We start from the raw sequence: 110,578 nt of genomic DNA, 5'->3' as shown, positions 1-110,578 counted from the left end.
AGCGGCTACTGGGCGCCCAGCCGGCAACAGGTCGACCAGCTGGAAGCGAAACTGTCTTCGCTGGAAGCCCAGGTGCCGAAGGTGCTCGACTTTGACCGCCAGTACGTCGGCATCGAAAGCGCAGGCCAACGGCTGATCTACATCAACGCCTTCCACCTGCCCGACGACAGCGGCATCAATCCGGCCCGCGAAGCGATCCGCGTCTGCGATGGCGGCGCGCAGTTCTGGGGCGCGGTGTTCGACCCGGCCAGCAACACCTTCAGCGAGCTGCAGTTCAACGGCGGCCTCGGCGGGCCCTGAGCGGCACCGCCGATGGGAATACGCCTGCCCACCTGGGTCTGGATCGGTGCGGTCGCGCTCTCGTGCGTGGCCGGCATGGTCAACGTGGTCGGCTTCCTCGGCTTCGAGCACCAGGCGGTCAGCCACATGACCGGCAGTACCAGCCAGCTCGGCATGGCACTGGCCCAGGGTGACTGGCGCGCGGTTGGCCACCTGTGGGGCCTGCTGATCGCGTTCTCGCTGGGTGCGATGCTCAGCGGCCTGCTGATCCAGGACAGCACCCTGCAGCTGGGCCGCCGCTACGGCGTGGCGCTGGCGCTGGAATCGGCACTGTTGCTGGTGGCCATTCCGCTGTTCGAACGGCACCAGATCTGGGGCGCCCTGGCCGCCGCCATGGCCTGCGGCCTGCAGAATGCAATGGCCACCACCTTCAGCGGCGCGGTGGTGCGCACCACCCACCTCAGCGGCATGTTCACCGATCTCGGCATCGGCCTGGGCCACCTGCTGCGCGGACTGCCGTTGCAGGTGCGACGACTGACCCTCAGCGGACTGATCATCAGCGGCTTCCTCGCCGGCGGCATGATCGGCGCCTGGCTGTTCATGCGCTGGCAGTACGACGCCCTGCTCGCCCCCGCCCTGCTGACCGGCCTGACCGGGCTGGGCTACGTGCTGTACCAGCAGTGGGCGCGCTGGCGGCATTGAATCAAGGACATCCACGCATGGCGTGGATCTACCTTCCCCAGCGGGACCACGGCACAATCGCTGGATGAGCCCGACCACTCCCGTATCCGCCCTCACCATCGCCGGCTCCGACTCCGGCGGCGGCGCCGGCATCCAGGCCGACCTGAAGGCCTTTGCAGCCCATCGCGTGCACGGCCTCTCCGCGATCGCCGCACTGACCGCACAGAACACCCGAGGCGTCATCGCCGTGCATGTGCCGCCGATCGATTTCCTGCGCGCACAACTGGATGCCTGCTTCGACGACTTCGACATCCACGCGGTGAAGCTCGGCATGCTGGCCAACGCCGAGGTGATCAACACCGTCGCCGACGCACTGGAGCGCCATCGCCCGCCGCACGTGGTGCTGGACCCGGTGATGGTCGCCACCAGCGGCGCACGCCTGCTGGAAGACAGCGCCCTGCAGGCGATGCGCGAGCGCCTGATCCCGCTGGCCACGCTGATCACCCCGAACACGCCGGAAGCAGAGCTGCTGGTCGGACGCAAGATCGGCAACGGCGATGACGCGGAGCGCGCCGCTTCCGCCCTGCTCGACCTCGGTGCCGGCGCGGTGCTGCTGAAAGGCGGCCACCTGCAGGAAGGCAACCGCGTGATCGACCGCTACTTCGACGGCGTCAGCAGCGAAGAATTCATCCACGCCCGCCTGCCACTGGATGCACATGGCACCGGCTGCACGCTGGCCTCGGCCATCGCCGCGCAGCTGTGCAACGGCCTGAGCCTGGCCAACGCCTGCGAAGCCGGCATCGACTACGTTGCACGCGGCCTGCAGCAGGGCTACGCGCCTGGCCGCAGCGAGGTGCTGGTGCTCGATCACTTCGGCGCGGCACCGCACGCATGAGCCTCGCACCGGACGTCATTGCCGTGCAGTGCACTGATGGCCATCGCTACGAGGTGATCGCCTGCGTGCCCGCACAGCCCATCGCGCGCCTGCTGTGGCTACCAGCGCTGGGCGTGGCCGCGCGCCACTACCTGCCGCTGGCGCAGGCGCTGGCGGCGAAGGGCGTGGCGGTGTACCTGCATGAGTGGCGCGGCAACGGCAGCAGCTCACTGCGCCCATCGCACACGCAGGACTGGGGCTATCGCGAAGTACTGGAGCAGGATCTGCCGACCAGCCAGGCGGTGCTTGTCGCGGCGGATGATGAAGCCGGCGCCCTGCCCTGGATCATCGGTGGCCACAGCCTCGGCGGTCAGCTGGCCTGCGTGCATGCCGGCCGCAACCCGCAGCACTTCAACCGCTTGTGGTTGGCGGCCAGCGGCTCACCGTTCTGGCGTGGCTTCCCGCCACCGCGCGGCTGGCTGCTGCCGCTGGTCTACCGCTTCCTGCCGTGGATCGCGCAGCGCCAGGGCGTGCTGCATGGTCGGCGCCTCGGCTTCGGCGGCACCGAAGCTCGCGGACTGATCGCCGACTGGGCGCGCGTGGGCCTGAACAACCACTACGCCGCGGCCGGCATGGACGAAGACCTCGATGCGCAGATGGCGCGCGTGCATGGCAGCGCGCAGGCGGTGCTGATGGAGCACGACTGGTTGGCACCGACCGGATCGATGCAGACGTTGCTGGCGAAACTGCCGAATGTGGACGCGCAGCTGCGCGTGCTGTCCGCGCAGGAACTGGGGACGCGCGCCGATCATTTCGCCTGGCTGAAGGCCCCGGACGCCGTGGCTGACAGCTTTTTCATTCAGTTGGATGAAAATTTTCACAAAACTATTGACGGTGCGCGCCGACATCCGCATAATTCCGCTCCTGTCGCAGGGCGCCCGTAGCTCAGTTGGATAGAGTACCTGGCTACGAACCAGGCGGTCGGGAGTTCGAATCTCTCCGGGCGCACCACTCGACAGGTTTCCAGCATCCGCCGCTGGAAATGCAGTAAAATTAGGCAGTAAGTTGATTGTGTACCGCGCGCCCGTAGCTCAGTTGGATAGAGTACCTGGCTACGAACCAGGCGGTCGGGAGTTCGAATCTCTCCGGGCGCACCATACACAGTCAGCACAACAAGTTTATGTAATTGGCGCCCGTAGCTCAGTTGGATAGAGTACCTGGCTACGAACCAGGCGGTCGGGAGTTCGAATCTCTCCGGGCGCACCATTACACCGAAACAGCAGGCCTCGGCCTGCTGTTTTTTTATGTGTGTTTTTCGGCAGGGCTGCGCCCTGCACCTGCACCTGCAGATGCCTCAAGCCAAGCCAAGGCAACGGCAACAGCAAAAGCTGGCATTCCCTGGGTTGGCGGGGCGGTGTCGGAGCGCGGGGACGCCGTGAACCCGTCCATGGGGGCTTGGCCGCGGCATCCATGCCGCGGACACCCCGCACTCCGACACCGCCCCACCTTCGACAGGTTCACGCGGCTGTTGGTAGGTGTCGACCTTGGTCGACACATCTGTCAGATATCGAATGAATTCATCCACGCATGGCGTGGATCTACCGTGTCGACCAAGGTCGACACCTACCAGAGCAGTACGCCGTTCCGACAGATCGCGGAAAACTGTCGAAGGCGGGGTGGGTCCGGTTGCGGGGGCGTGAGCCGCATGGATGCGGCGACCGAGCTTACATGGACGTACTTGCAGCGGCCCCCGCAACCGGCCCCACCCCGCCTCCCCACAGGAAACCAGCTTCTGCTCTTGCTGTTGCTGTTGCTCCAGCCCGTAGCGGGTGCAGGGCGCAGCCCTGCCGTACCCCTACCCCTTGGCCATTGCCTGCCACCACTGCGACAGCAGCTCCGGCCTGCGCAGGCGCTCGCGCCACCAGCGCAGTGCCGCGCCATCCTCGCCGGTGCGCCAGGCCAGCCAGAACGTTTCCTCCGGCTTGTGTTCCTCCACCTCGCGGATCACCAGCTGGCCACGCGCCACCGCCGCGCGCGCGCACGGCTCGGGCAGGAAACCGAAGCCCACGCCTTCGCACTGCAGCTTCAGCTTGCTGGCCATGTCCGGCACGGTCAGCATCTCCTGCCCCATCAACAGGCCCACCGTGCGCGGCAGCAACCGCCGCGCCGAATCGGAGACGGCGATCGCGCAGTGCTCGACCAGCTGCTCGCGACCAAGCAAGCCCGGTACGTTGGCCAACGGATGATCCGGCGCGACCGCGAACACGAACGCCACCGTACCCAGCGGCTCGACCACGTAGCCGCCGCCACTGGGCCCCTCGCCCGGTGCGCCGACCAGCAGGTCGGCGCGGCGGTCCAGCAGGGCCTCCCAGGTGCCGGACAGGGCCTCGCCGATCAGCCGCAGCCGGGTCGGCGCCTCCGCCTCACGAAACGCAGCGATGTCCGGACCAAGCAGCCAGGTCGGGAACACCGAGTCCACCGCCAGGGTCAGTTCGGTCTCCCAGCCCGACGCCACCCGGCGCACCCGCAGCTCCAGCTCGCGGGCCGCGCGCAGCAGATGCCGCCCCTCGTCCAGCAGGGCGCGTCCGGCCTCGGTCGGTTCGGCACGCGGGCCGACCCGGTCGAACAGCTGGACGCCGAGGTCCTCCTCCAGCTTGGCGACGGTGTAGGAAATGGTCGAGGGCACCTTGTGCAGGGCCTTGCCGGCGCCGGCGAACGAGCCGCGGCGGTCGATGGCGTCCAGGATCTGCAGGGCATCGAGGCTGAGCTTGAGCATTCGAATTTTTCGATGATGGCCGTCAAAACTATCCGTTTTTCAAACCCCGGGCGCAAGCGGATACTTCTCTCCAACGGGGAAACACGGCAACTACCGCCCTACCCCGCCCCATCGAAACCATCGAACAAGGAGATTCCATCATGCTGCAGATCCGCAAGAGCGCTACCCGTGGCCTGGCCGAGCATGGCTGGCTGTCCTCGCGCCATACCTTCTCCTTCGCCAACTACTACGACCCCCGCTACGTCAGCTTCGGCCCCCTGCGGGTGATCAACGAAGACAAGGTGATCGGCGGCCAGGGCTTCGGCACCCACAGCCACAGCAACATGGAGATCGTTTCCTATGTGCTGGGCGGCGCGCTGGAGCACAAGGACTCGATGGGCACCGGCTCGGTGCTGCGCTACGGCGACGTGCAGCGCATGAGCGCCGGCAGCGGTGTCAGCCACAGCGAGTTCAACCACTCCGCCGACGAGACCGTGCACTTCCTGCAGATCTGGATCTTCCCGGACGCGGAGAACATCACGCCGTCCTACGAGGAGACCCACTTCGCCCCGGAAACCAAGCGCGGCCAGCTGCGCCTGATTGCTTCGCCGGACGGTGCCGACGGTTCGCTGCGCATCCATCAGGATGCCCGCATCTTCGCCACCATCCTCGATGGCGGTCAGAAGCTGCATCACGCCCTCGGCAACGGCCGTGGCGCCTATGTGCAGGTGGCCCGTGGGCAGCTGCAGGTCAACGGCATCACCCTGGAAGCCGGTGATGCGCTGCAGGTCAGCGACGAAGCGCAGCTGACCCTGGAAAACGGCAACGACGCCGAAGTACTGGTGTTCGACCTGCCGCTGTAACCGTAGCGCCCGCGATGCCATGACGCACCGCGGGCGTTTTCGTGCAGCGACTGGCGTCAGAACCTGTACGTCATCGCCAGCCGCACATTGCGCGGCTCACCCCAGGTGTAGGTGCTGTACCAGCTGAAGATCGTGTAGTAACGCTTGTCCAGCAGGTTGTTGACGTTGAGCGTGGCCGACAGGCGATCGTTGAATTCATAGCGCGCCATCGCATCGAGCAGCCAATAAGGCTGGGTGCGATGCACCACCTTGGCCTGCGTGGCCGGGTTGGTGATCTCGCCGAAGGTGGAATCCTGCCAGCGCGCGCCACCGCCCAGCGTCAGCCCCTTCCAGTCGCCGCGCAGGCGGTAGCTGGTGTGCAGGCTGAACTGGTTTTCCGGCTCCAGCGTGGTCACCTTGCCACCGGCCTGGCGCGCGATCTTGTGCGAGAACCCACCCTGCACCTGCCAGCCCTCGGCCAGCTGGCCAGACATTTCCAGCTCGTAACCCTTGGTACGCACCCCCATCAGGGCGCGATAGGCATCCTGACCATCCGGTGTCTTGCCACCGGTGGGCTGGGCAAAGTTGTCCTGGTCAAGCTGGAACAACGCCGCACTGGCATTGAGGCGACCATCGAAGAACTCAGCCTTCAGGCCCACCTCGTAGCTGCGGCCTTCCAGCGGATCCAGCGCCTTGCCCTGCTCGTCGCGCTGCCCCTGCGGTTTGAAGATGGTGCTGTAGCTGGCGTACACCGAGTAGTGCTCACCCAGGTCGTAGACCACACCGGCATACGGCACATAGACGCCGGTCTCGCGCGTGTCCGGCGAGCGGTAGCTGGCCAGACGGCTGCCGACGATCAGCTTCAACGGATCGGCCACGTCGAAACGGCCGACCACGTACAGGCCGTTCTCACGCGTCACTTCGTTGTTGCTGTAGCTGCGCTGCCACTCCGGCTCGGGAATGTCGCCCTGCCATGCGCGGTAGTCGGGTACTTCCGTCGGGTAGCCAGGCTGCGGCGAGTAACCGGTATTGGTCCAGCGCTTGCGCGAAGCACTGCCGCCCACCACCAGCTCATGCTCGCGGCCAAACAGGCCGAAATGACCGCTCAGATAGAAGTCGGCAGCGTTGCTGACGGTCTTGCCGACATACTTGCCCAGCCACAGCGACACGCCTTCGCCAGTGACCGGATCAGGATTTCCACCCGCCGCCCCGGCCAGCGCGGCGTCATAGCCGTTGACCTGGTGGTTGAGCTGCAGCTTGGCGACCCAATCGTTGTCGAAGGTGTGCTCCAGCGTGGCAAAGCCGGTACGCACATACTGGCGCCAGCCACTCCAACGGGTGCCGTTGTTGAACGAGCGCGGCATGTCATTGAAGTTGCCTGCACTGTCCAGCAGCGGAATGCCGCCCCAGGTCGAGCCCTTCGGATCGCTGTCCATCGCATCGCCCCCCACGGTCAGCAGGGTGCGCTCGCCCAGATCGGCCTCCAGCACGGCGTAACCGACCTTGCTGGTGCGCTGGTAGTGGTCGAGGTTGGAATGCTTGTCCTGCCACGCACCGACCGCGCGGCCGCGCACACGCCCATCGGCGGTCAATGGGCCACCCACATCGATCTCGGCACGATAGTCGTCCCAGCGGCCGACACCCAGCGTCGCACTGCCGGCGAAGTCCTTGCCCGGCTTCTTGCGCACCAGGTTGATGGTCGCGCCTGGATCGCCCATGCCGGTCAGCAGGCCGGTGGCCCCCTTGAGCACTTCGATGCGGTCATAGATCGCGGTATCGCTGAGCGTGTTGCCCGCCGAATAGGCCGAGTCACGCGACATCGGGATGCCGTCGTACTGGAAGTTCTGCACGGCAAATCCACGTGCGTAGTACTCGGTACGCTCGCTGTCGTAGGTGACGATGCTGATACCCGGGGTCACCCGCATGACGTCATCGATGCCGTTCAGGCCGAAGTCGTCCATCTGTGCGCGGGTAATGACGCTGATGCTCTGTGGCGTCTGGCGCGGCGTCAGCACCAGGCGGGTGGCGGTGGCGATGGTACCGGGCGTGTACGCGCCGCTGCCCTCGGTGATGGTGCCGAGCAGGTTGGCGGTGACCTGGACGGTCTGCAGCGTCTGCGATGCCGGCGTGCGGGGGGCCTTGTCCGGTTCGGTGGTGGACTGCGCGGCTGCGATGCCGCTGCTGGTCAGTGCGGTGATCAGCAGGCCCTGGGCAAGCGCCTGCGGCAACGCACGGCGACGTGGCAATGGGGACGAAATACGGGCATCAGGCACAGACAGCACGACGGGACCTCCACGATCGGGTGGGATCCTCTGGCGGCGGCTGGAGGGAAGACGGGGACGCGGCCGGATGGCCGCAGGCGCAGGAGTGTACTCCCCTGCGCCCCGGCTGTCGTGCGATGTGCTTTGGTGCGGCGCGCTGCCGCAGGCTCAGCCGCCGATGGCGGCGCAGGCCTCCAGGATCAGCGCGGTCACTTCCTTCGGCTGCGAGGCCAGCGAGGCATGGCTGGCATCCAGTTCCAGCAGTCGCTTGGGCTGCATCCTTGCGGCCATGGCCTTCTGGTTCTCCGGCGCGATCATGCGGTCGTGGCGGGACAGCTGGTACCAGCTCGGCCTGTGCTTCCACGCCGGGTCGCTGACCGCGTCACCAAAGGTGCTGGCCAGCGGCGCCTTCTGGGTCACTGCCATCACCCGGCCTTCGTCGGCGCTCAGGTCCTGGCAGAAGCTCTCATGGAACTTGTCCGCACGCAGCCACAGGTAGCCATCGCTGTCCGGTGCGAGGTTCGGCGCCGCCTCCGGCAGGTGCTGCTGGGTGATGCCTCCCGGGCTCTCGCCGGCATCGGGCGCGAAGGCAGCGATGTAGACCAGGGCCTTCACGTTGTCCTCGTTGCCGGCCTGGCTGATCACCGCGCCACCATAGGAGTGGCCAACCAGCACCACCGGTCCATCGATCTGCCGGATCATCTTCTGCGTGCGTCCTGCATCATCGGCCAACGACGTGAGCGGCAACTCCACCGCCTGCACACGGTCATGACCATTGCGATGCAGTTCCAGGATCACCTTGGCCCAATGTGCGGCCCCGCCCCAGAATCCATGGACGAGGAGGATGGTGGGTGTCGTGCTCATGTACAGGTCTCCGGCAGCGGCCGGCGGAATGCCGACCGTGCAGCCACTGTCCGTGTGCAGCGTTAATCGCTGGTGACGCAATCGGGCCACTGCAATCGTATGCGTCGTTCGATGTCATGCACGGCACTTGCCGACTCTGCCTGAAAACGTTTTCATACTGATTCCCCGGAGCCTCGCATCACGCATGACGCCCTCATCCCCACGTGCCCAGCAGCACGCTACCCGTGCCGCTTTCTTCATTCCCGGATTCGCCACCGCTGCGTGGGCGCCGATGGTGCCCTACGCCAAGGCCAAGGCTGGGCTGTCCGACGCAAGTCTCGGCGCGGTGCTGCTGTGTCTTGGGCTGGGTTCGTTGCTGGCGATGCCACTGGCAGGTGCGCTGACCGGGCGGCTGGGCTGCCGTCGGGTGATGGTGATCACCTGCGCGATGATGCTGTGCGCTCTGCCCTTGCTGGTGCTGGCGCCCTCGCCGGTGGCGCTGGGCGCGGCACTGTTCGTGTTCGGCGCCGGCGTCGGTGCACTGGATTGTGCGATGAACATGCAGGCGGTGGCGGTCGAGCGCGACGCCGGGCGCGCGATGATGTCGGGCTTCCACGCCTTCTACAGCATCGGTGGATTCGTCGGCGCCGGCTGCATGACCGGGCTACTGATCCTCGGCACGTCGCTGTGGCTGGCCGCGCTGGTTTCGGTGGCCGCTCTGCTGCTGGTGGCCGTGCTGTCGGCGCCGCATTGGCGTCCGCAACGGATCCTGCACGAAGGACTTCTGCTGGCGCTGCCGCATGGCGTGGTGCTGTTCATCGGCGTGCTGGCCTTCGTGGTGTTCCTTGCCGAGGGCTCGATGCTGGACTGGAGTGCGGTGTTCCTGGCTGAAGTGCGGCAGGTACCGCGCGACCAGGCCGGGGCCGGCTTCGCGTTGTTCACGCTGGCGATGACCGCGATGCGCCTGTTTGGCGACGGTATCGTCGAGCGCCTCGGACGCACCCGCACCCTGGTCATCGGCGGCATCACCGCCGCAGCAGGCTTCACCTTGGCCACGCTGGTGCCCTCGTTCCCGGTGGCGCTGGCCGGCTACGTGCTGGTCGGGCTGGGCTGCGCCAACATCGTGCCGGCGCTGTTCTCGATGGCGGGCCAGCAGCGGGTGATGCCGGAGAGCATCGCCATCACCGCGGTCACCACGCTGGGCTATGCCGGCATCCTCGCCGGTCCGGCGGCGATCGGCGCACTGGCACATGCCACCAGCCTCGGTTTCGCCTTCCTGTGCGTGGCCGCGCTGCTGCTCGGCGTCGCGGCGTCTGCGCGCTCATTGGCACGACGCGTGGCCTGACAGAAAAAGGGGACGGAGGGGATTAAGTCGATTCTGCCCCGGGTGTGCTGCAAACGACTTAATCCCCTCCGTCCCCTTTTCTCAGCTGCGTGTCAGCCACTCGGCCTGGGCCGGCAGCTGCGGTGCCGGGCACGCGCTCTGCGGATGGTGCTCGTCGCGCGCCATCCAGTCATCGACCACCCCGGCCAGCAGGTCCAGCCGCAACGGCAGGGTGATGTGGTCTTCGCCGCGCATTTCGATGTAGTGCGCGCGCGGGTTGGCCTGCGCGAGCTCGCGGCCCTGGCTGACCGGAATGTGCTGGTCGCCCTGCCCGTGCAGCAGCAGTACGCAGGCGCGGGTATCGGCCAGCGCGCGCGCCACGTCCACGCGGTCCAGATCGACGTCGATGCGGCGGCTGGCGGCGGCGATCACCTGGTTGATGTCCTGGCCGCCGTAGCGCCAGCGCGCGTACGACGCCACCGCCTGCGCCTTCAGGCCTTCCGGCTGCAGCCCCATCAGGTGCGGGATCATGGTGCGGATCGCCACGCCGGCATTGGCGAACGATTCCATCGCCACCACGCCTTCCACCTGGTCGCCGAGCTTGTCGGCGGTGAACACTGCGGTGGCCGCGCCGTACGATACACCGAACAGGTACAGCGGCCCGGTCACCTCGCCACGTGCACGCAGCTCACCGATTACATCGACCACGTCATCCGATTCATAGGTGCCATAGCCGGACGGACCGGCGCCGGACTGGCCATGGTTGCGCAGGTCGAGGGTGATCACGCGATAGCCGGATTCGGCCAGCTGCAGCGACCACGGCAGCATCGAATCGCCGTTCATCATCCAGCCGTGCAGCAGCACCACGGTGCCGCGCGGCGCCTGCGCATGGAACGGCTGCGGCACGGCCAGGCTCAGGCCGGTATCCAGCGGCAGGCCGTTCTCGTGGCGCTGCGGCAGGTAGTGGTAACGCGCGCCGTAGTCGCCCGGATCGAACACACGCCAGAAGATCGGCACGCCATCACGGCCCGGCGCGAAGCCATGGCGGTTGGGCAGTTCGGCGATGGCCGCAGCGATGCGCGGACGATCGAGCAGGGTCGATACGCCACCCGGCGCGATCAGCCGATCGGCGAGCGAGGTGGATGCGGCATTGATCGAGGAGGAGCATGCAGCCAGCCACAGGCCGGCGCACGCCAGCAACAACAGCAGCAGGCGCTTCATATCACGTCATAGGGGTGAATCAGACAGGTTGGGACGTTAACGCCCCAATAGTCCGGCCATCTATCGCGCGTGGATGACGGCTTGATGACAACGCAGGAACGATTCAGCTTGGTGTACAAGCTGTATCCGTTCAGTCATTGATCCGGATCAATGAACGCGCGCGCGGGATTGCCCACAGTGCCGCCATGCGCACCTCGTTCAAGCTCGCCATTGCCCTGGCCGCCACGCTGGCCGCCGCCTACGGCATCGCCCGCAGCACGCCCTACTGGTTCGCACCGCGGCAGACCGCGCAGGTCGACATCCACGATCCGGCGCTGATCGCGCAGGGGCAGTACCTGTCGCGTGCCGCCGACTGCGCGGCCTGCCACACCGCGCCAGGCGGCAAGCCCTTCGCCGGTGGCCTGGGCATGCAGACGCCGATGGGCACGATCTATTCGACCAACATCACGCCCGATCCGGACACCGGCATTGGTGCCTACGACTACGCCGATTTCGAACGCGCGGTGCGCCGAGGCTTCCGTCACGATGGCCAGCCGCTGTATCCGGCGATGCCGTATGCCTCGTACGTGATCGCCAGCGATGCCGAGATCAAGGCGCTGTACGCCTACTTCATGGGCTCGGTGCAGCCGGTGAAGCAAAGCAACGCCGACAGCACGATTCCGTGGCCGGCCAACATGCGCTGGCCACTGGCCTGGTGGCAGCTGCTGTTCGCGCGACCACGCAGCTTCAGCCCCGATCCGTCGCTGGATGCCGGCCAGCAGCGTGGCGCTGAACTGGTGGAAGGCCTGGCCCACTGCGGTGCCTGCCACACGCCACGTGGCCTGGCATTCCAGGAAAAGGCGATGGCCGATGATGGCAGCCGCCAGTTCCTGTCCGGCTCGGTGCTGGAGGGCTGGTACGCGAAGAACCTGCGCAATGAGTCGACCGGCCTGGCCAGCTGGAGCGAGGGCGAGATCGTCGACTTCCTGCGCACCGGACGCACCGATCGCTCGGCAGCCTTCGGCGGCATGGCCGATGTGGTCGAGCACAGCACGCAGTACCTGTCCGACGCTGACCTGCTGGCGATGGCGCGCTACCTGAAGCAGCTGCCGGCGCGTGAGGGCCGCGACGCACAGTGGTCGCCGGGTACCGATACCACCACCGCCGCACTGCGCAATGGCGACTACCGCGTGCCCGGTTCGCTGGCCTATGCCGAGCACTGCCAGGCCTGCCACCGCGCCGATGGCCGCGGCATGCCCCGCGTCTACCCGGCCCTGGCCGGCAACTCGATCGTATTCGCCGATGATCCCAGCTCGCTGGTACAGGTGACCCTGATCGGCGGCCGCACGCCGCATACCCCGCACGACCGCATGGCCTTCACCATGCCCGGCTTCGAGCAGCTGCCGAATGCGCAGCTGGCACAGATCCTGACCTTCATCCGCAGCAGCTGGGGCAACCAGGCCAGCGCAGTGAGCGAGGTCGAGGTGGCGCGCATGCGCAGGGTGGTGCGTGACAAGCCAGTGCACTACGTTCCGCAGGAGGCCGCACGATGAAGCGCTCGCGCAGACGTTCCCGCCTGCTGTTCGGTAGTGCGATCACCGTGGTGCTGCTGGCCGGTGCGGGCACCCTGGCCTATCGTCACCTGCATCCGGACCTGGATGCTGCCGTAGCCAGCACGATCGATATCCTCGATGCGCAAGGCAAGGTGGTCGGGCACTACCACGCGCCCAGCGCCGAAGAGATCAGCGGGCTGGGCAACGCCGAATCGGTGATGCTCGGCCGGCGCATCCTCAACGAGACCGCGCGCCTGCTGCCGGACAACGTCGGCAACGATCTGAACTGCAATTCGTGCCACATGGCCGAAGGCAAGCGGCCGTTCGGCAACCATTACTTCAACACCGGTGGTGGCGCCTATCCGCGCTACATGCCGCGGCCGGGCAAGGTGATCGGGCTGGCCGAACGCATCAATGGCTGCCTGCAGCGTTCGATGAACGGCAAGCCGCTGCCGAAGGACGCGCCGCAGATGCGCGCGATGCTCGACTACATGGCGTGGCTGAGCGGTCCCGTGCCAGACGGTGCAAAGGTGGCCGCCCCCAGCGAGGGACCCATCGACAGCACGCTGACCCCGGACCCGATCCGTGGCCAGGCGCTGTACGCCGTGCAGTGCGCGGCCTGCCATGGCGACAACGGCGAAGGCCGGCGCGACGCCAGCGGTGACATCGCCTTCCCGCCGCTGTGGGGCGACCACAGCTTCAACATCGGCGCCGGCATGGCGCGCCTGTACAAGGCAGCCGGTTTCATCAAGCACAACATGCCGCCGGCGGTGACCCGCGAGCCGCCGCTGGGGCAGCAGGTGATGCCCGACCAGGATGCGGTGGACATCGCCGGCTATTTCATCAACCAGCCCCGGCCGGACTTCGCCAACAAGAGCAAGGACTGGCCGCGCGACCCGAAACCCAAGGACGCACGGTACTGAAGCAAGTGGCGGGTGCCGACCGTCGCACAACACGATTCCTGCATCGTCACGTCATGCCGATGTCATTGGCGTTGCCGACACTCCGGGGCTTCCCTCCTCTGAAGGTCCGGTCTCGATGCGAACGTCTGCGTGCTTTCCCCGTGTCTCGCTGCTTGCCCTGCTGATCGCCCCCGCACTGGACGCCCTGGCCGAAGCACCGCAGGGCGATGCCGCTGAAGCGCGCAGCAGTGAGGCCCGCACCCTCGACCAGGTGCAGGTGATCGGCCAGGCCACCAGCTACGCCAAGACCTCGGTGCGCGCGGAAACGCTGAACCGCCAGACGGTGATGAGCAGCGTCAACGACGCGCTCAATGAAGTGCCCGGCGTGGTGGTCAGCGAAGCTGATGCCACCGGCTCGTCGGTGTGGGGCACGCAGATCAGCATGCGTGGCTTCGTCACCAACCGCGACACCCAGCAGATCGGCACCACCATCGACGGCCTGCCCAACGGCGGTTCGGGTTACGGCGGCGGCTCGCTGGCCAACCGCTACATCGACACCCTCGACCTGGAAACGGTGGAAGTCAGCCAGGGCACCGCCGACATCTCCTCGCGCTCGAACGAAGCGCTGGGTGGCACGCTCAACTTCCTCACCAGCGATCCGCTGCAGGACAGCCGCCTGCGCTTCGTGGTCGGTGCCGGTGACAACGAAGCGCGCAAGTACTACGTGCGCTACGACACCGGCCTGCTCGGCGGCCATACCCGCGCCTGGGTGAGTGCCTCTTCGGCGCGCGTGCATGACTGGATCGATGGCAGCGGCAAGACCAGCAACGATCACATCGCCGGCAAGTTCATCACCGAGCTGGACCGCTGGACGCTGACCGGCTACCTGTCCTACAACGATGCCGACGAGCCAGAGTACACCAGCGTCTCGCCGAAGGGCTTCGCCACCAACCCGGACCGCGACAACCTGGTTGGTACCCTCACCGGCATCCCCTATCTGGACCAGAACTACCGTTCCGGCTCGCGTGCGCTGCGCGAGAACACCTTCGGCTACCTGCGCGCGGCCTTCGACGGCGGCAACGGCTTCAAGGCCTCGGTGGCGGCCTACGGGCACCGTATGGAAGGTCGTGGCGACTGGCTGCCACCGTACCTGGCACAGGTCAGCGATGATGGTGCCGGCCGCCCCGAGTCGGAGTACATCGGTGGAAAGACCGTGTATGGCGGCAGCAACCGCGGCCAGATCTTCTTCGTCAATCCCGACGGCAGCGTCGCGCAGCGCCTGGCCAGCTGCACGCCGCGGCTGGGCTTCACTGCCGAATACGATCCGAACTGCTATGCCGGCAACGTGCTGGGCGCGCAGTCGTATCGCCACACCCACTACGACAATGACCGCATGGGCGTGACCGCCGACGTCGAGTGGCGGCAGACCTTCGGTGCGGTCGACAACACGATCCGCGGCGGCCTGTGGGTGGAGAAGCTGGACCGCTCGGCCCGTCGCGACTGGCACCGCCTGCTCAACGTCGGCCAGGACATCGCCTTCGACCACCAGCCTTACTGGGTGCAGTTCGAGGACAAGTACAAGGTCGACGAGCAGATGTATTACGTCGAGGACGTGGCCCGCTTCGGGCCGTTCAGCGCGCGCCTGGGCGTGAAGCAGTTCTTCGTCGACCAGTCGCGCCGCCGCGTGATCGGTGCCAGCGAGCACGTCAAATCCGATTCCAAGTCCGATCCGCTGCTGTCCACCGGCTTCACCTGGGCACCCGGCGTGGAAGGCATGGAGCTGTTCGCTGGCTTCTCGCAGAACTTCGCCGCCATTCCCTCCGGCGTGCTCGGCGAGACCGACCCGCAACGCTTCCGCAACGTCGAGCCGGAAACCGCCGACAACATCGAAGTGGGCATGCGCATCAGCCGCTGGCCGCTGACCGCCTCGGTCACCCTGTACAACATCAAGTTCGACAACCGCATCGTCTACCTGCCGGCCGGTTTCGTCAGCGGCATCGACTACCTCGGCGAGACCGACGGTGTCTACGAGAACTTCGGCGGCGTGGAAAGCAACGGCCTGGAGGCGGCGTTCGGCTATGGCTGGGACAACGGCTGGCGCCTCAACGCCGCCTATACCTACAACCGCTCCAAGTACCTGGGCAGTGGCGATGCCGCACGTGATACCCAGTTGGGCATCGTCGACGGCGCCAAGGTGATCGGCCAGCCCGAACAGACCCTGGTGCTGTCGGCGGACTGGCAGGGTGAGAACTGGAACTTCGGCCTGTCCGGTCGCTACCTGGGCACGCGCTACCTCGATGCCGCCAACGTCAACAAGCTGCCTTCGGCCACCGTGTTCAACGCCAATATCGGCTTCGACCTGCAGGGCCTGTCGCCGCGCCTGAAAGGCATGGGCGCCAACCTGGTGGTGAGCAATCTTACCGACAAGCGGTATCTTGCAGGGGTGGACGGCCGCGACAACGCCTTCATCGGCGCCCCGCGCACCGTCGGCATCTCCTTCCGTGTGGACCTGTGAGTGAGCCCGTGACCGATATCGGCCGACGCCGGTTGTTGCAGGCCGGCGTTGCCGCTGGCCTTTCCCCGCTGCTGCCCAGCATCGCCCGGGCCGCAGCGATCGCCCCCGCCGCGCAGACGCGCAGCCTCGAAGACCTGCAGCACATCGTGGTGTTCATGCAGGAGAACCGTTCGTTCGACCACTACTTCGGCACGCTGCCGGGGGTACGGGGTTTCGGCGATCGCTTCGTCGCTCCGGCGCAGGCACTGCAGGCCGGCGGCCGCGCGCGCAGCCTGTGGCTGCAACCCGATGCCAGCGGCAAGCGCGCGATCGCGCCGTTCCCGCTGGATACCGCTGCGCACTTCGGCTACATGCGCGTGGAAGGCACGCCGCACACCTGGCCGGATGCACAGCGGGCCTGGGACCACGGGCGCATGGGGCAATGGCCGAAAGCCAAGCAGAACCACTCGATGGGCTACTTCCAGCGCAGCGACCTGCCCTTCCAGTTCGCCCTGGCCGATGCCTTCACCATCTGCGACGCCTACCACTGCGCGATGCAGGCCGGCACCAACCCGAACCGGGTGTTCCTGTGGACCGGCCACAATGATGCACACGCGCGTGCTGGTGGCCCGGTGATCGCCAACTCGCACGACAACTTTCCCGAGCACGGCGGGCACCCGGCGTCGTACCGCTGGACCAGCTATGTCGAACGCCTGCAGAAGGCGGGCGTGTCCTGGCAGATCTACCAGGACATGGCCGACAACTTCACCGACAACCCGCTGGCCGGCTTCGAGGCTTTCCGCCAGGCCTACCGCGCTGCGCCGGGGCATGACCCGCAGCTGCGCGCACGCGGGGTCAGCACGCGTGGCCTGGCGCAGCTGCGCCAGGACGTGGTCGATGGACGCCTGCCGCAGGTCAGCTTCATCATCGCCGACGCGGCCGGCAGCGAGCATCCCGGCCCCTCCAGCCCGGCCCAGGGCGCGGCCTATACCGCACGCGTGCTGGATGCACTGACCGCCGATCCGGAGGTGTGGAGCCGCACCGCCCTGCTGCTCATGTTCGACGAGAACGACGGCTTCTTCGACCACATGCCGCCGCCGGCACCGCCTTCGCCCGTGGACGGGGGGTGGGCCGGCGCCTCATCGGTCAGTACCGAAGGCGAGTACCACCGCCATCCGGCACCGGGCGACGAGAAGTACGATGTCGCCGAACTGCGCGGCCGCCCCTATGGGCTGGGCCCGCGCGTGCCGCTGTACGTGATTTCGCCGTGGAGCCGCGGTGGCTGGGTCGATTCGCAGGTGTACGACCACACCTCGGTCGTGCGCCTGATCGAACGCCGCTTCGGCGTGGCCGCACCGGACATCTCGCCCTGGCGCCGTGCGGTCTGCGGTGACCTGAGCAACGCCTTCGACTTCGCCCAGCGCGATACCCGTCCGTTCGTACGTGGCCTGCCCGATGTGAGCGCGGTGGCCGCACGTGCCGCCGCCCTGCCGGGACGCACCGTGCCGACGTTGCCTGACGGACTGAAGCCGGCGAAACAGGAAAGCGGCGTACGCCCGGCGCGTGCCCTGCCCTACCGGCCGCAGGCATCGATTGCTGCGATCGACGGCTCGGGCGTGGACCTGACGTTGTCCTGCGAAGGTGCAGCGGCAGTGCTGCATATCTACGATCGGCTGCGACTGGGTGCGGTGCCACGCCGCTATACGCTGGTGCCAGGCACAGCACTGCAGGAGCGCTGGCCGCTGGATGCGCACGGTCGCTACGACCTGTGGCTGCTGGGCCCGAACGGCTTCCACCGCCATTTCCAGGGGGCGGCCAAGGCACCCGCCGTACAGGCTGCGGTCGAGCCTGCGGACGGCCAGCTGCGGCTGCACCTGCGCAATCTGGGTGACAGCTCGCAGCAACTGCGCGTGCATGCCGGTGCCTATGCCGGGCACATGCCCGAGCAGACGCTGGCACTGCCCGCGCATGCGGAGACGTCGTTGGCGTGGGATGCAACCCCTACCGCCGGCTGGTATGACCTGCAGGTCAGCGCGGGTGAGAGCGTGCTGCGCCTGGCGGGCCGCGCCGAGGATGGTCGCCCCGGCACCAGTGATCCGGCGATGGGCAGCGAACCACTGCGGTTCGAGCACGATTGAAGGATTTCTGTAGAGCCGAGCCCATGCTCGGCTGCTTTTCCGGTCCATTATCGAAGAGCAGCCGAGCATGGGCTCGGCTCTACAGAGTAGTCCGGTAGATTCAGGCGTCCTGCAATCCCGGCCGGCCGTGCTCCACCGCGTACCGCTTCCAGCTCTGCACGATACCGTTCGGACGCATCACGGAATCCAGCGTCTTCATGTCGCCGATCCACGCATCACGGGTGACATCGCACAGCACATAGCCACGCTTGTCGGTGGTCGCCTTCAGGTAAGGGCTGTGCGCAAGCTGGTTGTGGGCGTACGCATCCACGCCCTGGCCGTCGGCGCCGGACGTGATCGAGGTGGCAAGGAACTCGCTGGAGACCACGCCCGAATCACGATGGTCCTGCACCAGGTCGCTGGCGTAATGCCGGTGCGCGTCGCCACAGGCGGTCACCACGTTACCGAAGCCGACCTTCTGGATGTGGTCGAGCAGGCGCCGGCGGCTGTCCAGATAACCCGACCACTGGTCATCGGACGACTGCACCGCGCCGTCCTTCTCGCGCATGTAGTTGCCCAGCGCCACCTGGTGGGCGATGGTGTGCCAACGCGGCGCGGCATCGGCCAGGCCGTCGAACAGCCAGCGCTCCTGCTTCGCACCCACAATGCTGCGCTGCGGTGATTCCACCTCCTCACGCAGCGCCATGTTCACCTGCTTGCTGCGGTACTGGCGTGTGTCGAGCAGGTGCAGGTCCATCAGCGTGCCGTAGCGTGCGCGCCGGTACAGCTGCATGTGGCCATCGCGCGGGAATGCCGAGCGACGCAGCGGCATGTTCTCGTAGTAGGCCTGGAACGCCTGCGCGCGGCGCAGCAGGAACACTTCGCTGGGCGTATCGTCCTGGTCTTCGGCACCGGCCCAGTTGTTGTCCACTTCATGGTCATCGAAGGTGACGAACCATGGTGCCGACGCATGTGCGGCCTGCAGGTCGGCATCGCTCTTGTACTGGGCGTAGCGGCGGCGGTAGTCGTCCAGCGTGTAGGTCTGCGGCCCGACATGATTGCGCAGGTTGGTGAACGGCTGGCCGTTCATCTTCCGCAGGCCCGGCTGGCTTTCGCCTTCATAGATGTAATCGCCGTAGTGGAAGACGAAATCCAGCGGTTCCTCGGCGATGCGCCGCCACGCGGTGTAGTGGCCCTCTTCGTAGTGCTGGCAGCCAGCCACCGCGAAGCGCACCCGGTCCACCGCCGCCGTGGCCGCAGGCAGCGTGCGCGTGCAGCCCACCGCACTGGCATGGCCGCCCACCGTGAAGCGGTACCAGTAGGGTCGGCCCGGTGCCAGCCCTTCCAGCTCCACGTGCACGGCATGGCCCAGCTCGGGATGGGCCATCGCCGAACCCTGGCGCACCACCTTGCGCATGCGCTCGTCCGCGGCCAGCTGCCATTCGACCACCATTGGCCGGGTGGGCATGCCGCCGCCGAACACCAGCGGCTCGGTCGCCAGCCGTGTCCACAGCACCATGCCATCGGCCGAAGGATCACCCGAGGCCACGCCCAGGGTGAACGGAGTGCTGGCGAACCGCGGCGAGGCCAGCAGGTTGCGCGGGTTCAGCGCAGCGGCATCGGCCTGTGCGGCCAGCGCGCGCGCCGTGCCCATCCAGGCGCCAGCAGCGGACAGGCCGGCCAGGGCCAGGAATCGCCTGCGATTGATCGTCTCCACGGCTGTGCCCTCAGTTGTAGATGATGTGGAAGTAGAAGAAGCGGCCGTAGTCGTCGATCTCGGTACGGAAGCGCCCGTTCGGACCGGTGCTGTAGGTCGGCTGGGTGTTGAACAGGTTCTTGGCCTCGTACTTCAGCGTCACGTGCCTGCTGACCTTGTGGCTGAAGGCCATGTTGAAGGTCATGTACGGGTCGTAGTACGAATCCAGCCACTGGGTATCGCCGAAGTCGACCAGCATCCGGCTGCGGTAGGTTCCGGACAGGCGCAGCTGCGCGCTCTTCCACGGCATGCGCCAGATCACCGAGCCATTGAGCGACCAGTCCGGCTGGTACAGCAGGCGATCCAGGCGGCGCTCAGTGCCATCGCTGATTCGGTAGTTGGTCTGGCCCTCCAGCCGCGTGGCGTTGAAGTACATGTCGAAGCGCTGGCGGCCCCACTGCAGGTTGCGGTTGGCCACCGCGAACTCGACGCCGCGCAGCCTGGACTCATCGGTGTTCATCGGCTGGGTGACCCGGTAGCGCGTGTCACCCACGTTCTCGAAGGTAGTCAGGGTGTAGATGTCGTCCTTGATCACCTTGTCGAACAGCGCGATCGAGACCAGGCCGTTGTTGCCGTTGAAGTACAGGTCCCACGCCAGGTCGATGTTGGTGGAGCGCCGCGGCTGCAGGTTGGCGTTGCCCTGCTTGATGGTGCAGAAGCCCCTGCCCTCCTCGTCATCGCCACAGCTGGTGGTGGTGGCCTGGGCGATGTTGCTTGGCGTCGGCCGGCCCAGTGTTCGGCTGGCGGAGAAGCGCAGGCGCTGGTCCTCGGTAAGCTTGAACGTCGCATTCAATGACGGCAGCAGGTTGTTGTAGCCACCACTCGTCTTGCGGAAGGCCGAGGTATAGGTGGTGCCGCCATCGTCGCTGAACGGGCTGTACGCATCGAAGCGGGTGTGGTCGTAGCGCAGGCCACCGATCAGCAGCAACCGGTCCCAGGCGTAGTGGGCAGAGGCATAGGCGTTGGTGATGTCCTCCACGTACTTGTAGTCACTGGTGAAGTTGGCATTCGGATAGGCCGCATTGTTGCTGCCCAGCGTCGGCGCCAGCTCCTCGTTCCACTTGCGGTTGTCGATCAACGGGAAGCCCGGCACGCTGCCCAGCAGGGTCGAACCCGGATACAGGTAATCGTTGAGCGTGGCACTGCTCTTGTAGTAGTCGAAGTCGATGTCCTGCCAGATTTTCAGGTGCCGGTACTCGGCACCGGCGGCCAAGCCGAAGCCACGCGCGTCGGCATCGATGTTGTAGCTGAAGTCGGCGCGCAGGTTGTCGATGCTCTCCTTGGCATCCCGCGGCGAGACATAGGCCTGTGCCGGGTTGAGCTTGAACGCCGAGCTGGTCAGCAGGCTGGAATCGGATACCGCCACCGCATTGGGAAAGCCGTGGCTGTCGTTCTCGTAGTCGACGAACAGGTTGCTCGGGTAGGCGCGTACCCCCCAGTAGACCTGGCTGTTGTGGAAGGTCTCTTCGGTGTGGCCACCGCGCAGGGTCAGCCGCGAGCGATCACCGATATCCCAGTTGAAGCTGGCGATGGCGCCGCGGTTGCTGCGGTCCCAGCGGTCGTGGCGGTTCTTGATGTAGATGCTGTTGATCTGGGTGGTGCCGCTGTCTTCGGTCTGGTTGCGGATCGGAAACTTGGCGTTGCCGTACAGGTCTGTCTTGTTCATCGTCGAGTTCTCGTAGAACCGGTACGAGTACAGCAGCAGCGACGCGTAGAACGGATCGTCCGACGGCTTCCATTCCACCTTGGCCGAGCCACCGAAGTTGGTGATGAAGTTGGTGTAGGTACCGGTGCTGAAATTGCCGGGCGCACGCAACCCGTTCCAGCCCTTGGCCTCGTCCGGCCCGGTGGTGCCGTCGGTGAGGTACTTGCCGGCGTCGTTGTAGTAGTAGTTCGACTCCACCCAGCGCTTGACGCTGTTGCGCGAACGCTGCTCATAGCGCGCCACCGCGACGATGCCGAATTCCTGGCCGGCACCGAACTGGTTGGAGAACACCATCTTGGCGCTCTTGCCGAAGTGGCCCAGGGTCTCGTGGTTGCCACCGGCGCTGCGCTCGACATTGGTCTCGGCCGTGGAATAGATACCGGCCACATCGGCGAACACGTACTTTCCGGAACGGTCGAAGGCGCTGCGGCTGATGATGTCGATCACGCCGCCGATCGCGTCCGGCGCCTGCTCGGCGCTGAAACTCTTGTAGATGTCGGTGCGGGTGCCGATGTCGCTGGGAATCAGCTGCAGGTTGTTCATGCGCTCACCCGAGCCACTGCCACCCACGCTGGCAATAGCGATGCCATCGATGGTGGTGTAGTTGAGGTTGGCCTGCACGCCACGCACCGTCACGTAACGGGGCTCGCCGGCATCCTCCACCGCACTCAGGCCCGGCGCGGCCATCAGGCTTTCGGCCAGGGTTTCGTCGCCATAGCTGTCCATCTCGTCGTAGACCACCGAATCCTTGATCACCGGCGAGGTCTTCTTCTGGTCGATCACCTCATGCGCGGCAATCACCTTCACCGTGTCCAGGGTCGGCGCCACCACCGCCTCGGCCTCGCGCGGCTTCGGCGCGGCCGGCTTCGGTTCGTTGCGTGCGGGCGCCGGATCGATGGCGATGACGTTGCCATCCACCACGGTGTAGCCCAGGCCGGTCCCTGCCAGCAGCGCGTCCAGTGCCTGCTTGACGGTGGCACCACGCGGCACCGCCCCGGCCATGTGCGCTTCACTGCTACCCGAATACAGGAACTGCACGCCGGAACTGCGCGACAACTGTTCCAGCGCACGCGCCAACGGCTGCGCCGCGATCGGCGCCGACACGCGGGCCTCCAGGCCATCGACGGTAGCCGCAGACGCCAGCGGAACGCTGCAGGGAGACAGGGCGAGGATGATCGACAGGTAGAGCGTGTTGCGCATCACGGGTCCTTGGAAGAGAGAATGCAGCAGGTGCCGCTGCGCGGATCGTCAGCGGCTTCTCCCAAGTAAGAGCCCGCTTCCACCGAAGTGGAGAACGCGGATTCGATGAATCTTTTTTGACAGTGCGCGGCCACGTCGCCTTCAGCGACTGCCGACCCGCACCGTGTCGCCTTCGCGACGGACGACAAAGCGTGGGTCGCGTTCGAGGAAGGCCTGCAGTGCGCCGATGCGATGCGCGTCCAGGCTGCCGGACAAGCGCGCCGACGCCGCGCCTTCATCCAGCACCCGCACCTGCACCTGGTTGTGCCGGTTGAACGCGGCAGCCACCTCATCCAGTCGCTCGTCCAGGAAGGACACCTTGCGTTGCTGCCAGTCCAGCAGCATCGACAGCGGCACATCCAGCGACTCCACGGCATGGCTGCGCGCGTCGACCTGCACCACCCGGCCTTCGCCCAGCTGTGCAAGGCGCCGCGCGTCCGTGCCCTGGCTCCATACTTCCACCTCGCCGTAAACCACGCCGATGCGCGTACCCTGCAATCGCCGGGATACGTCGAACACGGTGCCAATGTCGCGGATCTGCAACCCGTTCACCTGCACTTCGAACGGGCGCCGATCGCGTGCGATGTCGAACGTCGCCTCACCCTGCAGCAGTTCCGCCTTGCGGCTGAACCAGCCCATGCGTACCCGCAGTTGGCTGTCCGCATTGAGCCGTACCTGTGTCCGGTCGGGCAGCACCAGGTCACGCAGTTCACCATGGTCGGCGCTGTACAGCTGTTCGGTGGGCATCAGCTGCGGAACCAGGCCCACGCCGAGCAGGGCGATACAGGCTGCGGCAGCCATCACCCACCTGCGCGTGCGGTGGCGCTGCGGCGCTGCGTGCGGCGCGGCGGATGCGCTACCGAACAGAGGCACCACCTTGGCGGCCGCCTGCCGTTGCGGCACCGGCGCCTCTTCAAGCAACGGCGATTGCAGTGCCTCGGCGACCTGCCGGTGCAGCGCGAGGGCGTGCATATAGGCGCGCACGTGTTCGGGCGAGCGCTTCATCCAGTCCAGGAACGCAACCCGCTCGGCCTCGTCCAGCACTCCCTCGCGATTGCGCAGGAACCAGTCCATGGCCTCGCAGGCGATCGTGTCGTCGGCCACGGGCGATGCGTTCCGGTTCATGTGTGCTCCCTGGCGCCCAGCGCCTTCCTGCAGGCCTCCAGCCCCTTGCCGATGTGCTTGCGCACCATGTGCACCGACACCTGCAGCTGCTGGCTGATGGCCGGGCAATCCAGCCCGTCGCGGTAGTGCAGCTCCATCACCCGCCGCGTGGTCGCCGGCTGTCGTGCGATGGTGGTGCGGATATCGTTCCAGCGCTGCGCGCGCTCGAACTCGCCTTCGATGTCTTCTTCGCTTTTCAGCACTTCCGCCAGCAGATCAACGTCTTCCAGCGGCGGCAGCGACGAACGCGCGCGCGCGTGCTCGCGTGCCAGGTTGGCCGCGACCGTGAACAGGTAGGCCTCCGGGTTCTCGATCGCTGCGGCATTCTCGCCGGTGGTCCGCAGCAGCCGCAGGTACACCTCCTGCGCCAGGTCCTCGGCGTCTTCGCTGGCAGAACCGCGGCGCAGGAAAAAGCCACGCAGCAGCCGTCGGCGCAGCGCATAGCTCTTCTCCCAGATCCTCACGCTGTTCACGGCCGGCCAATCACCCCGAGGCTGGAAAGGCCAGCAGGGTGACGGCCATCGATGACAGTGGCGTTGCAGCAGGCGGCCAGGCCAGGCACTCCCCGCCCAGCACGCCCGCCCATGATACGGCGCACCGCGCCAACCCTTGCTTCCCATAGACCCAAGCCGGGCCCGCCTATCGAAGGCACAGGGCCAGGCCTACGCTTGCCTCCCCGGTGACCGCTACGGTCGCCCTTCGCGTCACGGCCCCGCCGTTGCGACCCCGCTCCAGTGCTGTGCGCCCTGCCGGTGTTGTCGCCCAGGCAGGAGTCCGACCGCGGCCCTTTGGAGACAGTCATGAACCAAGCCCTGATCCCCTTCGATACCGACCCACTGGAAACGCGGGAGTGGCGTGAATCACTGGAGGCGGTGATGCAGGCCGGTGGCCGGCCGCGCGCGCATTACCTGATCGACCAGCTCAGCGAGCTGGATGCGCAGCAGCACGGCGACCTGCATACGCGCGCATGGACGGCCTACGTCAACACCATCCCACCCGAGCGCCAGCCGGTCTACCCGGGTGACCTGGCCATCGAGCGCCGCCTGAACGCGATGATCCGCTGGAATGCGATGGTGATGGTGCTGCGCGCGGGCAAGCACTCCAACGTCGGTGGTCACATCGCTACCTACCAGTCGGCGGCGGTGCTGTACGACGTGGGCTTCGACCACTTCTTCCGTGGCCGTACCGACACCTTTGATGGCGACATGATCTACATCCAGGGCCATTCGGCGCCGGGCATCTACGGACGCGCGTACGTGGAAGGCCGCATCGATCCGGCACGGATGGACAACTTCCGCCGCGAAGCCGGTCGCGAAGGCCTGTCCTCGTACCCACACCCGCGCCTGATGCCGGAGTTCTGGCAGTTCCCCACCGTGTCGATGGGCCTGGGCCCGCTGACCGCCACCTACCAGGCGCGCTACATGCGCTACCTGGAATACCGCGGCCTGAAAGAACACCAGGGCCGCAAGGTCTGGGCCTTCCTCGGCGACGGCGAGATGGACCAGCCCGAATCGCTGGCGGCGATCTCGCTGGCCGGCCGCGAGCGGCTGGACAACATCGTGTTCGTGGTCAACTGCAACCTGCAGCGCCTGGACGGTCCGGTGCGCGGCAATGCCAAGGTCATCCAGGAGCTGGAAGGCACCTTCCGCGCGGCCGGCTGGAACGTGATCAAGCTGATCTGGGGCAGCGGCTGGGACGACCTGCTGGCCCGCGACCACAGCGGCCTGCTGCGCCAGCGCATGATGGAATGCGTGGACGGCGACTACCAGACCTTCAAGTCGCAGAACGGTGCCTACGTGCGCGAGCATTTCTTCGGCCGCTACCCGGAACTGCTGGAGCTGGTCGCACACATGAGCGACGACGACATCTGGGCGCTCGCACGTGGCGGCCATGATCCACAGAAGGTGTTCGCCGCCTACCAGCAGGCGGTGGACACCAGCGGCCGGCCGACGGTGATCCTGGCCAAGACGGTCAAGGGTTTCGGCATGGGTGAGGCTGGCGAAGGCCAGAACATCAACCACCAGCTGAAGAAGATGAGCACCGATGCGGTGCGCGCCTTCCGCGACCGCTTCAACCTGCCGGTCAGTGACGAGCAGCTGGAAGACATGCCGTACCTGCGGCCGGAACCGGGCAGCGCCGAAGCCATCTACTTTGCCGAGCGCCGCCGCATCCAGGGCGGCCAGCTGCCAGCGCGCGTGGCCAAGGTCGATCCGCTGTCGCTGCCTCCGCTGTCGATCTTCAGCAGCCAGCTGCAGGGCAGCGGCGATCGAGGCCAGTCCACCACCATGGGCTTCGTGCGCATCCTCACCCGCCTGCTGAAGGACCCGGAACTGGGCAGGCTGGTGATTCCGATCGTTCCCGATGAATCGCGCACCTTCGGCATGGAAGGCCTGTTCCGCCAGATCGGCATCCACTCCTACCTGGGCCAGCTGTATACCCCGCAGGACGCCGGCCAGCTGAGCTACTACAAGGAAGCCAAGGACGGCCAGATCCTGCAGGAAGGCATCAACGAATCCGGAGCGATCTGTTCGTGGATCGCTGCCGGTACCGCCTACAGCAATCACGGCCTGGCGACGATTCCGTTCTATATCTTCTACTCGATGTTTGGCCTGCAGCGCGTGGGCGACCTCGCCTGGGCCGCTGCCGATGCGCGCACCCGCGGCTTCCTGCTCGGTGCCACGTCGGGCCGCACCACGCTGATGGGCGAAGGCCTGCAGCACGATGACGGCCACAGCCACGTGCTGTCGTCGGTGATTCCGAGCTGCGTGTCCTACGACCCGACCTACAACTACGAGCTGGCGGTGATCATCCACGACGGCCTGCGCCGCATGTACGTCGATCAGGAAGACATCTACTACTACATCACCGTACTCAACGAGAACTACCCGCAGCCGGCACTGCCCCCAGGCGCCGAGGCGGGTATCCTGAAGGGCCTGTACCTGCTGCGCCCTGCAGCCGCCGACAGCACCTCACAGCCACGCGTGCAGCTGATGGGCAGCGGCGCGATCCTGCGCGAAGTGGAAGCGGCGGCCGCGCTGCTGCAACAGGACTTCGGCGTCGCCAGCGATGTCTGGAGCGCGACCAGCCTGACCGAACTGCGCCGCGACGGCCTGGCTACCGAGCGCTGGAACCTGCTGCACCCGGCCGAGGCACCGCGCGTACCCTACGTGCAACAGTGCCTGCGGGGTCATGAAGGCCCGGTGGTGGTGGCCACCGACTACATGAAGCTCGTCGGCGACCAGATCCGTCCCTTCATCAACGACCGTCGCTTCACCGCATTGGGCACCGATGGCTTCGGTCGCTCCGACACGCGTGAATCGCTGCGCACCTTCTTCGAAGTGGATCGCCACTTCATCGTGCTGGCCGCCCTGAAGTCGCTGGCCGATGAAGGCCGCATCGAGCGCTCGCGGATGCAGCACGCCATCGACAGGTACGGCATCGACACCGGCAAGCGCGATCCGGCCGCCGTGTAAGGCCGCTGCGTTCACCACGCCCGTTCGGCGGGCGTGGTGAATGCAGCATCGCTACGGCATGCGCTTGAACAGGTTGGTCTGCAGGATCGGCGTACCGTCGTGGCCGTAGAACGCCTTGGTCTCGGTCATCGTCGCCCGGTCATCCGCCACCGTGTAGATGCGGGTGGAGGCCGGCGTGCCATGGTCCACCAGCTGCATCACCAGCGTGTTCGGTGCAGGCAGTTTCAGGTTGGCCTTGTCCGCGCCATAGGTGCCGGACAGGGCGCCCGGCGTGCCATCCAGGGCCAGCGTGCCGTCGGACTTCATGGTCTTGCCGTCGTGCAGGACGATGTCCACGTGTGAACTCCAACGCCCGGCACCGGCGTCCTTGAACTCCAACACTACCTGCTTCGGGCGCTGCGCCTCGGGCAGCGCTGATGTGGTGATATCCAGCGACCAGCGTCCCAGCAGCGGTGAGGGCGAAGCCTCCACTGCCAGCGCCGGAACGGCGGGAAGTGAAAGCGCAGACAACAACACAGCGGACAGCAGCTTCATGGCTTGCTCCGTTCCAGTGAAGAAGGCGCTGCGTGAGGCGCGGTGGGGGGCAGCGCCTCGGATCGTGCACAGCATCGGCGACCCGCACAAGCAGTGCACTGAATGCAAGGCAACCGCATCTGCGCGTTCCGCGTTTCTGGCCCGCCGGCAAGGCCCAATCCGCCCTTGTTGATACAAAGAGTTACGTTATAACATTTCACTCCAACTTCACGGATTGTGTCATGCGCCGCCATCTCCTTGCTGCAGCCATTCTGTTCGCCGTCCACACCGCCCAGGCCGCGGACGAACCCACCCTCCCCACCCTCCAGGTCCAGGCCTCCCAGCCCTCGCGCATCGACAGCCGGGTCACCGTCGACAACCCACAGGCACAGAACCGCACCCTCGGCGGCCTGCTCGAACACGTCTCCGGTGTGCAGAGCACGGCCTTCGGGCCGAACGCGGGCGCCCCGGTCATCCGCAGCCTCAGCGGCAACCGCGTGCAGATCCTGCAGGACGGCCAGTCGATTCTGGGCATGAACGCGATCAGCGGCGACATCAACATTCCGTTCGATCCACTGTTCGTGCGCAGCGTCACCGTCAACAAATCCTCCGACACGGTGCGCTATGGGAGCAACGCGATCGGTGGCAGCGTGGAGATCGACTCGGGCCTGATCTCGCGAAGCATGGAAAACAAGGACCAGTCGATGGAACTGGTCCTGCGCAAAGGCTTCAACGCCGCCGACGCGCAGGGCTTCCGCATGAACTTCAACAACCAGCGCAATCTCTCCACCAACCTGCAGGTCTCGCGCCAGCGCATCTCGCACTACGACATCCCCGGCAACAGCAAGGCCAGTGTCTGCAACACCGGGCTGTTCCCGGTCGGCGGCGGCGTCAATTCAGCGCTGGCCGACAGCTGCCAGAAGGAAGCGCGCGTCCAGCAGATCTACAACAAGGCCTCGCAGCCGTACATCGACCAGTTCATGACCGAGAACCCGGACTGGGCTGACGGCGATTTCTCGTTCTACACCAACGCTCCGACCTCGGTCTGGCAGCGCCGCACCTACATCAATCCGGTCAACCCGGCCTACGTGCCCGGCACGCCGTCGTACGTGCAGAAGCAGATCAACAACGATGTCACCCCCGACTACCATCACCGGCTGGGCAACAGCTATGCGCGCAACAGTCAGGTGGCCTTCGGCTCGACCCTGTTCTTCGACCGCGGCTACGTCGGTGTCAGCATCGATGCCAAGGACAGCGAGTACGGCGTACCGGGCTTCTCGATGCAGAACCTTTCGTTCGGTTCCAACTATGCCGATGGCCTGCCGGTGGGCGTGGTGATCAAGCAACAGCGCTACGCGCTGGAAGCCCTGCTGCGCGATCCGCTGCCGTGGTTCGAGCGCGCGGAACTCCGCGTTTCCAGGCTGGACAACACCTCGGGCGAGCGGCTGGGCGCCACCAAGGCCAACGACTACGATTTCGAGAGCACCCAGGCCGAGTTGCTGCTCAGCCATCAACGCGTCGGCCCGCTCAGCGGCCTGCTCGGTTTCAGTCATCAGTCGCGTGATGTCACCGGCAGCGGCTCGCAGCGCTACCTGCCGGACGTGGACACGCGCAGCAATGCGGTGTTCCTGAAGGAGACGCTGGACTTCGGCTGGGCCACCTTCGATGCCGGCGTGCGCCACGAGCGCGTCGACCACGCACTGCAGCCCAGCCGCTTCAAGACCGCGCGCAATGCCGCCAACACCAGACTGCAGGACCGCGATTACCGGCTCAACAGCTACAGCCTCGGCTCGTACGTCGAGCTCGGCCCCTTGTTCGCGGCCAAGGTCCGTTACTCATCCTCACAGCGCGCCCCGGAGATCAACGAGCTGTATGCCAGCAACGCGCACTATTCGGTGATGACACAGGAAGAAGGCAACCAGAACCTGGAACCGGAGCGCGCGAAGAACCTGGAACTGACCGGCCTGTTCCACCTCGGTGGTTTCGAGCTGTCCGCCACCGCGTACCGGATGCGGTACGAGAACTACCTCTACCTCGGCTACTCCGGCCTGCAGACCGCCAACCGCCTGCCACTGAAGTACTGGAAGCAGACCGACACCACGGTGAAGGGCTTCGAGATCGACGCGTCGCAGGCACTGGACCTGGGCCGCTATGGCACGTTGAACGTCTCCGCCTTCGCCGACCTGGTCAAGAACAAGGCCGACCACCCCGATTCGCTGCGTGCCCACAATGACGGCGAGTACCTGCCGAACATGCCGACCAACCGCTACGGCGCCAACCTGCAGTGGCAGCGCGAAGGCTGGAAGGCACAACTGTCCAGCACCTACTACGACACGCAGAAGTACCTTGGTCGAAATGTCAGCGAGGAAGTGCCGCTGGATGCATTCAACCTGGTCGACCTGCAGGTCAGCCGCGAACTTCCAGTGCGCAACAGCTACATCGCCGGCATGGAAATTTTCGTCAACGGCAGCAACCTGCTCAATGAAGAAGCACGGCCGCACAACTCGCCACTGAAGTACATCGCACCACTGCCGGGGCGGGGCTTCCAGGTGGGGGTGACGGTGAAGCTCTGAGCGGACAATGGATCCGCCACCATCCACTGATCGATGATCGGTGGATGGTGATTCAGAGATGAGTACCGGAGCAAAGAAAAACGCCTGCAGATCGAGGATCTGCAGGCGCTTCTTTGTATCTGGCGGAGTGAGAGGGATTCGAACCCTCGATAGAGCTTTTGACCCTATACTCCCTTAGCAGGGGAGCCCCTTCGGCCACTCGGGCATCACTCCGGGGTTTTCTCCGCGTCTGGTGCGTTGCACCTCAGCGGGGCGTGAATCATAACGTTAATCGAGTGCGAAGGTAAAGCGTTATTCGGCAGAATTTTCGCTACCGGTGCCACCGGCTTCATCACCACGCTGGATGCGCTGGTAGATCTCTTCGCGATGCACAGCGACGTCCTTCGGCGCAGTGATGCCGATACGCACCTGGTTACCCTTGACGCCAAGCACGGTGACGCTCACCGAGTCACCGATCATCAGGGTTTCGCCGACGCGGCGAGTCAGGATCAACATTTTTGTAAGTCTCCATGGAACCGTGTGGAAGGGTATCCCCCACCGGCTTGACGCTCCGTCAAGAAGCGCTACCACGACAAAGGGAAAAGATTCGCAATGGTACCGTCAGCCGTCCCGCTCCTACAAGGAGGGGGACGGCAGGGTTCATCACAGGCGGGGGCTGACCCATTCGACGACTGCAGCCAGCGCAGTGGCAAGGGCGGGCCCGTCCTCGCCACCACCCTGGGCGAGGTCCGGGCGTCCGCCGCCCTTGCCCCCGATCTGACCGGCGATATGGGACAACAGTTCCCCGGCCTTGACCTTGCCCATTGCGCTGCCGTTCACGCCCGCGACCAGGGCCGCCTTGCCGTCCTGGGCGCCGGCCAGCACGATCACCGCGTTGCCGAGCTGCTGCTTCAGGCGGTCCATGGCATCACGCAGGGCCTTGGCGTCGAAGCCCTCCAGGCGGGCGGCCAGCACCTTCACACCGGCAACCTCGACGGCCTGGCCGGACAGGTCGGCCGTGGCGCCGGCGGCGACCTTGGCCTTCACGGCGTCCAGTTCGCGTTCCAGCTGCTTCTGGCGCTGGCCGAGCGCACGGATCTTCTCGACCACGTCGGCAGCGCTGCCGCCGAGCAGGTCGGCGGCCTCGGCCAGGCGGGCCTCTTCGGCGTCCACGTAATCCAGGGCGCCCTGGCCGGTGACCGCCTCGATGCGGCGCACGCCGGCGGAAACACCGCCCTCGGAGGTGATCTTGAACAGGCCGATGTCGCCGGTACGGTTGACGTGGGTGCCACCGCACAGCTCGGTGGAGTAGTCACCCATCTTCAGCACGCGCACGTGCTCACCGTACTTCTCGCCGAACAGGGCCATCGCGCCGAAGTCCAGCGCTTCCTGCATGGCCATGGTGTGCACTTCGGCGGCGTTGTTGGCACGCACCTGCTGGTTGACCTTGCGCTCGATCACCGCCAGCTCTTCCGCGCTGATCGGCTGGAAGTGCGAGAAGTCGAAACGCAGGCGGTCCGGCGCGACCAGCGAGCCCTTCTGCTGCACGTGGGTGCCCAGCACTTCGCGCAGGGCGGCGTGCAGCAGGTGGGTGGCCGAGTGGTTGAGGATGGTGGCGCCACGGCGCTCGCCATCGACCTGGCCGGACAGCACATCGCCGACCTTCAGGCCGCCTTCGGACAGGGTGCCGACGTGGCCATGGAACTGGCCGGCGAACTTCTGGGTGTCCTCCACCGCCAGGCGCACGCCGTTGCCGGTCAGTACGCCGGTGTCGCCGACCTGGCCGCCGGATTCGGCGTAGAACGGCGTCTGGTTGGTGATGACGATGACCGAATCACCCGCATCGGCCGACTGCACCGGACGACCGTCCTTGAGCAGGGCCAGCACGCTCAGGCCGTCGGCCTGCAGGCGGTCATAGCCCAGGAACACGGTCGGGCTGAGGGTGGCCACCAGCTCGGCCGGCAGGGTCACGCCGCCGCCGAACTTGCCGGCCGCACGTGCGGTCTCGCGCTGCTGTTCCATCGCGGCGTCGAAGCCGGCGATGTCGACCGTCAGGTCGCGCTCGCGGGCGATGTCCTGGGTCAGGTCGAGCGGGAAGCCATAGGTGTCGTACAGGCGGAAGGCGTCAACGCCCGGGATCACGCCATTGCTGGCCTTGCCGGCCACGTCCTCGAAGATCTTCATGCCGGCATCGAGGGTTTCAGCGAAACGCTCTTCCTCGGCCTGCAGCGCACGGGTGACGGTATCCACCGCCGCCGGCAGCTCCGGGTAAGCCTCGCCCATCTGCTCGACCAGGGTCGGCACCAGCTTGCTGAAGAACGGCTGGCGCACACCCAGCATCCAGCCATGGCGCAGGGCGCGGCGGATGATACGGCGCAGCACGTAGCCGCGGCCTTCGTTGGACGGCAGCACGCCGTCGACGATCAGGAACGAACAGGCGCGGATGTGATCGGCGATCACGCGCAGCGACTTGTTTTCCAGGTCGGCGGTGCCGGTCAGCTCGGATGCCTTGCGGATCAGGGCCTGGAACAGGTCGATCTCGTAGTTGGTGTGCACGTGCTGCAGGATCGCGGCCAGGCGCTCCAGGCCCATGCCGGTATCCACGCAAGGCGCCGGCAGCGGCACCAGGGTGCCATCCGGCTGGCGGTCAAACTGCATGAACACCAGGTTCCAGATTTCGATGAAGCGGTCGCCGTCCTCATCCGGGGAGCCCGGGGGGCCGCCAGCAATATGGTCGCCGTGGTCGTAGAAGATCTCGGTGCACGGGCCGCACGGACCGGTGTCGGCCATCTGCCAGAAGTTGTCCGAAGCGAACGGTGCGCCCTTGTTGTCGCCGATGCGCACGATGCGCTCTTCCGGCACGCCCACCATGTCGCGCCACAGCGCGTAGGCCTCGTCGTCGGTCTGGTAGACGGTGACCAGCAGGCGCTCTGCCGGCAGCTTCCAGACCTGGGTCAGCAGCTCCCAGGCCCAGGCGATCGCGTCCTTCTTGAAGTAGTCGCCGAACGACCAGTTGCCCAGCATTTCGAAGAAGGTGTGGTGACGGGCGGTGTAGCCGACCTGGTCGAGGTCGTTGTGCTTGCCGCCCGCGCGCAGGCAGCGCTGCACGTCGGCCGCGCGCACGTAGCTGCGCTTCTCCGCGCCAAGGAACACGTCCTTGAACTGCACCATGCCGGAGTTGGTGAACAGCAGGGTCGGATCATTGCCCGGCACCAGCGGCGCCGACGGCACGATGGTGTGGCCTTTGCCCTTGAAGAATTCAAGGAAGTCGCTGCGGATCTGGGAAGTCGTGAATTTGGCGGATGCGTTCATTGGGGGCTGGCAGTCGGCGGGCCGGCGGACCCGGACCACCGGCCGCGTTGGCCAGGGTCACGAGGGACCGCCGAAAACCTAAAGGGTATCAGGCCCGGCGCCGCCAGTCTCAGTCATCCGGGTCGTAGCGGGTTGCACGGCGGATGCTGTCGCCGTCGAAGCCCCTCCGGGCCAGCAGATCGGCGGCCTTGCGCCGCTGCGTCAGGTCCTGCGGACCGGCCTCGCCGAAGCGTCGGCGGACCAGATCACGGGCATTTTCCTGCCAGTCGCCTTCGTAGCTGTCCATCGCCGCCGCAATTGCGGCACTGTCCAGGCCATGGGTACCCAGTTCGGCACGGACATGGATCGGACCATAGCCGGTGTTGGCGCGCATCCGCACCAGGTTCTCGGCAAATCGGGTGTCGTCCTGCCAGCCGGCCTCGGTCAGCTTGGCGACGGCCGCCTGCGCGGCTTCGTCTTCGATGCCACGGGCCGTCAACTTGCGGGTGAGTTCCTTGCGCGAGTGCTCACGGCGGACCAGCAGGCCCAGTGCCCGTTGCACGGGCGTCTGCTCGCGCGGCCGACGTTTGCGGCCGGTGGGAATGTCGTCAGCGTCGGACATCGGTGCTCCAAGGGTGGCGCCATCCCTGGCGCCCTGCCCATCCCTGGGCGATTCGAACCTGCGGGACAGGGCGACGTCACTGACGGCGCCGCCCTGCCCCACAGCAAGCCTTATTCGTCGTCGCCTTCGTCGTCGCCTTCCTCACGGCTGGCTTCGGTCGGCTGGAACTTCTCGCGCAGCTCGGCTTCGAGCTTGGCGGCGACCGTCGGGTTGTCGCGCAGATAGCCGCGGGCATTGTCCTTGCCCTGGCCGATGCGTTCTTCGCCGTAGCTGTACCAGGCACCGGCCTTCTCGACCAGCTTGGCGTCCACGCCCATATCGATCAGTTCGCCTTCGCGGCTGATGCCCTCGCCGTACAGGATCTCGGTGATGACCTGCTTGAACGGAGGCGCCAGCTTGTTCTTGACGACCTTGATCTTGGTCTGGTTGCCGATGATCTCGTCGCCCTTCTTGATCGCGCCGATGCGGCGGATGTCCAGGCGTACCGAGGCGTAGAACTTCAGCGCGTTGCCGCCGGTGGTGGTTTCCGGGCTCTGGCCCGGCATCATCACACCGATCTTCATGCGCAGCTGGTTGATGAAGACCACCAGGGTGTTGGAGCGCTTGATGTTGCCGGTCAGCTTGCGCAGCGCCTGGCTCATCAGTCGGGCCTGCAGGCCCGGCAGCTGGTCACCCATCTCGCCTTCGATTTCGGCCTTCGGGGTCAGCGCGGCGACCGAGTCGATCACCAGGATGTCGACCGAACCGGAACGGACCAGCATGTCGGCGATTTCCAGCGCCTGCTCACCGGTATCCGGCTGCGACAGCAGCAGGTCGTCCACGTTCACGCCCAGCTTGGCGGCGTAGATCGGGTCCAGCGCGTGCTCGGCGTCGATGAAGGCCGCGGTGCCGCCCATCTTCTGGCATTCAGCGATGGCCTGCAGGGTCAGTGTGGTCTTGCCCGAGGACTCCGGCCCGTAGATTTCAACGACACGGCCCTTCGGCAGACCGCCAATACCCAGCGCGATGTCGAGCATCAGCGAACCGGTCGGGATGGCTTCGACGGGTTCGACCACGCGGTCGCCCATGCGCATCACCGAGCCCTTGCCGAACTGCTTTTCGATCTGGCCCAGAGCTGCAGCGAGGGCGCGCTTCTTGTTCTCGTCCATCGGATTGGTCCTTGCAGAGGTCGTGTCGTTGGGGGTGCTGTCTTTGGGGGTCTTCTTTGCCATGGGTTCACTTTAAGTCGGACGTATCGCACAGGCTGAGATTCTGCCCGGCGCTCTGAAAAGAATTATCGGACATCCGTACCAACCTCAGTGGAACCAGAGAATCGCCACAAAAGACCGCGGGGTAATGCGCTATGGAACAGGTCAACGGTTGGGCCGCAGCAGGCCGCAATAGAGGCCTTCGATCGCGAAGTCCTGATCCGGCAGCACCTCGATCGGCTTGTAGTCGGGGTTGCGCGGCAGCAGGCGGATACGATCCTTGGCGATCTTCAGCAGCTTGACGGTGATCTCGTCATCGATGCGGGCCACCACGATCTGCCCGGAATGGGCATCGCGGGTGCGATGCACACCGATCAGGTCACCGTCGAAGATGCCCTCGTCGATCATCGAATCGCCCTGCACCTTCAGCAGGTAGTCCGGCGCCGGCGAGAAGAACACCCGGTCCAGCACTACGAAATCGTCCGAGCCGATGTCGGCGCCGATCGGCAGGCCGGCCGCGACCCGGCCCAGCACCGGCAGGCGCAGGACACTGTCGGGCAGGCCCGGCTCGGCCAGCTTTTCGACCGGCGGTGCCTGCACCAGGCGGATGCCGCGGGCCTGGCCTGGGACGCGACGGATCGCACCGGCCTGCTCCAGGGCTTCCAGGTGGTACTGGGCCGCGCGTACGCCCTTGAAGCCGAACGCACGTGCGATTTCAGTCTGCGACGGCGGTGCGCCTTCGCTCTCGATACGCTCGGCGATCAACTGCAGGATCGCCTGCTGGGTGTCGGTCAGGTCCATGGTTAGTAGTATTACTACTAATGCATGGAACTGCAAGTGCCGGGGGCGACTCGGCGAGAGCTGTGGTGCCGAGCCGTGCTCGGCAATCGTCGCCGGCTTGGCCCGGCTGGCAGAGACAAAGGCGAGAGCAGAAGCACCCGACCAGCGGTCGGCTCTACAGGAATCGCGCAGCGATTCCGCGGTTCCCGCTGGGAACCGCTGCGGCAAGCACACTAGGTGTGCTTGCCGCTTCTCCATATCGAAACCAGGATCCATACGCCGCAGAAGCCGGCGCCGATGAATCCGCACACGCCCAGCGCCAGCAACCAGCGGCTGGAAACCCCGCCGACGCTGTGCATCACGATCGACGAGCCGATGATCAGCGCGGCCGTGATCACGCCCACCACCAGTCGGTTCGCGGCCCGGTTCACCTGCTCGCCGAAGCCCTGCAGCGCGCTGGTTTCCACCTTCAGCTGCAGGCGCCCACGGCGGGCTGCCTGGACCAGCTTGCGCAGGTCGCGTGGCAGTTCGCCGGCGAAGTCGACCAGGCCCAGCAGGCTGCGCCGGCCGCGCTTGAGCAGCGCCCTGGGCGCGTAGCGCTGCAGCACCACCCGCTCCAGGAAGGGGCGCGCAGCACTGGCCATGTCGAAATTCGGGTCCAACTGGCGGCCCATGCCCTCCAGGGTCAGGAACGCCTTGATCATCAACGCCAGGTCGGCCGGCAGGGTCAGGCTGTAGCTGCGCAGCAGCTGGGTGATGTCGCCCAGCATCAGGCCGATCCGCAGGTCCTTCAACGGCACGCCGCGGTACTGGTCGACGAACTGGCTGATGTCGTGCTGCAGCCGGTTCTCGTCCACCTCCACACCACCGGCCCAGTCCAGCAGCACGTCGGCCACGCCCTGCGGGTCCTGCTCGACCAACCCGTGCAGCAGCTGCGCGACCTGGAAGCGGCGCACTTCCGACAAGGCACCGACCATGCCGAAATCGATCACGCCGATGCGGCCGTCACGCAGGTAGATGATGTTGCCGGGGTGCGGGTCGGCGTGGAAGCTGCCGTCCTCCAGCACCATCTTCAGCACGATGTCGGCGCCACGCCGCGCCAGCTCGCGCCGGTCCAGGCCCGCCGCGTCGACGCCGGCCAGATCGCGCCCGGGAATGCCGTCAACGAAATCCTGCACATTCAGGCTTTCGCAGGTCCACTGCCAGTGCACGTCGGGAATCAGGATGTCGTCGCGGCCCTTGAAGTTGCGTGCGATGCGCTCGGCGTTGCGGCATTCGGCGGCAAAATCCAGCTCACGGCGCAGCGACACGGTGAACTGCTGCACGACTTCGGCCGGGCGGTAACGACGCAGGTCCGGAAGGCGCGCCTCGACGATCTCGGCCAGGCGGGCCAGCAGCCGCAGGTCGGCCTCGACCACATCGCGGATGCCGGGGCGCCGCACCTTCAGTACCACCTCGCGGCCATCATGCAGGCGTGCGCGATGCGCCTGCGCCAGCGAGGCGGCAGCCATCGGGGTTTCATCGAGGAACGCGAACACCTCTGCAGGCGATGCGCCCAGGTCGGCCTCGAGCTGCTCGCGGATATCCGCATACGGCAGCGCCGGCACCGCGTTCTGCAGTTCGGACAGTTCGGCGATCCATTCCGGCGGCAGCAGGTCAACGCGTGTCGCCAGCACCTGGCCCAGCTTGACGAAGGTCGGGCCGAGATCCTGCATCGCACTGCGCACGCGCACCGGCGCGGTCATCCGCAGCAGTTCCTGCCGCTCCTCGTTCCAGTGCAGCAGGCGCCCTGCCCGTTCCAGCGTGCTGGCCAGGCCGATGCGCCGCACCACGTCGCCGAAGCCATAGCGGATCAGGACGACGGCGATTTCCTGCAGTCGGCCCAGGTCACGGACCGTGCCCAGCGTTTCCCACATCATGCGTGCTCCGGACGATTACCGGAGCAGCATGTCACAGCTGGGCGTCGATACCGCGCAATGCCGCCGCCACGGTTTGCCGGCGGATGGCTTCGCGGTCGCCGTCGAACTGGAAGAGTTCGGCACGGGCGTAGCCGCCACGGCGCTTCCAGCCGATCCAGACACTGCCGACCGGCTTGTCCGGACTGCCACCGCCGGGGCCGGCGATACCGGTGACCGCCACGGCGATGCCGGCACCGGAATTGACCAGTGCGCCGGACACCATCTCCAGCACGGTTTCGCGGCTGACCGCACCGAACTGCTCCAGGGTCTGCGCACGTACGCCCAGCAAGCGCTGCTTGGCCTCGTAGCTGTAGACCACCATGCCGCAGTCGAAGAACGCCGAGGAACCGGCGATGTCGGTCATGCACTTGGCGATCCAGCCGCCACTGCAGCTTTCGGCGGTTACCAGCTGCAGCGAGGCCAGTTGCAGGCGCTGCCCGAGCGCGGCGGACTGGGCGTTGAGATCGGCGTCGGTGGGGATGGACATCGGCATGACGGTGGGGTGAAGAACCTGCACGTTGTACCGCAGATGACAGGTTGATGTCGCGGGCAGCCCCGATGGCAGCGGCCGGGCGTGGCCCGGCGCTACCTCACCACTCCGGCAGTTTCTCCGGCAGCAGCGCCCGGATCGGCGCGCCATCGGCACTGGCAGCCAGCTTCTCGGCTTCGGCGATCGGCAGGTCGACCTGCAGCAGCCAACCCTCCTCATCGGCCTGTTCGCTGCGGATCACTTCCAGCTGGTGCAGGCGAGCACGCAGGCGGCCGGCATCCGGCGGCAGGCGCAGTTCACCGGTCACGTGCTGCAGACCCAGGCGCTTGCCCAGCACTGCCTGCAGCAGCTCAATGCCCTGCCCGTCACGCGCGGAAATCCAGACGCGTTCACGACGCGACTCGTCGGGCACGCCATCCTGGCCATCGTGGCGGACGTCGGCACCGTCGATGCGGTCGATCTTGTTGAACACCAGCAGCTGCGGCAGGTCACCGGCACCGACCGCGGTCAGCACCTCATCCACCTGCGCGATGCGCTCCTCGCGGTGCGGATCGGCAGCATCGACCACGTGCAGCAGGAAATCGGCCTCGCGCGCCTCGGACAGGGTCGAGCGGAACGCAGCGACCAGATCATGCGGCAGATCGCGGACGAAGCCGACGGTGTCGGCCAGCACCACGTTGCCGCCCGGCACCGCGATACGGCGCACGGTCGGATCCAGCGTTGCGAACAGCTGGTCGGCGGCGTAGGCCTCAGCGCCGGTCATGGCGTTGAACAGGGTCGATTTGCCAGCGTTGGTGTAGCCCACCAGGGCGACACGCGGCAGCTCGCTGCGCACGCGCGCACGGCGCATCTGGGTGCGCTGCACTTCCACCTTTTCCAGGCGCTTCTGCAGCTGCTCGACCCGCTTCTGCAGCAGGCGGCGGTCGGTTTCCAGCTGGGTTTCACCCGGGCCGCGCAGGCCGATCGAACCACCGCGCTGGCGCTCCAGGTGGGTCCAGCCGCGCACCAGCCGCGTGGCCAGGTGGCGCAGCTGCGCCAGCTCGACCTGCAGCTTGCCTTCGTGGCTGTGCGCACGCTGGGCGAAGATGTCCAGGATCAGGCCGGTACGATCGATCACCCGGCGCTCGAGGAAACGTTCCAGGTTGCGCTCCTGGCCCGGGCTCAACGCATGGTTGACCAGGATCAGGTCGGCACCGCTGGCATCGGCCGCGGCCTTGATCTCGTCCAGCTTGCCGCTGCCGATCAGGGTCGACGGATTCGGACGATCCAGGCGCGCGGTGATCGTTGCGGCGATGCTGGCCCCAGCCGAGCGGGCCAGATCACCGAACTCTTCAAGCACATCGTCTTCCAGCTTGCCGAAATGGGGCTGGATCAACAGGGCGTGTTCGCCCTTTTTCGAGCGGTCAAACATTCACCGCTCCGGTATTACTCGTCTGCTTCATCACCTGCCTGACCACCTTCACCCGACTGCACATAACCACCGCCCGGACCGACCTTCACATTGCGTGCCGGAACCACCGTGGAAATGGCGTGCTTGTAGACCATCTGACTGACCGTGTTGCGCAGCAGGACCACGAACTGGTCGAACGACTCGATCGTGCCCTGCAGCTTGATGCCGTTCACCAGGTACACCGAAACCGGCACGCGTTCGCGCCGCAGTGCGTTCAAGAAAGGATCCTGCAGCGATTGCCCCTTGGACATTGCACACTCCTGATTATTGTTCTTATTGGGTTGCCGACGGTTGCCACGGCCCCCGAGCCGCCCGCCGACCGATGATGTTACACGGCTGGCGGGGGTTCAGCGTGCGACGAAGGTCGACACCGCGCCGGCTAGGCGCTCGTGGTCGATATGGGGGTCGAACCAGCGCGCATCAAGCTCGCCGCGCAGCCAGGTCAGCTGGCGCTTGGCCAGCTGGCGGGTGGCAAAGATCGCCTTGTCACGGAAACGGGCGGCATCGCCCTCCCCGTCCAGGTACTCCCAGGCCTGGCGATAGCCGACCGCACGCACCGCCGGCAGGTCCAACGGCACGTCCACGGCGGCCATTTCCGGCATCGCGCGCAGTGCCCGCACCTCGTCCAGAAAGCCCTGCGCCAGCATGGCGTCGAAGCGCGCCTCGATGCGCTGGTGCAGTACCGCGCGGTCACGCGGGGCCAGGACCAGCTTGAGCGTGCGCACCGGCAACGGCGCCACGCCCGGTCGGCGCTGCCATTCAGTGATAGGGGTGCCGGTCAGGCGATAGACCTCCAGCGCCCGCTGGATGCGCTGCGGGTCGGTGGCATGGATGCGTGCGGCGGCCGCCGGATCAACCTTGGCCAGTTCCGCATGCAGTGCCGCCCAGCCGCGTTCGGCGGCTTCGGCGCTGAGCGCTTCGCGCGTCGCCGGATCGGCCTCCGGCATCGGCGACAGACCCTGCAACAGCGCCCGGAAGTACAGGCCGGTGCCACCGGCCAGGATCGGTGTTCTGCCACGCGCCACGATGTCGGCCACGACCCGGCCGGCATCAGCGGCGAATTCGGCCGCCGAGTAGGTCTGCCAGGGATCGCGCAGGTCCAGCAGATGGTGCGGTGCCTGCGCGCGCTCGGCCGCATCGGGTTTGGCCGAGCCGATATCCAGGTGGCGGTACACCAGCGCCGAATCGACGCTGACGATTTCGCCGTCCAGCTGCTGCGCCAGGGCAATCGCGGTGGCGGTCTTGCCACTGGCGGTCGGCCCCATCACGGCGATCGCCAGCGGGCGCCGGTCGATGCCCATCAGTCTTCGTCCGGCCAACGGATCGTCGGCGTGGCGTCGGCGCGCGGCGTGGGCACCGCCTCGACCGCCTGCCAGACCTTCAACGCATCGACGGTGGCCGCCACGTCATGCACGCGCACGATGCGTGCACCGCGCTGCACCGCGATCAGATGCGCGGCCACCGAGGCCGCCACCCGCTCGGACGGCAGGTCGCGACCAGTCAGCTCACCCAGGCTGCGCTTGCGCGACAGGCCGGCCAGCATCGGCACGCCCAGTTCCAGGAAGCGTTCCGAGCGCGCCAGCAGGGTCATGTTGTGGGCCGTGGTCTTGCCGAAGCCGAAACCGAGGTCGACCAGCAGGTTCTTCTTCGCGATGCCGGCCATTTCAGCAGCGAACAGGCGCTGCACCAGGAAACCATGCACCTCGGCAACGACGTCGTCGTAGTGCGGATCAGCCTGCATGTGACCGGGTTCACCCTGCATGTGCATCAACACCACCGGCACGCCGGCTTCAGCGGCGGCATCCAGCGCACCGTCCTGGCGCAGGCCGTAGATGTCATTGATCATGCCCGCGCCGGCGGCCACGGCCGCACGCATCACCTCCGGCTTGAAGGTGTCGATGCTGATCGGAACCCGGGTACGGGCGGCCAGCTGCTCGATCACCGGAATCACCCGGCGCAGCTCGTCCTCGACCGATACCGGCACGGCGCCCGGGCGGGTCGATTCGCCACCAATATCGAGCAGGTCCGCGCCCTCGTCGACCAGCTTCAGGCCATGGGCGACCGCCGACTCGGTGGTTTCGTGCGCGCCGCCATCGGAGAACGAGTCCGGGGTGACGTTGACGATGCCCATGACCCGGGCACGGTCGAGGCGCAGGATGCGGCCGGCGCAATCGAGCTGGGGCGAGGTATCGAACATGGGCAATCCTGCAGGGACAACGGCGGGTAGTTTAGTTCGGCAGGGCGGCGCCCTGCACCCGCAGAGGCCAGAGCGACAGCAAGAGCCGGAGCAACAGCTGGCTTGCTGAGGAATGGCGGGGTGGGTCCGGTTGCGGGGGCCGCTGCAAGTACGTCCATGTAAGCTCGGTCGCCGCATCCATGCGGCTCACGCCCCCACAACCGGCCCCACCTCGCCTTCGACAGATTTCTGCGATCTGTCGGAGCAGCTCTTGGGGTCAGATCTGTTTTCCTCCGGAAAACGGATCTGACCCCATGCTTGTACATCGATATCTGACAGATGTGTCGACCAAGGTCCACACCTACCAACAGCTCCCGGAATCTGTCAGAGGTGGGGCGGTGTGGGTTGGCAGGACCGTTGGCGCCATGGATGGCGCCATCGAGCCCCCATGGACGGGTTTACGGCGTGTCCTGCCAACCCACACCGCCCCGCCATCCCAAGGAATGCCCGCTTCTGCTGTTGCTGTTGAGGTTGCCGGCCAGCGGCCGGCACTACCACGGGTGCAGGGCGCAGCCCTGCCGATACCCCTCAACGGCGGCGGCGCTTGCGGTCCACGTACAGGGTCTTGGCGATGCTCAGCACGATGCCGACCGCGATACCCACCACGCAGCCCAGCAGCAGGTTGTCGGCCCCCAGGCCCACACCCACGCCAACCACGGTTGCGATGACCATTTCGGCGGTGTGGGAAATCGGTTCGGGCTTCGGGGCGGACATGCGGGCTCCAGCGTCAGTTCGGTACTTCGGGATGGGCCAGCGGCCCAGAAACGACGAAGCCGGGTCGCCCCGGCCTCGTCTGGTGTCACGTGCAGCGGGCCGTCAGTGCGACTCGGCCGGCCCTGCGATCGGCGGCAGCGGACGGGCATCGCCGCCCTTGTCGTTGCCACCATCCTTGTTCGACTTGTTCCAGCCGGCCGGCGGCGGCGGATCGCGGCCTTCCATGATGGCGTCGATCTGCGGCGCGTCGATGGTCTCGTACTGCAGCAGCAGCTGGGACATCGCGTGCAGCTTGTCCAGGTTGGCCGTCATCAGCTCGGTGGTGCGTGCGTAGGCTTCGTCGAGGATGTTGCGCACTTCCTCGTCGATGCGACGCGCGGTGTCGTTGGACACGCTCTTGTGCTGGGTGACCGAACGGCCAAGGAACACCTCGTCGTCCTCTTCGCCATAGGCGATCGGGCCGAGCTGATCTGACAGGCCCCACTTGGTGACCATGTTGCGGGCCATCTTGGTGGCGCGCTCGATGTCGTTGGAGGCGCCGGTGGTGACCTTGTCGGCACCGAAGATCAGCTCCTCGGCCACGCGGCCACCGTACAGCGAACACAGCTGCGACTTGATCGCCACGCGGTTCATCGAGTACTTGTCGCCTTCCGGCAGGTACATGGTCACGCCCAGCGCACGGCCGCGCGGAATGATGGTGACCTTGTAGACCGGGTCGTGCTCGGGCACCAGGCGGCCGACGATGGCGTGACCGGCTTCGTGGTAAGCGGTGAGGGTCTTCTCCTCCTCGCTCATGGCCATCGAGCGGCGCTCGGCACCCATCAAGATCTTGTCGCGGGCACGGTCGAAGTGGTCCATGCGGACTTCCTTCTCGTTGCCACGCGCGGCGAACAGGGCAGCCTCGTTGCAGAGGTTGGCCAGATCCGCACCGGAGAAGCCCGGCGTACCGCGCGCGATCACCATCGGCTCGACGTCATCGGCCAGCGGCAGCTTGCGCATGTGCACCTTCAGGATGTGCTCGCGGCCCTTCACGTCCGGCAGGCCGACCACGACCTGGCGGTCGAAACGGCCCGGACGCAGCAGCGCCGGATCCAGCACGTCCGGACGGTTGGTCGCGGCGATCACGATCACGCCCTCGCCACCTTCAAAACCGTCCATCTCGACCAGCAGCTGGTTCAGGGTCTGCTCGCGCTCGTCATGACCGCCGCCCAGGCCGGCACCACGGTGGCGACCGACGGCGTCGATTTCGTCGATGAAGATGATGCAGGGGGCGTGCTTCTTGGCCTGCTCGAACATGTCGCGCACGCGGCTGGCGCCGACGCCGACGAACATTTCCACGAAGTCCGAACCGGAGATCGAGAAGAACGGCACCTTGGCTTCGCCGGCAATGGCCTTGGCCAGCAGCGTCTTGCCGGTACCCGGCGGGCCCACCATCAGCACGCCGCGCGGAATCTTGCCGCCCAGCTTGGTGAACTTGGAGGGATCGCGCAGGAAGTCGACCAGCTCGCCCACTTCTTCCTTGGCCTCGTCACAACCGGCGACGTCGGCAAAGGTGACCTTGATCTGGTCTTCGCCCTGCAGCTTGGCGCGCGACTTGCCGAAGGACATCGCGCCCTTGGCGCCGCCGCCACCGCCCTGCATCTGGCGCATGATGAACAACCAGAAGCCGATGATCAGGATGACCGGCAGGAAATTCATCAGGATCGCGCCCAGGGAGATGCCGCTGGACGGCTCCTCCTGCACGATCTCCACGTTCTTGGTGCGCAGCACGTTGATCAGATCACGATCGAACGGTGCGGTGATGGTGGACGACTGCCCACCCCGGGTGGTGTAGGTCAGCTGGCTGGTGCCGCCGCGCATGTCGCCGCCGAAGGCGACCTTCTGCACGTTGCCGCTGTCCACCTGGTCCAGGAACTGCGAGTACGACGCACCCTGCGCCCCAGCCCCGGAGGTCTTGGGCGAGAAGCTCTGGAAGACCACCATCAGCACGACGGCGACGACCACCCATAGCAGGAGGTTCTTGGTCAAGTCGTTCATCCTCATTGGCTCCGGTGTTCCTCTCAGTGCTGGCGTTGCGTTGGGGTCGAACTTGCGTACATTGCGAGCTTACTTCATGTGGGCGCGTTTTCCCTGACCCAAGGCATACACCTCGGGAGAGCGCTTGCGCGAGGCTTCCGGCTTGCGGATGGAGACCTTGTCGTACCGGCGGCGCATGTCGCGCACGTAGTCGTCAAAGCCCTCGCCCTGGAACAGCTTGATCAGGAATGCCCCACCGGTCTTCAGGTGGTTGTCGGCAAAATCCAGGGCCAGCTCCGCCAGGTGCATCATCCGCGGCTGGTCGACCGCGCCCACACCACTCTTATTGGGGGCCATGTCCGACAGCACAAGGTCTACCGGCTGATCCCCGAGCATGGCTTCAAACTGCGATAGGACGGCTTCTTCCCTGAAGTCACCATGAAGGAACTCCACGCCGGCCAGGGGCGGCATGTCCAGGATGTCCAGGGCCAGCACACGGCCGGTGTCGCCAATCTGTCTCCGAACCTGCTGAGACCAGCCACCCGGCGCCGCGCCGAGGTCGACCACCACCATGTGCGGCTTCAGCAACCGGTCACGTTCGAGCAGCTCCTCGAGCTTGTAGGCGGCGCGCGAGCGCATGCCTTCGGCCTGCGCCTTCTTCACGAAGGGGTCGGAGAAGTGTTCCTTGAGCCAGCGCTGGCTGCTTTTGCTGCGGGTAGCCATTGAAAATAGGGGCTGATGGGGTCCTCATGATACCCTGATCGCCCCATTCAACCGTGTTTTCCTGCATGTCCATCGCCCTGACCGCCTCCCAGACCCGTTTTCTGCGCGGCCAAGCCCACGACCTGAAGGCCCTGCTGCAGACCGGCGGCAAGGGCGTGACTCCGGCCTTCATCGCTGAGCTGAACGAAGTGCTGGAGCGCCACGAACTGGTCAAGGTGAAGGTCGCTGCCGAGGATCGCGACGCCCGTGACGTGATGATCGGCGAGATCGTCGAAGCCACCGACAGCGCGCTGGTGCAGCGCATCGGCCACGTTGCCGTGCTGTACCGCCCGAGCAAGGAACAGCGCCAGATCGTGCTGCCGCGCGGCTGATCGCCCTGACGCCATGCAGCTGAACCACGAACCGCCTGACTACGCCTACAGCCTGCGCGCCGCCGATGGCCGCTCGGCCAAGGTCAACGACCAGGTGCTGGGCAGCAGCTTTTTCCTGACCCCGGACCAGCTGGTCACGGACTGGCCGGTGGCGGGTGCCGCTGCGCTGCAGTTGTCGGACCTGGAACCCATCCTGGCGCTGAATCCGGCGCTGATCGTGCTCGGCACCGGTGACCGCCAGGTGTTTCCGCCGGCGGTAGTGATGGCCGCCTGCCTGTCGCGCGGCATCGGCCTGGAAGTGATGAACAATCCGGCCGCCGCACGCACCTTCAACATCCTGGCGGGCGAAGGCCGCAAGGTCGCGGCCGCCTTCATCCTGGAAGGCTGAGTTCGGGTCGCCGGGCGCGTCCCGGCGCTAGCCGCCCGAAGGTGTGCAGCGGAAGGCCGAAAACTGTTGCAGCCGTCCGATCAGGCTGCCGCCCTGCCCCCAGCGGATATCCATGACCTTCCAGTCCGGGCCCTGCCGCTGCAGCAGGACCCGGTCGGTCCAGCGATAGCCGCCCACCGCCATGTCGACGCGGACCCAGGTGGCGTCACGGCTCGATCCGGGCGTTCCCACCGTTATCGTCTCCGGCCGGTCCGGCGCCAGCAGATAGGGGCTCTGGTCAAGCATGTGCGGCTTCTCGTCGTGCGCAGCCAGCGCAGCGCAGGCCCGCTCGTAAGTGCGCTGCGCGTCGACGGCTGAGCGCAGGGCATCGCCCAGCAGCGAAGGAATGGCCGTTTCGTTCGACGCCGGTGCCTGGACTGCGTCGTAGAGACGGGTGACCACGCCACGCGGATCGCTGGCTGCAATGGCCAGCGGCGCGACGATGAGCAACGCGAGAGCGGAAGCAACGCGGAACATGGGGCACCGGGACGAATGGATCCGCTCAAGAATGCCGGGTATTCCCTACGCCGTGAAGGCGGGCCTGCGACACATAAGATCGCAAATGGCCGCATCTCTGCGGTACCCGGGTCGAGCATGGCTCGACGCTACAGGTCAGCAACGCCGGGCAAGGCCCGGCGCTGCCTGATCCAACAGCGATCAACGCGCCGGGAGGTACTGCTGCGGGTCGACCGGCTTGCCGTTGTAGCGAATCTCGAAGTGGACCATGTCGCGGTTCGCACCGGTGCGGCCCATCTCGGCGATCTGCTCGCCGGCCTTCACGCTCTGCCCTTCATTCACCAGGCGCTTGCGATTGTGGCCATAGGCCGACAGCCACTGGTCGCTGTGCTTGATGATGATCAGCTCGCCGTAGCCGACCAGGCCGGCACCGGAGTACACCACCACGCCGTTGGCGGTGGCCTTCACTGCCTGGCCGCTGGTACCGGCGATGTCCACGCCCTGCTTGGTCGCGTCACCTGCAACGTAGCGGCCGACGATCGCGCCATCGGCCGGCCAGCGCCAGGCGATGTTGCTCTTCACCGGGCCAACCGGCGCCGGGGCTGGCGCGGTGCTGCCGGCACTGCTGCCACCCGAGCGCGGCGGGGTGACCACCGTGGTCGGTGCGCGGCCGCCGCTGGCACCGGCCGGATACAGCCGGATCACCTGGCCCGGGTGGATGGTCGAAGGGTTGTCCAGACTGTTCCAGGCGATCAGGTCGGCCGGCGTGATGTCATGGATGCGGGCCAGCGCGTAGATGGTGTCACCCTTGCGCACCACCACGGTCTGCCCGGGCTTGGGCACCGAAGTCTTCGGCGTGGTGACGCCACCACCGGCACTGCCGCCGCCGGGACGGACCACGGTGGCGGTGCCGCAGGCGGCCAGGGTGGAAACCAGCAACGCCAGCGCGCCGATGCGCACTCCCTTGCTCAGACGATCAGGACTCATGCGAACTTCGACCTCCATACAAGCCAGGCGATCAGCACCACCACCAGCGCGGTGGCGATCCAGCCCAGCGGTTCAATCCAGCGACGCAATGCCGCTTCGGCACGCGCACCACCGATACGGATGACCGCGGCCAGCACGAACACGCGCTTGCCACGACCGATCAGCATGCTCAACAGGTACTGCGGCATCGGCACGCCGACGATACCCGATGCCCACGTGAAGACCTTCATCGGGATGGGCATGAAGCCGCCCAGCACCAGGAAGGTGAACACCGCCCACGGCGACTCAGCCATCTTCGCCTGCACGGTGGTGATGCCCTGCTCGATCGCCGGCAGCATGCCCAGCGCTTCGAACAGCGGCTTGATCGCCTCGAAGGCGTAGTGACCCAGCGCGTAGCCAACCACCGCACCGACCATCGAGCCGGCCAGGCTGAGGGTGGCAAACCACCAGCCTCGCTTGGGCTGGGCCACGCACATCGGTGCCAGCATCACCTCCGGCATCACCGGGAAGATGATCGCCTCGAAGAAGCTCAACACCGTCAGGTAGGTCGGCGCGCGTTCGTGCGCCGCCCACTTCATCGCCCGCTCGTACAGCGGCCCGAAAATCTTCATGCAACCCTGCTCCGTGGATTAGTCGAGCATGCCAGACAGCAACGGCACGAACGTGACCGGCGCCAGCACGCGTTGTTCGATGCTGCCATCGGGCCTGCGGTCCAGCTGCACCAGTGACTGCCCGCCTGGGCCACCGACCGGCGCCACCAGGCGCCCGCCTTCGGCCAGCTGCCCGACCAGTTCATCGACCAGTGCCGGCGCTGCGGCGGTGACCACGATGGCATCGAACGGGCCGTGCTCGGCCCAGCCGGCGCGACCGTCGTCATGCTTGGTACGGATGTTCATGCCCAGTGCGCGGAAGCGCTTGCGTGCCTGCCGCAGCAGGTCGCCGATGCGCTCCACGGTGTAGACCTCCAGGCCCAGTGCGCCGAGGATGGCGGCCTGGTAGCCGGAGCCGGTGCCGACTTCCAGCACGCGCTTCGGCGCGACCTGGAGCACCGCCTCGGTCATCCGCGCGACCACCCAGGGCTGCGATATGGTCTGGCCATGGCCGATCGGCAGCGCGGTGTCCTCATAGGCACGCGAGGCCAGCGCTTCATCGATGAACAGATGGCGCGGCACCACCCGGATCGCGTTCAAGGTGGATTCGTCGACAATGCCGACTTCACGCAGGCGGTCGACCAGACGATCACGCACGCGTTGCGAGGTCATGCCGATACCGACGGCTTCCGGCTGCAATCGCAGGCGTGGACTCATGCCGGCTGATCCAGCGCGGCGCTGAGGCCGCCCACCCAGCCGGCGACCTTCTCCAGCGCCTGGTAGCGGGTGAGGTCGACCTGGATCGGGGTGATCGAGATGTGGCCGGTGCGCACCGCGTGGAAATCGGTACCGGGACCGGAGTCCTGCTCACGGCCGGCCGGGCCGATCCAGTACACCTCGTTGCCGCGCGGATCCTTCTGCGCGATGCAGCCTTCGGCACGATGGCGGTTGCCGAGGCGGGTGACCTCGAAGCCCTTGACCTCGCTCCACGGCAGGTCCGGCACGTTGACGTTGAGGATGGTGTCGGCCGGCAGCGGATCGGCCTTCAGCCGGGCGACGATCTCCACCGCGGCACGCGCGGCGGTCTCGAAGTGCTTCGGATCGTGGTTGCGGCTGACCAGTGAGACCGCCACGGCCGGCAGGCCGAGGAAGCGACCTTCCATCGCCGCCGAGACGGTGCCGGAATAGATCACGTCGTCGCCGAGATTGGCGGCGTTGTTGATGCCGGACACGACAATGTCAGGCTCGAATTCAAGCAGGCCGGTCAGCGCCAGGTGCACGCAGTCGGTGGGTGTGCCGGCCACCGAGACGGTGTAATGGTCGATGCGCTTGAGCCGGATCGGCAGGTCCAGGGTCAGCGAGTTGCTGGCGCCGGAGCGATCGCGGTCGGGCGCAACCACCGTGACTTCGTGACCGGCCTCGCGCAGGACCGAGGCAAGCATCCGGATGCCTGCGGCGTCGACACCATCGTCATTGCTGACCAGGATTCGCATCTTCGATTTAACCGCTTGATTTTCCAAGAATTCGATTCCATCACCGTGCAGTGTGGGCGGGACCGTCGCGCTCCCCTGCGGAAGCGGTCGACCCTGCAAGGGCATCGTCTATTGTGCCGCATGCGAGCCGCCGGTCCTACCCTGTCGGCGGTCACGGCCGACATCGAACCGTCATAGGCAGACCTGCGCCGGCGGTTTACCCTGTGCGCATGTCGCACCCTGAAGACGAAGATCCGGCCGCATTGTTCCGTGCGGCCATCGGCGAAGTGACGCCGCTGCGCAAGGATGCCGAGCCGGCACCTGCCGCGCCCCGGCCGAAACCGCGTGCACGCATGGCCGAACGTGACGAGGCCGAAGCGGCCGGCGAGTTCGCCCGGCTGCTGCGCGACAGTACGCCACTGGAAGCCGGCGACGTGGCCAGTTATCGCCGCGACAACCTGCCACCACGCCTGTTCCAGCGTCTCAAGCGCGGCCAGTACTCGGTGCAGGACGAACTGGATCTGCACGGCGCCACCGCCGCGCAGGCCGAAGCCCTGCTGCGCCAGTTCCTGCTGGAAGCGCATGCACACGAGTACGGCTGCGTGCGCATCATCCACGGCAAGGGTCTGCAGTCCGATGGCGGTGCGCCGGTGCTGAAGAACCTGGTCGATCGCCTGCTGCGGCTGCGCAACGACGTGCTGGCATTCCATTCGGCACCGACCGGACAAGGTGGCACCGGCGCGGTACTGGTGCTGCTGGCACGGCGTTGAGGTAAACCATCCACGCATGGCGTGGATCTACTGTGGCGAGCGGAGGAAAGTAGGTCCACGCCATGCGTGGATGCTCTTCGCCTCCGTCCCCTTTTCCGTCAGGCCTGCGAGGCGTCTTCGACCGGGCCGAGCTCGTGCAGCACGGCGGTGGCGTAGCAGCCTGGCGGCAGCGCGAACGACAGTTCCAGCACGTCATCGGCCAGCCACTGATGCTGCAGCAGCGCCGGGCGCAGGCGCAACGCGCGGCGCTCCTGCTTCAGGCGCGCGTCTTCCAGGCCGGCCCGCAGTGCCTTCGACTCGTCGTCGGCCAGCGCGGCCAGCTCCAGCTCACGTGCCGCGTCGGTGCTGCGCAGCTCGCCTTCGCCCCACAGCGGTGCACTGGGATGGATGTCGAAACGCGCCAGCCGCTCGGCCAGCACATCGGTGTACGGCTCGGGGCCGAACACGCTGCGACTGCCATCGAGCATCCAGACTTCGCCATCGAGCGGCTGGTCCCAGTTGCCCTGCTCCACGCGTGCGGCCAGCACGCGGTTGAACAGCGCCGATCGGGCGGCAGACAGCAGCAGCGAACGCTGGTCCTTGCGCATGCGACGGCCGCCGAACATCGCCAGTGCGGCCGGAACATTGCCGCCGTCGCGGCCGAAGCGCTGCTCGCCAAACCAGTTCGGCAGGCCGCGTCCGGCAATCTGCTGCAGGCGTTCGCTGATTGCGGCGGCATCCCCCTGCACGTCACGCAGCACCAGCTTGAAGCGGTTGCCGGCCAGTGCGCCGCGCTGCAGCTTGCGGTTGTGCCAGGTGGCTTCGAGCACTTCGATCTCGTCGCTGGCCAGCTCGGCCAGGTCCGGCGCGACGCGCTTGGGCAGGTGCACGCTGAAACGCTGGGTGGTGACCGCATGGCGATCCTTCATGCCAGCGTAGCTCACTGCCATTTCCGGCAAACCGGCCCACGTGGCCAGCAGCTTGGCCACATGCACGGTGTTGGCGCCGCGCTTGCGGATGTGCAGCAGCAGGTGCTCGCCTTCACCGGTGGCCTCAAACGCCGGCAGTTCATCCACCTGGAAATCGTCCGGCGTGGTGCGGATGCGCGCCGTCAACAACGGCGCACCAAACGCCAACGGCAGCGGAATCATGCCGCCACCAGCAACACGACCGCCTGCGCGGCGATGCCTTCACCACGGCCGGTGAAGCCCAGCTTCTCCGAGGTGGTGGCCTTGACGCTGACCGCGTCCAGCGGCAACTGCAGCAGCCCGCCGATGCGCTCGCGCATGGCCAGCGCATGCGGGCCGACCTTCGGTCGCTCGCAGATCACGGTGATGTCGGTGTTGCCGACGCGCCAGCCGCGCTCACGCAGCAGGCTGTCACAGTGGCGCACGAAATCGCTGCTGTCGGCGCCCTTCCAGCGGTCGTCACTGGGCGGGAAATGCTGGCCGATGTCACCCAGCGCCAGCGCGCCGAGCATGGCATCACACAGGGCATGCAGGATCACGTCGCCGTCGCTGTGCGCGAGCACGCCGCAGCTGTGCGGCACGTTCACGCCGCCAAGCATGATGTGGTCGCCTTCACCGAAGGCATGGACGTCGTAGCCCTGGCCGATGCGGACGGGCGGGAACGGTGCGGTGCTCATGGATGCAACCCTTGCTACAGGGCCGCGCGGCTAATCAGCCGGCGCGGCGGGAAAGTACGAATTCGAACCGGTCCAGATCGGCCGGGGTGGTGACCTTGAAGTTGTCCTCGCTGCCCTCGACCAGCAGCGGGCGCTGGCCCTGGCGCTCCATGGCCATGGCCTCATCGGTGACTTCAATACCGGCGGCGGCGGCTTCGGACAGCGCGCGGCTGAGCTGGTGGCGGCGGAACAGCTGCGGCGTCAGCGCGCGCCACAGGCGCTCGCGCGGTTCGGTGCCATCGATGCCACCGTCGTCGCCCGCACGCTTGAGGGTGTCGCGCACCGGTGCGGCCAGGATCGCGCCGACCGGATCGGCACGGCCGACTTCAAGCAGGCGGCCAAGATCGGCCAGCGACAGGTTGGGTCGCGCGGCATCGTGGACCAGCACGAACTCATCGGCGCGCACCGAGTCCGGCAGCGCCTGCAGCCCAGCCAGCACCGAAGCGGCACGGGTCGCGCCGCCGACGCAGGTCAGTACCGGCTTGCCGGCCCATTCACTCCAGCCCGGCCAGTCGGCATCGTCCTGGCCGATCACTACCATCGCCCCGGCCACGGCCGGATGCGCCAGCAATGCGTCCAGGGTGTGGGCGAGCAGGATCTGCCCGCCCGCCTGCAGGTACTGCTTGGGCAGCGGCGCGCCGAAGCGGGCGCCACGGCCCGCGGCTGGAACCACCACCCAGATCGCCGCGCTCATGGCACGTCCGCCGGGTGTTCGCCAGCCTGGGCATTGACGCCTGCCGCGGGCTGCGCCGGGCGGACCGGCGCATCCTCGACCACGCGGTAGAACTTCTCGCCAGGCTTGATCATGCCCAGCTCGCTGCGCGCGCGTTCCTCGATGGCGGACTGGCCTTCCTTGAGGTCCTTCACTTCGGCAGCCAGCGCGTCGTTGCGCTGCTGCAGACCCTCATTGTCCCGCTCCTGGTTGGCGACCTGGGCTTCGAGCATCATCACTTCGCCCGAGTTGCCCGGACCGAACCAGAAGCGGTACTGCAGCCAGCCCAGCAACAGGGCCAGCACCAGCAGCATCCAGCGCCAGTCGCGCATCGGCTCAGCGCTTCAGCGAAACGAACGCGTCACGACCGGCGTAACGCGCGCCGGCACCGAGGGCTTCCTCGATACGCAGCAGCTGGTTGTACTTGGCCACGCGATCGCTGCGGCACAGCGAGCCGGTCTTGATCTGGGTGGCGGTGGTGGCCACCGCGATGTCGGCGATGGTGGTGTCTTCGGTTTCGCCCGAACGGTGCGAGACCACGGCGGCGTAGCCGGCACGGTCGGCCATGGCGATCGCTTCCAGGGTTTCGCTGAGGGTGCCGATCTGGTTGACCTTGATCAGGATCGCGTTGGCGGTGCCCGAGTCGATGCCTTCCTGGAAGATCTTCGGGTTGGTCACGAACAGGTCGTCGCCGACCAGCTGCACCTTCTTGCCGATGCGGTCGGTCAGCAGCTTCCAGCCAGCCCAGTCGTTCTCGGCCAGGCCATCTTCAATCGTGATGATCGGGTACTGCGCGGCCCAGTCGGCGAGGAAGTCGACGAACTGCTCGGAGGTCAGGCGCTTGTTCTCGCCGACCAGGTTGTACTTGCCGTTCTCGAAGAATTCGCTGGAGGCCACGTCCAGGCCCAGCAGCACGTCTTCACCGGCGGTGTAGCCGGCCTTGCCGATCGCTTCGAGGATGGTGTCGAGTGCTTCGACGTTGCTGCGGAAGTCCGGCGCGAAGCCACCTTCGTCGCCCACCGCCGTGCTCAGGCCGTGGCCCTTCAGCACCGACTTCAGCGAATGGAAGATTTCGGTGCCGGCACGCAGCGCTTCGGAGAACGAGGTGAAGCCGACCGGCAGCACCATGAACTCCTGGAAGTCGACGTTGTTGTCGGCATGCGCGCCGCCGTTGATGATGTTCATCATCGGCACCGGCAGCGACGGGGTCACGCCGGTCTTGGCAGCCAGGTACTGCCACAGCGCCTGCTTGTTCGATGCAGCGGCGGCATGCGCGGCGGCCATCGAAACACCCAGCAGCGCGTTGGCGCCCAGGCGGCCCTTGTTCTCGGTGCCGTCAAGGTCGATCAGGCGACGGTCGAGGCCAGCCTGGTCGGTGGCTTCGAAGCCCTTCAGCGCATTGGCGATGGTGGTGTTGACGTTGTCGACGGCCTTGCGCACGCCCTTGCCCAGGTAACGGGTCTTGTCGCCGTCACGCAGCTCGACCGCTTCCTTGGTGCCGGTCGAGGCGCCGGAGGGAACCGCGGCACGACCGAACGAACCGTCCTCCAGGATGACTTCGGCTTCCAGCGTGGGGTTGCCACGGCTGTCGAGGATTTCACGGGCGTGGATGCTGCGGATCGTACTCATGGTCGGGCCGGTTACCTGTATGGAGAGGGGGCGACAAAACGAATGCCGCGTGATTATCCCCGGCTGCCCGCCACTTGCCAAATGGCCTGGGCGGCATCAGCCCCAGCTGGACCCGATCACGATCAGGACCATCGACACCAGCAGCGTCAGCAATGCGCCTGCAATGGTGGCGCAGACCGCTCCCCGCCTGCGTCGCCAGGCCAGCACGATCGCCACCAGGCTGCCGAAGAACGACAGACCCAGCATGACCAGAGCAGCCAGAATCCAGTACTGCATGGCCCGCATGCCGTGGTTGCCGTCACCCGGTGAGCCGAAGCTGGCCGCGAAGGCCATTACACCCAGCAGCAGGGACGTCCAGGCGAGCACGGACAGCCCCAGCGCGATCAGGCCCCAGGGCCAGCCGCGCGCTGACGTGCTCGTATTCATCAAAGCAATCCGTAGAACAGGGCGCCAAGCCACAGCGAAAGCAGGATGATCGCCAGGCCAGCCGCCACCTTGCCGCGATTCAGCCGCCACGCAAGTACAGCGGCAGCGACGCAGCCCACGGCACCGAGCAGCTCCGCGACCAGCAGCGCAATGAAGTACGTCCGCAGATCGAGCGCGCTGCTGCCATCACCCGGGGGACGCACCGACGCCGCACCGATCAGCGCCAGGCCGAACATGCCCACGGTGAACAGCACGGCCAGGCCCAGTGCGATCAGGCCCCACGGCCACTGCTTCCAGTGCCGGCGGTGGCGCTGGTCTTCCAGCGCCACCCACGGGTCACGACTCACGCGAAGCGCGAGAAGCCGTGCTTCTTGGTCACCGCGTCAAGCTCCATCAGGGTCTCGAGCAGCGCTTCCATCTGGTCCAGCGGCCACGCATTGGGGCCATCGGACAGGGCCTTGGACGGGTCCGGATGGGTCTCGGCGAACAGGCCGGAGATGCCTACCGCCACGGCGGCACGGGCCAGCACCGGCACGTGCTCACGCTGGCCACCGGAACTGGTGCCCTGCCCGCCCGGCAGCTGCACCGAATGGGTGGCATCGAACACCACCGGGCAACCGGTATCGCGCATCACCGCCAGCGAACGCATGTCGCTGACCAGGTTGTTGTAGCCGAAGCTGGCACCGCGCTCGCAGACCATGATCTGCTCGTTGCCGGTGGCCTTGGCCTTCTCCACGACCGGCTTCATGTCCCACGGCGCCAGGAACTGGCCCTTCTTGATGTTGACCGGCTTGCCGGCCGAGCACACCTTGCGGATGAAGTCGGTCTGGCGGACCAGGAACGCCGGGGTCTGCAGCACGTCCACCACCGAAGCCACTTCGTCCATCGGGGTGTATTCGTGGACGTCGGTCAGCACCGGCACGCCGATCTGCTTCTTGACCTCGGCCAGGACCTTCAGGCCCTCTTCCATGCCCGGGCCGCGGAACGCGGTGCCCGAGGTGCGGTTGGCCTTGTCGAAGCTGGACTTGAAGATGAAGTTGACACCGAGCTTGTCGGTGACTTCCTTCAGCTTGCCGGCGGTATCGAGCTGCAGCTGCATCGACTCGATCACGCAGGGGCCGGCGATCAGGAACAGGGGCTGGTCCAGCCCGACCTCGAATCCACACAGTTTCATGGCGTTTCCTTGTTGTCCGCGGCACCGGCTGGGCCGGTGCGCTGGGGGTTGAAGCGTGCAAGATGGGGGCCGGCGGCCCCCATCACAAGTCAGGCGCGGGCTTCCTGCAGCAGCTTGCCGCCGGCCTTGCGCTCGCGCGCGGCACGGATGAAACCGATGAACAGCGGGTGGCCATCACGCGGCGTGGACAGGAATTCCGGATGCGCCTGGCAGGCCAGGAACCACGGATGCGCATCGCGCGGCAGCTCGACCACTTCCACCAGGGTGTCGTCCATCGACTTGCCGGCGATCACCAAGCCCGCATCTTCCAGCTGGGTGCGGTAGCGGTTGTTGAACTCATAACGATGGCGGTGGCGCTCGGCGACCACGTCCTTGCCGTACAGTTCACGGGCCAGCGTGCCCGGCTTCAGGCGCTGCTCCTGCAGGCCCAGGCGCATGGTGCCACCCAGGTCGCTCTTGTCGTCACGCTTCTCGACATCGCCGGTGGCGGTGCGCCATTCGGTGATCAGGCCGATCACCGGGTTCGGCGACTGGCGGTCGTTCTCGGTGCTGTTGGCGCCTTCCAGGCCGACCACGTTGCGCGCGTAATCGACGACGGCCGCCTGCATGCCATAGCAGATGCCGAAGTACGGCACGTGCTGCTCGCGGGCGAACTTCGAGGTCTGCACCTTGCCTTCGAAACCACGGTCACCGAAGCCACCCGGCACCAGGATGCCGTCGACATCGGCCAGTGCGGCCATGTCGGTGCCTTCCAGGTCCTGTGCTTCCAGCCACTTCAGGTTGACCTTGGTGCGCTGGCGCAGGCCGCCGTGCTTCAGTGCTTCGCCGACCGACTTGTAGGCGTCCTGGTGGTCGACGTACTTGCCGACCACGGCGATGGTCACTTCGTCCAGCGGGTGCAGGGTCGCATCGACCGCGTCTTCCCACATCGACAGATCGACCGGGCCGGCCTTGTCGGCCAGCTTCAGCTGGTTGACCACGATCTCGTCCAGGCCCTGCGCGTGCAGGCCCGACGGAATGCGGTACAGCACGTCGACGTCCGGCACGCTGATCACCGCGCGCTCGGAAACGTTGGTGAACTGGGCGATCTTGCGGCGCTCCGAATCCGGCACCGCCTGCTCGGAACGGCACAGCAGCACGTCCGGCTGGATGCCGATCGAACGCAGTTCCTTCACCGAGTGCTGGGTCGGCTTGGTCTTCAGCTCGCCGGCGGCGCCGATGTACGGCACCAGGGTGAGGTGCATGAACAGTGCCTTCTCCGGGCCACGCTCGGTGCGCACCTGGCGGATCGCTTCCAGGAACGGCAGCGACTCGATGTCGCCGACAGTACCGCCGATCTCGACCAGCGCCACGTCGTAGCCTTCGGTGGCTTCGTCGATGCAGCGGCGGATCTCGTCGGTGATGTGCGGGATGACCTGCACGGTCGCGCCCAGGTAGTCGCCGCGGCGCTCCTTGCGGATCACGTTCTCGTAGATGCGGCCGGTGGTGACCGAGTTCTTGCGGCTCAGGCGGGTGCGCACGAAGCGCTCGTAGTGGCCCAGGTCGAGGTCGGTCTCGGCGCCGTCGTCGGTGACATAGACCTCACCGTGCTGGAACGGGCTCATGGTGCCGGGGTCGACGTTGATGTACGGGTCGAGCTTCATCATCGTGACCTTCAGGCCACGGGCTTCGAGAATGGCGGCCAGCGACGCGGCGGCAATGCCTTTGCCGAGCGAGGACACCACGCCGCCGGTTACGAAAATCAAGGGAGTCATGGCTGCAAGCATCCTGTCTGGAAATGGAAAACGGCAGCACCACGCGCACCCGGAGGGCGGGCATGGTGCTCGGAGGGGGTTTTCCGGTTCGCTGGGACAGCGAGGGAGGTGCGGGTCCGTGCGGCGGCACGCGCCGGACGGGGACCATCGTGCGAGGTCGGGGTGGCCGTGCCGGTCAAATCGACCGTCACCTGCGACCCGCCATGCTGGAAGCCACGCTTGGCCGCTCCAGCCCATTCGCAAATGGTGGACACGCACTTACTCCCGGAAAGCCATAGTTTACAGATTGATGGCCGCCAACCCAAGGGGCTTGTGCGGCCGATCCAACAAAAAACGCCCCGCTGGGCGGGGCGTTCCGGTGCGCAACCCTTGTCACAAGGGCGCTTGGCAGGTTGCGGGATCAGCGCTTCTTCCGCGCCTCTTCCTCTTCTTCCTTCTGCGGGGCCGGCTGGCCCTGCGCCTTCATTTCGGCATTGGCCTGGGCCCGACGCTTGGCCTTGGCATCGGCCTCGGCCTGCGCCTTGTCGGCCTGGTCACCCTGCTGCGGGGCCGGCTGGCCAGCGTTCTGCGCCACCACCAGCGGCACTGCAACAGCGGCAGCGGCCAGGATTGCAATGGTCAGCAACTTCTTCATGAGGTCCTCCTCGCGGTATGGCTTGGACGTTTCGACCCAACGGGGGTCGCCGGCGTTCAGATTCCAGCGGCTGCCATTTTACCCCCTCCCCGGCGCCGAGGCTGAACCGCAGGCGTGCAAAATCGCCGTCCAGACCGCACACTTGCGCGTCGCTCCGCGCTTTAGAAGATAGATGAACGCCCGCTATAACGCCGCCGATATTGAAGTCCTGTCCGGCCTTGACCCGGTCAAGCGCCGTCCCGGCATGTACACCGACACCGCGCGCCCGAACCACCTGGCGCAGGAAGTGATCGACAACTCGGTGGACGAGGCCCTCGCCGGCCATGCCCGCTCGATCGAGATCACCCTGTACAAGGACGGCAGCGTGGAGGTCAGCGATGACGGCCGCGGCATGCCGGTGGACATCCATCCGGAAGAGAAGATCCCGGGCGTCGAACTGATCCTCACCCGCCTGCATGCAGGCGGCAAGTTCAGCAACAACAACTACACCTTCTCCGGCGGCCTGCACGGCGTCGGCGTCAGCGTGGTCAACGCGCTGTCGACCCTGGTGGAGGTGCACATCAAGCGCGAAGGTGCCGAACACCGCATCACCTTCCGCAATGGCGACCGCGCCACGCCGCTGGAAGTGGTCGGCACCGTCGGCAAGAAGAACACCGGTACCCGCGTGCGCTTCTGGCCGGACCCGAAGTACTTCGACACGCCGAAGTTCGCGGTGCGCGCGTTGAAGCACCTGCTGCGTGCCAAGGCCGTGCTGTGCCCGGGCCTGACCGTCAAGCTGACCGACGAAGCCACCGGTGAAGTCGATACCTGGTACTACGAAGACGGCCTGCGCGATTACCTGAAGCTGGAACTGGGCGAGCGCGAATCGCTGCCGGCCGACCTGTTCGTCGGCAACCTGAAGAAGGACACCGAGGTGGTGGACTGGGCCGTGGCCTGGCTGCCGGAAGGTGAGCTGGTCCAGGAAAGCTACGTCAACCTGATCCCGACCGCCCAGCATGGCACCCACGTCAACGGCCTGCGTACCGGCCTGACCGAGGCGCTGCGCGAGTTCTGCGACTTCCGCAACCTGCTGCCGCGCGGCGTCAAGCTGGCCCCGGAAGACGTGTGGGACCGGGTGTCGTTCGTGCTGTCGCTGAAGATGACCGACCCGCAGTTCAGCGGCCAGACCAAGGAACGCCTGTCCTCGCGCCAGGCCGCCGGCTTCGTTGAAGGCGCCGCGCACGATGCCTTCAGCCTGCTGCTGAACCAGAACGTGGAACTGGGCGAGAAGATCGCGCAGATCGCCATCGAGCGCGCCAGTGCGCGCCTGAAGACCGAGAAGCTGGTCGTCCGCAAGAAGGTCACGCAAGGCCCGGCCCTGCCAGGCAAGCTGGCCGACTGCATCAGCCAGGACCTGTCGCGCACCGAGCTGTTCCTGGTGGAAGGTGACTCGGCAGGCGGCAGCGCCAAGCAGGCGCGCGACAAGGACTTCCAGGCGATCCTGCCGCTGCGCGGCAAGATCCTCAACACCTGGGAAGTCTCGTCCAACAGCGTGCTGGCTTCGGAAGAAGTGCACAACCTGGCCGTGGCCATCGGCTGCGACCCCGGCAAGGACGACATCGCCGGCCTGCGTTACGGCAAGGTCATCATCCTGGCCGACGCGGACTCCGACGGCCTGCACATCGCGACCCTGCTGACCGCGCTGTTCCTGAAGCACTTCCCGGCGCTGGTCGATGCCGGCCACGTGTTCGTGGCGATGCCGCCGCTGTTCCGCATCGACGTGGGCAAGCAGGTGTTCTACGCCCTGGACGAGGAAGAGAAGCGCACGATGCTGGACAAGATCGAGCGCGAGAAGATCAAGGGCGCAATCAACGTGACCCGCTTCAAGGGCCTGGGCGAGATGAATCCGCCGCAGCTGCGTGAATCCACCATCCACCCGGATACGCGCCGCCTGGTGCAGCTGACCGTGGACGATGGCGAGCAGACCCGTTCGCTGATGGACATGCTGCTGGCCAAGAAGCGCGCGTCCGACCGCAAGGGCTGGCTGGAGTCGAAGGGCGACCTGGCTTCGCTGGAAGTCTGATCCCGGCGCGGGGTCGGATCCGTTTCCTGACAGGAAACGGCTCTGACCCGGTTGCCCGGTAGTGCCGGCCGCTGGCCGGCAGATCTGCATGAATCAACTGGATATCGAGGTTGCCGGCCAGCGGCCGGCACGACCGGTCCATGCGCCCCGGGACATTACACCCCCATCGGCAAACCCGGCGGCGCCATAATGCGCGTCCATCCGCGTGGACCACCGTATTGGCCAGCCACTCGCTGCTGTTCCCCGGCCTGCCGCTGCACAGCGCACGGCTGGTCCTGAGCCCGATCCGCCGTGACGACGCCGCCGCGCTGTTCACGCTGCAGTCCAACCCGGATGTGATGCGCTGGTGGAACCATCCGGCCTGGACGCGACAGGCCGAAGCGCGCGAGCAGATCGACGATGACCTCGCCGCCCATGCCATCGGCACCCAGCTGAAGCTGGCCGTGCGCGAATCGCTGGAAGGTCCGCTGCTGGGCATCTGCGTGGTATTCGCGGTGGACCGCGATGCGGCGCGCGCCGAGATCGGCTACCTGCTGGCCCCCGATCGCCAGGGCCAGGGCTATATGCATGAGGCCCTGCAACAGGTACTGGCCTACCTGTTCCGCACCCTGCACCTGCATCGCGTGGAAGCCGAGATCGACCCCCGCAATGCGCCCTCCGCGCACGTGCTGGAACGCCTGGGCTTCCACCGCGAAGGGGTGCTGCGCCAGCGCTGGCGCATCCAGGGGCAACTGGCCGACTCGGCCGTCTACGGCCTGCTGGCCGATGACGACGCGGCAGCCACCCTGCCCGCTTGACCCAATCTGGCCAGTGGCGGCCTCATCGCACGGCCATGCCTTTGGACACATACGGCATGGCCCGCCACCGGCCTAGCATCGGAACCCCCTTCCGCTGCCGATCCGGTGCCATGAAGTCCCTGCTGCACACTGCCGCGCTCTGCGTCGGCCTGCTCATCGCCCCTGCCAGCGTGCTGGCCGCGCCCGACGCCGAGGCCAAGCCCGATCCGAAAGATGACAAGACCGAAGCGCCTGCGCTGCCCGCCGACGCATCGGCCCGCCAGAGCATGCGCCTGGCCGGCCGCACCCTGGACTACACCGCCACCGTCGGCACCCTGCCGGTACGCGATGCCAAGGGCAAGGTGATCGCCGACGTGGTGTTCACCGCCTACACGATGCCGGGCAAGGACCGACCGGTGACCTTCGCGCTCAATGGCGGCCCCGGTGCGTCGTCGGTGTACCTCAACATGGGCGCGATCGGGCCGAAGGTGGTGACCTTCGGCTCCGAGGGTGACAGCGCTTCGGCGCCGGCCACCCTGCACGACAACCCGGGCACCTGGCTGGACTTCACCGATCTGGTGTTCATCGATCCGGTCGGTACCGGCTTCAGCCGCGCGCGGATCGGCGACGATGAAGCCAAGAAAGCGCTCTACAACCCCAGTGCCGACGTCGAATACCTCTCGCGCTCGATCTACGACTGGCTGCTACGCAACCAGCGCATGGCCTCGCGCAAGTACCTGACCGGCGAGAGCTACGGTGGCTACCGTGGCCCGCGCATCACCCACTTCCTGCAGACCCGGCTGGGCGTGGCGATGAACGGCCTGGTGCTGGTCTCGCCCTACCTGAGCCCGACCCTGGAAGACAACGCCGACGTCTCGCCGATGGCATGGATGCAGACGCTGCCGTCGATCGCCGCGGCGCACCTGGAGCGCCAGGGCAAGCTGACCGATGCGGCGATGCGCGAGGTGGTGGAGTACACCCGTGGCGACTACGCCACCGCGTTGATGAAGGGCCGCAGCGATCCGCAGGCTACCGAAGCCATGCTGCGGCGGGTGACCGCGCTGACCGGACTGGACCCGCAGTTCGTGCGCCGCGCCGGCGGGCGCCTGGAAACCCAGGCCTACCTGCGTGAAGTGTTCCGCGACAAGGGCACGCTGGGCAGCCGCTACGACTCCAACGTGACCGCGTTCGATCCGTTCCCGAATGATCCGGAGCAGCGCGCCAACGATCCACTGCTGGACAGCATCATCGCGCCGACAACCACGGCGATGGTCGACTTCGTGACGCGGGTGGTCGGCTGGAAGGTGGATGCGCGCTACCAGGCGCTGAACTACGACGTGAACCGGTTGTGGGACCGCAATGGCGAGCTGCGCCAGGGCGCGGTGACCCAGCTGCGCCAGGCGGTGGCGATCGATCCGCATCTGCAGGTGCTGATCGTGCATGGCTGGAACGACCTGTCGTGCCCGTTCATGGGCTCGATCCTGACCGTGGACCAGATGCCGACGATGGGCAGCAATCCGGACCGGGTGCAGGTGCGGAGCTATCCGGGCGGGCACATGTTCTACAGCCGGGCGGACAGCCAGGCGGCGTTCCGCAAGGATGTGCAGGCGTTGTTCCAGCGTAATTGAGGGGGTCGGCCGGGCCTGCGGCCCGGCACCCGCTGACTGCAACGGCAACGTCCAACGTCAAAAGCCGGGGTTCCGTGGGCTGGCGAGGTGGGGTGGGGTTGCAGGACACGCCGTGAACCCGTCCATGGGGGCTCGATGGCGCCATCCATGGCGCCAACGGTCCTGCAACCCCACCCCACCCCGCCGCTGACAGGTTCCTGCGGCGGTTGGGGAGGCGACCGTCCGCTGTCGGTGGGTGTCTACTTCCTGCTGATTTGGTGGGTGTCGACCTTGGTCGACACGCTGGATACCGAGAAACGATCTGCCCATGAAAAAAGCCCGCCGGAATACGGCGGGCTTTTTCGTTTGTCGGGGTCAGATCCTTTTCCCGCAGGGAAAGGGCTCTGACCCCAAGGCTGCGGGCCTCAGGTCCAGCCGAACAGCTCGAACAGCTTCAGGATCAGGTACGCACAGCCTCCGGCGGCCGGGATGGTCAGGATCCAGGCCCAGACGATGCGCTCGATCACGCCGAATTTCAGCGAGCGCGGGTTCTTGGCGAAACCGACGCCCATGATCGCGGTGGAGATGCTGTGCGTGGTCGAGACCGGCATGCCGAAGTGGGCAGCCAGGGTCAGGATGGTGGCCGAGCTGGTCTCCGCGGCGAAGCCGTGGATCGGGTGCAGCTTGACCATCTTGTGGCCCAGGGTCTTGATGATCTTCCAGCCGCCCGAGGCGGTACCGGCCGCCATCACCACCGCGCAGGTCAGCACGATCCACATGGCGATGCCGTCACCGGCATGCGCATCCGGATGCATGAAGGCCAGCCAGGACGGCAGGTCGTTCAATGCGCCGGTGGCTTCGGCACCAATCAGGGTCATGGCGATGATGCCCATGGTCTTCTGCGCGTCGTTATGGCCGTGGGCGAAGCCCATGTAGGCCGCCGAGGCGATCTGGGCCTTGCCGAAGAAGGCGTTGACGATGCGCGGACGGGCCAGGCGACCGATGGCACCACCGATCTTGGCCAGGCCGGCGATCAGCGCCCACAGCAGCACCATCACCACGATGCCGAGCAGGAAGCCGGCGATCGGCGAGGTGATCATCGGCACGAACACCTTCCACAGCAGGCCCTTGTTCTGCGCCCAGCTGCCCAGGCGCTCGGACCAGATCAGCGCGTCCCAGTTGTTGTGGGCGGCGGCCAGGCCGGCGCCGCAGAGGCCACCGATCAGCGCGTGCGAGGACGAGGACGGCAAGCCCTTCCACCAGGTGATCAGGTTCCAGATGATGCCGCCCAGCAGGGCGCACAGGATCACCTGCGGGGTGACGTCAACCACGTTGGTGTTGAGCAGGCCCGAGGCGATGGTCAGCGCCACCGCGGTACCGGTCAGTGCACCGATGAGGTTCATGAAGGCGGCCAGCATCACCGCCCAGCCGGGCGAGAGCACCTTGGTCGCCACCACGGTGGCAATGGAATTGGCAGTGTCGTGGAAGCCGTTGATGAACTCGAAAACGAGCGCGGCCAGGATCACCACCAGGACAAGGGTCAACATGCGGCGGCGTCCGTCAGCTGTTCTTCAACACGATCTGGTACGCCACCACGCCGGCCTCGCGGCAACGGTCGATGGCCTTTTCCAGGATCTCGAAGAATTCCTTCAGCAGGAACATCTGCAGGTTGTCCAGGCGGCCCGAATAGATGTCGCGGTACAGCTCGAGCATCAGGCGGTCGGCCTCGTTCTCCAGCGAGCGCAGCTTCTCGTTGAGCGCGGTCATCCGGTCCAGGTTCATGTGGCGCAGGTCGGCCACCATCTCCACCACCACGCCGGCAGCCTGTTCCAGCATCGCCGCGCGCGGCGCGAAGTCGATGTGCTCCAGGTGGGTCGTGGCCAGCGAATAGCGATCGGCGAACTTCTCGATCTGCTTGGGAATCTTGTACAGCGCCGAGCCCAGCGCTTCGATGTCTTCGCGCTCGATCGGGGTCATGAAGCTGTCCACCAGCGCCTGGCTGATCTTGTCCGAGGCCGCGCGTTCGCGCAGGCGGGCCAGCTTGAAGGCGTCCAGCGCGGGCTGGCGGTCGGCCTCGCGCAGCATGGAATGCAGCGCCTTGGCGGCGTCGGAAGCCGCGACGGCAGCCTCATCGAGCAGGGTGTAGAACTGTTTGCCGGAACCGAAAATGGTCTGCAGAGAGAACATTGAGAAACCTGTCAGCCGTCGCGGGAAGGACGGCACCAGACGGAATTATGACGGCTAGATGACCATCACGGGTATCCCCGCCCCCTTTCGAGGCCTTGGAACCCCCAACCTGAACAGGCGGTTGCCACCCTGCCATGCCCCTTTGCTAAGATGCCAGCGCGCCTTCGGGCGCACCTTATGGACGACGACCCTTATCCCCCTGCGCCGCGCCGGACCCTGTTCCTGAGCGCCAGCCGCCATCGCAAGCACCCGCCCTCCCTGCCACCAACCGGGGACGACGCCCGTGTTTGAAATGATCCTGATTGTCTTCGCGCTTGTTCTGCTGAACGGCTTCTTCGCCATGTCCGAGATGTCGGTCATGACCTCGCGCAAGAGCCGCCTGAAGCAGATGGCCGCCACCTCCAAGCGTGCCGCCAAGGCGCTGGAGCTGTCGGAGAAGCCGGAGAGCTTCCTGTCCACCGTGCAGATCGGCATCACCGTGATCGGCGTGCTGACCGGCTACCTCGGCGGTGAAGCGCTGGGTGAAGCCTTCGCCGGCTGGATCCAGGGCCTGATGCCCGGCTTCGCCTACGCCGGCAACATCGGTACCGCGCTGGCGGTCAGCCTGATCACCTTCATCACGCTGATCTTCGGCGAACTGGTGCCCAAGCGCCTGGCGCTGACCCGCTCGGAGGCCATTGCCGGCCTGGTCGCGATGCCGATGAGCTGGCTGGCCAAGCTGGCCCTGCCCTTCGTCTGGCTGCTGTCCAAGACCACCCAGCTGGTGCTGCGCCTGTTCGGCCTGGGCAAGGATGAAGTCGCCTCGGTGACTGAAGAAGAGATCCGCATGCTGGTGGCCGAGAGCCACGAGGCCGGTGTGATCGACGCCCACGAGCGCGACATGATGAACCGCGTCATGCGCCTGGGCGACCGCACCGCCGACAGCCTGATGACCCCGCGCAACCGCATCGCCTGGCTGGATACCCAGGCCGGGCTGGAGCGCAACCTGGAGATCATGGCCGAGCACGAGTTCTCGCGGTACCCGGTATACCGCGACAACGACATGGACGTGGTCGGCGTGCTTGAACTGAAATCGCTGGCCACGCGCATGGCGCGCGGTGACAACGCGCTGTTCCAGACCCTGCGCGAACCGCTGTACGTCTCCGAATCAACCCACGCGATGAAGCTGCTGGAGATCTTCCGCGAGGAACAGCAGTCGATGGCGCTGGTGGTGGACGAGTACGGCGAAATCCAGGGCCTGGTGACCATCAGCGACCTGATGGGCGCCGTGGTCGGCCGCCTGCAGGCGGTGGAGAACGCCGACGAAGATGCGCTGGTGGTGACCCGTGAAGACGGTTCGCTGCTGGTGGACGGCTCGCTGCCGATCGAGGACCTGCGCGAGCTGATCGGCAGCAACGATCTGCCCGATGCCGAGGATGGCGATTACTACACGCTGGCCGGCATGTGCATCCACTACTTCGGCCGCATCCCGCACGCGGGCGAGTACTTCGACTGGGCCGGCTGGCGCTTCGAGGTGGTCGACCTGGATGGTGCGCGGGTGGACAAGCTGCTGCTGCGCACGCTGTCCGACGAGCAGGCCGATGAGCTCACCGCCTGAGGCCGGCCAGGGTCCGGGCGTTGAGCGCCCGGCCTACCGCAACGAGGGCATCCGCACCCTGCTGGAGATGTTCGCCTCCGGCGACCCGGCCGAGCACATGCCGCTCGGCCAGATCCTGTGCAACCTGCAGCAGAGCGCGTTCGGCGTGTTCCTGTTCGTGGCGATCCTGCCCTCGTTCATCCCGATCCCGGGCATGGGCGGCGCGGTCAGCGGCCCACTGGTGATCCTGATCGGCCTGCAGATGCTGTTCTGCCTGCGCCGCCCGTGGCTGCCTGGCTTCATTGCCCGCCGTGGACCGAAGCGCGGCACCATGCACCGCTTCCTGGACCGCATCGACCGCCCGCTGCGACGGCTGGACCGGATGCTGAAACCGCGCCTGCCGCAGCTGCTGACACCGCTGCCTGCACACGCCTTCACTGGCCTGCTGCTGGTGCTGCTTGGCATCCTGCTGTCGCTGCCGATTCCCTTCACCAACTTCCTGTTCGGCTTCCAGCTGCTGCTGTTCTCGCTGGCACTGCTGGAACGCGATGGTGCGCTGATGCTGTTCAACTGGATCGCAGCGTTGGCGGCGATCGCGTTCTTCGGCTTCAGTTCGGGACAGCTGGTGGGCTACACGGTGGAGCTGTTCCAGCGTTGGTTCTGAGCCGGAATCCGGTAGAGCCGGCCGCTGGCCGGCTGCCACGTTTCCAGGTTTGCCGGCCAGCGGCCGGCACTACCAATGCCGAGCATCGGCCATCATCGAAGGTCGATGAATCCATTGTCGGCCAACGGCGCGGGCTCGTCCTGCACGGCCGACAGCACGAAACTCAGCGCCGTCCCCAGCAGCGTGCCCGGGCCATCCCAGTATTCGGCCGAGTCGGCGCGCACCTGGATCAGGCGCAGGTTCGGGTCGTCCATGCCGCCCGGAAAGAACAGCTTCATGGCCGGCGACCACAGCTCTTCGATCTTCGCGCGGTCGTCGACGATGCGCGCACGCCCTGCCACCGACACATAGGTGTTCTTCGAAGGCGAGGCGTAGGCCACGTTGACGTATGGATCAAGTGCGATCTCGGCGACCTTGGGGCTGTCGGCGGTGATGACAAACCACAGATCACCGTCGAAGGTGACCTGCTGGGTGGCCAGCGGCCGGCTGTAGAGTCGTCCATCGACGCCGGTCGTGGCGAACATCGCCACCTCGACGTCCTTGATCAGCTCGGCCAGTTGGGCGATGTGTTCGGCGCGGGTATCAGCCATGTGGGGGCTCCATCGGTGTGAGCTCCCATCAGACGCGGTTCGGCCGCAATGGGCCGTGACGCAATTGTTCAGCCCGCGTGGCGGGTGTGCCAGGCGTGCATGGCCAATTCGAACGAGCGCAGGCGCGCGCGGTGGTCATACAGGTTGGCGGTAAGCATCAGTTCGTCGGGCTTGTGGCGCTCGACAAACGCGGCGATGCCTTCGGCCACCTGCTGAGGATCGCCCAGCACGGTGCAGGCCAGCGCCCGCTCCACACCCAGCTTTTCATGCGGTTCCCAGAAAGTCTCGATATCGTCGATCGGTGCCGGGATCTTGCCCGTTCGACCTCGGCGCAGGTTGACGAAACTCTGCTGCTGGCTGGTGAACAGGCGGCGCGACTCGGCTTCGCTGTCGCTGGCAACGACGTTCAGCGCCAGCATTGCGTGTGGCTGCTTCAACGTCGCCGAGGGGCGGAATTCGCGGCGATACACCGCCAAGGCTTCGTCCATCACGTCGGGCGCGAAGTGCGAGGCGAACGCATAGGGCAGGCCCATCGAGGCGGCCATGCGCGCGCCGAACAGGCTCGAACCGAGGATCCAGGTCGGCACCCGCAGGCCGCCACCGGGAACGGCCTGCACTGCCTGGCCAGGCTGCACCGGCTCGAAATAGTGCAGCAGCTCGCGTACGTCCTGCGGGAACTGGTCGGCGCTGTCGAAGTAGCGACGCAATGCACGCGCGGTTGGCTGGTCGGTGCCCGGCGCACGGCCCAGGCCGAGGTCGATGCGGTCCGGATACAGCGAGGCCAGCGTGCCGAACTGCTCGGCCACCTGCAGCGGCGCATGGTTGGGCAGCATGATGCCGCCGGCACCGACGCGGATGCGCTTTGTTCCACCGGCGACGTGGCCGATCAGCACGGCGGTGGCCGCGCTGGCGATGCCTGGCATGTTGTGGTGTTCGGCCAGCCAGTAGCGGCGGTAGCCCAGCGCATCGGCGTGCTGGGCCAGTTCCAGCATGTTGGCGAAGGCAGCGGTGGTGTCACTGCCCTCGCAGACCGGGGCCAGGTCAAGGATCGACAACGGGATCATCAGCGGTTTTCCGTCACAGGATCCCCCATGCATGGGGTCGGCCAGGCGCGGCGGCCAGTGACGGTGGCGGGATGCTGATTCCCGTGGGGCCGGTTCATGGCGGGTCGCGCTTGATCCGGTGGTGCCGACCGCTGGCCGGCAGGCAAAGTGCCCTGGCAGCCGGCCAGCGGCCGGCTCTACCGGGGAAGCGTCAGAAAGCGCTGGGGCGCGGCTCCGGTAGTGGCTGGTCGACCATCGGCTTCAGTTCGGCATCCAGCGCCACGCGCTCGTCGAACACGAAGCAGCGGCCTTCGTAACCTTCGCCGCCCACCTCCTCGAAGTAGCCGAGGATGCCGCCATCGAGCTGCAGCACGTTGTCCATGCCATCGTTGGCCATCCACAGTGCGGCCTTCTCGCAGCGGATGCCGCCGGTGCAGAAACTGACCACGGTGCTGTCCTTCAGCGCTTCGCGGTGCGGCGCCAATGCCTCCGGCAGGTCGGTGAACTTGTGGATGGGCAGCACCAGCGCATCCTTGAAGGTGCCGTACTCCACTTCCTGCAGGTTGCGGGTATCGAGCATCACCACCGGCTTGCCAGCGTCGTCATGCCCCTGCCGCAGCCAACGCTGCACGGTGGCCGGATCGATCGCCGGGGCGCGCGGATAGTCCAGCGGCTGGCCGTCATCGCGGCGGAAGCTGATGATCTCGTCCTTCACCTTGGCCTTCAGCCGCGCGAACGGCTGGTGCTCGCTCAGGCTGGTCTTGACCCGCATATCGGCAAAACGCGCATCGGCATGCAGCGCGGCGTAGAAGCCCTCGACCGCCTCCGGCGCACCGGCCAGGAACAGGTTCAGCCCCTCGCCGGCCACCAGGATCGTGCCGCGCAGCTCCGCCGCCTCGGCGCGCGCCAGCAACTGGTCGCACAGGGCCTGGGGGGCGTCAATGACGGCGAAATGGTAGGCAGCGGTATTGGCGATCATCCTGCCATTTTAGCGCCTCCTGCCCGCACAGACAGATTCAGGGGGTCAGAGCCCTCTGCGCGGCAGAGGGATCCGACCCCGGCAGGCACCCGGAACCTGTCAGAGGCAGGGCGGTGTGGGCAGGCGGGACCGTTGGCGCCATGGATGGCGCCATCGAGCCCCCATGGACGGGTTTACGGCGTGTCCCGCCTGCCCACACCGCCCTGCCCACCACGGATTGCCTGCTGTTGCTGTTGCTGTTGTAGTTGCCCTGGCATCGGCGGGTGCCGGGTGCAACCCGGCCAGAAGCCCCCATTACCCCCGCAACAGCATGAACGGCAGCAGCACCAGCGCCGCCGCGACTGCCATTCCCAGCAGTACCAGCACCACGAACACCGGCCGCCGCCGGAACAGGCTGCTGAACGTCTCCGCCGTGCCGTCGCGCAGCGCCTGTTCGCGCTCGGCGCGCACGCGCACACCGCGCGCCGCCTGGTACTCGGCCATCAGCGCCTTCGCACGCGGATGATCGGCATCCTCGCGCAGCCACAGGCCGCCATTGGAAATGCCCCAGGGGCTGGGTTCGGTGCGATACCAGGCGATGCCGTGCTGGTCGAGCAGCGTGCAGACATCGGCATATTCGTCGTCGCCGACATTGCGCAGATTGAGCAGGAGTTTTGCCATGCACCCATGATACCCGGCGCCGATGCGCTACCCTTGCCGCCCTCGCCCTGCGCCCTACCGGAGACGCCCGATGCGCCGCCTGCTGCTCCCCCTGCTGCTGTCCCTCGCCGCCGTTGGCTGCTCGAGCGAGCCCTCCGGCCCGCCGCCGGGCGGCACCCTGACCACCTTCGAACGCATCGATACCGTGCCCGGCACCGGCGCCGAGGCCGTCTCCGGCAGCAAGGTCACCGTGCACTACACCGGCTGGATCTACGACAACCGCACCGAGAGCAAGCACGGCAAGACCTTCGACAGCTCGGTCAGCCGTGGCGAACCGTTCACCTTCGCCCTCGGCGCCGGCCAGGTCATCCGCGGCTGGGATGAAGGCGTGGCTGGCATGAAGGTCGGCGGCAAGCGCACGCTGATGATCCCGCCGGACTATGGCTACGGCGACCGCCGGGTCGGCCCGATCCCGGCTGGCTCGTCGCTGGTGTTCGATGTCGAGCTGCTCGATGTCAAACCGTAATACCGCAACGCCCCATCGGGTCGCCGTCATCGGCGGTGGCCCGGCCGGCCTGTTCGCCGCCGAGCGCCTGCGCGCCGCTGGGCTGGACGTGGACCTGTACGAGGCCAAGGGTTCACCCGGCCGCAAGTTCCTGATCGCCGGCAAGGGCGGCCTCAACCTCACCCATTCCGATCCGCGGCCGCTGTTCGACAGCCGCTACCGCGAGCGGTCCACGGCCGTGGGCCGCTGGCTCGACGGCTTCGACGCGCAGGCGCTGCGCGACTGGGCCGCCGGCTTTGGCGTGGAGACCTATGTCGGCAGCTCCGGCCGCGTGTTCCCGGTCGACCGCAAGGCTGCACCGCTGCTGCGCGGCTGGGTGCGCCGACTGAAGGAACAGGGCGTGCGCCTGCATGCCAACCACCGCTGGACCGGCTGGGGCAACGACGGCGCGCTGCGCTTCACCACCGAAGCGGGCGAGATCGATGTCCACGCCGATGCCACCGTGTTGGCGATGGGTGGTGGCAGCTGGCCGCAGCTGGGCAGTGATGGCGCCTGGGTCGCCCCCTTGCAGGCACGAGGCGTGGACATTGCGCCGCTGCAATCGGCCAACTGCGGCTTCGACATCGACTGGACGCCGTTCTTCGCCCAGCGCAATGCCGGTGCACCGTTGAAGCCGGTGGTCGCGCACTGGATCGACCTGGCCGGGCAGCCACAGTCGCTGCAGGGCGAATGCGTCGCCAGCGAGTACGGCATCGAAGGCAGCCTGATCTATGCGTTGGCGGCCGACCTGCGCGAGACCATCAACCGCGATGGACACGCCATGCTGTGGCTGGACCTGGTGCCTGGCCGAGACGAGGCGCGCCTGCTGGGCGACCTGTCACGCCCGCGCAAGGGCCGCAGCTTCGGTGAGCACCTGCGCCGCCAGGCCGGCCTGGATGCGGTAAAGGCCGCGCTGGTGTTCGAGATCCTCGGCAAGGATGCGGGCAACGACCTGCCTGCCGTGGTCGCCACGCTCAAACGCCTGCCACTGCGCCTGCTGCGGCCACGGCCGATGGCCGAAGTGATCAGCACCGCCGGTGGCGTGCGCCTGGACGCACTCGATGATGACCTGATGCTGCGGGCAGTGCCCGGCGTGTTCTGTGCCGGCGAGATGCTGGACTGGGAGGCACCTACCGGCGGCTATCTGCTGACGGCGTGCTATGCCAGCGGCCTGCGTGCCGCCGAGGGCGTGATCGGTTGGCTGGCCGGGCGGTGACGCCTGCGTTGTAGCGTCGAGCAAGCCCGGCTCTACATCACCATGGCCTGCGCATGCTCACCGAGGCCAGCGCCACACCGCTGGGATGCGCATAGGCTTCCTCGCGCACGCTGACAAAGCCCTGCCGTTGATAGAACGGCACGGCATTGAGCGAGGCCGACAGAACCACCTCACGCTCACGATCGGCCATCGCCAACAGGCGCTGCATCAGCGCCTGGCCGATCCCCTTTCCGCTACGATCCGGATCGACGAACAGCGCGTCGACTTCATTGGCATCGGCATCGAACACGCCGAAACCGAGCAGGCCGCCCTGTCCGTCCTCGGCCACCACGCAACCACCCTGCCCCAGCAGCCTCGCGTACTGCAGCGGCGGTGGCGAGGCCGACCACGGCGCAATGACCGCCGGCGGGTAATGGCTGCTGCAGGTCTCGCGCACACAGCGCGTGCGCAGCGCCCACAACGTGGCGACATCTTCGATGGTGCCGATCCTGAACTGCATGGCGCCTCCTTGTAGGGTCGAGCTTGCTCGACTGCGTGGAAAAGCAGTCGAGCATGGCTCGACGTTACAGAATCGTTATCGCGACTTGCTGGCGCGCAGCGCCTGGATCTTCGGCGGCGGCTGGAACGAATCGCTGCGTGCATCGGCCCAGAATGCATGGAACACCGCATGGTCCGGCACCTTGTGCAGCAGCTCGCCCGGTTCCAGGTAGCGGTACAGCGACGCCAGCGAACGGATTTCCACCGGCGAGACGCGGCGCAGGATGTGCTCCGGCCCCAGCTCGGCCGGATCGTTCAGGCCCGCCGCACACAGCAGCTCCTTCAGGGCGTGCAGCGTGTGCTCGTGGTAGCTGTAGACACGGGTGGCCTTGTCCGGTGCATCCAGGTGCTTCCAGCGTGCCGGGTCCTGGGTGGCGATGCCGGTCGGGCACTTGTCGGTGTGGCAGCTCAACGACTGGATGCAGCCCAGCGCGAACATGAAGCCACGGCCGGCATTGCACCAGTCGGCGCCGAGCGCGATGGTGCGCGCGATGTCGAATGCGCTGGTGATCTTGCCCGCCGCGCCGATACGGATGCGCTCGCGAAGATCCAGGCCGACCAGAGTGTTGTGCACCAGCAGCAGCGCCTCGTGCATCGGCACGCCGACATGGTCGACGAATTCCGCCGGTGCTGCGCCAGTACCGCCCTCGGCACCGTCGACCACGATGAAGTCCGGCAGCAGGCCGGTTTCCTGCATTGCCTTGGCAATGCCGAACCACTCCCACGGGTGGCCAATGGCCAGCTTGAAACCGACCGGCTTGCCGCCGGACAGTTCGCGCAGGCGGGCGACGAACTGCAGCAGTTCGATCGGCGTCGAGAACGCCGAGTGACGCGACGGCGATACGCAGTCCACGCCCATCGGCACGCCACGGGTCACCGAGATCTCGGCGGTCACCTTCGGCGCCGGCAGCACGCCGCCATGACCGGGCTTGGCGCCCTGCGACAGCTTGATCTCGATCATCTTGACCTGGTCATGGGTGGCGTTGGCGACGAAGCGCTCTTCACTGAAACCGCCCTTTTCGTCACGGCAACCGAAGTAGCCCGAGCCGATCTCCCAGACCAGATCGCCGCCCATCTCACGGTGATACGGTGAAATCGAACCTTCGCCGGTGTCGTGGTAGAAGCCCCCCTGGCGCGCGCCTTCGTTCAGCGCGCGGATCGCATTGGCCGACAGTGAACCGAAGCTCATCGCCGAGATATTGAACACACTCGCCGAATACGGCTTGGCACAGTTGGCGCCGATCAGCACGCGGAAGTCATGCTTGGCGATGGCGGTCGGCGCCAGCGAATGGTTGATCCACTCGTAATCCACCGCATAGGTGCTGCGCAGCGTACCGAACGGCACCGTGTCCATCTCGTTCTTGGCGCGCTGGTAGATCAGAGCGCGCTGCTGGCGCGAGAACGGCACGTCCTCCAGGTCGCTCTGCACGAAATACTGGCGGATCTCCGGGCCGATCGACTCCAGGCCGTAGCGGAAGTGCGCCATCACCGGATAGTTCCGGCGCAGCGTGCTGCGCTTCTGCAGCAGGTCCCAGGTCCCCAGCGCCACCATCGCGGCGGTCAGGCCGACGCCCCAGTACCAGGCCGGCCAGATCGTGGCCAACCACAGGCAGATGGGGAACATCAGGATGGCGAGCAGGTAGACGATATACCGGTGCATGGCGTTCCTTGGTTGCAACTGCCTGCGAGTCTACCGCGCTGCCCGCCGCCCGGGTTTACAGGCGATCGTCAACCACGTTGCGTGGCCAGGCCGATTTCACGTCGTAGACCAGGCCGCCCGGTGCCAGCAGCGACCGGATACCGACCTCGTCCATCGCCTTGAAGCGGGCATGGGCTACCGCCAGCACCACCGCGTCATAGGTCCCTGCCACGGGTTCGGCCAGCCACTGCACGCCCTCATCGGCCAATGCCGCCGGGCCGACCCAGGGATCACTGACCTCGACCTGTGCACCGGCATCACGCAGGCGCTGCGCCAGCTCCAGCGCACGGCTGTTGCGCAGGTCCGGGCAATCCTCCTTGAAGGTCACGCCGAGCACCAGGATGCGCGACTGTGCAGGTACGCGACCGCGTTCGGCCAGCATCGCCAGCACCCGCGACGCCACATGCTCCCCGACGCGGTTGTTGACCTGCCGCGCGGTGTGGATCAGGTCCGGGTGGTAGCCCACGCTCTCGGACTTGTGCAGCAGGTAGTACGGGTCCACGCCGATGCAGTGGCCGCCGACCAGGCCCGGCCGGAAGGGCAGGAAGTTCCACTTGCTGCCCGCCGCATCCAGCACATCCTGGGTATCGATGCCGAGCCGGTCGAAGATCAGCGCCAGCTCGTTGACCAGCGCGATGTTGACGTCACGCTGGATGTTCTCGACCACCTTGGCCGCCTCGGCCACGCGCATCGACGGCGCCGGGAACGTACCGGCGGCAATGATGCGCTGGTACAGGCCATCGATCACCGCAGCCACTTCCGCTGTCGACCCCGAGGTGATCTTGCGGATGTCGGCCAGGCGCCGCTGGCGGTCGCCGGGACTGACCCGCTCCGGGCTGTAGCCGCAGTAGAAATCTTCGTTGAAGCGCAGGCCCGAGCCTTCTTCCAGCAGCGGTACGCAGACCTCTTCGGTAGTGCCCGGGTACACCGTGGATTCGTAGATCACCAGGTCGCCCGCGCGCAGATGGCTGGCGATCAGCCGCGTGGCCGAACGCAACGGCTCCAGATCGGGCTGCTCATAGGCATCGATCGGAGTCGGCACGGTAACGATGTAGACATTGCAGGCATCGAGCTGGGCCGGATCGCTGCCGTACTGCAGCTGCTGTGCACTGGCCAGCTCATCGGCCTCCATTTCCAGCGTGTGGTCCTGACCATCGCGCAGCTCGGCAATGCGATCAGCATCGATGTCGAAGCCCAGCGTCGGCCAGTGCCGGCCAAAGGCCACCGCCAGCGGCAGGCCGACGTAGCCCAGGCCGATCACCGCGAATCGCGGGGTTTCCGCTGCCGCAAGGGAAGCGCTCACTGACATGTCCTGCGCAACGGCATGCGTACCGCCATGGCTTCGGCCGACCTGATCATTCGCTGCACCACTCCGGGTAAATCCACGCCAGAAAGGCTACAGCCTAACGGCCCGAGTGCCTGGCCGCCAAGATGGGATCAGGAGCCCAGTGCGACCGCAGCCGGCTCCAGTTCGCCATCGGCGCCGGTCCAGGCCTGCAGCAGGCGCTCGAAGCCACCGCTGCCAAGCAGGAAGCCCGGCCACGCCGATTCGACGATCTGTGCCAGCAGCTCCGCATCGATGCGCCGGGTTCCCATCGACCAGCGCGGAAACGCCCGCTGCGCCACCGGCGCGCGGCAGAGCACCTTCAGCTGGCCATGGCTGCGCGCATTGACGATGCGCTGGTACACCGAATCGATGCCATCTTCGGGACCCTCCAGATACTGCAGAAAGCGCGAGCCGTCGAACATCAGCACACCGGTGACGCCGGCTACACGGTTGAATGCCGTGGCATCGGCCAGCAGGCGGTCAAGATCGGTTGTCTGCAGATCGGCGCGGGCCTCACTGGCATAGGCAATCGCGTGCAGCGACATCAGGTGGCTCCCCCCCTGGGAACGATGGCTGGGACTATGACATGAATAGGAACGACAGTTAAGCACGTCACTGCGCCGATGCAATCCAGCCGCCGTGCGGCGGGTGGGCTACAATCGGCGCCGCGCTGCAGGCCCGGATGGCGAAACTGGTAGACGCATCGGACTTAAAATCCGCCGGGGGCAACCCCATGCCGGTTCGATTCCGGCTCCGGGCACCATGCATGCACTGCGCGACGGAACCTCAGATCGCACGCGAGTAACGCGGCTGCTCGTGGGCGGCACGCAGGTACGGGTCGAAGCACATCGCCAGCAGCCGCAGCAGCGGCCGCCCCGGCTCGCTGGCGCGCACTACACCGTCCCGATATTCGGCCAGGCCATCTTCCTGCAACCGCTGCACCGAACGCAGGTCTTCGGCAAAGTACCGCTCGAAATCAACACCATGGCGCTGGCCCAGCACCGTGCCATCCACCTCGCCCTGGCACATCAGCTGCTGGATCAGTTCCGCACGCAGCTGGTCGTCGGCACTCAACGCCACGCCGCGCCAGACCGGCAGCTGGCCCTGGTCCACCGCATCCTCCCACGACGGCAGGTCGCGCGGATTCTGGCTGTAGGTGGCACCGATGTGGCTGATCGCACTCACGCCCAGGCCGAGCAGATCGGTATCGGCGTGGGTGGTGTAGCCCATGAAGTTGCGATGCAACTGGCCGGCACGCTGCGCACGCGACAGATCCTCTTCCGGCAACGCAAAGTGATCCATGCCGATGTACTGGTAGCCGGCCGACGAGAGCCTCTCCACCGCCAGGCCCAGCAGCGCCAGCTTGTCTTCCGGTGAAGGCAACCGGCTCTCGTCGATCTGCTTCTGCGCACGGAACAGATGCGGCAGGTGCGCGTAGCCGTAGACCGCCAGGCGATCCGGGCGCAGCGCCAGCACCCGTTCGAGAGTGCGGCCGAAGCCTTCCAGGCTCTGCCCCGGCAACCCGTAGATCAGGTCGACGTTGACCGAACGCATGCCGCTGTCGCGGCACGCGCGCAGGATGTCCAGCGTCTGCTGCACGCCCTGTATGCGGTTGATCGATTCCTGTACGTGCGGATCGAAATCCTGCACGCCCAGGCTGGCGCGGTTGAAGCCCAGCCGCGCCAGCATGGCGACGTCGCGGGTATCAATGAAGCGCGGATCGAGCTCGATCGAGAAATCGCGCTGCGGCGAATCGCTGAAATCGAAGCGCCGGCGCAGCCCCTCCACCAGCGTGGTCATCGCCTCGGCATCAAGGAAGTTCGGCGTGCCGCCTCCGAGATGCAGCTGGATGACCTCGCGGCCGTCCTCGAACTGCGGCGCCAGCAGGTCGGCCTCGGCCAGCACGCGCGAGACGTAGCTGTGGCCACGGCCGCGATCGCGGGTGATCACCCGGTTGCAACCGCAGTAGAAGCAGGGACTGGAACAGAACGGCACGTGCACGTACAGCGACAGCGCACGGGCCTGCTGGTTGCTGTCGGCGATCGCCTGGCGCAGCGCCGGCGCGTCGAAGCCATCATGGAAATGCGGCGCGGTCGGGTACGAGGTGTAGCGCGGGCCCGGCCGGTCGTGCCGGCGCAGCAGGTCGGGGTCGAAGGTCCAGGCCAGGCCACCGGCGGCGGGAGAGAACGTGTCCATGCCGCCAGCATCGCGCCGCGCAGACGTGACCGCCTTGACCCAGATCAATCCTTGGCAGGGATGCCCAGCACCGGCAGGCCCACCTGCGGCCAGCGCAGCATCTGGTAGCGCTTCCAGAAGGTGTCACCGATGCGTGCGGCCACGTCGTTGGCCAGCTCCTGCATCGGCGGGTTGTTGCACTCGGCGGTGGTGATCCGGAACAGCACCAGCCAACGGTCGAACAGGTCCTTGTCCAGCTCGATGGCCATGTGCTTGGACATCGGCGAGCCCTTGAAGCGGCGGGTACCGCGCAGCATCGCCGACCAGAAATCGACCAGCTGCGCCAGGTGCTCCGGCCAGTCGTGGACGTGCGCCTCGAACACCGGCCCCAACCGCTCTTCCTCGCGCACGCGCGCATAGAAGTCGTGCACCAGGCGGGTCACTTCCTGCTCGGTGCACAACTCGGGCGAGGCGACGGGAAGAACAGGCGGCTGCGTTGCGTTCATCGGGGTACCCAAAGCGTGCCGGCAGTGTGCCCCAGCCGGGCCGCACCACCGTTGATCCAGATCAATGTCGACGCAGTCCGCTGCACCTAGGCTGGCACGCTTGCAGGAAGCATGCCCTGCGGATGCTGCGCCGGCCTCGGCGGAGTATACGCGCCGCCCTCATTCCGATCCGGGACAGCATGAACAGACCCTCTCCCAGCCGCCGCCAGCAGCTGATCCAGCACTGGGGCGCCATCCTCTGGCCCAGCTTCATCGCCGCGGGCCTGGCCAGCGTGGTGTTCTTCGCCTTCGTCGACCCGTTGCGACTGCAGGCGATCAGTTTCCCGGGCACGGCGATCAGCCGCGAACTGGGCTATACGGCAGGGTTTTTCATGTTCTGGTCGGTGACGGCAGTGTCCAGCGCGGTCACCTGGTACCTGCAGCGCCCGATGCCCAGCGACGACGACGACGAGCTGCCGCTGGGATGAGCATGCCCTGCACTGGAACTCCACGCCCCTGGCGTTGGCGCGGCGCGCTGAGCGCGCTCCTGCTGGCACTGTTCTATGCGTTGCCATGGCTGCGCTGGAACGGGCAGCAGGCGCTGCTGCTGGACATCAATGCACGACGCTTCGACCTGTTCGGCTGGACATTGTGGCCCGGCGACGTCGGCGTGCTGATCGGTCTGCTGGCGGTGCTGGCCGTTGCCCTTGCGTTGCTTACCCACCTCGCCGGCCGTGTCTGGTGCGGCCACGGCTGCCCCCAGACGCTGTGGCGGCGTGCCTTCGACTGGATAGCACACGGCATGGCGCGGGTTTTGCCGGTGCCGGCGGTGCGCCCTGCCACCCAGCTGGCCTGGGCGTTGCTGTCGCTGTGGACCGGCATCACCTTCGTCGGCCTGTTCAGCCCGATCGGAGAACTGGTGGACGCTGCGCCACACGCCGGCTGGAGTGGCTGGGAAACGTTCTGGGTGGTGTTCTATGCCGCAGCGACCTGGGGTAATGCCGGCTTCCTGCGCGAACAGGTGTGCCGTTCGCTGTGCCCATTCGCGCGCATGCAGCCACTGCTGACCGATCCGTACACGCCCCGCATGTTGTACGACGCGCGCCGCGGCGAACCGCGCGGCATGCGCCCGTCGGGCCTGGGGGGCGTGCTGGGCCGCGGCCGCGGCCTGCTCGACCCGACCACCGCGCAGGACTACGTATTCCGTGCCGCGCATCCGCTGCTGGCCGGACCGATGCCCACCTTCAGCGCCGACCGCCTGGGCGACTGCACCGATTGCGCCGCATGTGTCAGCGCCTGCCCGATGCAGCTGGACATCCGCCAGGGACCGCAGGCCGATTGCCTGGCCTGCGGCGCCTGCCTGGACGCCTGCGCGCGGCAGCAGCACCAGGCCGGTTTCGGCTCGGGGCTGGTGCGTTACTGCAGTCCGCAGGCCATGGCCGGGCAACCGCGGCAATGGTGGCGACCGCGGACCCTGGCACTGCTTTCGATGCTGCTGGCGTTGTTGGCCTGTGGCGCCTGGCGCCTGCTTTGAATCAACGGATCAACGCGGCCCGTTGGCGTGCGGCGGTACCAGCTGCGCACGTCGGACAATGCCGAGCTGCTCGATGATCAGCGCCATTTCATTGGTGACCTCGGTACGCTCGGTCCCCTGCGGGACCAGGCGGTCCAGCACCTGCTGGTAGGTATCCCAGAACGCCGGACCGCATCCGTGTTTGTGATAACTGGCTTCCAGTTCGCGGCGTACCCGTTCAGCCAAGCCATGCATGCCGTATTCCATACGACCTCCGTTGGACTTGTTCTGCATCGTTGACGGTCTACCGACTCACTTGCGAGCTACTGAAAGACTCCCGGGCTTCACGCCCGGTTGATGCCAATTAGTCATAGATTTCACGACAGGTCAATTACATGCAGCGACTTTCGTGATCGAAATTATTAATCGTTCACGAAACCACATACGGGATGACAGGGTCCCCGGATGGGGCGGACCCGACACACTACCCGATCCCCCCACCCCCTGCTCCAGTAGGCATCACCGATGGCCGAGCCCCGTTCCATCGAAGTTTCCTATATTGCTAAGCATACTTAGCAAACCACGCTTAGAGTGCTATATGCGACAAAATGCGGCGCAGTTCAGACCTCTTCGGCCTCTGCGGCCTCAGTCGCCGGGAACAGATTGGGGTAGCGCTGATGCAGGATGTATTGGCGCAGCGCAGGAATCGGGAAGTCCCTGGGCCATTGCGACACCGCAGATCGGCTTATGCCAAAGAAGCGCGCCAGTTCGGCATCGGTCCGGAAACCCAGCCGGATGCGCACCTACCCCTTGCTCCAGAATTCGGTCACGGTCGGTCCTTCTGTTAACCAGACTTATTCTTGGAACAAGGGAACTTTGCGATCTACGCGTTAAGCTGGCTTGCATAGATGAATACTCTCGGCCAACGACTCGCCATTGCCATGAAGAAAGCCGGGCACCCTCGCCCGGCCGATCTGGCCCGCGCCGCCGATTCGACGACGGCAACCATCAGCAACTGGCTCAACGACCATGTCAGCCCCGCCCATGTGAAGGCCGAACAGCTGTTCCGCATCGCCGATGCGGCCAAGCTGGACGCGCGCGAACTGCTGTATGGCGTGAGCGGGCTTGGCGTCGGTGAACGGGGCAATACCTACATCCCCAGCCAGGCCCACCTGGACGTCTGGCAGGACGCCTACGAACTGGTCAGCCATCTGGTGGAGGAGAAGGGGCTGGAGATCGATCATCGCCGCCACGCAGCATTGGACCTGCTGGCCTTCGAACTGCTGATGGACGGCTTCAGCCGCAGCAAGGTCATCCGGGTACTGACGACCTCGATGACGTGAATGCACTGCCGCTGGTAGCATGGTCGTCGATGGGGATGGGGCTCCCCCGATAACCGCCTGAAAGGGCTGATGGCTCCTGCCAGGACGAACCGGTGTTCGTCGACGGCAGGCCGTGCCCGCCCTCGGCGTTCGCCATCGAATCAGCGAACCCCTACCCGAGGCACGTGATGCACGCATTGAACAACTATTTGCTGGTCTTCATCGGCGGCGGACTTGGTGCCTGCCTGCGCCACGCCTGCAACCTGATCGGTGCGCGCGTGGCGGTCGGCAGTCCGTGGCCCTGGTCGACCTTCCTGATCAACATCAGCGGCGCACTGCTGATGGGCGTGCTGGTCGAAGCCTTCGCCCTGCGCAATGGCGCCTCGCCGCAGCTGCGACTGCTGCTGGCCACCGGCGTCCTCGGCGGCTACACCACGTTCTCCACCTATGCACTGGAAATCGGCCTGCTGCTGCAGCGCGGCCAGCATGGCCTGGCAGCGCTGTACGCCGGCGGTTCGGTGGCACTGGGCCTGGTCGGCCTGTTCGGCGGCATGAAACTGGCGCGGCTGGTGCTGGGCTGAGGCTTAGGCAGCGCCGGCGCGGGCCTGTCCGCGCCACTCCCGCGGCGACTGCCCGGTGTGCGCCTTGAACGCGCGCGACAGCGCCGCTTCGCTGCCGTACCCCACATCGTCGGCAATCCGCTTGAGCGGTCTGCCCTGGCGCAGCGCCTGCTGCGCCAGGCCCACCCGCCAACCCTGCAGATACTGGCCCGGCGTGGTGCCCATCGCCTCACGGAAGCTGGCGGCAAACACACTGCGCGACATGCCGGCGACGTCGGCCAGGTCTTCCAGCGTCCACGCCTGCGCCGGCGCTTCATGCATCGCCACCAACGCCAGCCGCAGCCGCGGATGGCCGAGCCCGGCGAACAGGCCACCACGCATCTCGCCGCCTTCCATCAACTGGCGCAGCACCTGGATCAACACCACCTCGAACAGCCGGTTGACCATCGCCGCACGCCCGCAGCGCTGCTCGAAGGCCTCTTCGAACAGCAGCTCCAGTGCTGCGCTGCCGCCGTAGAGATCCGCCAGCGGCATGCAGATGAATTCGGGCAACGCGGCGCTGATCGGGTTCAGCCGGCCGCCCTCGAAATGCAGGTTGGCGCAGGCCATGTCGGCGCCCTGCTGCGGATCGGTACTGAACCGGTGCGGCATCGGCCGCGGGTACAGCAGCAGGCTGGGGACGTCGACCTGGAGGGTCTGCTGGCCGTGGCTGACCTGCAGCGGCCCCCGCCGCACCAGGTGCAGCTGGCCGGCCTCATCTTCCCCCTGCAGGGTGTTGATGCCGCACAGCGCGCCGGCATGGAACACCGAGGCGGTGACCGCGAAACGTTCGAGCAGGATGGCGAGACGGTCGACCACGATGGGACTCCAGATCAAGCGAATAGGGTTCAATGCGTCAGATCGTATCGGAATCGCCACCACCATGATCGACTGAACACGGCCATTTGCAGGAACTCACCCCTCCTGTGCATGACGGATCACCACGAAGCCCTCCTCCGGCACAGGTGCCACGAAGTGGCAGGTGATCTGCTCAAAGGCTTCATCGCTGGCCTGGAACGGGTGCTCACCGCGCGCGTTGCGGGCACGCAGACGCGCCTTGCAGATGGCGTCGGGAACATCGAGAAAATGCAGCTGATGGGCAACGCCGGCCGACTCGAACAGTTCGCGGCCCCAGGCGCGGGCGGCGGGCGTGTTGAACGGAACGTCGAGCACGACCGAGACGCCGGCCTGCAGGATCGCGCGGACATGCTGCGTCAGCGCAGCGCGCAGTGCTGCCGCGCGCTGCAGGTAGTCGGCGACGGAATGGATCTGGCAGGGATACAGCGCCGCCAGCCAGGCGTCTTCGCTGATCAGCACGTGGCACGGCTGCGCCACCAACCGCTGCGACAGAGTGGACTTTCCGGCGCCGATCTTGCCGCACACCAGGTGCAGGGTCGGGGCGTCGCCGGTCGATGAAAGAGGGTGCATCTGCGTTCTCCTCGGTGGATTCCAGTACCCGGGAGAGCGCCGCATGCAACCCGCCTTCCCGGGCGGGTTGCATGGCCATGACGACCGCGCGCTACCCCGCCTTCCCGTGGGGAATGCGGATAATCGACGCGGCAGTGTGCTGGGCCATGCCGCCAGCGTAGAGCGCAGCACGGCCGACCGGCAATCCCCTGCGGCAGTGCAGCGCGCGCAACAATTCGCGGGCATCTATGCTCGGCGCCATTCCCGGATGGAATGACCACGATGCGCCCCTTGCTTCGATGCGCCCTCGCCCTCGGCCTTCTGCTGCCTGCGGCATCGCTGCTGGCTGCGCCACCCACTGCACCACGCATGCTCAGCGGCGAGCTGCAGGGCGCCCCCTGGCGCCTGGACGTACCGGCTGGCTGGAACGGCGACCTGGTGATGCTGGCGCATGGCTATGAACCAGTGGGTGTGCCACGCTCTACGCCGATGACCGCCAATGACAGCACTGCAACGCTGTTGGCCGCGGGCTACGCCGTCGCGCAGAGCGCCTATGCCAGCCAGGGCTGGGCCGTGGCCGATGCGATCACCGACATGGAACGCCTGCGCCAGCACGCGCTGGGCGAACTCAAGCGCGTGCGCCACACTTGGCTGCTCGGATTCTCGATGGGCGGCGCAGTGACCTTGGCCAGCCTCGAGCGCTACCCGCAGCACTACGCCGGTGGCGTCTCGCTGTGCGGTGCCAACCTCAGTGGCGAACAGATCGCCACTGACCTGCTGACCACGCTGGTCGCCTTCGATTACTTCTTCCCCAACGCGGAAGGCCTGCCGGCCAGTGGACTGGCATCGCATGAAGCGGCCGCGTTGCCGCAGGCAGCGCTCTATCAAGGCATCGCCGGCGCGCTGCAGCAGAACCCACAGCATGCCGAGGTACTGGCCAGGCAACTGCAGGTCGCTCCGGATGCGCTGGCCGGCACGATCAGCCTGCATGCACTGGTCCTGCACGAACTGGCGACACGTAGCGGCGGCATGCCGGTGGGTAACAGAGGCGTGGTCTACCGCGGCTTCGGCGACGACACGGCGTTCAATGCCGGCGTGCAGCGTGTCGACGCCGTGCCCGCGGCACAGGCCGATATCCGCGCCAAGCTGACACTGAGCGGCGCGTTGAAGCGACCGCTGGTGATCCAGTTCAACAACAACGACCCCACCATCGTGCCGCATATGCAGACGGTGTATCCGCAGCTGGCGGCCCATGCCGGCGCACGGCCGTTGCCGAAGGTGCTGCCTGCGGCAGGCGAAGGGCATTGCGGATTCGCTGAAGCCGACGTGGTCGAGGCGTTGAAGGCCGCCAGCTACTGAACTGACGATCAGCTGCGCAACAGCGGGGCGGCCTCCACCTCCAGCAGGCGCGCCGGTAACTGCTGCAGCAATGCGTCCACCGCCACCCGCGTCTTCAGCGGCAGGTGGGGCACCCGCGGCCACACCGCGTGGATCGGATAGATCGCACTGGAGGCGGCCGGAAGAACTTCCAGCAACCGCCCCTGCTGCAGGGCATCGCGCACCAGCCAGTACGGCAGCCAGGCCACGCCCAGCCCAGCCACGGCCGCATCGGCCACGCCCTGCAGATCGTCCATCTGCACGCGCGCGTCCGGCTTCAACACCAGCGGCTCGCCATCCACCCGCATCTTCCATTCCATCACCTGGCCACGCCGGCTGTAGGCCACCGCCTCCAGCCCACGCAGTGCATCGACGGTGTGCGGCAGCTCGCGCCCGGCCATGAATGCCGGCGAGGCGCAGATTGCCATGCGGTGTTCCCCCAGCGGCCGCGCCACCAGATCGCTGCTGTCGGGCAACGCGCCAATGCGGATCGCGAGATCGATGCCCTCTTCGCGCAGGTCGACCGTACGATCATTGAACTGCAGGTCCAGCGCCAGCGCCGGATGCTGGCGGGCCAGCTCCAACAGGATCGGTGCGATGCACAGGTGGCCGAACAACACCGGCAGTGACACGCGCAGGCGACCGGCAACCTGGGTGCGCCCGCCTTCGAGCGCGGCCTCGCCTGCACGGATTTCCTCCAGCGCGCGCAGGCAATGCTGGTAGTAGAGCGCCCCGGCCTCGGTCAACTGCTGGCTGCGTGTGGTGCGCAGGAACAACGGGGTGCCGAGCCGGGCTTCCAGCCGCGCAATGCTCTTGGCCACCGCCGAGCGGGTGACCCGCAGCGCGTCGGCCGCCTGCGCGAAGTTGCCGGCCTGCACCGTGGCCACGAACACGTCGATACCGTTCAGATCGGACAAGGCCACAATGTATCCAATCAGGAACCAATGGAAGGAAAAAATAGCGCCACTGGCGAAGTTTTTAAAGTCTAGAGTGGGCGCCCTCCCCTTCCACGCAGATCGACTTCCCGCCATGAGCAAGGTGCTTGTCCTCCACTCCAGCCTCAACGGCACCGCCTCGCGCAGCGCCGGCCTGATCAATCGTTTCCTCGCCGAGCGTGCCGCGCAGGGCTTCGATGACGTCGTCACCGTGCGCGACCTCACCGCACTGGACCTGCCAGTGCTGGATGAGGAGATCTTCCACGCACTGCGCGGTGCAGAGAACCCGGGGCCGCGCGCACGACAGGCCATCGCGCTGTCCGATGCGCTGATCGGCGAGCTGATGGACAGCGACCTGCTGCTGATCGCCGCGCCGATGTACAACCTCAACGTACCGACGCCGCTGAAAAACTGGTTCGACCTGGTCGCCCGCGCGCGCGTGACCTTCCGCTACACCGACACCTGGCCACAGGGCCTGGTCCAGGGCGTGGAAGCGGTGGTGTTCAGTCCGCGCGGCGGCGTGCATGTCGGCCAGGGCACCGACACGGTGACGCCCTACCTGCAATCGGTGCTGGGCCTGATCGGCATCACCGAGGTTGATTTCGTCTACGCCGAAGGCATGGACATCCGTCCACATGGCATCGAGCAGGGCATGGCCCGCGCGCAGGCACAATTGACCGCATTGGCGCAGCGCATGCCATTGCCGAACGCTTAGGATGCAGAGGCCGGCAACCGTCCTGCCGCCTCTTTCCCCGCTGAAGCAACGCACCCGATGGCCTTCTTCGAACGACTGAGCGACACCCGCTACCTGCCGACCGAGCATACCGGCGGCGCCTGGAACATCCGCGAGCAGCACATCGCACCGGCGATCGGGTTGCTGGCCCACCACCTGGAACGCGACGCTGCGGCGCGTGGCCATGGCTTCCTGATCGCGCGCCTGTCCTACGACATCCTCGGCACCATCCCGATCGAAGCGATGGAGGCTGAGGTGCAGGTGCTGCGCAGCGGTCGCACCATCGAACTGGTGGAGGCCACACTTCGGCACGGTGACCGTCCGGCGCTGCGTGTGCGCGCGTGGTTGATGCGCCCGAACGATACCGGGGCCATCGCCGGCACGCCGATCACCGGCATTGCGCCGCCGGAATCGATGCCGGCGTGGGACCCGGGCACGGTCTGGCCCGGTGGTTTCATCCAGAGCATCGAGATCCGTCGCCACGACCAGGGCCCCGGCCGCGCAACCTACTGGGCCCGCGCAACGCAGCCGCTGCTGGACGGTGAGGCGGTCAGCCCATTGGCCCGTGCCGCCACCCTCTTCGACCTGTCCAACGGCATGGCGGTACGCGCCGATCCGAAGGAGGTCGCCTTCCCGAACCTGGACCTCACCGCTCACCTGTTCGGCATGCCCGAAGGCGAGTGGCTGGGCTTCGACACGTCGGTGTCGTTCGGCCGCCAGGGCATCGGCCTGACCAGCACCGTGCTGCACGATGCACGCGGCCCGATCGGAACACTCGGCCAGGCGCTGACGGTGCGCCCGTAAACGCAACGGGCGGCGTCAGCCGCCCAGCGTGCCCATGGTGAAGGTGTAGCCGGAACTCATCAGGAACTCGCGCATGCGCATTTCCGCGCGGCGCGGTGAGGCCAGATTGGCCGGTGCGTACAGCGCGTAGACCACGCCGGCGCCTTCGATTGACTCGCGCCGCACGCCACAGTGGCGGGTCTCCGAGGCGACCACCCAGCCATCCTTCAACCGGTCCGGCCCGATCGATTGGCCGTTCATCAGCCGGAACGTCAACCAGCGTACTTCCGCAGCGGATTTGCTCATCGGCGGCATTCCGGTTGCGTACTGCGGTCCATCATGTCCTTGCTCGCCATTGCAGCTCCCTAAGACTTGGAACCTGACCATAGCGCCTCCGCATGTCGCGGGCGAATGAGACTGGTCGGGCGCTCAGGTCGCCAGGCCGAACCACTTCCACAACGCCTCGCGCCCCGGCGGGGTCAGCCGCAGTTCGCGACGGCCTTCAACACGCCGCAGCCAATCGTTGTTCACGAAGCTGTCCAGCATCGCCTCGCCGACCAGCCCGGCCAGATGCGGGCGCCGCTCGGTGCAGTCCAGGCATCCCCGGCAATAGCGCGCGGGCCTGGTCGTCACCGGCTGCTGCAGTACCTCGGCCAACGGCTGGCCGAGCTCCCGCAGGAACGCCGCCCCCTCTGCGCTCACCTGCCAATAGCCGTCGCGCTGCAGCACGTGCCCGGCCTGCAGCAGGTGATCGGTGATGGCCACCGCATGCACGCCGGCCAGGTGGCGATAGCACGAGCGCGCCTCGCGCAAGGCCGGCAGGCTGCGTGACGCGGCGGCGGTGCATGAGGGCGTGCGCTCGGCCACACGCAGGATGCCCTCCAGCATGTCCGCGACCTCGGTCGACGCCAGCCGATGGTAGCGATGGCGGCCCTGCGGGATGACCACCAGCAGATCGCCTTCAATCAGGCGCCGCAGGTGCGTGCTCGCCGTCTGCGGCGTCACCCCGGCCACCCGCGCCAGTTCCATCGCGGTGTACGCGCGGCCATCCATCAGTTGCAGCAACATGGCGGCGCGTGCCTGGTCACCGACCAGGGCACCGACACTGACAAGGGAACCGGAGGTGTGGACCATGCCGGCATTGTGGCATGCAGGGCCCGGCCGACAGTTCGATGCAGGCCGAAGCATTGCCGGCCTGCCCCGGCGCACAGTCACCGCCCCGCTCTTCCGAGAACCGCAGTGACGAACCCTTCGATCCAGCGTCGGCGCATCACGCCTTCGGTCCTGTACCCGGGCACGCCGGTACTGCTGATGACCACGCTCAATCCCGACGGCAGCAGCAACATCAGCCCGCTCTCTTCGTTCTGGGCGCTGGGCAACCGGGTGGTGCTGGGGCTCGGCACGCAGGGCCAGGGCTATTGCAACCTGCAGCTGCGCAACGAGTGCGTGCTGAACTTTCCGTCTTCTGCACAGGCGGCCCAGGTCGAGGCCATCGCGCGGGCGACCGGCCGCGATCCAGTTCCCGACGCCAAGCAGGCGATGGGCTACGTGCATGTGCGTGACAAGTTCGCGCTGGGCGGCTTCAACGCCATACCGTCATCGCAGGTGGCACCCGCTACGATTGCCGAGTGCCCGCTGCAGGTGGAAGTCACAGTGATGGCAATGCACGCGCCCAGTGATGACGATGGCCAGCACTTCGTGATCGTCGAAGGCCGCATCCGCTGCGTGCATGCGCATGAGGCGATCACCCATGCAGGCAGCCAGCACATCGATGTCGCGCGCTGGAAACCGTTGATCTATCTGTTCCGCCACTACCTGGGCGTGGGTGAACCGGTCGGGCGCAACTTCCGCGCTCAGACGCCGGCCCATGACCCGGCATAGAGGGGGTGATTCAAGGTGTCGGCGATGATGGGTGGCCGGTCACTGAAATCCAGTACGACACCATGTCCACATAGCGGCCGTCGCGCTTCACCGCGCGCGGCTCGACGCCGGATTCGGTGAATCCCAGCGATTCGTACAGTCCACGCGCAGCAGCGTTGTCCGCCAGCACCGTCAGCGTGAGCGACTCGATGCTGTCCATGCGTGCCGCCGCGAATGCCGCAAGGAACAGTTGACGGGCGATGCCATGACCACGATGGGCTGCGCCAACATGGACGCTGTGGATCTCCGCCGTGTGCCGCCGCGCCAACCGCACCGGGCGCACGTAGCGCAGGAAGCCAATCAGTGCCGCCTGGTCGAAGGCACCGAAGTAACGGGTATGAGGGTCATCAAGCTGCGCCCGCATCACCTGCGAGGAATCGCCGGCCGCCTCGGCCAGCGTGGACAGGAATGCAGCGGGCGACTCGCGCAGCGCCTGCAGGCGGGCCTCCCAGAGCATGTCCGCATCGTCTTCGGTCAGTAGCCGGATGATCATGTCGCGCGCCTGCCGCAATTTCTATGCTGGAGCCAGCGTAACAGCCCGGACATCATCAGCTACAGGCAGGCCATGCCCATCAGCGACATCGCCGGCGCCAGCCAGGCCATGCGCGGGGGCGCATCGGCACCCAGCGCTACCTGGAACAGCAGTGGCGTCAGGATCGAGAAGATGCCGACGGCATACATGCCGTGCAGCGGGCTGCCCGTGTTGTTCGGCGTCGCTGAACATGGCGACGCCGAACAACACGGAGGTCAATGCGGTCAACGCCAATCGGCGCTTACAAGCCAGACTTTGCATCGCGCGGTTGCCGTGGGGAAAAACAAAAAAGCCCTGACCGGAGTCAGGGCTTTTCAATTGGAGGCCTCAAGCGGAATCGAACCGCTGTAAACGGATTTGCAATCCGGTGCATAGCCACTCTGCCATGAGGCCAACGTACTGCGCGCCAGGAACAGGGCCCTGACAAGACAAAACCCCATGATGGGGCCTGTCGGAACATGGAGCGGGAAACGAGACTCGAACTCGCGACCTCAACCTTGGCAAGGTTGCGCTCTACCAACTGAGCTATTCCCGCGTAAGCCGACATGGTACCGGAAATCCGGAACACACACCAGCGATTTCACCTTTCTGACTGCGCGTAGAGCCTTGTGGCCCAACGTGCCCCGCCTTGCCGTGGTGGGAGAAAAACAAGGCCCCTACCGGGGCCCTGTAGAATCTGGAGCGGGAAACGAGACTCGAACTCGCGACCTCAACCTTGGCAAGGTTGCGCTCTACCAACTGAGCTATTCCCGCAGATTCCGTTCGACCTGCGTCGAAGGAGCGCTATTGTGTCCAAATTCCTTCACGCCGTCAACAGCCTTCACACGATGCGGTCACGGGCGTCCGCACTGGGGTACGCTGCCCCGCCCGGTCCCATTCGCCCATGTTCCTTCGCGGCACGCCCCTGTTGATCGCCCTGCTGCTGCATCTGCTGGTGGCGCTGCTGTACTGGGCACTGATTCCGCTGGGAATGAACGCGTATCGCGACCATTTCGGCTTCACCTCCCATCGCGACATCGGCCTGGGCATCGCCCAGTTCCATCTGTTCTGGATGTTCATTGGCGCCCAGCCGCTTATCGCGGTGTTGCGGCCATTGTTCGCCAAGGTGCTGGTGCTGGCGATCCCGTTGGTGTTCGCGACCTGGACGCTGATGCACAACCACCCGCTGCGCCTGCTGTACTTCACCATCGGGCCCGGCCTGCTGGCACTGGCCGCAATCGCGGTGAGCCTGCGCTATTCGTCGCGCGGAACCTCCCGCCCCACCACGGACACCGCCGATGCCTAGACGTTACATCCGCCTGTTCTGGCTGCTGGTCGCGCTGACCTGGCTGGCGCTGATCGCTGCGCTGGTCAATGCCGGCTTCACTCCGGACTACTGGCTGCTGCACCACCTGGAAGGCGCCGAGCTGCCCTACCCGACCAGCACCGTCATCGTGTTCGCGCTGCTGGGAGCCGTCGAGCTGGTGGTGGCCGCACTGATCGTGCAGCCCTGGAAACTGAGACGCCTGTGGCTGCGCCTGCTGATCGCGTTCGCGTTGCTGGTGGTGTGGTCGGTGCCGTGGATGCTGTCCGCGATGCACCAACCGCCGGTGCACGGCATGCACCTGCTGTGGTTGCTGCTGCTGGACGTGGGGCTGCTCCTGGCGCTGTGCGTGGTGTCTGCAGTGAGTGCGTGGCGAACCATCAGGCGTCGAGGGGCCCCATAGGTGGCCCCGTCGCAACACCAGGCTTACTTCCGGAACTCCACCCGCACGTGCTGGCCGAAGCGCGCCTTGGCCTCGCCATCGAACTCCAGCACGCACTCCACCACCTTGGCCACGCCGCGCCCGGCATCTTCGGGAAGGCGTGCCTGCGCGAACACGGGGCTGATGCGCACCACGCGTGCGGACGGCAGCGTGCTGGTGTTCTCGGCACCATCGCTGTCCGGCACCACGGTGGCCTTCATGCCCACCTGCACGGCATCGGCATAGGCGGCGCTGAGTTCGGCGCGCACCTGCAGCGGACGCGCCGGCAGCAGCGAGATCGCCGGCTTGCCAGCCTGCACGAAGGCGCCGAGGCCCGGCACCTGGCCGACCACGGTGCCGGCTTCCGGCGCGCTCAGCGACATCTGCTGCAGTTTCAGTTTTGCGTGTTCCAGCTTGTGCTGGGCCATGTCGACCTGCGCACCGGCCACGTCGACATCGGCGCGCACAGCAGCCAGCTGCTGCTTGGCCGCATCGGCCTGCTGGTTGGACGACACGCCTTCGCTGGCGCCCGTGGACAGGCGGGTGGCGTTGCGCTCCAGTTCGCGCAGCTGCGCCTGGCCGCCCTTCAGGCGGTCATTGGCCAGGGCGAGATCGGCGGTGGCCATCGCCACCTCCTGCTGCAGCAGGGCACCATCCAGCGACAGCAGCAACTGTCCCTTCTTCACCGTGGCGCCCTCCTTCACCGGCGCGGCGGTGATCGAGCCATCCACCGGCGGCGCCAGCGCGATCAGGCCACCCTCGACGTCGATGATGCCGCGCGCCACCGCGACCTTGCCGGCGGTGGCAGCGCTGGCTTTGCCTGCAGGTGCTTGGGCAGGCGCGTCCTTGGAACAGGCGCCGAGCAGCAGTGCCGCGGACAGGGCCAGGCTGAGGGGGAGCAGGTGCGACGTCTTGGTCATGGGGCGGACTCTACAGTTTCGTTCTGGCGGCGGTCATCACGGACCATGCCGTCTTCCATGGCGATCACCCGATCGGCATGCCGGATCAGGCGCGGATCGTGGCTCACGCACAGCACGGTGGCGCCATGCGCACGTGCGTAGCGGTGCAGGATGTCGATCACGCGCTGGCCGTTCTCGGCGTCCAGCGCGCTGGTGGGTTCGTCGGCGAAGATCAGCGTCGGTGACTTGGCGAAGGCACGGGCAACGGCCACACGCTGCTTCTCACCGCCGGACAGCTGCGCCGGGCGCATGTGGCTGCGGTGGCTGAGGCCAACCTCCTCCAGCGCCCTGCGGGCCAGCGGTTCGCTTTCGCGATTGCTCATGCCGCGGTAGCCCAGCGGCAACTGCACCTGCTCCAGCGCGGTCAGCGCCGGGAACAGGTTGAAGCCCTGGAACACGAAACCGACATGGTGCAGGCGGAAGCGCTCCACTTCACTGCGACTCATGTGGCCCACGTCCTGGCCGAGCGCGTGCACGCGACCGCCATCGGGCGATGACAGGCCGGACAGCAGCGACAGCAGCGTGCTCTTGCCGCAGCCGGACGGGCCCGACACCAGCGTCAGCTCGCCGGGATAGATGTCCAGCGACAGGCCGCGCAGCACCGGCACCTGTACATCGCCGGACATGAAGCCCTTTTCCAGTGCGTCGGCCTGCAGGGTCGGGGCGACGGCGCGTGTAGAAGTCATCGGCCGGTCCTCAACGCAGCAGCAACGATGGATCGGAGCGGACGACACTGCGTACCGCCATGATGCTCGACAGCATGGCCATCACCGCGACCAGCGCTACGCAGCCGATGATGACCATCGGCGTCAGCTGCACCGGCACGCGCTGGGTCTGTGCGATCAACAGCACGACGGTGCTGAACGCCGCCGCCAGCAACATGCCCACGCCGCCGATCAGCAATGCCTGCTCGAACACCACCCGCGCCAGCGCATAGCGGCCGGCACCGAGTGCATTGAGCGTGGCGTACTCGCGCACCGAGCCGGCCACTACGGAAGCAAACGACTGGTTGGTGATCACCGCGCCGACGAAGCAGACGATGACGGCCATGAACAGCACCGCGATGCCGGCGCCGGTATCGAACAGCCAGTATTGCTGCGAACGGCTGGCAAACTCCGGTGCGGTCCAGAACTCGACCGGCGTGGCCTGGCCCATTGACGCCGCCAGGCGATCACGCACGCGATCGGCCAGGTCGGGCGAGCGCAGGCCGGCCACGAAATAGGTACTGCCCTCATGCGGGTCGGTACCGGCGATGGCGCGCGCGGTATCCAGCGAGGCCAGCACGTTGACGCCACCGAGGCCACGCAGGCCGGGTTGCGCAGCGACCACGCGCACCGCCTTGCCGTTGATCCACGCACGGTTGTTCTGCAGGTCCACGCCCAGCGTGTCCAGGTCGGCGTTGTCGACGATCACCGCACCCGGCTCACGCAGCTGCGCGCGCAGGTCGGCAGGCAGGATGCGCGCGAACATCATCGCGTCGTCCCGGGTGGAGATGCCGGACAGGTACACCGACACGTTGCCGGTGCCCTGCGCGCCGGACCGCCATTCGCCATCGACCCACTCGTAGGGCTCGACGCGGGTGACATCCGGGTCCATGCGCAGATGGCTTTCGACATCCGCGCTGATTGCATGGCCGTAGTTGACACTCTGGGTGCCGGGGAAACCGGCCCAGATATCGGCGGATGAAGCCTTCACGTAGATCGCGGCGGTACCGAAGATGCCCAGCACCAGTGCCGCCTGCACGATCAACAGCACGCCGGCGAAACACATCGCCAGCACCACCGGCAGGAACCGGCGCCACTCGTAGGCCAGGGTCTTGCGGGCCAGTGCGATCATTGCGAATCGCCCTCAGCCTCGACCGGCAGCGGTGCGCCGCCCAGGGCGCGGTACAGCGAGGCGAACGCGAGCACGCGCGCGCCCTGCGCACCGATCAGATCGGCCTGCGAGGCCAGTGCGGCACGCTGCGTGTCAAGCCCATCGAATTCGCTGGACAGGCCAAGCTGCACCTGCCGCGCCTGGCGCTTGACCTGCTGGCCGGCGGCATCATCGGCCGCGCGCAGCGACTGGATGCTGCTGTCCTGGCGCGCCAGGCTGCCCAGTGCGCCTTCCACTTCGCTCACACCTTCCAACACCGCCTTGCGGTAGCCGAGCAGCGCGGCATCCAGCTGCTTTTCATCGGCATGGAAACGCGCGCGACGCTGGCCCCAGTCCCACAGCGGAATATCGATGTATGGGCCGATCGACGGACTGGAGTCGGAGTTGGAACGGGCGTTCTGGGTGAGGTTGTAGGCGTACAGGATCGAGCCACCAAGACTGACCCGCGGATACATCGCGGCGCGCGCGGAGCCCTTGCTGGCCGCGGCCTGCATCACCTCCGATTCGGCCAGCAGGATCTGCGGCCGATGGCGCAGCAGATCAGCCGGCACCTGCTGCAGCGAGAACGCGCCCAGCTTTGGCGGCGTGCGATAGGCGCGCCAGGACGGGTCCGGACCATCGCGTCCCAGCAGCAATGCCAACGCACGGGCAGCGTTGTCCGCATTTTCGCGAGCCTGCGCCGTGGCCGCCCGGGTCGCCGCCTGGCGTGCACGCAGGCGATCAAGTTCGCCGGGCTCATCCAGGCGCAGGCGCTGGCGTACCAGAGCCAACTGTTCGCCGCGATCGTCCACCGCCTGCTGGCGGGCCAGCAGGTCCTGCTGGGCCTGCGCCACGGTCAGATCCAGATAGCTGCGCACCACGTCGGCGATCACCGCCACCTGCGCGGCGCTACGCAGCGCCTCGGCATTGCCGGCCGAGGCCTGCGCGCTCAACTGGGCGCTCTCGGCGGCGCCGAACAGGCCCAGGTCCCAGATCGCTTCGATACCGGCGTGGAAATAGGTGTCGACCGCGGCGGCGTCCTGGACCTGCTTGGCGCTGGCCGAGATTTCCGGCAGGAAGCGCGAGTCCGAAGTGCCGGCGACAATCCGCACGGCCTGCAGGCGCAGCGTGGCCTGCTGCAGGTCGAGGTTGCCGGTGATGGCCTGATCGACCAGTCCATCCAGCGCCGGGTCGGACAACACTTTCCACCACTGCTTGGCGTCCACTGCCACGCCCTGGCCCTGCGGCACCTGGGTCCAGGTGCTGGGCGTGCGATCAGGCAGGTCCGGAACCGGCACCGACATGCAGCCCGCCAAGGCCAGGCTTGCGAGCAGCGCGCCGGGGCGCAGCACTGCCTGCAGGGAGAATCCGCGCCCGGTCCTGGGCACTGCCACTGGAGTGATACGCCTGACCACCAGCCCGCCAACGTGTAGAAGGAGCATGAAGGCTACCGTGCGATTGTGGAGCGAACATGGAGAATTGGTCGAAAAACAGTCACAACGCGCAATCGGTTCAGGCAATGCTGCCATGGCCCTTTCGTCATCCTTTCACTGCCGGCAAGGGATGGAACACCGGATGCGCCTCCCTGCGATTGCACATTTTTCCGACGAACCACGTCCGGACGTCCCCACGTCCATCGGTGCATATCATTCTGATTACGACATTGAATCTCGATGACCGTCGATGGAGTGCGCCCCCCGGCCCGCTTTCCGGTCACCCGCGATCACCTGGCACACAGTCCTATCACGCCGGCAATGAAGATGCCGTGGCGCGACTGTAGCGGCCCTTGCAGCCAACCTTATGACAAACGAAAAACGCCCCCTTGCGGGAGCGTTTTTCTTGAATCTGGAGCGGGAAACGAGACTCGAACTCGCGACCTCAACCTTGGCAAGGTTGCGCTCTACCAACTGAGCTATTCCCGCAGATTTCGTTCGACCTGCGTCGAAGGAGCGCTATTGTGTCGATATTGCTGCACGGCGTCAACAGGAATTTTCACGTGACGTCAGCGGCGGCGTTCAGGCGCCCCTGCCTGCTCCCTTCACGTGCGCAGGCCGCGGCGATGGAAGTAGATCTGCTCGGCGATGCGCCGCGTGGCAGCCGTGTGCAGCAGCGCATTGAGCGGCCAATCGGCCTGCAGGTGATCCATCGCCCAGCGCAGCAGGCGCTTGCCGCGGAAGGCCGGGGCGACCTGCTGTGCTACCCGTTCGGCGTCCGGCCCTTGGCCACGCAGATGGCGGGCAATCGCCTCGCCGACCGCCCAGCCGTGCCGCCACGAAGAATGGATGCCCCCGGCCGACAGCGGCGAGACGATGCCCGCCGCGTCACCGGTCAGGATCAGGCGAGGGCCGCTGATCGGGCCGTCCGGCCGGCCGCACGGCACCAGACCGGCGCGGGTGGCCGAAGGGCGCGCCGAGGGCGGAATGCCGACCACATCGCGCACATGCTCAAGGAAGCCATCGATATCTGGCGGTCGCACCCGGTCCGGGTCATGGCGCACCGCCACCCCGACCTGCAGGCCGGTTGGATTCTGCGCGACCCAGCCGATGTAGCCCGGCGCATAGCGCTTGCTGACGAAGCAATGCAACGCATCACCCTGCGGCAACTGGAGGCCGGCGAACTCACGTTCGACCCCATAGAGGTTGTCACGCACCTGGCCGAGGCCAGTGCGCTGGGCCACGCGCGAACGCGCGCCATCGGCGCCGACCAGATAGGCGCACCGCCCCGCCCCTTCCACCTGCCAGCCGTCACCATTGCGATGGGCGTCGGTGAAGGACTGCTGCAGGCGAAGGTCTACGCCATTCGCGCGCAGCTCACTTGCCAGCCAGCGCATCAGGTTCGGCGTATCGGTGGTGAGGAAGTAATAGCCCGGCGCGGCCAGCAACACGCTGCGCAGGTTCGGCGCATACAGGCGCACGTTCGCGATGCGCTGCACCAGGTGCTCGGGCATGCGCCCCAACCAGGTCTGCTCCATCACCTCCTTCACCACGATGCCGGTGGTGTGCAGGCGCTCGCCGGGATCGGATTTGCGCTCGAGTACGCAGACGCGCAGGCCGTATTGGGCAGCGGCCAATGCGCAGGCGGCACCGGCGAAACTGGCGCCGACGATGACCACATCGTGGTCGTAGGCGGAGGATTGATGAGGCATCGCGACATCGCCGGACTGGAACGGAGATGCAGCTTCGCGAGCGCGCGTGGTGAGGCGATGGGGTGGCGGTGAAGCAGGGATGAAGTACCCTGGACTCAAACGAAAAACGCCCCCTTGCGGGAGCGTTCTTCTTGAATCTGGAGCGGGAAACGAGACTCGAACTCGCGACCTCAACCTTGGCAAGGTTGCGCTCTACCAACTGAGCTATTCCCGCTTGGGAGGCGAAATTCTACCTGTTCCAAGGATGGCGTCAAGCGCTTTTTCTCAGGGTCTGCAGGGTGCCCGGCGGCGCGTATCCACGCATGGCGTGGATCTACTACAGCATCCGCGCAAACCGATGGATCCGCATCATCCGTGGATGCAGCGTTTCCAGTAGATCCACGCCATGCGTGGATGGGGCATCACCGTAGATCCATCCAGCGCGTCGAGTAGATCCACGCCATGCGCGGATGGTTGCACCGATGGGCTCAGAGCCCTTTCCTGCGGAAAGGGATCCGACCCTGGGGCTCAGTTGCCCAGCTTCTTCTGCCGCGCACGCTCGCGCGCCGCGCGCTCGTCATCGCGCAGGCTCGGCCAGGCGGCGTGCAGGTACTGCAGGCCCGACCACAACGTCAGCACGGCGGCAATCGCCAGCGTCCAGTCGCCGATGTGGAACACCGGCCAGCCCATCCAGATGTCCTGCACCGGCACGTTCGGAGCCACCGAGTACAGCAGGCACAGCAGTGCGACCATCTGTGCGGTGGTCTTGATCTTGCCAATCATCGCCACGCGCACCTTGGCGCGCTGGCCCAGTTCGGCCATCCACTCGCGCAGCGCCGACACCGCGATCTCACGACCAACGATGACCGCTGCCCAGAACGCCATCCACGGCGTCGGGTGACCCTGCACGATCAGGAACAGCGCCACCGCCACCATCAGCTTGTCCGCGACCGGGTCGAGGAAGGCGCCGAAGGCCGACTCCAGCTGGTAGCGGCGGGCGATCCAGCCGTCGAGCCAGTCGGTGATCGCAGCCAGGCCGAAGATCGCCGCCGAAGCGAAGTTGGTCCAGGTGTAGGGCAGGTAGAACACCAGCACCAGCACCGGGATCATCACGATCCGCAACAACGTCAGCCAGGTGGGCAGGGTCAACTTCATGCTTGCGTGCTTCTCTCTCTACTCGGCCGCATCAGGCGTGGCCAACCCGTGCAGGTTAGCGTAGATACGCGCCGCGAGGGCGTCATTGATGCCTTCCACCCTGGCGATTTCCGCTTCGCCAGCGGCTTTCAGGCCCACAAGACCGCCGAAATGCTTGAGCAGGCTGGCACGGCGGCGCGGCCCGATACCGGGAATGTCTTCCAGCTTGCTGGTCATCCGCGCCTTCTGGCGGCGGCCGCGGTGGCCGGTGATGGCGAAGCGGTGCGCCTCGTCGCGTACCTGCTGGATGAACTGCAGCGCCGGGTTGGCTGCGCCCGGGCGCAGCTCGCGGCCATCGGGCATCACCAGCGCTTCGTGGCCGGCGCGGCGCTCCACGCCCTTGGCCACGCCCACCAGCAGCACGCCTTCCACGCCCAGGTCGGCCAGCGCGGCCTGTGCCTGCGCCAGCTGGCCGGCGCCACCGTCGATCAGCAGCACGTCCGGCAGCACGCCCTGCTCTTCCACTGCGCGGCGGAAACGGCGGTCGATGGCCTGGCGCATGGCGGCGTAGTCGTCGCCCGGCTCGATGCCGCTGATGTTGAAGCGGCGGTACTGCGCGCGCACCGGGCCAGCGGCGTCGAACACCACGCACGAGGCCACGGTCGCTTCGCCCAGGGTGTGGCTGATGTCGAAGCACTCCACCCGCTTGACCGGCTCGGCCAGGCCCAGCATGTCGCGCAGCGCATCGCTGCGCGCGTGCTGCGCATTGCGGCTGTTGAGTTCAGTGGCCAGGGTCAGCTGCGCGTTGCGGCTGGCCAGTTCCACATAGCCGGCGCGCTCGCCGCGCACGTTCCACTTCAGCTGCACCTTGCGCTCGGCCGAGGCCGACAGCGCGGCGACCAGCAGGTCGGCATCGGGAATCTCCCGATCCAGCAGGATCTCGCGCGGCGGCTCGAATTCGATGTAGTACTGCGAGACGAAGGCCGCAAGTACCTCTTCCGGGCTCTCCTCGCCATTGGTGCGCGGGAAGAACGGGCGGGTGCCGAGGTTGCGGCCATCACGGAAGGCCAGCAGCAGCACGCAGGCCTGCGAACCCTGCATGGCCACCGCCAGTACGTCGAGGTCGGCGGCGCGGCCGTCCACGTACTGGCGGGTCTGCATGCTGCGCAGCGAAGAGATCAGGTCGCGCAGGCGTGCGGCCTGCTCGAATTCCAGCGCCTCGCTGGCGGCCTGCATCTGCTCGCCCAGCTCACGGATCAGCTCGTCGCTCTTGCCTTCCAGGAACAGTGCAGCGCGGCGCACCGACTCGGCGTAGTCCGGCGCCGGCACCAGCTCCACGCAGGGCGCGCTGCAGCGACCGATCTGGTACTGCAGGCACGGCCGCGAGCGGTTGCGGAACACGCTGTCCTCGCAGCTGCGCAGCTTGAACAGCTTGTGCATCAGGTTCAGCGTCTCGCGCACGGCGGTGACGCCGGGATACGGCCCGAAGTAGCGCCCGGGGATGGCGCGCGGACCACGATGCAGCGCGATGCGCGGCCAATCCTCGCGGGTCAGCAGCACATGCGGGTAGGTCTTGTCGTCACGCAGCGAGACGTTGTAGCGCGGCGACAGCGATTTGATCAGCTGGTTCTCCAGCAGCAGCGCCTCGGCTTCCGAGCGCGTCACGGTCACGTCCATGCGCGTGATCTGCGAGATCATCGACATGATCCGCGCGTTCTTCGGGCTGCCGTTGAAATAGCTGCCGACACGGTTGCGCAGCGCACGGGCCTTGCCCACGTACAGCAGGGTGTCGTCGGCGGCGTACATGCGGTACACGCCGGGGGCGGTACTGAGCTGGGCCGCGAAGGCCTTGCCGTCGAAGGCCGGGGCGGGAACGTCGGTCATTCGCTGATCGGGACTTCGCTGAGCACGCCACTATCGGGATCGAATCGCAGCACGGCATGGGCGTCGGTTTCGGCGATCCACACCGCACCAGCCCCCACCGCCAGGCCGGCCGGGCCATGCAGGCGGCGCGGCAGCGGCTGGGTGGTCAGTTCACCGCCGCCCAGGCGCAGCGTGCGCAGGCGACCGTTGCCGGTATCGGCAATCCACAACAGCGGCGCGTCCGCGCTCAATGCGATCGCCTGCGGATACTGCAGGCTGGCCTGCGCACGCGGGCCGTCTTCACTGCCGAAGCGCCAGGGCCCCTGCCCGACCAGCGTCTGCACCAGGTCGCCGCGCAGCTGCAGTGCACGGATCGAGGATCCCAATGCGTCGGCGACGTACAGCACCTGCTGCACCACGGCCAGCGCGGTCGGCTGGGCAAAGGCAGCCAGGTGGCCGCTGCCATCACGCTCGTCGATGGAACCACTGCCGGCGCGCCATTGCAGGCTGCGCTGGCCCAGGTGGTAGCTCCAGATACGGTTGTCGCCGGCCATCGCGATGTGCAGCTGGTTGTCAGCGATGGCCAGACCGACCGGATGGTCCAGCGAGACCTGCCGCGCCTGCGCCACCGGACCTTCCACCGGCGCACCGGGACGCCCGTTGCCACACAGCGTGTCGACGATGCCGGTCAGCAGGTTGATGCGGCGCACCGCGTGGTTGCCGGTGTCAGCGACGTACAGCGAATCGCGCTCCAGCACCAGCGCCTGCGGGCGGTGGAACGCCGCTTCGGCGAGGTTGCCGTCCATGAAATCGGCGGTACCGAGGCCGAACTGGCGCAGGATGCGGCCGCCATGGCTGCATTCGAGAATGCGGTGATGGCCACTGTCGGCGATGTACAGGCGTTCGGTGCTGACCGCCAGCCCCAGCGGGAAACGCAGCGCCTGGCGCGGTTCCGGATGCAGTTCGCTGCCGCCGCGCGGCGGCGCCGAAGGCGCGCCCTGGCACAGCGCGTTCAGGGCGCGCTCCAGTTCACCGGGTGCTCCCTGCCCGACCAGCCGCTGCTGCTCGCGGCCCTGCGCGTCCAGCAGCACCATGGTCGGCCAGGCGGTGACTCCGAAGCGGCGCCAGCCATCCCAGTCGGCATCGAGCAGCACGGGCATGGCCAGGCCCTGGCGGCGCAGCAGCTTCAGTGCGGCATTGGCATCGCGTTCGAAATCGAAGCGCGGCACCTGCAGCACCAGCGGCTGCAGCTTGCCGGGGTGGCGCGACAGCCATTGGCCGAATTCGGCCAGGCGTTGCGCACTCCAGGCGGAGGCCGCATTGACGAACAGCAGTGCGACCGGCCGGCCGCGCAGTTCGGTCAGGGTGCAGGGGGTGGCATTGAGCCAGGTGGCGAACTCGGGCAGGTCCGGGACGGGCTGGACGTTCATGACCCGATTATGCCGGAGTCGGCGTCATGCAACAGTCGTGCCACCGCACGTTTTGCAGCATCGTCGACCAGCGACCAGACCTGTTCGAAATGATCGCTGCCGCCGGTGTAGGGATCAGGGATCGCTACCCGACCCTGCCCGCCCGACCAGGGCAGGTACAACGCCAGCCGTTCACGCTGCGCCGCCGACGCCAGGCGCCCGGCATCACGCAGGTTGGCCTCGTCGGCACACAGGATCCAGTCGAAACGGTCGAAATCCACGGCCTGCAGCTGGCGTGCGCGCAGGCCACCGATGTCCACGCCGTGCCCGGCCGCGCAGGCGATCGCGCGGCGGTCCGGCGGCTCGCCCACATGCCAGTCGCCGGTGCCGGCCGAATCAACCTGCACCTGCCCGGCCAGCGGCGAGGCATCCAGGCGTGCGCGCAGCGCCCCTTCGGCCATCGGCGAACGGCAGATGTTGCCGAGGCATACGACCAGCAGCCTCATCGCGCCGCCATCGCCTGCAGCAGCCCCTCGGCGCGCTCCAGGTCCTCGGGCGTGTCGATGCCCGGCGGGAACGGCTCGGGCGAGATCGCCACGCTGATCGGGTAGCCCGCTTCCAGCACGCGCAGCTGCTCCAGCGATTCGACCTGCTCGAGCTGGCCTGGCGGCATCGCCGCGAACTGCTGCAGGAAGCCGGCGCGATAGCCGTAGATGCCGATGTGGCGCAGCCAGGCATGGCCGTCCGGCAGCGTGTCGCGGCTGCGCGCGAAGCCGTCGCGGTGCCAGGCGATCGGCGCGCGGCTGAAGTACATCGCCTCGTTGCGCACGTTGCGCACCAGCTTCACCACGTTCGGGTCGAACAGGGTGTGCGCGTCCTCGACGGTCGTGGCGAGGGTCGACATCGGCGCATTGCCAGCGACCAGCGCATCGGCCACCGCGCGGATGCCGGCCGCCGGTGCGAACGGCTCGTCACCCTGCAGGTTGACCACCACCGTGTCATCGGCCCAGCCGGCAATGCGCGCGCACTCGGCCAGGCGATCGGTGCCGGAGGCGTGCGTGGTCGCGGTCATCGCCACCTTCACTTCGGCCAGCCCGGACAGCGCATCGGCAATGCGCAGATCGTCGGTCGCCACCCAGACTTCACGGGCACCGGCCTGCAGCGCGCGGCGCGCCACATGCAGCACCAGCGGCTCGCCGCCCAGCGGGCGCAACGGCTTGCCCGGCAGCCGCGAGGCGGCATAGCGGGCCGGGATGGCGACGACGAATTCGGTCATGCGGGCGGTACTCGGCAGGCTCGTTACAACGGGAATGCGGCCAGCGGCGCGTGAATGCAAGCGCCGCCGCGCCACTCAGTTCGGTCGCAGCTTGTCCAGGCGATCGGTCAGCGCCACCCAGAACGCCGCGGGCAGCTCGGCGCGCAGCGGAACCGCGTAGTGCCAGTCGTTGCCGAACGCACGGCATTTCACCGCGTCCTTCTCGGTCATCAATACCGGCAGCTGGCTGCCGAAGGACAGGTCCTGCGGCTGGTAGGCCTGGTGGTCGGCGAACGCATGCGGCACCACGCCGATCCCGCGCGCGCGCAGCATGTCGAAGAAGCGCTGGGGATGGGCAATGCCGGCCACCGCGTGCACGCGCTGGCCCTTGAAGTACGCCAGCGGGCGGGCCCGGCCACCGGCCAGCGGCTGCGCACTGTCGATGTGCAGCGCCATCGGCCACTGGCCGAAGCCACAGGCCTGGGCTGCGGTTTCCTCATCGGCCTGACCGAGGTTGACCACCCGGAAATCGCATTCGCTGGCGCGGCTGACCGGCTCGCGCAACGGCCCGGCCGGAATCATCCGGCCATTGCCGTAGCGACGCTGCGCATCGACCACTTCGATCTCGATGTCGCGCGCCAGGCGGTAGTGCTGCAGGCCGTCGTCGCAGACGATCACATCGCAGCCGGCCTCGATCAGCGCCTTGCCGGCGGCGACACGGTCGCGGTCCACGCGCACTGGCACGCCGGTCTTCCAGGCAATCAGCACCGGTTCGTCACCGCCCTTGGCGGTTGGCGTATCGGCCTGCACCCACAGCGGCTTGTCGGCGTCTTCGCGACCATAGCCGCGGCTGGCCACGCCTGGCTTCCAGCCGGCCGCGCGCAGGCGCTCGACCAGGGCAATGGTCAGCGGCGTCTTGCCGGTACCACCGGCGGTGATGTTGCCGACCACGATGACCGGCACCGGCAGCGAGTGGCGCTTGCGCCAGCCACGCCGATAGGCGCGCCGGCGCAGTGCGGTGACACCTGCGTACAGGGGCGCCAGCAGGCGCATCGTCCACGGAACCGGGGTGCCGTCGTACCAGTACGGCGGGGTCTGGGTACCCTTGCCGGCCATCAGTCCTGCCTTTCGCGGAACTGCATGCTGTGCAGATGCTGGTACAGGCCGCCCAGTTCGAGCAGCTCCTTGTGGGTGCCGCGTTCAACGATGCGGCCATGGTCCATCACCAGCACCTGGTCGGCATGCTCGATGGTCGACAGGCGGTGCGCGATGACCAGCGTGGTGCGTTCCGGCATCAGGCGCTGCAGCGCATCCTGCACCAGACGCTCGGATTCGTTGTCCAGCGCCGCAGTGGCTTCGTCGAGGATCAGGATCGGAGCATCGCGCAGGATCGCGCGGGCAATCGCCAGGCGCTGGCGCTGGCCACCGGACAGCAGCGCGCCGTTCTCACCCACCGGGGTCTGCAGCTGCTGCGGCATGCGTGCGATGAATTCCCAGGCGTTGGCAGCTTCGGCGGCCGCACGGATCTGCTCGTCGGTCGCTTCCATGCCATAGGCGATGTTGGCGGCGATGGTGTCGTCGAACAGCATCACCTTCTGACCGACCATCGCCACCTGGCGGCGCAGGTCGGCCAGCGGGTAGTCGTCCAGGGCCACGCCATCGAGGGTGATGACACCGCCGCTGGGCTCGTAGAAGCGCGGCACCAGCCGGATCAGGCTGGTCTTGCCGCTGCCCGAACGACCGACGATGGCCGTCACCGTACCCGGCCTGGCAACGAAGCTGATGTCATCCAGGGCAATGCCACTGTCTTCGCGATAGCGCAGCATGACGTGGTCGAACGCCAGTTCGCCGCGTACGCGCTGCACGCGGTGCTGGCCCTCGTCACGCTCCACCGGCATGTCGATGATGCCGAACAGGCGCTCGGCGGCGGAAACACCGCGCGAAATCGAGGTCTGTACGCTGGTCAGGCGACGCAGTGAGGGAATGATGGCCATCATCGAGGTCATCAGGCCCATGAACTGGCCGGCATTGAGGCGGCCCGCGAGGGCTTCGCGGGTCGACACCCAGACGATCACCGCCAGCGCCAGTGCGGCCAGGAACTGCACCACGCTGGACGCGGCGGCGCGGGTAACCTCGACCTTCATGTTCAGCGCCAGCATGCGGTTGGCCAGGCGCGAATAGCGCGAGATCTCGTGCTGCTGGGTGCCATGCACCTTCACTTCCTGCTGCGCGGCCAGCGACTGCTCGGCGGTCTGGGCCATCGTGCCCATGCCGTCCTGGATGCCGCGGCTGATGCGCCGGTAGCGCTTGCCGACGTAGGACACGATCACGCCGATCAGCGGCACCACCACCAGCATCGCCAGGGTGACCTTGACGCTCATCTGCAGCATCACCGCCAGCATCGCGATGATGGTGAGGGTATCGGCCACCACGGTCTTCAGCGCGTCGGCGCTGGCCTGGGTGACCTGTTCCGTATCGAAGTTGAGGCGGCTGACCATCACCGGCGTCGCTTCGGTATCGAAGTGCGACGACGGCAGGTGCAGGTACTTCTGCAGCACCTGCTCGCGCAGGTCGCGGACCACGCTGCGGCCGGTCTTGGCCAGCGTGTAGTCGCTGACCCAGGTGGCCACGCTGCGCATCAGGAACAGGCCGAGGATGGTCAGCGGCAGCACCACGGCCGCGCGCGGCTGCGGATCGACGAAACCTTCGTTGACCAGCGGCTCCATCAGCTTGGTGAAGTGGTAGCCGGCCAGGGCTTCGACCACCATGGCGATGACCGCGCCCACCATGAATACCCAGTAGGTGCGGGTGTAGCCCAGCAGACGTTTGTAGATCGGCCACACCGGCGCGTGATGGGAACTCATGGACGCACCTCTGGCGCAGTTGCAATGGCGATACGACGGAAACCGAGCTGACCGAGCGCGTCCTGCGCAGTCACCACGGCCTGGTAGGGAGTACGCGCGTCGGCGCGCAGCAGCACGGGCTGGCTGCGATCACTGCCGGCGACGGCGGCGATGGTCTGCTTGACCGACTCGACATCGCTGCGCAGCACTTCCTGGTCATTGATGAAATAGCGTCCTTCGGCGTTGATCAGCACGCTGAGCGAACGCGGCGGCTCGTTGTTGGGCTGCTGGCTGGCGGTAGGCAGCTGCACCTGCAGCGTCGAGCGCGCATCGAAGGTGGTGGTGACCACGAAGAAGATGATCAGCACCAGGATGACGTCGATCAGCGGGACCAGATCGATATGCGGCTCATCCTGGGATCGGTCATTGCCGATACGCATCGATCAGGCCTTCGCCGTGGCGGCGTTGGCCGGGCGTGCCGACGGTGACGGGTTCATCACCCCCGGGCGACCGTCGAGCGTGTCCAGCAGGGCGCTGGCTTCCTGCTCCATCTCCACCACGTAGCCGTGGATGCGGCCCTTGAAGTAGCGATGGAACATCAGTGCCGGGATGGCCACGATCATACCGGTGGCGGTGCACACCAGGGCCTTGCCGATACCGCCGGCCAGCTGGTTCACATCACCCACGCCATGGTCGAGGATGCCCAGGAACATCTGGATCATACCGATCACGGTGCCCAGCAGGCCCAGCAGCGGGCCGGCCGACGCGATGGTGCCCAGCGCGTTGAGGAAACGCTCCATGCGGTGCACCAGATGGCGGCCGGTATCCTCGATGCGCTCGCGGATCTGGTCGCGCGGGCGGTTGCGGGCTTCCAGCGCGGCCGCCAGCAGTGCGCCCAACGGCGAGTTGGCACGCAGGGTCTGCAGGTGCGCCGGGTCAAGCTTGCCGCGCGCGGCCCAGTTGCGCACTTCCTGGCCGAGGCCGGGCGGCAGCACCTCCGTTCGCCGCAGGGACCAGAAACGCTCCAGGATGATCGCCAAAGCCAGTACGCCCAACAGCAGCAGCGGCACCATCGGCCAGCCACCGGCCTTGACCAGTTCCCACACGTTTCAACCCTCCGGCCCAACGGCCGCTTGTTCGATCGGCGATAGGATAGCAGCCGACCGCGCCCGCCCAGCGGCATCCCACCACCGGGATGCATGGATACGCTGTTCACGCAGCTGCAGCCCTTGTGCGCCAAGCCATACGCGGATCGCACCAGACTCCACGGTGGACACCACCTCGGCCCCCTGCGCCTGCCAGCGCCGGACCACGTCCCGGCGCGGGTGGCCGAAACGGTTCTGGTGCCCGGCCGAGACCAGCGCCAGCCGGGGGGACACCGCCGCCACCCAGGGCGCGCTGGAGCTGCCGCCGCTGCCATGGTGCGGCACCAGCACCACATCCGCCTTCAGCGCCGCCGGAGACGCCCGCAACAGCGCCTGTTCGGCCGGACGGCCGATGTCCCCCGGCAGCAGGACCACGCCATGGGCGCCGGCCACGCGCAGCACGCAGCTGTCCTCGTTTTCGGCCCGCCGGCTGCCGGGATCCGGGTGCAGCACCTGGAAATCGACGCCGTCCCAGTGCCAGCGCAGGCCGCGCTGGCAACGCCCGGCCCCGGCGATCGTACTGCCCGGCGGCGCCAGCAATGACAGCCCCGGCAGCTGAAGACGCAGGCGCGGCAGGTTGCCCGCATGATCGAGATCGTCGTGGCTGAGCAGCACCCGCTCGGGCGGAGCCTGGCCCAACGCCCGCAGTGACGGAACCAGGATCCGCTCGCTGCCCTCGCCCCCGTTCGGCGGCCCCACGTCGTACCAGAGCGCATGCCGCGCGGTACGCAGCAACACCGCCGTTCCCTGGCCAACGTCGTGCACCAGCAGCTCCAGCTCCCCCTCGGCAGGGCGCTCGCGCGCCGGCCACAGCAGCGGCAGGCACAGCAGCAGGCCAGCCAGCCCGCCCCCGGCACCGCGTGGCAGCAGCCCCCAGAACACACCCAGCAGCGCCGCCGGCACGGCCCAGGCCGGCGCCTCGGCCAGCCACCACATCGCCTGCGGGTGCGCCGCCAGCGGCTGCAGGGCCTGCCAGCTGATCTCGAACAGCCACGCCGCCGCACGCCACGCCCAGCACCCGCCCCCCTCATGCAGCACCTGCAGGGCGGTGCCCAGCAGCGACAGCGGCACCACCAGCAGGGTCCACCATGGAATGACCGGCAGGTTCACCAGCGGCCCCAGCCAGGCGGTGCCACCGAACAAGGCGATACCCAGCGGCAACAGGCCGACGCTGGCCACCCCCTGTGCGGCCAGGAACCCGCGCAGGTTGGCAGCCATCCCGCGCGGACGTCCCTGTGGCAGGCACCACACCAGCCACAGCACGCCACCGAAGCTGAGCCAGAAACCCGCTGACAGCACCGACAGGGGCGCCGGCAACAGCAGCGCCAGCGCCGCCAACGCAAGCCCCTGCACGGCACCGAGCGGGCGCCGCCCGCTGCGTGCCAGTGCGATCAACCCGATCATCAGCGCCGTGCGCACGGTCGGCAACTCGCCGCCGGCCAGCAGCGCATAGCCTGCTGCGGCCAGGGCCGCGGCGCAGGCCGCAGCCTGCGGACGTGGCCAACGGCAGGCCAGCAGCGGGCACAGCCACCACAGCCCGCGGCACAGCAGCGCCCCCAGCCCCGCGACCACCCCGACATGGAACCCGGAAATGGCCACCAGATGGGTCAGTCCCAGCGCCCGCAACTGATCCCAATCACTGTCGGACAGGCCACGCGTATCGCCCAATGCCAACGCCTGCACGAAGCGCGCGGCCGGATGGGCCACCTGCGCGGCAATGGCGGCACTGGTGCGCTCACGCCATGCCGGCAGGCCATGCGCGGCCTGCAGCTCACGCGCGCTGGCCGGCGCCCGCACTGTCCCACTGCCGGACACGCCTCGCAGCAACGCATGGCGCTCACCGTCGAAACCACCGGGATTGATCCGCGAACGCGGCGCCCGCACGCGCAGGGCCAGATGCCACTGCGCGCCGGCCAGGACCTGATGGCGCCCTCGCCCGGCGTCGCTGGGATCGGTGGTACGCCAGGCATCGTTCCAGGTGACCTGCAGGCGCTTGCCACGCAGTGATGGCAGGTCGGTGCTCTCATTGACCTGCAGCAGGAAGCGGGTGTGCGCGGCGCCGTGATCCGGCAGATCGATGACCCGGCCACTGACTACCACATTCCGTGGCGGCTGGCCCGGTGGAAGCTGCTCCTGCAGCGCCCAGTGCCCGTGCACCGCCGTCCAGCCGACACCGAACAGCACGACCGCAGGCAGACGCCCGCGCCAGCGCAGCCCCCACCCTGCGCTGCCGAGCACGATCATCAGCGTGCAGGCCCACAGCGGCGGCAGCAGCGGCAGCTGCACGCAGGCCAGCGCGCCCAGCGTCAGCGCCGCAGCGGCGCCACTGCCCAGCAAGGGAGACGCGGAACGCTCATCGGCCATGCAGCCAGCCTGCCGCCGCCGGCAGCAGGTTGCCTATCGGGACTTGCCCCGAAGCTGCGTCAGCGTCGAACGCTGCCGCGATGGAAGTTGACCCGGAAGCTCGCGCCGCCCCCCGAGGCTTCGCCGACACTGACCGAGCCACCGTGGTGCTGCACGATTTCCTTCACCAGGTGCAGGCCGAGGCCACTACCGCTGCCCGCCGCGCGCAGGCGATGGAACGGTTCGAAGATCGCCTCACGGTCGCCCACCGGAATGCCCGCGCCCTGGTCGCTGACTTCCAGCAACCCGCGCGTATCCAGCCGCACGCAGATGGTGCCTCGGCCACCGCCATGCACGATCGCGTTGTGTACCAGGTTGGCGATCACCCGCCCCAGCGCCAGGCTGTCGCCGTGGATCCACACCGGCGCTTCCGGCGCATCCACTTCGAAGCCATAACCGGCGCCAACCACCAACGGCGCCAGGTCCGCCGCTGCTTCACGCACCAGCAGGGCCAGGTCCAGCCGCTGCAATGCACCCACGTTGCGGTCCAGGCGCTGCAGGTCGAGCAGGTGCTCGGCAACATTGCCCAGCCGTGCCACGTCGGTCAGCAGCTGCGATTTCAGCTCGCCCTGCGGCAGC

107 protein-coding genes, 10 tRNA genes and 1 riboswitch (2 of these 118 only partly in view) are annotated in these 110,578 nt (G+C 66.9%); of the genes, 36 read left to right on the top strand and 81 right to left on the bottom strand.

What is annotated here, in order from left to right:
* The 7 genes from ACZK1G_RS07945 to ACZK1G_RS07915 form a co-directional block, all read left to right on the top strand.
* Window positions 1–300, top strand: the 3' portion of a protein-coding gene (locus tag ACZK1G_RS07945) for a hypothetical protein (RefSeq protein ID WP_049447183.1). Its footprint begins 207 nt before the window's first position; the window shows 300 of its 507 coding nt (coding positions 208–507); its start codon lies beyond the left edge, outside the window; its stop codon occupies window positions 298–300.
* Between the two features lie 12 nt (window positions 301–312).
* Entirely contained in the window at window positions 313–981 is a 669-nt protein-coding gene (locus ACZK1G_RS07940; RefSeq protein ID WP_049447181.1) for a YoaK family protein, read from the top strand.
* A 64-nt stretch (window positions 982–1,045) separates the two neighbouring features.
* A complete protein-coding gene (gene thiD, locus ACZK1G_RS07935; RefSeq protein WP_087922218.1) occupies window positions 1,046–1,855 on the top strand; it encodes a bifunctional hydroxymethylpyrimidine kinase/phosphomethylpyrimidine kinase in 810 nt (269 codons plus the stop codon).
* The gene (locus ACZK1G_RS07930; protein ID WP_101765266.1) at window positions 1,852–2,778 is read left to right on the top strand and encodes an alpha/beta hydrolase family protein; all 927 of its coding nucleotides are present in this window, start codon (window positions 1,852–1,854) and stop codon (window positions 2,776–2,778) included. The genes thiD and ACZK1G_RS07930 overlap by 4 nt, the downstream gene beginning before the upstream one ends.
* Window positions 2,769–2,845, top strand: a tRNA-Arg gene (locus tag ACZK1G_RS07925). Before ACZK1G_RS07930 ends, ACZK1G_RS07925 begins: the two co-directional genes overlap by 10 nt.
* Before the next feature lie 69 nt (window positions 2,846–2,914).
* Window positions 2,915–2,991: transfer RNA gene (locus ACZK1G_RS07920), tRNA-Arg, on the top strand.
* A gap of 32 nt (window positions 2,992–3,023) precedes the next feature.
* Window positions 3,024–3,100 (top strand) — tRNA-Arg (locus tag ACZK1G_RS07915).
* 589 nt (window positions 3,101–3,689) lie between these two features.
* Here the strand turns inward: ACZK1G_RS07915 and ACZK1G_RS07910 are convergent.
* Complete coding sequence (locus ACZK1G_RS07910; protein ID WP_101765264.1) at window positions 3,690–4,610, bottom strand: LysR family transcriptional regulator; 921 nt, start codon at window positions 4,608–4,610, stop codon at window positions 3,690–3,692.
* A gap of 140 nt (window positions 4,611–4,750) precedes the next feature.
* Here ACZK1G_RS07910 and ACZK1G_RS07905 point away from each other — a divergent pair, with 140 nt between their 5' ends.
* Complete coding sequence (locus ACZK1G_RS07905) at window positions 4,751–5,452, top strand: pirin family protein (RefSeq protein WP_012510689.1); 702 nt, start codon at window positions 4,751–4,753, stop codon at window positions 5,450–5,452.
* A gap of 56 nt (window positions 5,453–5,508) precedes the next feature.
* On the opposite strand, the gene ACZK1G_RS07900 is transcribed toward ACZK1G_RS07905, so the two are convergent.
* Together ACZK1G_RS07900 and ACZK1G_RS07895 are read right to left on the bottom strand one after the other, a co-directional pair.
* Entirely contained in the window at window positions 5,509–7,713 is a 2,205-nt protein-coding gene (locus ACZK1G_RS07900) for a TonB-dependent siderophore receptor (RefSeq protein WP_101765263.1), read from the bottom strand.
* Window positions 7,714–7,860: 147 nt separating this feature from the next.
* The gene (locus ACZK1G_RS07895) at window positions 7,861–8,556 is read right to left on the bottom strand and encodes an alpha/beta hydrolase (RefSeq protein WP_049445631.1); all 696 of its coding nucleotides are present in this window, start codon (window positions 8,554–8,556) and stop codon (window positions 7,861–7,863) included.
* Window positions 8,557–8,740: 184 nt separating this feature from the next.
* On the opposite strand from ACZK1G_RS07895, the gene ACZK1G_RS07890 reads away from it, so the two are divergent.
* Window positions 8,741–9,880 (top strand): MFS transporter, encoded by a 1,140-nt coding sequence (locus ACZK1G_RS07890; protein WP_197622056.1) that lies wholly within the window; start codon window positions 8,741–8,743, stop codon window positions 9,878–9,880.
* An 81-nt stretch (window positions 9,881–9,961) separates the two neighbouring features.
* Here the strand turns inward: ACZK1G_RS07890 and ACZK1G_RS07885 are convergent, their stop codons facing one another.
* Complete coding sequence (locus ACZK1G_RS07885; RefSeq protein ID WP_049445635.1) at window positions 9,962–11,080, bottom strand: alpha/beta fold hydrolase; 1,119 nt, start codon at window positions 11,078–11,080, stop codon at window positions 9,962–9,964.
* A gap of 185 nt (window positions 11,081–11,265) precedes the next feature.
* Here ACZK1G_RS07885 and ACZK1G_RS07880 point away from each other — a divergent pair, with 185 nt between their 5' ends.
* The 4 genes from ACZK1G_RS07880 to ACZK1G_RS07865 all read left to right on the top strand — a co-directional run bounded on the left by ACZK1G_RS07880 (window position 11,266) and on the right by ACZK1G_RS07865 (window position 18,146).
* Window positions 11,266–12,612 (top strand): c-type cytochrome, encoded by a 1,347-nt coding sequence (locus ACZK1G_RS07880; protein ID WP_101765262.1) that lies wholly within the window; start codon window positions 11,266–11,268, stop codon window positions 12,610–12,612.
* The gene (locus ACZK1G_RS07875) at window positions 12,609–13,535 is read left to right on the top strand and encodes a c-type cytochrome (RefSeq protein WP_101765261.1); all 927 of its coding nucleotides are present in this window, start codon (window positions 12,609–12,611) and stop codon (window positions 13,533–13,535) included. The genes ACZK1G_RS07880 and ACZK1G_RS07875 overlap by 4 nt, the downstream gene beginning before the upstream one ends.
* Window positions 13,536–13,650: 115 nt before the next feature.
* The gene (locus ACZK1G_RS07870; protein WP_049445638.1) at window positions 13,651–16,029 is read left to right on the top strand and encodes a TonB-dependent receptor; all 2,379 of its coding nucleotides are present in this window, start codon (window positions 13,651–13,653) and stop codon (window positions 16,027–16,029) included.
* A gap of 8 nt (window positions 16,030–16,037) precedes the next feature.
* On the top strand, window positions 16,038–18,146 hold the full coding sequence (locus ACZK1G_RS07865; protein WP_478448154.1) for a phosphocholine-specific phospholipase C: 2,109 nt from the start codon (window positions 16,038–16,040) through the stop codon (window positions 18,144–18,146).
* A 100-nt stretch (window positions 18,147–18,246) separates the two neighbouring features.
* Here the strand turns inward: ACZK1G_RS07865 and ACZK1G_RS07860 are convergent, their stop codons facing one another.
* From ACZK1G_RS07860 to ACZK1G_RS07845, 4 genes are all read right to left on the bottom strand, one after another.
* Window positions 18,247–19,842 (bottom strand): alkaline phosphatase D family protein, encoded by a 1,596-nt coding sequence (locus ACZK1G_RS07860; RefSeq protein WP_049445643.1) that lies wholly within the window; start codon window positions 19,840–19,842, stop codon window positions 18,247–18,249.
* 10 nt (window positions 19,843–19,852) lie between these two features.
* Window positions 19,853–22,786, bottom strand: coding sequence for a TonB-dependent receptor (locus tag ACZK1G_RS07855; protein ID WP_049445645.1), 2,934 nt, complete (start codon window positions 22,784–22,786; stop codon window positions 19,853–19,855).
* Window positions 22,787–22,927: 141 nt separating this feature from the next.
* Window positions 22,928–23,950, bottom strand: a complete 1,023-nt coding sequence (locus ACZK1G_RS07850) for a FecR family protein (protein ID WP_049445647.1) — start codon at window positions 23,948–23,950, stop codon at window positions 22,928–22,930.
* Window positions 23,947–24,462 (bottom strand): RNA polymerase sigma factor, encoded by a 516-nt coding sequence (locus ACZK1G_RS07845; protein WP_049445649.1) that lies wholly within the window; start codon window positions 24,460–24,462, stop codon window positions 23,947–23,949. Before ACZK1G_RS07845 ends, ACZK1G_RS07850 begins: the two co-directional genes overlap by 4 nt.
* Window positions 24,463–24,789: 327 nt before the next feature.
* Between ACZK1G_RS07845 and aceE the strand changes: the two genes are divergently transcribed.
* Window positions 24,790–27,462, top strand: coding sequence for a pyruvate dehydrogenase (acetyl-transferring), homodimeric type (gene aceE, locus ACZK1G_RS07840; protein WP_101765258.1), 2,673 nt, complete (start codon window positions 24,790–24,792; stop codon window positions 27,460–27,462).
* Window positions 27,463–27,513: 51 nt separating this feature from the next.
* Here aceE and ACZK1G_RS07835 read toward each other — a convergent pair whose 3' ends face one another.
* Window positions 27,514–27,996 carry a hypothetical protein gene (locus ACZK1G_RS07835; RefSeq protein WP_049445652.1) on the bottom strand — a complete coding sequence of 161 codons (483 nt, stop codon included), beginning with the start codon at window positions 27,994–27,996 and terminating at the stop codon, window positions 27,514–27,516.
* Between the two features lie 221 nt (window positions 27,997–28,217).
* Here ACZK1G_RS07835 and ACZK1G_RS07830 point away from each other — a divergent pair, with 221 nt between their 5' ends.
* Window positions 28,218–30,548 (top strand): TonB-dependent receptor, encoded by a 2,331-nt coding sequence (locus tag ACZK1G_RS07830; RefSeq protein ID WP_101765257.1) that lies wholly within the window; start codon window positions 28,218–28,220, stop codon window positions 30,546–30,548.
* Between the two features lie 120 nt (window positions 30,549–30,668).
* Here ACZK1G_RS07830 and ACZK1G_RS07825 read toward each other — a convergent pair.
* The 15 genes from ACZK1G_RS07825 to rlmE form a co-directional block, all read right to left on the bottom strand.
* Window positions 30,669–30,761 (bottom strand) — tRNA-Ser (locus tag ACZK1G_RS07825).
* A 78-nt stretch (window positions 30,762–30,839) separates the two neighbouring features.
* Window positions 30,840–31,043, bottom strand: a complete 204-nt coding sequence (gene csrA / locus ACZK1G_RS07820; protein WP_004152909.1) for a carbon storage regulator CsrA — start codon at window positions 31,041–31,043, stop codon at window positions 30,840–30,842.
* 147 nt (window positions 31,044–31,190) lie between these two features.
* Complete coding sequence (gene alaS, locus ACZK1G_RS07815) at window positions 31,191–33,839, bottom strand: alanine--tRNA ligase (RefSeq protein ID WP_049445656.1); 2,649 nt, start codon at window positions 33,837–33,839, stop codon at window positions 31,191–31,193.
* Between the two features lie 109 nt (window positions 33,840–33,948).
* Complete coding sequence (recX, locus tag ACZK1G_RS07810) at window positions 33,949–34,440, bottom strand: recombination regulator RecX (protein ID WP_014036760.1); 492 nt, start codon at window positions 34,438–34,440, stop codon at window positions 33,949–33,951.
* Window positions 34,441–34,550: 110 nt separating this feature from the next.
* Window positions 34,551–35,588, bottom strand: a complete 1,038-nt coding sequence (gene recA, locus ACZK1G_RS07805) for a recombinase RecA (RefSeq protein WP_010484252.1) — start codon at window positions 35,586–35,588, stop codon at window positions 34,551–34,553.
* Window positions 35,589–35,792: 204 nt separating this feature from the next.
* The gene (gene lexA, locus ACZK1G_RS07800; protein ID WP_101765256.1) at window positions 35,793–36,428 is read right to left on the bottom strand and encodes a transcriptional repressor LexA; all 636 of its coding nucleotides are present in this window, start codon (window positions 36,426–36,428) and stop codon (window positions 35,793–35,795) included.
* Between the two features lie 212 nt (window positions 36,429–36,640).
* A complete protein-coding gene (ubiB, locus tag ACZK1G_RS07795) occupies window positions 36,641–38,323 on the bottom strand; it encodes a 2-polyprenylphenol 6-hydroxylase (RefSeq protein WP_101766391.1) in 1,683 nt (560 codons plus the stop codon).
* Window positions 38,324–38,357: 34 nt separating this feature from the next.
* The gene (locus ACZK1G_RS07790; protein WP_101766390.1) at window positions 38,358–38,852 is read right to left on the bottom strand and encodes a CinA family protein; all 495 of its coding nucleotides are present in this window, start codon (window positions 38,850–38,852) and stop codon (window positions 38,358–38,360) included.
* 103 nt (window positions 38,853–38,955) lie between these two features.
* Entirely contained in the window at window positions 38,956–40,266 is a 1,311-nt protein-coding gene (gene hflX / locus ACZK1G_RS07785) for a ribosome rescue GTPase HflX (protein WP_101765255.1), read from the bottom strand.
* Between the two features lie 14 nt (window positions 40,267–40,280).
* On the bottom strand, window positions 40,281–40,556 hold the full coding sequence (gene hfq / locus ACZK1G_RS07780) for an RNA chaperone Hfq (protein WP_004152891.1): 276 nt from the start codon (window positions 40,554–40,556) through the stop codon (window positions 40,281–40,283).
* A 96-nt stretch (window positions 40,557–40,652) separates the two neighbouring features.
* Window positions 40,653–41,606: a tRNA (adenosine(37)-N6)-dimethylallyltransferase MiaA gene (gene miaA, locus ACZK1G_RS07775; protein WP_101765254.1), complete on the bottom strand. Its 954-nt coding sequence runs from the start codon at window positions 41,604–41,606 to the stop codon at window positions 40,653–40,655.
* Window positions 41,606–42,502: a dihydropteroate synthase gene (gene folP, locus ACZK1G_RS07770; protein WP_049445664.1), complete on the bottom strand. Its 897-nt coding sequence runs from the start codon at window positions 42,500–42,502 to the stop codon at window positions 41,606–41,608. The genes miaA and folP overlap by 1 nt, the downstream gene beginning before the upstream one ends.
* A gap of 567 nt (window positions 42,503–43,069) precedes the next feature.
* On the bottom strand, window positions 43,070–43,255 hold the full coding sequence (locus tag ACZK1G_RS07765) for a hypothetical protein (RefSeq protein WP_049482998.1): 186 nt from the start codon (window positions 43,253–43,255) through the stop codon (window positions 43,070–43,072).
* Window positions 43,256–43,357: 102 nt separating this feature from the next.
* Window positions 43,358–45,292 (bottom strand): ATP-dependent zinc metalloprotease FtsH, encoded by a 1,935-nt coding sequence (gene ftsH / locus ACZK1G_RS07760; RefSeq protein WP_014036751.1) that lies wholly within the window; start codon window positions 45,290–45,292, stop codon window positions 43,358–43,360.
* A gap of 69 nt (window positions 45,293–45,361) precedes the next feature.
* A complete protein-coding gene (gene rlmE, locus ACZK1G_RS07755; protein WP_005409014.1) occupies window positions 45,362–45,994 on the bottom strand; it encodes a 23S rRNA (uridine(2552)-2'-O)-methyltransferase RlmE in 633 nt (210 codons plus the stop codon).
* Window positions 45,995–46,059: 65 nt separating this feature from the next.
* On the opposite strand from rlmE, the gene yhbY reads away from it, so the two are divergent.
* Together yhbY and ACZK1G_RS07745 are read left to right on the top strand one after the other, a co-directional pair.
* Window positions 46,060–46,365: a ribosome assembly RNA-binding protein YhbY gene (gene yhbY / locus ACZK1G_RS07750; RefSeq protein WP_101765253.1), complete on the top strand. Its 306-nt coding sequence runs from the start codon at window positions 46,060–46,062 to the stop codon at window positions 46,363–46,365.
* Between the two features lie 13 nt (window positions 46,366–46,378).
* The gene (locus ACZK1G_RS07745) at window positions 46,379–46,753 is read left to right on the top strand and encodes an Mth938-like domain-containing protein (RefSeq protein ID WP_101765252.1); all 375 of its coding nucleotides are present in this window, start codon (window positions 46,379–46,381) and stop codon (window positions 46,751–46,753) included.
* A 27-nt stretch (window positions 46,754–46,780) separates the two neighbouring features.
* Here the strand turns inward: ACZK1G_RS07745 and ACZK1G_RS07740 are convergent, their stop codons facing one another.
* The 5 genes from ACZK1G_RS07740 to surE form a co-directional block, all read right to left on the bottom strand.
* Entirely contained in the window at window positions 46,781–47,269 is a 489-nt protein-coding gene (locus ACZK1G_RS07740) for a YqhG/Tai3 family protein (RefSeq protein ID WP_101765251.1), read from the bottom strand.
* A 180-nt stretch (window positions 47,270–47,449) separates the two neighbouring features.
* Window positions 47,450–48,235, bottom strand: coding sequence for a peptidoglycan DD-metalloendopeptidase family protein (locus ACZK1G_RS07735; RefSeq protein ID WP_014036747.1), 786 nt, complete (start codon window positions 48,233–48,235; stop codon window positions 47,450–47,452).
* The gene (locus ACZK1G_RS07730) at window positions 48,232–48,846 is read right to left on the bottom strand and encodes a YqaA family protein (protein ID WP_049445671.1); all 615 of its coding nucleotides are present in this window, start codon (window positions 48,844–48,846) and stop codon (window positions 48,232–48,234) included. Before ACZK1G_RS07730 ends, ACZK1G_RS07735 begins: the two co-directional genes overlap by 4 nt.
* Window positions 48,847–48,864: 18 nt before the next feature.
* Window positions 48,865–49,542, bottom strand: coding sequence for a protein-L-isoaspartate(D-aspartate) O-methyltransferase (locus ACZK1G_RS07725; protein WP_014036745.1), 678 nt, complete (start codon window positions 49,540–49,542; stop codon window positions 48,865–48,867).
* A complete protein-coding gene (gene surE, locus ACZK1G_RS07720) occupies window positions 49,539–50,318 on the bottom strand; it encodes a 5'/3'-nucleotidase SurE (RefSeq protein ID WP_049445673.1) in 780 nt (259 codons plus the stop codon). The genes ACZK1G_RS07725 and surE overlap by 4 nt, the downstream gene beginning before the upstream one ends.
* Window positions 50,319–50,527: 209 nt before the next feature.
* On the opposite strand from surE, the gene ACZK1G_RS07715 reads away from it, so the two are divergent.
* Window positions 50,528–51,067: a Smr/MutS family protein gene (locus tag ACZK1G_RS07715; protein WP_014036743.1), complete on the top strand. Its 540-nt coding sequence runs from the start codon at window positions 50,528–50,530 to the stop codon at window positions 51,065–51,067.
* Between the two features lie 98 nt (window positions 51,068–51,165).
* On the opposite strand, the gene truD is transcribed toward ACZK1G_RS07715, so the two are convergent.
* The 10 genes from truD to ACZK1G_RS07665 form a co-directional block, all read right to left on the bottom strand.
* On the bottom strand, window positions 51,166–52,197 hold the full coding sequence (truD, locus tag ACZK1G_RS07710; protein ID WP_049445675.1) for a tRNA pseudouridine(13) synthase TruD: 1,032 nt from the start codon (window positions 52,195–52,197) through the stop codon (window positions 51,166–51,168).
* Window positions 52,194–52,691, bottom strand: a complete 498-nt coding sequence (gene ispF / locus ACZK1G_RS07705; protein WP_005409005.1) for a 2-C-methyl-D-erythritol 2,4-cyclodiphosphate synthase — start codon at window positions 52,689–52,691, stop codon at window positions 52,194–52,196. Before ispF ends, truD begins: the two co-directional genes overlap by 4 nt.
* A gap of 34 nt (window positions 52,692–52,725) precedes the next feature.
* Window positions 52,726–53,424 carry a 2-C-methyl-D-erythritol 4-phosphate cytidylyltransferase gene (ispD, locus tag ACZK1G_RS07700; protein WP_049445677.1) on the bottom strand — a complete coding sequence of 233 codons (699 nt, stop codon included), beginning with the start codon at window positions 53,422–53,424 and terminating at the stop codon, window positions 52,726–52,728.
* Window positions 53,421–53,774, bottom strand: a complete 354-nt coding sequence (gene ftsB / locus ACZK1G_RS07695) for a cell division protein FtsB (RefSeq protein WP_049445679.1) — start codon at window positions 53,772–53,774, stop codon at window positions 53,421–53,423. Before ftsB ends, ispD begins: the two co-directional genes overlap by 4 nt.
* Window positions 53,775–53,778: 4 nt before the next feature.
* Window positions 53,779–55,071 carry a phosphopyruvate hydratase gene (eno, locus tag ACZK1G_RS07690; RefSeq protein WP_014036739.1) on the bottom strand — a complete coding sequence of 431 codons (1,293 nt, stop codon included), beginning with the start codon at window positions 55,069–55,071 and terminating at the stop codon, window positions 53,779–53,781.
* A gap of 96 nt (window positions 55,072–55,167) precedes the next feature.
* Complete coding sequence (locus tag ACZK1G_RS07685; RefSeq protein ID WP_049445681.1) at window positions 55,168–55,497, bottom strand: hypothetical protein; 330 nt, start codon at window positions 55,495–55,497, stop codon at window positions 55,168–55,170.
* Window positions 55,497–55,844, bottom strand: coding sequence for a hypothetical protein (locus ACZK1G_RS07680; RefSeq protein ID WP_049445683.1), 348 nt, complete (start codon window positions 55,842–55,844; stop codon window positions 55,497–55,499). Before ACZK1G_RS07680 ends, ACZK1G_RS07685 begins: the two co-directional genes overlap by 1 nt.
* Window positions 55,841–56,671: a 3-deoxy-8-phosphooctulonate synthase gene (kdsA, locus tag ACZK1G_RS07675; RefSeq protein ID WP_014036736.1), complete on the bottom strand. Its 831-nt coding sequence runs from the start codon at window positions 56,669–56,671 to the stop codon at window positions 55,841–55,843. The genes ACZK1G_RS07680 and kdsA overlap by 4 nt, the downstream gene beginning before the upstream one ends.
* An 89-nt stretch (window positions 56,672–56,760) precedes the next feature.
* Window positions 56,761–58,425, bottom strand: coding sequence for a CTP synthase (locus ACZK1G_RS07670; RefSeq protein WP_049445684.1), 1,665 nt, complete (start codon window positions 58,423–58,425; stop codon window positions 56,761–56,763).
* 400 nt (window positions 58,426–58,825) lie between these two features.
* Window positions 58,826–59,059, bottom strand: a complete 234-nt coding sequence (locus tag ACZK1G_RS07665; RefSeq protein ID WP_014036734.1) for a hypothetical protein — start codon at window positions 59,057–59,059, stop codon at window positions 58,826–58,828.
* Window positions 59,060–59,231: 172 nt separating this feature from the next.
* On the opposite strand from ACZK1G_RS07665, the gene parE reads away from it, so the two are divergent.
* The 3 genes from parE to ACZK1G_RS07650 all read left to right on the top strand — a co-directional run bounded on the left by parE (window position 59,232) and on the right by ACZK1G_RS07650 (window position 63,525).
* Entirely contained in the window at window positions 59,232–61,121 is a 1,890-nt protein-coding gene (gene parE, locus ACZK1G_RS07660) for a DNA topoisomerase IV subunit B (RefSeq protein WP_014036733.1), read from the top strand.
* 218 nt (window positions 61,122–61,339) lie between these two features.
* On the top strand, window positions 61,340–61,918 hold the full coding sequence (locus tag ACZK1G_RS07655; protein WP_101765249.1) for a GNAT family N-acetyltransferase: 579 nt from the start codon (window positions 61,340–61,342) through the stop codon (window positions 61,916–61,918).
* A 110-nt stretch (window positions 61,919–62,028) separates the two neighbouring features.
* Window positions 62,029–63,525: a S10 family peptidase gene (locus tag ACZK1G_RS07650; RefSeq protein WP_101765248.1), complete on the top strand. Its 1,497-nt coding sequence runs from the start codon at window positions 62,029–62,031 to the stop codon at window positions 63,523–63,525.
* A 404-nt stretch (window positions 63,526–63,929) separates the two neighbouring features.
* On the opposite strand, the gene ACZK1G_RS07645 is transcribed toward ACZK1G_RS07650, so the two are convergent.
* Together ACZK1G_RS07645 and ACZK1G_RS07640 are read right to left on the bottom strand one after the other, a co-directional pair.
* Window positions 63,930–65,051: an inorganic phosphate transporter gene (locus tag ACZK1G_RS07645; RefSeq protein WP_014036730.1), complete on the bottom strand. Its 1,122-nt coding sequence runs from the start codon at window positions 65,049–65,051 to the stop codon at window positions 63,930–63,932.
* Between the two features lie 13 nt (window positions 65,052–65,064).
* A complete protein-coding gene (locus tag ACZK1G_RS07640) occupies window positions 65,065–65,691 on the bottom strand; it encodes a DUF47 domain-containing protein (protein ID WP_004152833.1) in 627 nt (208 codons plus the stop codon).
* A gap of 292 nt (window positions 65,692–65,983) precedes the next feature.
* Between ACZK1G_RS07640 and ACZK1G_RS07635 the strand changes: the two genes are divergently transcribed.
* Both ACZK1G_RS07635 and ACZK1G_RS07630 read left to right on the top strand, forming a co-directional pair.
* The gene (locus ACZK1G_RS07635; protein ID WP_049445691.1) at window positions 65,984–67,288 is read left to right on the top strand and encodes a hemolysin family protein; all 1,305 of its coding nucleotides are present in this window, start codon (window positions 65,984–65,986) and stop codon (window positions 67,286–67,288) included.
* Window positions 67,272–67,931, top strand: coding sequence for an exopolysaccharide biosynthesis protein (locus ACZK1G_RS07630; RefSeq protein WP_014036728.1), 660 nt, complete (start codon window positions 67,272–67,274; stop codon window positions 67,929–67,931). The genes ACZK1G_RS07635 and ACZK1G_RS07630 overlap by 17 nt, the downstream gene beginning before the upstream one ends.
* Window positions 67,932–68,023: 92 nt before the next feature.
* On the opposite strand, the gene ACZK1G_RS07625 is transcribed toward ACZK1G_RS07630, so the two are convergent.
* The 4 genes from ACZK1G_RS07625 to ACZK1G_RS07610 form a co-directional block, all read right to left on the bottom strand.
* Window positions 68,024–68,521 (bottom strand): pyridoxamine 5'-phosphate oxidase family protein, encoded by a 498-nt coding sequence (locus ACZK1G_RS07625; RefSeq protein WP_101765247.1) that lies wholly within the window; start codon window positions 68,519–68,521, stop codon window positions 68,024–68,026.
* A 68-nt stretch (window positions 68,522–68,589) separates the two neighbouring features.
* Window positions 68,590–69,585 carry an LLM class flavin-dependent oxidoreductase gene (locus ACZK1G_RS07620; protein WP_101765246.1) on the bottom strand — a complete coding sequence of 332 codons (996 nt, stop codon included), beginning with the start codon at window positions 69,583–69,585 and terminating at the stop codon, window positions 68,590–68,592.
* Window positions 69,586–69,775: 190 nt separating this feature from the next.
* Window positions 69,776–70,543 (bottom strand): sulfurtransferase, encoded by a 768-nt coding sequence (locus tag ACZK1G_RS07615; protein WP_049445696.1) that lies wholly within the window; start codon window positions 70,541–70,543, stop codon window positions 69,776–69,778.
* A gap of 294 nt (window positions 70,544–70,837) precedes the next feature.
* Window positions 70,838–71,203, bottom strand: coding sequence for a DUF6164 family protein (locus ACZK1G_RS07610; protein WP_101765245.1), 366 nt, complete (start codon window positions 71,201–71,203; stop codon window positions 70,838–70,840).
* A gap of 70 nt (window positions 71,204–71,273) precedes the next feature.
* On the opposite strand from ACZK1G_RS07610, the gene ACZK1G_RS07605 reads away from it, so the two are divergent.
* Together ACZK1G_RS07605 and ACZK1G_RS07600 are read left to right on the top strand one after the other, a co-directional pair.
* Window positions 71,274–71,708 carry an FKBP-type peptidyl-prolyl cis-trans isomerase gene (locus tag ACZK1G_RS07605; RefSeq protein ID WP_014036723.1) on the top strand — a complete coding sequence of 145 codons (435 nt, stop codon included), beginning with the start codon at window positions 71,274–71,276 and terminating at the stop codon, window positions 71,706–71,708.
* Window positions 71,695–72,942, top strand: coding sequence for a TIGR03862 family flavoprotein (locus ACZK1G_RS07600; RefSeq protein WP_101765244.1), 1,248 nt, complete (start codon window positions 71,695–71,697; stop codon window positions 72,940–72,942). The genes ACZK1G_RS07605 and ACZK1G_RS07600 overlap by 14 nt, the downstream gene beginning before the upstream one ends.
* A gap of 37 nt (window positions 72,943–72,979) precedes the next feature.
* Here ACZK1G_RS07600 and ACZK1G_RS07595 read toward each other — a convergent pair whose 3' ends face one another.
* The 4 genes from ACZK1G_RS07595 to ACZK1G_RS07580 all read right to left on the bottom strand — a co-directional run bounded on the left by ACZK1G_RS07595 (window position 72,980) and on the right by ACZK1G_RS07580 (window position 77,050).
* Window positions 72,980–73,441 (bottom strand): GNAT family N-acetyltransferase, encoded by a 462-nt coding sequence (locus tag ACZK1G_RS07595; RefSeq protein WP_049445701.1) that lies wholly within the window; start codon window positions 73,439–73,441, stop codon window positions 72,980–72,982.
* Between the two features lie 75 nt (window positions 73,442–73,516).
* Window positions 73,517–75,139: an FMN-binding glutamate synthase family protein gene (locus tag ACZK1G_RS07590; RefSeq protein WP_101765243.1), complete on the bottom strand. Its 1,623-nt coding sequence runs from the start codon at window positions 75,137–75,139 to the stop codon at window positions 73,517–73,519.
* A 55-nt stretch (window positions 75,140–75,194) separates the two neighbouring features.
* Window positions 75,195–76,481, bottom strand: coding sequence for a nucleotide sugar dehydrogenase (locus ACZK1G_RS07585; protein ID WP_080347537.1), 1,287 nt, complete (start codon window positions 76,479–76,481; stop codon window positions 75,195–75,197).
* A 134-nt stretch (window positions 76,482–76,615) separates the two neighbouring features.
* The gene (locus ACZK1G_RS07580) at window positions 76,616–77,050 is read right to left on the bottom strand and encodes a BLUF domain-containing protein (protein ID WP_014036718.1); all 435 of its coding nucleotides are present in this window, start codon (window positions 77,048–77,050) and stop codon (window positions 76,616–76,618) included.
* 131 nt (window positions 77,051–77,181) lie between these two features.
* Here ACZK1G_RS07580 and ACZK1G_RS07575 point away from each other — a divergent pair.
* Window positions 77,182–77,268: transfer RNA gene (locus ACZK1G_RS07575), tRNA-Leu, on the top strand.
* Window positions 77,269–77,291: 23 nt separating this feature from the next.
* Here the strand turns inward: ACZK1G_RS07575 and hemN are convergent.
* On the bottom strand, window positions 77,292–78,701 hold the full coding sequence (hemN, locus tag ACZK1G_RS07570; RefSeq protein WP_101766389.1) for an oxygen-independent coproporphyrinogen III oxidase: 1,410 nt from the start codon (window positions 78,699–78,701) through the stop codon (window positions 77,292–77,294).
* A 44-nt stretch (window positions 78,702–78,745) separates the two neighbouring features.
* Window positions 78,746–79,186, bottom strand: a complete 441-nt coding sequence (locus tag ACZK1G_RS07565) for a group III truncated hemoglobin (RefSeq protein ID WP_049446087.1) — start codon at window positions 79,184–79,186, stop codon at window positions 78,746–78,748.
* A 179-nt stretch (window positions 79,187–79,365) separates the two neighbouring features.
* Between ACZK1G_RS07565 and ACZK1G_RS07560 the strand changes: the two genes are divergently transcribed.
* Together ACZK1G_RS07560 and ACZK1G_RS07555 are read left to right on the top strand one after the other, a co-directional pair.
* Window positions 79,366–79,653: a hypothetical protein gene (locus tag ACZK1G_RS07560; protein WP_049446085.1), complete on the top strand. Its 288-nt coding sequence runs from the start codon at window positions 79,366–79,368 to the stop codon at window positions 79,651–79,653.
* Complete coding sequence (locus ACZK1G_RS07555) at window positions 79,650–80,699, top strand: 4Fe-4S dicluster domain-containing protein (RefSeq protein ID WP_049446083.1); 1,050 nt, start codon at window positions 79,650–79,652, stop codon at window positions 80,697–80,699. The genes ACZK1G_RS07560 and ACZK1G_RS07555 overlap by 4 nt, the downstream gene beginning before the upstream one ends.
* 9 nt (window positions 80,700–80,708) lie before the next feature.
* Here the strand turns inward: ACZK1G_RS07555 and ACZK1G_RS07550 are convergent, their stop codons facing one another.
* Window positions 80,709–80,945: a hypothetical protein gene (locus ACZK1G_RS07550; RefSeq protein ID WP_005416001.1), complete on the bottom strand. Its 237-nt coding sequence runs from the start codon at window positions 80,943–80,945 to the stop codon at window positions 80,709–80,711.
* 353 nt (window positions 80,946–81,298) lie between these two features.
* Window positions 81,299–81,481 carry a helix-turn-helix domain-containing protein gene (locus tag ACZK1G_RS07545; protein ID WP_322108138.1) on the bottom strand — a complete coding sequence of 61 codons (183 nt, stop codon included), beginning with the start codon at window positions 81,479–81,481 and terminating at the stop codon, window positions 81,299–81,301.
* Window positions 81,482–81,619: 138 nt separating this feature from the next.
* On the opposite strand from ACZK1G_RS07545, the gene ACZK1G_RS07540 reads away from it, so the two are divergent.
* Window positions 81,620–82,021 carry a helix-turn-helix domain-containing protein gene (locus ACZK1G_RS07540; protein ID WP_005415999.1) on the top strand — a complete coding sequence of 134 codons (402 nt, stop codon included), beginning with the start codon at window positions 81,620–81,622 and terminating at the stop codon, window positions 82,019–82,021.
* A 22-nt stretch (window positions 82,022–82,043) separates the two neighbouring features.
* Window positions 82,044–82,107, top strand: a riboswitch (Fluoride riboswitch).
* Window positions 82,108–82,188: 81 nt separating this feature from the next.
* Entirely contained in the window at window positions 82,189–82,581 is a 393-nt protein-coding gene (gene crcB, locus ACZK1G_RS07535; RefSeq protein WP_014036647.1) for a fluoride efflux transporter CrcB, read from the top strand.
* A 3-nt stretch (window positions 82,582–82,584) separates the two neighbouring features.
* On the opposite strand, the gene ACZK1G_RS07530 is transcribed toward crcB, so the two are convergent.
* Both ACZK1G_RS07530 and ACZK1G_RS07525 read right to left on the bottom strand, forming a co-directional pair.
* On the bottom strand, window positions 82,585–83,418 hold the full coding sequence (locus ACZK1G_RS07530) for an AraC family transcriptional regulator (RefSeq protein WP_049446456.1): 834 nt from the start codon (window positions 83,416–83,418) through the stop codon (window positions 82,585–82,587).
* Window positions 83,419–83,514: 96 nt separating this feature from the next.
* On the bottom strand, window positions 83,515–84,027 hold the full coding sequence (locus ACZK1G_RS07525; RefSeq protein WP_049446079.1) for a P-loop nucleotide/nucleoside kinase family protein: 513 nt from the start codon (window positions 84,025–84,027) through the stop codon (window positions 83,515–83,517).
* Window positions 84,028–84,288: 261 nt separating this feature from the next.
* Between ACZK1G_RS07525 and ACZK1G_RS07520 the strand changes: the two genes are divergently transcribed.
* On the top strand, window positions 84,289–85,365 hold the full coding sequence (locus ACZK1G_RS07520) for an alpha/beta hydrolase (protein WP_049446454.1): 1,077 nt from the start codon (window positions 84,289–84,291) through the stop codon (window positions 85,363–85,365).
* 8 nt (window positions 85,366–85,373) lie between these two features.
* Here the strand turns inward: ACZK1G_RS07520 and ACZK1G_RS07515 are convergent, their stop codons facing one another.
* Entirely contained in the window at window positions 85,374–86,306 is a 933-nt protein-coding gene (locus tag ACZK1G_RS07515; RefSeq protein ID WP_080347532.1) for a LysR family transcriptional regulator, read from the bottom strand.
* 106 nt (window positions 86,307–86,412) lie between these two features.
* On the opposite strand from ACZK1G_RS07515, the gene ACZK1G_RS07510 reads away from it, so the two are divergent.
* Entirely contained in the window at window positions 86,413–87,033 is a 621-nt protein-coding gene (locus ACZK1G_RS07510) for an FMN-dependent NADH-azoreductase (RefSeq protein WP_101765242.1), read from the top strand.
* A 57-nt stretch (window positions 87,034–87,090) separates the two neighbouring features.
* Entirely contained in the window at window positions 87,091–87,855 is a 765-nt protein-coding gene (locus ACZK1G_RS07505; RefSeq protein ID WP_049446073.1) for a thioesterase family protein, read from the top strand.
* 15 nt (window positions 87,856–87,870) lie between these two features.
* Here ACZK1G_RS07505 and ACZK1G_RS07500 read toward each other — a convergent pair whose 3' ends face one another.
* Together ACZK1G_RS07500 and ACZK1G_RS07495 are read right to left on the bottom strand one after the other, a co-directional pair.
* Window positions 87,871–88,140, bottom strand: coding sequence for a hypothetical protein (locus ACZK1G_RS07500; protein ID WP_042358614.1), 270 nt, complete (start codon window positions 88,138–88,140; stop codon window positions 87,871–87,873).
* Window positions 88,141–88,263: 123 nt separating this feature from the next.
* A complete protein-coding gene (locus ACZK1G_RS07495; RefSeq protein WP_101765241.1) occupies window positions 88,264–88,968 on the bottom strand; it encodes an ArsR/SmtB family transcription factor in 705 nt (234 codons plus the stop codon).
* A gap of 105 nt (window positions 88,969–89,073) precedes the next feature.
* Between ACZK1G_RS07495 and ACZK1G_RS07490 the strand changes: the two genes are divergently transcribed.
* Window positions 89,074–89,715, top strand: coding sequence for a flavin reductase family protein (locus ACZK1G_RS07490; RefSeq protein ID WP_049446068.1), 642 nt, complete (start codon window positions 89,074–89,076; stop codon window positions 89,713–89,715).
* Between the two features lie 10 nt (window positions 89,716–89,725).
* On the opposite strand, the gene ACZK1G_RS07485 is transcribed toward ACZK1G_RS07490, so the two are convergent.
* The 5 genes from ACZK1G_RS07485 to ACZK1G_RS07465 all read right to left on the bottom strand — a co-directional run bounded on the left by ACZK1G_RS07485 (window position 89,726) and on the right by ACZK1G_RS07465 (window position 91,039).
* Window positions 89,726–90,247, bottom strand: a complete 522-nt coding sequence (locus ACZK1G_RS07485; RefSeq protein ID WP_049446066.1) for a GNAT family N-acetyltransferase — start codon at window positions 90,245–90,247, stop codon at window positions 89,726–89,728.
* Window positions 90,248–90,306: 59 nt separating this feature from the next.
* On the bottom strand, window positions 90,307–90,435 hold the full coding sequence (locus tag ACZK1G_RS07480) for a hypothetical protein (RefSeq protein ID WP_265093458.1): 129 nt from the start codon (window positions 90,433–90,435) through the stop codon (window positions 90,307–90,309).
* Between the two features lie 170 nt (window positions 90,436–90,605).
* A tRNA-Cys gene (locus ACZK1G_RS07475) sits at window positions 90,606–90,679 on the bottom strand.
* A 66-nt stretch (window positions 90,680–90,745) separates the two neighbouring features.
* A tRNA-Gly gene (locus ACZK1G_RS07470) sits at window positions 90,746–90,821 on the bottom strand.
* Window positions 90,822–90,963: 142 nt separating this feature from the next.
* Window positions 90,964–91,039, bottom strand: a tRNA-Gly gene (locus ACZK1G_RS07465).
* A 130-nt stretch (window positions 91,040–91,169) separates the two neighbouring features.
* Between ACZK1G_RS07465 and ACZK1G_RS07460 the strand changes: the two genes are divergently transcribed.
* Window positions 91,170–91,571, top strand: a complete 402-nt coding sequence (locus ACZK1G_RS07460) for a hypothetical protein (RefSeq protein WP_049446038.1) — start codon at window positions 91,170–91,172, stop codon at window positions 91,569–91,571.
* A complete protein-coding gene (locus ACZK1G_RS07455; protein ID WP_014036633.1) occupies window positions 91,564–91,992 on the top strand; it encodes a hypothetical protein in 429 nt (142 codons plus the stop codon). The genes ACZK1G_RS07460 and ACZK1G_RS07455 overlap by 8 nt, the downstream gene beginning before the upstream one ends.
* A gap of 23 nt (window positions 91,993–92,015) precedes the next feature.
* Here the strand turns inward: ACZK1G_RS07455 and ACZK1G_RS07450 are convergent, their stop codons facing one another.
* The 18 genes from ACZK1G_RS07450 to ACZK1G_RS07365 all read right to left on the bottom strand — a co-directional run.
* Complete coding sequence (locus tag ACZK1G_RS07450; protein ID WP_101765240.1) at window positions 92,016–92,930, bottom strand: HlyD family secretion protein; 915 nt, start codon at window positions 92,928–92,930, stop codon at window positions 92,016–92,018.
* The gene (locus tag ACZK1G_RS07445; RefSeq protein ID WP_101765239.1) at window positions 92,927–93,655 is read right to left on the bottom strand and encodes an ABC transporter ATP-binding protein; all 729 of its coding nucleotides are present in this window, start codon (window positions 93,653–93,655) and stop codon (window positions 92,927–92,929) included. Before ACZK1G_RS07445 ends, ACZK1G_RS07450 begins: the two co-directional genes overlap by 4 nt.
* Before the next feature lie 10 nt (window positions 93,656–93,665).
* Window positions 93,666–94,805 (bottom strand): ABC transporter permease, encoded by a 1,140-nt coding sequence (locus ACZK1G_RS07440; protein ID WP_101765238.1) that lies wholly within the window; start codon window positions 94,803–94,805, stop codon window positions 93,666–93,668.
* Window positions 94,802–96,265, bottom strand: coding sequence for an efflux transporter outer membrane subunit (locus ACZK1G_RS07435; protein ID WP_101765237.1), 1,464 nt, complete (start codon window positions 96,263–96,265; stop codon window positions 94,802–94,804). Before ACZK1G_RS07435 ends, ACZK1G_RS07440 begins: the two co-directional genes overlap by 4 nt.
* Before the next feature lie 404 nt (window positions 96,266–96,669).
* A tRNA-Gly gene (locus ACZK1G_RS07430) sits at window positions 96,670–96,745 on the bottom strand.
* A 116-nt stretch (window positions 96,746–96,861) separates the two neighbouring features.
* On the bottom strand, window positions 96,862–97,968 hold the full coding sequence (locus ACZK1G_RS07425; protein WP_049446028.1) for an NAD(P)/FAD-dependent oxidoreductase: 1,107 nt from the start codon (window positions 97,966–97,968) through the stop codon (window positions 96,862–96,864).
* A gap of 138 nt (window positions 97,969–98,106) precedes the next feature.
* Window positions 98,107–98,182, bottom strand: a tRNA-Gly gene (locus tag ACZK1G_RS07420).
* Window positions 98,183–98,475: 293 nt separating this feature from the next.
* A complete protein-coding gene (gene pgsA, locus ACZK1G_RS07415; RefSeq protein ID WP_014036627.1) occupies window positions 98,476–99,102 on the bottom strand; it encodes a CDP-diacylglycerol--glycerol-3-phosphate 3-phosphatidyltransferase in 627 nt (208 codons plus the stop codon).
* An 18-nt stretch (window positions 99,103–99,120) separates the two neighbouring features.
* Window positions 99,121–100,965, bottom strand: a complete 1,845-nt coding sequence (gene uvrC, locus ACZK1G_RS07410; protein WP_049446026.1) for an excinuclease ABC subunit UvrC — start codon at window positions 100,963–100,965, stop codon at window positions 99,121–99,123.
* Window positions 100,962–102,374 carry a nhl repeat protein gene (locus ACZK1G_RS07405; RefSeq protein ID WP_049446024.1) on the bottom strand — a complete coding sequence of 471 codons (1,413 nt, stop codon included), beginning with the start codon at window positions 102,372–102,374 and terminating at the stop codon, window positions 100,962–100,964. Before ACZK1G_RS07405 ends, uvrC begins: the two co-directional genes overlap by 4 nt.
* A complete protein-coding gene (locus ACZK1G_RS07400; RefSeq protein WP_049446022.1) occupies window positions 102,371–102,859 on the bottom strand; it encodes a low molecular weight protein-tyrosine-phosphatase in 489 nt (162 codons plus the stop codon). The genes ACZK1G_RS07405 and ACZK1G_RS07400 overlap by 4 nt, the downstream gene beginning before the upstream one ends.
* Complete coding sequence (kdsB, locus tag ACZK1G_RS07395) at window positions 102,856–103,629, bottom strand: 3-deoxy-manno-octulosonate cytidylyltransferase (RefSeq protein ID WP_101765236.1); 774 nt, start codon at window positions 103,627–103,629, stop codon at window positions 102,856–102,858. Before kdsB ends, ACZK1G_RS07400 begins: the two co-directional genes overlap by 4 nt.
* A 75-nt stretch (window positions 103,630–103,704) precedes the next feature.
* Entirely contained in the window at window positions 103,705–104,724 is a 1,020-nt protein-coding gene (lpxK, locus tag ACZK1G_RS07390) for a tetraacyldisaccharide 4'-kinase (RefSeq protein WP_014036622.1), read from the bottom strand.
* The gene (gene msbA / locus ACZK1G_RS07385) at window positions 104,724–106,472 is read right to left on the bottom strand and encodes a lipid A export permease/ATP-binding protein MsbA (RefSeq protein ID WP_075674846.1); all 1,749 of its coding nucleotides are present in this window, start codon (window positions 106,470–106,472) and stop codon (window positions 104,724–104,726) included. The genes lpxK and msbA overlap by 1 nt, the downstream gene beginning before the upstream one ends.
* On the bottom strand, window positions 106,469–106,891 hold the full coding sequence (locus ACZK1G_RS07380; protein ID WP_014036620.1) for an ExbD/TolR family protein: 423 nt from the start codon (window positions 106,889–106,891) through the stop codon (window positions 106,469–106,471). Before ACZK1G_RS07380 ends, msbA begins: the two co-directional genes overlap by 4 nt.
* 3 nt (window positions 106,892–106,894) lie before the next feature.
* Entirely contained in the window at window positions 106,895–107,557 is a 663-nt protein-coding gene (locus tag ACZK1G_RS07375; protein WP_014036619.1) for a MotA/TolQ/ExbB proton channel family protein, read from the bottom strand.
* Between the two features lie 3 nt (window positions 107,558–107,560).
* Complete coding sequence (locus ACZK1G_RS07370) at window positions 107,561–109,960, bottom strand: DNA internalization-related competence protein ComEC/Rec2 (protein WP_197659348.1); 2,400 nt, start codon at window positions 109,958–109,960, stop codon at window positions 107,561–107,563.
* A 59-nt stretch (window positions 109,961–110,019) separates the two neighbouring features.
* Window positions 110,020–110,578 carry the final stretch of a sensor histidine kinase gene (locus tag ACZK1G_RS07365; protein WP_014036617.1) on the bottom strand. Its footprint extends 785 nt past the window's final position, so only the last 559 of its 1,344 coding nucleotides appear in the window; its start codon lies beyond the right edge, outside the window; the stop codon is at window positions 110,020–110,022.

This window comes from Stenotrophomonas sp. 109824_Sma, assembly GCF_056480025.1.
Note: the sequence above shows the minus strand (reverse complement) of the source record. Positions and strands in the feature narration are given on the sequence as shown.

What these genes read in the sequence shown, in the direction of transcription:
- ACZK1G_RS07540 (WP_005415999.1), top strand. Translation starts at nt 81,620, where the DNA reads ATGAAGAAAGCCGGGCACCCTCGCCCGGCCGATCTGGCCCGCGCCGCC.
- ACZK1G_RS07505 (WP_049446073.1), top strand. Translation starts at nt 87,091, where the DNA reads ATGGCCTTCTTCGAACGACTGAGCGACACCCGCTACCTGCCGACCGAG.
- ACZK1G_RS07455 (WP_014036633.1), top strand. Translation starts at nt 91,564, where the DNA reads ATGCCTAGACGTTACATCCGCCTGTTCTGGCTGCTGGTCGCGCTGACC.
- ACZK1G_RS07765 (WP_049482998.1), bottom strand. Translation starts at nt 43,255, where the DNA reads ATGTCCGCCCCGAAGCCCGAACCGATTTCCCACACCGCCGAAATGGTC.
- ACZK1G_RS07730 (WP_049445671.1), bottom strand. Translation starts at nt 48,846, where the DNA reads ATGAAGATTTTCGGGCCGCTGTACGAGCGGGCGATGAAGTGGGCGGCG.
- ACZK1G_RS07885 (WP_049445635.1), bottom strand. Translation starts at nt 11,080, where the DNA reads ATGAAGCGCCTGCTGCTGTTGTTGCTGGCGTGCGCCGGCCTGTGGCTG.
- ACZK1G_RS07485 (WP_049446066.1), bottom strand. Translation starts at nt 90,247, where the DNA reads ATGATCATCCGGCTACTGACCGAAGACGATGCGGACATGCTCTGGGAG.
- ACZK1G_RS07400 (WP_049446022.1), bottom strand. Translation starts at nt 102,859, where the DNA reads ATGAGGCTGCTGGTCGTATGCCTCGGCAACATCTGCCGTTCGCCGATG.
- lexA (WP_101765256.1), bottom strand. Translation starts at nt 36,428, where the DNA reads ATGGACCTGACCGACACCCAGCAGGCGATCCTGCAGTTGATCGCCGAG.
- ACZK1G_RS07520 (WP_049446454.1), top strand. Translation starts at nt 84,289, where the DNA reads ATGCGCCCCTTGCTTCGATGCGCCCTCGCCCTCGGCCTTCTGCTGCCT.
- ACZK1G_RS07440 (WP_101765238.1), bottom strand. Translation starts at nt 94,805, where the DNA reads ATGATCGCACTGGCCCGCAAGACCCTGGCCTACGAGTGGCGCCGGTTC.
- folP (WP_049445664.1), bottom strand. Translation starts at nt 42,502, where the DNA reads ATGTTCGATACCTCGCCCCAGCTCGATTGCGCCGGCCGCATCCTGCGC.
- ftsH (WP_014036751.1), bottom strand. Translation starts at nt 45,292, where the DNA reads ATGAACGACTTGACCAAGAACCTCCTGCTATGGGTGGTCGTCGCCGTC.
- ACZK1G_RS07745 (WP_101765252.1), top strand. Translation starts at nt 46,379, where the DNA reads ATGCAGCTGAACCACGAACCGCCTGACTACGCCTACAGCCTGCGCGCC.
- ACZK1G_RS07910 (WP_101765264.1), bottom strand. Translation starts at nt 4,610, where the DNA reads ATGCTCAAGCTCAGCCTCGATGCCCTGCAGATCCTGGACGCCATCGAC.
- lpxK (WP_014036622.1), bottom strand. Translation starts at nt 104,724, where the DNA reads ATGGCCGGCAAGGGTACCCAGACCCCGCCGTACTGGTACGACGGCACC.
- ACZK1G_RS07890 (WP_197622056.1), top strand. Translation starts at nt 8,741, where the DNA reads ATGACGCCCTCATCCCCACGTGCCCAGCAGCACGCTACCCGTGCCGCT.
- truD (WP_049445675.1), bottom strand. Translation starts at nt 52,197, where the DNA reads ATGATTCCGCTGCCGTTGGCGTTTGGTGCGCCGTTGTTGACGGCGCGC.
- ACZK1G_RS07855 (WP_049445645.1), bottom strand. Translation starts at nt 22,786, where the DNA reads ATGCGCAACACGCTCTACCTGTCGATCATCCTCGCCCTGTCTCCCTGC.
- ubiB (WP_101766391.1), bottom strand. Translation starts at nt 38,323, where the DNA reads ATGTGGGAAACGCTGGGCACGGTCCGTGACCTGGGCCGACTGCAGGAA.
- recA (WP_010484252.1), bottom strand. Translation starts at nt 35,588, where the DNA reads ATGGACGAGAACAAGAAGCGCGCCCTCGCTGCAGCTCTGGGCCAGATC.
- ACZK1G_RS07625 (WP_101765247.1), bottom strand. Translation starts at nt 68,521, where the DNA reads ATGGCTGATACCCGCGCCGAACACATCGCCCAACTGGCCGAGCTGATC.
- ispF (WP_005409005.1), bottom strand. Translation starts at nt 52,691, where the DNA reads ATGAGCACCGCACCGTTCCCGCCCGTCCGCATCGGCCAGGGCTACGAC.
- ACZK1G_RS07450 (WP_101765240.1), bottom strand. Translation starts at nt 92,930, where the DNA reads ATGACCAAGACGTCGCACCTGCTCCCCCTCAGCCTGGCCCTGTCCGCG.
- csrA (WP_004152909.1), bottom strand. Translation starts at nt 31,043, where the DNA reads ATGTTGATCCTGACTCGCCGCGTCGGCGAAACCCTGATGATCGGTGAC.
- ACZK1G_RS07560 (WP_049446085.1), top strand. Translation starts at nt 79,366, where the DNA reads ATGAACAGACCCTCTCCCAGCCGCCGCCAGCAGCTGATCCAGCACTGG.
- ACZK1G_RS07650 (WP_101765248.1), top strand. Translation starts at nt 62,029, where the DNA reads ATGAAGTCCCTGCTGCACACTGCCGCGCTCTGCGTCGGCCTGCTCATC.
- thiD (WP_087922218.1), top strand. Translation starts at nt 1,046, where the DNA reads ATGAGCCCGACCACTCCCGTATCCGCCCTCACCATCGCCGGCTCCGAC.
- uvrC (WP_049446026.1), bottom strand. Translation starts at nt 100,965, where the DNA reads ATGACCGACGTTCCCGCCCCGGCCTTCGACGGCAAGGCCTTCGCGGCC.
- ACZK1G_RS07630 (WP_014036728.1), top strand. Translation starts at nt 67,272, where the DNA reads ATGAGCTCACCGCCTGAGGCCGGCCAGGGTCCGGGCGTTGAGCGCCCG.
- ACZK1G_RS07930 (WP_101765266.1), top strand. Translation starts at nt 1,852, where the DNA reads ATGAGCCTCGCACCGGACGTCATTGCCGTGCAGTGCACTGATGGCCAT.
- ACZK1G_RS07905 (WP_012510689.1), top strand. Translation starts at nt 4,751, where the DNA reads ATGCTGCAGATCCGCAAGAGCGCTACCCGTGGCCTGGCCGAGCATGGC.
- ACZK1G_RS07830 (WP_101765257.1), top strand. Translation starts at nt 28,218, where the DNA reads ATGCGCCGCCATCTCCTTGCTGCAGCCATTCTGTTCGCCGTCCACACC.
- kdsB (WP_101765236.1), bottom strand. Translation starts at nt 103,629, where the DNA reads ATGACCGAATTCGTCGTCGCCATCCCGGCCCGCTATGCCGCCTCGCGG.
- ACZK1G_RS07510 (WP_101765242.1), top strand. Translation starts at nt 86,413, where the DNA reads ATGAGCAAGGTGCTTGTCCTCCACTCCAGCCTCAACGGCACCGCCTCG.
- ACZK1G_RS07685 (WP_049445681.1), bottom strand. Translation starts at nt 55,497, where the DNA reads ATGAATACGAGCACGTCAGCGCGCGGCTGGCCCTGGGGCCTGATCGCG.
- ispD (WP_049445677.1), bottom strand. Translation starts at nt 53,424, where the DNA reads ATGAGCGCGGCGATCTGGGTGGTGGTTCCAGCCGCGGGCCGTGGCGCC.
- ACZK1G_RS07435 (WP_101765237.1), bottom strand. Translation starts at nt 96,265, where the DNA reads ATGCTCCTTCTACACGTTGGCGGGCTGGTGGTCAGGCGTATCACTCCA.
- ACZK1G_RS07895 (WP_049445631.1), bottom strand. Translation starts at nt 8,556, where the DNA reads ATGAGCACGACACCCACCATCCTCCTCGTCCATGGATTCTGGGGCGGG.
- hflX (WP_101765255.1), bottom strand. Translation starts at nt 40,266, where the DNA reads ATGTTTGACCGCTCGAAAAAGGGCGAACACGCCCTGTTGATCCAGCCC.
- ACZK1G_RS07550 (WP_005416001.1), bottom strand. Translation starts at nt 80,945, where the DNA reads ATGGAATACGGCATGCATGGCTTGGCTGAACGGGTACGCCGCGAACTG.
- ACZK1G_RS07525 (WP_049446079.1), bottom strand. Translation starts at nt 84,027, where the DNA reads ATGCACCCTCTTTCATCGACCGGCGACGCCCCGACCCTGCACCTGGTG.
- ACZK1G_RS07600 (WP_101765244.1), top strand. Translation starts at nt 71,695, where the DNA reads ATGTCAAACCGTAATACCGCAACGCCCCATCGGGTCGCCGTCATCGGC.
- pgsA (WP_014036627.1), bottom strand. Translation starts at nt 99,102, where the DNA reads ATGAAGTTGACCCTGCCCACCTGGCTGACGTTGTTGCGGATCGTGATG.
- ACZK1G_RS07405 (WP_049446024.1), bottom strand. Translation starts at nt 102,374, where the DNA reads ATGAACGTCCAGCCCGTCCCGGACCTGCCCGAGTTCGCCACCTGGCTC.
- ACZK1G_RS07370 (WP_197659348.1), bottom strand. Translation starts at nt 109,960, where the DNA reads ATGGCCGATGAGCGTTCCGCGTCTCCCTTGCTGGGCAGTGGCGCCGCT.
- ftsB (WP_049445679.1), bottom strand. Translation starts at nt 53,774, where the DNA reads ATGCGCGACTGGCGCTGGATGCTGCTGGTGCTGGCCCTGTTGCTGGGC.
- aceE (WP_101765258.1), top strand. Translation starts at nt 24,790, where the DNA reads ATGAACCAAGCCCTGATCCCCTTCGATACCGACCCACTGGAAACGCGG.
- ACZK1G_RS07610 (WP_101765245.1), bottom strand. Translation starts at nt 71,203, where the DNA reads ATGGCAAAACTCCTGCTCAATCTGCGCAATGTCGGCGACGACGAATAT.
- ACZK1G_RS07735 (WP_014036747.1), bottom strand. Translation starts at nt 48,235, where the DNA reads ATGAGTCCTGATCGTCTGAGCAAGGGAGTGCGCATCGGCGCGCTGGCG.
- ACZK1G_RS07580 (WP_014036718.1), bottom strand. Translation starts at nt 77,050, where the DNA reads ATGTCGCTGCACGCGATTGCCTATGCCAGTGAGGCCCGCGCCGATCTG.
- ACZK1G_RS07620 (WP_101765246.1), bottom strand. Translation starts at nt 69,585, where the DNA reads ATGATCCCGTTGTCGATCCTTGACCTGGCCCCGGTCTGCGAGGGCAGT.
- kdsA (WP_014036736.1), bottom strand. Translation starts at nt 56,671, where the DNA reads ATGAAACTGTGTGGATTCGAGGTCGGGCTGGACCAGCCCCTGTTCCTG.
- ACZK1G_RS07500 (WP_042358614.1), bottom strand. Translation starts at nt 88,140, where the DNA reads ATGAGCAAATCCGCTGCGGAAGTACGCTGGTTGACGTTCCGGCTGATG.
- surE (WP_049445673.1), bottom strand. Translation starts at nt 50,318, where the DNA reads ATGCGAATCCTGGTCAGCAATGACGATGGTGTCGACGCCGCAGGCATC.
- ACZK1G_RS07425 (WP_049446028.1), bottom strand. Translation starts at nt 97,968, where the DNA reads ATGCCTCATCAATCCTCCGCCTACGACCACGATGTGGTCATCGTCGGC.
- crcB (WP_014036647.1), top strand. Translation starts at nt 82,189, where the DNA reads ATGCACGCATTGAACAACTATTTGCTGGTCTTCATCGGCGGCGGACTT.
- ACZK1G_RS07480 (WP_265093458.1), bottom strand. Translation starts at nt 90,435, where the DNA reads ATGTATGCCGTCGGCATCTTCTCGATCCTGACGCCACTGCTGTTCCAG.
- ACZK1G_RS07645 (WP_014036730.1), bottom strand. Translation starts at nt 65,051, where the DNA reads ATGTTGACCCTTGTCCTGGTGGTGATCCTGGCCGCGCTCGTTTTCGAG.
- ACZK1G_RS07880 (WP_101765262.1), top strand. Translation starts at nt 11,266, where the DNA reads ATGCGCACCTCGTTCAAGCTCGCCATTGCCCTGGCCGCCACGCTGGCC.
- ACZK1G_RS07850 (WP_049445647.1), bottom strand. Translation starts at nt 23,950, where the DNA reads ATGAACCGGAACGCATCGCCCGTGGCCGACGACACGATCGCCTGCGAG.
- ACZK1G_RS07380 (WP_014036620.1), bottom strand. Translation starts at nt 106,891, where the DNA reads ATGCGTATCGGCAATGACCGATCCCAGGATGAGCCGCATATCGATCTG.
- hemN (WP_101766389.1), bottom strand. Translation starts at nt 78,701, where the DNA reads ATGGACACGTTCTCTCCCGCCGCCGGTGGCCTGGCCTGGACCTTCGAC.
- ACZK1G_RS07640 (WP_004152833.1), bottom strand. Translation starts at nt 65,691, where the DNA reads ATGTTCTCTCTGCAGACCATTTTCGGTTCCGGCAAACAGTTCTACACC.
- ACZK1G_RS07870 (WP_049445638.1), top strand. Translation starts at nt 13,651, where the DNA reads ATGCGAACGTCTGCGTGCTTTCCCCGTGTCTCGCTGCTTGCCCTGCTG.
- recX (WP_014036760.1), bottom strand. Translation starts at nt 34,440, where the DNA reads ATGTCCGACGCTGACGACATTCCCACCGGCCGCAAACGTCGGCCGCGC.
- ACZK1G_RS07615 (WP_049445696.1), bottom strand. Translation starts at nt 70,543, where the DNA reads ATGATCGCCAATACCGCTGCCTACCATTTCGCCGTCATTGACGCCCCC.
- ACZK1G_RS07595 (WP_049445701.1), bottom strand. Translation starts at nt 73,441, where the DNA reads ATGCAGTTCAGGATCGGCACCATCGAAGATGTCGCCACGTTGTGGGCG.
- ACZK1G_RS07555 (WP_049446083.1), top strand. Translation starts at nt 79,650, where the DNA reads ATGAGCATGCCCTGCACTGGAACTCCACGCCCCTGGCGTTGGCGCGGC.
- ACZK1G_RS07790 (WP_101766390.1), bottom strand. Translation starts at nt 38,852, where the DNA reads ATGTCCATCCCCACCGACGCCGATCTCAACGCCCAGTCCGCCGCGCTC.
- ACZK1G_RS07665 (WP_014036734.1), bottom strand. Translation starts at nt 59,059, where the DNA reads ATGAAGAAGTTGCTGACCATTGCAATCCTGGCCGCTGCCGCTGTTGCA.
- ACZK1G_RS07740 (WP_101765251.1), bottom strand. Translation starts at nt 47,269, where the DNA reads ATGTTCCGCGTTGCTTCCGCTCTCGCGTTGCTCATCGTCGCGCCGCTG.
- ACZK1G_RS07940 (WP_049447181.1), top strand. Translation starts at nt 313, where the DNA reads ATGGGAATACGCCTGCCCACCTGGGTCTGGATCGGTGCGGTCGCGCTC.
- ACZK1G_RS07495 (WP_101765241.1), bottom strand. Translation starts at nt 88,968, where the DNA reads ATGGTCCACACCTCCGGTTCCCTTGTCAGTGTCGGTGCCCTGGTCGGT.
- ACZK1G_RS07605 (WP_014036723.1), top strand. Translation starts at nt 71,274, where the DNA reads ATGCGCCGCCTGCTGCTCCCCCTGCTGCTGTCCCTCGCCGCCGTTGGC.
- eno (WP_014036739.1), bottom strand. Translation starts at nt 55,071, where the DNA reads ATGAGTACGATCCGCAGCATCCACGCCCGTGAAATCCTCGACAGCCGT.
- ACZK1G_RS07565 (WP_049446087.1), bottom strand. Translation starts at nt 79,186, where the DNA reads ATGAACGCAACGCAGCCGCCTGTTCTTCCCGTCGCCTCGCCCGAGTTG.
- yhbY (WP_101765253.1), top strand. Translation starts at nt 46,060, where the DNA reads ATGTCCATCGCCCTGACCGCCTCCCAGACCCGTTTTCTGCGCGGCCAA.
- parE (WP_014036733.1), top strand. Translation starts at nt 59,232, where the DNA reads ATGAACGCCCGCTATAACGCCGCCGATATTGAAGTCCTGTCCGGCCTT.
- rlmE (WP_005409014.1), bottom strand. Translation starts at nt 45,994, where the DNA reads ATGGCTACCCGCAGCAAAAGCAGCCAGCGCTGGCTCAAGGAACACTTC.
- ACZK1G_RS07835 (WP_049445652.1), bottom strand. Translation starts at nt 27,996, where the DNA reads ATGAAGCTGCTGTCCGCTGTGTTGTTGTCTGCGCTTTCACTTCCCGCC.
- ACZK1G_RS07875 (WP_101765261.1), top strand. Translation starts at nt 12,609, where the DNA reads ATGAAGCGCTCGCGCAGACGTTCCCGCCTGCTGTTCGGTAGTGCGATC.
- ACZK1G_RS07590 (WP_101765243.1), bottom strand. Translation starts at nt 75,139, where the DNA reads ATGCACCGGTATATCGTCTACCTGCTCGCCATCCTGATGTTCCCCATC.
- ACZK1G_RS07460 (WP_049446038.1), top strand. Translation starts at nt 91,170, where the DNA reads ATGTTCCTTCGCGGCACGCCCCTGTTGATCGCCCTGCTGCTGCATCTG.
- msbA (WP_075674846.1), bottom strand. Translation starts at nt 106,472, where the DNA reads ATGAGTTCCCATCACGCGCCGGTGTGGCCGATCTACAAACGTCTGCTG.
- ACZK1G_RS07635 (WP_049445691.1), top strand. Translation starts at nt 65,984, where the DNA reads ATGATCCTGATTGTCTTCGCGCTTGTTCTGCTGAACGGCTTCTTCGCC.
- ACZK1G_RS07715 (WP_014036743.1), top strand. Translation starts at nt 50,528, where the DNA reads ATGTCGCACCCTGAAGACGAAGATCCGGCCGCATTGTTCCGTGCGGCC.
- hfq (WP_004152891.1), bottom strand. Translation starts at nt 40,556, where the DNA reads ATGTCCAAGGGGCAATCGCTGCAGGATCCTTTCTTGAACGCACTGCGG.
- miaA (WP_101765254.1), bottom strand. Translation starts at nt 41,606, where the DNA reads ATGGGCATCGACCGGCGCCCGCTGGCGATCGCCGTGATGGGGCCGACC.
- ACZK1G_RS07725 (WP_014036745.1), bottom strand. Translation starts at nt 49,542, where the DNA reads ATGAGTCCACGCCTGCGATTGCAGCCGGAAGCCGTCGGTATCGGCATG.
- alaS (WP_049445656.1), bottom strand. Translation starts at nt 33,839, where the DNA reads ATGAACGCATCCGCCAAATTCACGACTTCCCAGATCCGCAGCGACTTC.
- ACZK1G_RS07670 (WP_049445684.1), bottom strand. Translation starts at nt 58,425, where the DNA reads ATGACTCCCTTGATTTTCGTAACCGGCGGCGTGGTGTCCTCGCTCGGC.
- ACZK1G_RS07445 (WP_101765239.1), bottom strand. Translation starts at nt 93,655, where the DNA reads ATGACTTCTACACGCGCCGTCGCCCCGACCCTGCAGGCCGACGCACTG.